Raw genomic sequence first — 81,984 nt, forward strand, 5'->3', positions numbered from 1 at the left:
TGTTCTCACCGACTCCGACGGTTCCGGCTACGACGCCAGATTCTCACTGAAGGTCCAGCTACCCGACGTCGAGGATCCCGATGCCGTACTTGCACAAGCTGTCTCGATCTGTCCGTTCTTGAAGGTCATCGAGTCCGTCGATGTGAGTCTGGGCTGATTCTCGCTCGACCATCCCGACACGTCGTCGGGTAGCCCCCTGCCTCTGCGGACTTTGTGGGAAAGTATTCCCACCGACGACCGCGAGGGGAACCCGTGACACAGACTCATCCCGGACTGCACCGTCAACGGGTGCCAGCCGAGCACCGTGTGCTCGGTCTCGACCGAAGAACGCTCGCGCCAGCGCTTTTCGTCATCGCGGTCTTTCTCGTTCTTACCGTCGCTGTACCGCGCGTCGATGCGGCCATCGGCTGGAACGATCCCGTGCGCGCCGGTCAACAACTAGCGCTCACGGACACGATTGCCTTCACGCCGAGGACAGGCTGGGAGGTCGAGACCGGGTTTCGTGTGGGCGAAAAAGACCGGAGATCCGGCGACGCCACCGTATCAGGGGACGGCGTCACGTTTCAGGTGACGGCGGACTCCTTCGACGGGACACCGGACGATTTGGTGGACCAGGTGGAAAAGGTCACCTCGCGCACCACCGACCCGTCGTTCCGCGTCGACGGAGACCGGGCCACTCTGACCACAGCAGCCGGGCAAACCGGTGTCGTGCAGGCCTACAGCAGCGTCCGCGGAGACGGACTGGTCGCAGCGTTCGTTGTCGACGGCACCGGCCTGAAGGTCACGGCGTACGGTCCGCCCACTCAGATGACCGCGGCGGCAACCGATATCAAGGACATGATCTCCAGCATCCAGACCGTCGACGGGAGCAACCGATGAGTGACGCCGTGACAGACACCGCGTCGTCCGAGGCCGAGCACCGTCGGCAGGAGGCGCTCGAGGTCTCCGGGTGGGGTGAACGATTCGAATTCGTACAACCCCACAACCTGTCGTTCTGGGTGTACATCGCGCTCACTGTAGTCGGAGCGTTTCAGGCTTGGGCGTTCTTCGCACCGGGAGCCGGGTTCTACGCCGAGGGATTCGCCGTGTCCGCGGTGCTGTGCACTCTGTGCGGACTCGCGTGGTTCGCGTGGTTCCGTCACATCGACCGGTGGGAACGGCAGCCAGGCCGACTGGTCGCGGCAGCACTGCTGTGGGGAGCAATCCCCGCCACCTTCGCGTTCGCGATGACGGTCAACACTGCGATGCTCAGCATCTACCCGAAGCTGTTCGGCCAAGCGTGGAGCGCGAATTGGGCTGCAGGCGCGACTGCACCGATCACCGAGGAAGCGGCCAAGCTCTGCGGATTCATCCTGCTGATGAGCCTTGCCCCGCGGCTGATCCGAACGGCCAACGACGGTCTCATTCTGGGCGCCTTCATCGGACTCGGATTCGCAATGTTCGAGGACTTCCTCTACGCAGCCAACGCCACTGCCCGGACGTTCGGAACCGACCCGGTCGGAAATGCCGTCCACATGTCGCTCACGCGGATTGCCGTCAGTTTCGTCTCGCACCCTCTCTTCAGTGCGCTGGTGTGCGCAGGCGCGGTGTACCTCATCGGGACGAAAGCACAACCACGCAAGATCGGGCGTGGTCTCGCCTTCGTTGCGGCGGGGGTGTTCCTGCACTTCACCTGGGACGACGCCACCGGGCTCGGCGGAGGTAATCCGCTTCTGTTGTTCGGCGTCATGTTCGCGTCCGTCGTCATCGCATTCACGGTGCTGGCGATCGCGTTCCGCCGAGCAGCACCACGCGAGTACCAATTCGTCCGCGACATTCTGGCTCCCGAGGTCGATGCAGGATTCCTCACCGACGCCGAGGTGGACGGCGTTCTGGACAGAAAGGCCAGAAAGGCATTCCGCGCGTCGTCGCCCGATCGACGGGCCCGGAAAGCGCGTAAGCATCTTCGACGCGCAATCCTGGACCTCGCACACGACATCGCGAGCGCCAAGGGCGCGGACACCGAAGCGGTGCGGCACTCGCGTGCCGAGGTCGAACGTCTTCGCGCCGAGGACGGCATCGGGCAGCCACTCGGCAGTTAGGTGATCGGCGGCGGATTACGCCTTCGCCACGAGCGGTGCGACCTCGGTCCCCAGTAGTTCGATTCCTCGGAGCAGATCTCCGTGCGCAAGGCGAGGATTCGTCATCTGCAACGACAACCGATCGACACCGCCCAGCTGCTCACCCACGCGCAGGATCTTGTCTGCGACGGTCTTCGGGTCTCCCATGAAGAAGGCTCCGTTGGGGCCAGACGTCGCGTCGAACTGTTCCCGAGTGGGGCGTGCGAAGCCCCGCTCGCGTGAGACCTTGGTGAACATCTCGTGCCAGCCGGGGTAGATGGTGTCCGCTGCCGCTTGCGTCGACTCGGCCACGAAACCGAACACATGTAGTCCGACTTGCAGCTTTTCGGGTGCGTGCCCGGCCTCCGCGCCTGCCCGTCGATAGAGATCGACGAGCGGCGCGAACTGTCGGGGTTCGCCGCCGATGATCGCGATCATCAGGGGAAGACCCAACAACCCGGCTCGAACGAAGGACTCGGGAGTTCCTCCGACGCCGACCCAGATCGGCAGCGGATCCTGTACCGGCCGGGGGAAGATGCTCTGCCTGTTCAGAGCCGGTCGGTGACGCCCGGACCACGTGACTTCCACGTTCTCGCGGATCTCGAGCAGCAGTTCGAGCTTCTCGGCGAAGAGCGAGTCGTAGTCGCGTAGATCCAGGCCGAACAGCGGGAAGGATTCGGTGAACGATCCGCGGCCGACGACCAGGTCGATCCGCCCCTTCGAAATGAGGTCGAGAGTGGCGAATTCCTGGAACACGCGTACTGGATCGTCCGCGCTGAGCACTTTCACTGCACTGCCGAGCCGGATGCGTTCCGTGCGAGCAGCCGCGGCCGCCAGGATGATCGACGGCGCCGAATCGTAGTACTCGCTCCGATGGTGCTCGCCGATGCCGAACGAATACAACCCGACCCGGTCCGCGAGGGCGATCTCCTCCAGCAGATGGCCCATTCGCTCGGACGGGCCGATCACGCGTTCATCGGTCGGGTCCGTCACGGAGGAGACGAAGCTGTCTACGCCCAGGTGCATTGTTCGACCTCTCGATTCGGGGCGGACAGGCCCACCCGTGTCGATTGTAGATTCAACCATCATCGCCGACGGTCCCTGTCGGCCCCTCACCGGTTGCCCTAGCCTTGACGTGATCGTCTCACTGTCCGCACACCCACACGTTCAAGCCGACAAGGGAGCACCCATGACAACGTGGCTCATCACCGGATGCTCGACGGGCCTCGGAAGGCATCTGGCCGAGACAGCATTGGCACGTGGTCATCAGGTGGTGGTGACCGCGCGCGACGTATCGAAGGTCGCCGACATCGCTGCCCGCTACCCCGACACCTCACTCGCGATCGCTCTGGACGTCACCGACGACACTCAGGTCTCTGCTGCCGTCGACGCCGCTACCGAGAGGTTCGGTGCAGTCGACGTACTCGTCAACAATGCGGGCTACGGATATCGCTCCGCGGTCGAAGAGGGCGAGGACGGTCCGGTCCGCCGGTTGTTCGACACCCATGTCTTCGGTACCGTGCGCACGATCAAGGCCGTTCTGCCGGGAATGCGCGCCCGTCGCTCCGGAACGATCGTCAACATCTCGTCGATCGGAGCGCGCCTTTCACCCGCCGGGTCCGGGTATTACGCCGCGGTCAAAGCCGCCATCGAGGCGCTCACACTGTCGCTTCGTCGAGAGGTCGCCCCCCTGGGCATCCGCGCCCTCACGGTCGAACCCGGCGCGTTTCGCACGGACTTCGCGGGCAGATCCCTGACCCAGTCCGCCTCCCCCATCGCCGAGTACGCAGCCACGGCCGGTGCGCGCCGGATCGAGAACGACACAGCGCACGGCAACCAGCCAGGTGACCCGGTCAAGGCAGCACAAGCTGTCGTCGACGCAGTCGAATCCGAAGATCCCCCGTTCCTGCTGCTCCTCGGCAACGACGCGGTCGACGGATTCACCGGTGCGCTCGACGCCCTGCGCGCCGACGCCGAGTCGTGGGAATCCGTTTCACGAAGCACAGATTTCGACTCCTGAACTGCACGCGATTCAGTCGTTCTGCGGGTTGTCTTCGTAGGTGACGGTGATTTCCTGGAACCCTTTGTTGCGTTGAGCTTCCGCTTGGCCGGTGTACGAGTTCTTGTCGCCCTCGGTGAGTTCGACATTGTCGGTGAACGGTGTCAGCAGCGCGCGCGGATGAAGGTGGTCTACTCGAACTGCGTTGATCTCGATACAGATCACGATCAGAACCGACGCCACGTACAGAAAACCCAACAGCCCCAGCACGATTGCGAACACACCGTTGCTTGTGCTGACGTTGCCGACGACGTAGCGGATGTAGATACCGCCGAAGGATTGCAGAGCCTGCCAGATCACCGCGGCTGCAACGGCTCCGGGCAGCACGTCGCGGACACTCAATGGCCGCGCGGTTCCGATACGGAACGCGGCAGCGAACACCGCACTGTTGAGCGCGATCGCGCCCAGGATCGCCGACACACCACCGGCGAAGCCGAACAGGCCGGACGACGCGACGACGTTCAGCACGGTCAAACCGATGATCGCGCTGCCGACGGTGCTGAGCAGCAGCAGCCCGCGCACTCGGGCGCGAATCGGGTCCGGCTGGTTGTTGCGCGGGACGGACCACGCAGTGTTCAACGCGTGTTGCACCGCCAGTGACACCCCGAGACCGCCGTACAACGAGCCGGCCACACCGATCACGATTGCCGTGACGCCGCCACTGAGCCGGTCGGGCTCGCCGAGCTGGTCTCCGATGACCGGGATCTGACTCATCGCCGAGTCGAGGATGCGTTCCTGCAGATCGGGATTGCCCGCCAGCACGATGCCGAGCAGGGTGGTGAACAGCAGCAGCAGCGGGAACAGCGACAGAAACGCGTAGTAGGCGATCAATGCCGCCAGGTATCCGCCGCGGTCGTCGAGGAATTTGTAGACGACCGCGAGCGGGAACCCTGCTGCCGGGTGCTTGCGCTGGAACCCGTCGATGCGAGAGACCATCAGCGGTCGAAGAGGGACTTCGATTCGATGCTCCGCGCCAGTGCCCGCACTGCGCGAGTCGGCGCGGCCTTCAGCTGACGCTGACGACGGTTTCTCCTGGCAATGACGAACGCGATCGTCCCGGCGCCGATCACAGCGGCGACGACGGCCACGGTTCGAGGAGATGTCGCCGTGTCCACGACGCTGTCGACGTCGACCTCGCGGACCTTGGATGCTGCATTGTCGGCCAAGTCCGTGACCGACGCCTTGGCGTCGGCTGCGGTCGATGCCGCGGTGTCGGCGAGCGAGGAGGCTGCTTTGGTTGCCGAATCGGCCGCGTCGGATACGACGTCTGCTGCCTTGTCAGCGACCTCCGACGCCTTGTCGCCCAGTTCCTCGGCGCCGTCGGACACGGTGTCGGCGAGTTGATGGGCATTGCCCTTGGCCTTCTGCGCCGCCCCGCTACCGCGGAGTTCGTCGTCGCCGGTGGCGTTGCCGATGCGCTCCTTCGCATCACCGGCGAGTTCGTCGGCCTTGTGTTGCGCTTTGTCGATGAAGTCGGACATCAGGTTCCTCCATGTCGTTCGCGACGCCGCACAGCGTGTACGGCGTTCGAGGGTCGATCGGCCGGTGGGAACCGGCAGCTTTAAGTCGGTTCGAACGAAGAAAAACAAACGCGAAGAAGTAAGTGATCTGCGCCACACTACCTGCGAGCGATCCATGAAGCTCTCGGCCGCGAATTGATTGAAGAAAAAAGGTCCGACCAGTGTGTTTTTTACGCGACGCCACACGTTTGCCTCGGCACGACCCGTGCCAGAATCAGCTCCTCGATTCGACCTCCGATGTCGAATCCGAACAAGTACGGAAGTAGGTCGTCTGTGGGCGCGAAGTCGATAGTCGAAAGCTGGTCCGACATCAGACGGCCGAACAGCGGGTCCGACACCGATCGGACCTGCCAGAACATCGTCGACCTGGCCGTGGCGACCGTGGGATGCACGGGTGCGTCGATCACTGCGATGACCGACCGTGCCCGACCCATCATCGTCGCCGCGACCGATCCAGCGGTGATGCGCACAGCTCTGGAGGTCGCGTCGATCACCGGGTACTCGGCGACCGAGGCGGTCATCGACGGCCGAAGAGCCGTCGTGGTCGACGACATGGCCACCGAACCAGACCGTCCGGAGTATTCCCAGGAGATCTTGGCTCGTACCGGGGTGCGCTCGACAGCGAGCTTCCTACTGCTTCTCGACGACGTCGAGCTGGGCGTGATGACGTTCTACTCGACGGAACCACGCACGTTCACACACGACGTCCTGGATCGGTGTGCACGTTTCGCTGACCAGTCGGCCCTTCGGTTGGCATACGCCAGTGCACGGGAGCGGGCAGACCACCTGGCCTCCGCGCTTGTTCGTAGCCGTGAGATCGGCATCGCGATCGGAGTCGTCATGGCCACGGCCAAGGTGGATCGCGACGCTGCTTTCGACATGCTTCGTCGGGAGTCGTCGCTCACCAATCGCAAGCTGCACGAGATCGCGTCCGAGAGCGCAAGAACAGGAGAAGTGCCGGGACTCCGCGTGCCGTGAACCGGTCGTACACTTCGGCCATGGACTGGGTCTTCGACGCCGAGGTGTTCCAGTGGCGCGGTCCCGCGCCGTTCTACTTCGCGGCCACTCCCGCGCACGTCGACGACTTTCTGCACGCTCACCTCGGTGAGCTGACCTACGGATGGGGCGTCATCCCCGCTCGGGTGAAGATCGGTGACACCGAAATCGAGACTTCTCTGATCCCGAAGGACGGTGCATACCTGGTGCCGTTGAAGGTCGCGCTACGCCGCCCCGAGGACATCGACGACGGTGACCACGTGGAAATTCACCTGTCCGTGGGGCGCTGTGAGCAACAGATCCCGGTGCTCAGTCGGCCTGATCCGCTCGTGCCATGACGCCCTGGTAGTCGTCCAGATCTATTTCCTCCGCGATCACGGTCTTGGTCCCGTTGTAGACGTCGCGGTCGATCTCGTCGTCGGCGTTGGCAACGAGCATCGCCACGAACGTGTCACCGTTGACATTGAGGAAGGTACGGAAGATTCCGGCGAACCAATCGACTGCGATCAGCAGCCCGACGGCTTCGAACGGCAGGCCGAGCGAGGTGGCCAGGAACATCGCGACGACGGGAAATCCGCCCGGAACGGTGATGGTGCCCATGTTGAGGAGGATCGCCAATCCCATACCGAGGGCGATCTGTCCGATGCTCAGGTCGATGTTTCCGGCTTGCGCGAGGAACATCACCACGATCATGTAGTTCAGGACCGCGCCGTAGGAACCCATCGTCAGGCCGATGGACAGCGTGAAGTTGGCGACCTTCTGACTTACTCCCACCTTTTCGACAGTGTTCTTGAGCACCGTCGGGAAGGTGACGGCCGAACTCGTCGTCGTCACTGCGACGATGGTCTGCTCGGTGAGCTTGTTCGGCAGCTTCCATGGGCTGAGACGAGTTCGTGCTGCCACGACAGCGACGAACAGCGCGAACAGGACGATGACGCCGATGAGTGTCGTGCCCAGATACTTCAGCGCCGTCGAGACCACCGAGAAGCCGACGTCTCCTGCGAGAGCTGCCAGTAGACAGAACACGCCGATGGGGGCGATCACCATGACGAGACGGATCATCGTGAGGACGATCTGTTGAATCTGATCGAACAGCCTCAGGACGCCGGTGTCGCCGGTCTTGTTCACGTGGATGCGCAGTGCGATTCCGAACAGCAGCGAGAAGACGATGATCGGCACCATCGTCGCGGTGGACATCGCGTCGAACACGTTGGTGGACACGAAGTTCAGCAGCGTGTCCTGCCATCCGAGTGCTTCCCCCGCCGATTCCTCCAGGCTCGGGTCCAACTCTTGCGTGAACACCATTCCCGACCCCGGCCGCACGAGACTGCTGAGCACCCAAGCCAAGACAGCCGCAACGAACGAGAACCCGATCATCCACTTGAACGTTCGGAACGCGATCTTTCCGGTACCGGTGCCCGACATGGATCCGGTGGCGACGATGACCGATGCCATCACCAACGGAACGATGGACATCTGGATCAGACGGATGAACAGGTCTCCGATGAACTTCAGGTTCGCTGCCCACTCACCGACGAGCAGACCGAAGACAATGCCGCCGATCGCAGCGAGACCGATCTGTGCAGCGGGATGCCTCAAAGACTTCATGCCTCAAACTAAGACGAGCCCGCTACCGGGCCGTGACCGTCGTATTGCACTCGCATTACGGACCCGACGGGCGTGCTCGTGTGTCGATGCCGTACGCCTGAGCCATCACCGACTCGATGACGCTGCGCGGCAGCAGTCTCCGCGCGAGGAACACCAGCGGCGCGTTGCTCCCGACTGCGTAGAGCGGCCGAGTCCTGGTGTCTTCGATGGCTTGGAGCACGGTCCGAGCAACCTTGCCGGCCGAGATCCCCGTGGTTTCCTTGTCGTCGAGAGCCGCTATCGCGGAGGTGAACTGCTCACGGTACGGAGAATCGTCGCCGCAGTACTTGGTTCGGCGCCCGGAGAGACCGGTGGCGATGGAACCGGGTTCGACGGTGGTGATGTCGATCCCGAACGGTTGCAATTCGTACCGTGCCGCCGTCGCGAAGCCCTTCAGTGCGGCTTTGGTCGCCACGTACGACGAGCGGTACGCCATGGGAAAGCTGGCGAGCATCGAACCGACGTTGACGATCGTTCCGCGACGTCGTCGACGCATCCCCGGCAGCAGGAGCTGAACGAGCTCGACGGGCCCGTGAACGTTGAGTTGAAACAACCTCTGCACCGCGTCGATCGGCAGTTCCTCGATGGGCCCGCATTGGCTCTCGCCTGCATTGTTCACCACTACGTCCACATCGACGTCGTGCAGCGAGTCGACGAACGCGCGGATCGAGTCTCTGTCGGTGAGGTCGAGGTCACGATAGTCGACCCCGTGAACCGGACTGCTCACCGTCGCGCTGGTGCGGCTGGTGCCTATCACCCGGTACCCCCGGACAACCAGCGCCGACGCCACCGCTCGCCCGATTCCCGACGATGCGCCGGTCACGATTGCTGTCTTCATCCTTGCCCCTGTTCCGCCCGCGCGAGTGCGCGGAGCTTTCCCACTGACATGCGAAGCCCGTACGCCACCAGAGTCTTTCGACCGTCCGGGTGCGTCCAGCGCAGCAGGGCCGACCCGTCGTCCACCGAACCGGTGACAATTTCCGGTTCACCGACGAGTGGCAGCGGACCTACCGCCTTGATGGACAGCCCGAGCACCTCGGTCCAGAAGTAGTCGTCGACCGGAGCGCACCGAGCGGCTGCTCCGAGCGCGGATGCTGCAGCAACCCTGCCCTGAGCCACAGCGTTGGACCAGAACGGTCCGCGTCGGGGATATCTCGACGGCTCCCGGAAGTACGTGACGTCGCCGGCAGCGAACACGTCGGGTACCGACGTCGAGCAGTCCTCTCCTATCCCCACACCGTCTCGATCCGCAACGCCGGTACCGTCGAGCCAGTCGGAGACCGGCACCTCCCCCACACAACTGACAACGACATCGGCATGCAGCGCAGTGCGATCCGGCAGGACGATCCCGTCCACGGGACTGCCGGACAGCGTTACCGGCCCCGCAGGGCGCAGCATACTTCCGCTGTTCTCCGCCAGGCGCTCTTCGATGGCCGCAGCAAGGAAGCTTCCGAGAACTCGCTCCAGAGGAGGATCCACGTCGACGACGGTTGTCTCGATAGTGCGTCGGACGCACGCCGAGGCGATTTCCATTCCGAGGAAGCCTGCGCCGACGATGATCGCCGACGATGCCGCGTCCAGCCGGGAACGCAGGACCCGTGCGTCGTCATGGGTTCTGACGACCAGTTCCCCCGCTTGGCCGACCCGAGCCAGGCGTCGAGCATCGGCGCCTGTCGCGACGACGAGTGTGCCGTACTCGACGTCGGTTCCGTCCGAGAGAGCAACGGTCTTTCGGCCTGGATTCAACCGTGTTGCAGCAGAGTTCAGTTCGGTGATGCGCAAGTCGGACAGGTCCCACCGGGCCGACGTGCCGTCGTCCGAGTCCAGGACGTGCTTGGAGAGCGGCGGTCGTGAGTACGACCCGTCCGGATCCGCACCGATCATGACGATGTCTTTGTCGTAACCGAGGGCTCGGAGCTCACGGGCGGCCGCGCAACCGGCCGTCGACCGACCTACGACGACGATCGGAGCTGCGTTCATTTCTGTTCGCGCAGCGCGGCCACCGGGCAGGCGCCGATCGCGGACCGCACCGCAGCGACCTGCTCCTCGGGCACGTCCTGGTGGTCGTACGCGTAGTGCAGTTCGCCGTCGTCGTCGAGGCTGAACACCTCGTGTGCGGCCTCTTCACACAGTCCGTGGCCTTCACAGCGATCCCAGTCGACGTCGATCCTCATGCTTGCTCTCCCCTGCTCGGTACCAGCTCGAGCGGTAGCCGTTCGAGCCGGTGAATGATGTTGTTGACGGCCCACTTCGGCTCTCCGGTCAGTTCGATTCGTTCGACCCGACGCGCCAGCGCCTGCAGCATCGATCGTGTTTCCAACCGTGCTAGACCCTGGCCGGCGCACCCGTGTACGCCGGACCCGAAGCCGAGCTGCCGAGCGGCATCGCGGGTGATGTCGAACGAGTCGGGTCGATCCCATTCGGCAGCATCACGGTTGGCCGACGCGTAGATCACCAACAGGCGGCTCCCACGCGGAATCGGAACTCCACCGATGTCGACGTCGCGCGTTGCTTTGCGCGAGAACGCGCGTAGCGGCGACTCGAACCGGACCACCTCGTTGACGGCGCCTGGGATGAGCGTGGGGTCGGCCCGCACCGCCTGCCACTGCTCCGGGTGCTGCGAGAACAGGTACAGCGCACTCGAGATGGCTCCGATGGTGGTGTCCAGAGATGGCGCCATGTAATCCACCATCAACGCAGGACACGCCTTCGGGTCGATCGTGCCCTCGTCGGCGGCAGTGAGCACATCGCGGCCCATGCTTCCTTCCAGCACCGATCTGTTCTTCACGACGCGACGTGCGAACGCCATCATTTCCGCCACGGCCTTAGCAGCACCGACCGACCGGCAATTCACCGGTCCCATAGCGTCGAATGTCGCTCCGGCCCAGCGCAACAGCTCCTCGCGGCCGTCCTCCGGCCATCCGACCAGATCGGGAACGACCGACAGCGGAAGGACCGTCGCCAAGTCCTCGACCCCGTCGACGTCCAGCATCGACATCGCTCGATCGACCACTCCGTCGGCGGCCTCCTCCACTGTCGTGGTCATCTTTCTCAGGGCTTTGGGGGTCATGCGGTGCGCCAGAACGGATCTCTTGGTCGCATGGTCGTCCGCGTCGCTGTTGAGCGTCGTGCCGCGCCCCAGGCGATTCGCGACGGCGTTGAGCGACACTCCGTCGCCGGAGATGAACGACTCGTCGTCCAGCAGCACCGCCTTGCAGTCCGCGTAACGCGATACGGCATAGACGCGTTGGTGCGGCAACCACACCGCAGGACCCAAGGCGCGCAGCCGCTGGTAGTGGGGATACGGGTCGACGATCGCGTCGACGTCGTAGATGTTCTGTCGGTATCGGGGGACCGACGAGTCAACGGTCACCGGAGCTCCTGACAATTCGATAGGCGCAACTAGGCAACCGAGTGTGCAGTGACGGCACCGACCGGCCTGCGGCCATCACGGTTCTGTCCGGCCGCACGATGGCAGCGTTGGCGCGGCGTCGATGCAGCCACATCCCGAGTTCCGAGGATTGCGGGACCTCCAGTGCGGTTGCGCCTCGGCGGACAACTTCCGTGTTCTGCTCGCGGGTGAGCGGTGTGGTGGAGACGAACAGGAAGCACCCTGGGGCAACGTCGTCGACCCTCCTCCCGCGATCGACGACGGCGTTGGGACACAGCGATCCGGCGAGCCCACGCGACAATACTTTTCGCGTAACGAAATTGGAGGGCGACAGGCGCGGCGAGGTACTGTCGGTCACCTGTGCTCCGATCATGGGTAGGTGTCCGAGGACGGGCGCGACGGACTTGCGCACGGCGTCGGTGATCGCTCCCCCACCGGTCATTGCCCTCCCGATTGCCACGGCCAATCGAATCGACGACGTCACGTGAGGTTTGCGCTCCGCTTCGTAGGAGTCGAGAGTGTCGTCGGCGAAGGATCCGTTCATGACGCCTACCAGTTTCCAGACCAGGTTCATCGCGTCGCGCACACCCGCGCCCATGCCCTGCCCGATGAACGGCGGCGTCAGGTGCGCTGCGTCGCCGAGCACGAAGATGCGACGATCGCGCCACCGGTCGACCACTCGGGCACGGAAGGTGTACTCGGTGGATCTGATCAGGTGCAGTGCGTCCCGATCCGCAGTACCTAGCCATGGCGTCAGCAGAGGGCGGACACTGTCGAGATCATCGAAATCGTCGGCAGTTTCGGTGTCGCGGAGCCGGAATTCCCACCGATGACGGGTGTGGCCGATACGCATGTAGGTTGCGGCCCGTTCGGTGTCGCACACCTGGTGCACACCCTCCCACAAATCGAGCTCGGCCTCGGTGGCGATGTCGATCACCAGCCATCGTTGCTCGAAGCCGAGGTCGAGCATTCTCGATCCGATCGATGACCGCACGGTGCTGTTCGCTCCGTCGCATCCGAGTACATAGTCCGCGGTGACGGCACAGCGTTCTCCAGTGCGTGTATCGAGGTATGTCACGACGCAGTGGTCCCGCCTGTTCGCGACGTCGACGACGGTGCAGCCGCCTGCCATGTGGACGCCGGCGAGCGAGGACAGCCGCGACCGCATGAGATGCTCGAGGTCGGGTTGATCGAACATGTTGGCCTGCGGAAAGCCGTGCGGCCTGCGGTCGGGGTCTCGATCGAACACTGCGAGCGTCGTGAGGCGTCGGTCGACCAACTGCAACCCGCGGGCCGGTCTGGAGATCGCCGCGAACTCTTCGGCCAACCCGAGGCCACCGAGTATTCGGTAGACCTCGTCGTCCATGTGCACCGCCCGAGGTTGCGGGTACACACCCTCCCAGCGGTCCATGATGGAACAGCTGATTCCGTACTGCGCCAACAACAGTGCGGCCGTCATCCCGGTGGGCCCCGAGCCGATGATCACGACCGGGTGGTGATCGACGGACTCAGGCATACCGAACCCTGGTCCGTTGAATGCCGAGATCGAGTGCCCCATCGGGTGTCGACACGGCCAGTTCCAGCACATCGCCGTCCTGCAGATACGACGGGTTGGACGACTGTTTCTTGAAGAAGATCTTCCATTTGAGTGCGGGAGGGAGGAGCGAGCCGATGATCTCGATCGGTTTGGCGGGCGCCGTCAGCGCTGTCCCGCCTGGAGTGCCTGTCAGCAAGAGATCACCCGGGTCCATACGCTGAAATCGTGTCAACGTTCGCAACGTGTCCAACGGGTGGTAGATCATGTCCGCGACCGTGCTGTTCTGCCGTACTTCACCGTTCACGCGCAGGGTGAGGCAGAGATCGGTGAAGCGGCTGAAGTCGCCCGCCTCGAGGAGCAGCAGCACCGGTCCGGCGGGCGTGAACGTGGGGTACGACTTTCCCTCGTAGAACTGAGTTTTTGGCAGTTGTACGTCCCGGGCGGACACATCGTTGGTGATGACGAGAGCTGCAATGTAGTCGGCCATGTTGTTCTCGTCGAGTGCCGTGCCCACGGTCATCGATGCGCCGAAGACGAGCCCGATCTCGATCTCGTAATCGAGCAGTTGCACATGCGCGGGCTTGACGATGTCGTCTGCCGGACCACTGATGGACCCCGATGCCTTGCGGAAGAACGTCAGCGGCACCGTCTCCGGGTTCATCCCCGAATCCCTCACGTGTGTCACGTAATTGGTCATCTGCGCGACGACCCTGCACGGCGCGGTCACCGGTGAGACCAGCGCCAGACCCTCCACCGACGCGGTCGCCGAACCGCGGCGTGCGGCGTCGATCGCGGCCCGGTCGGCAAGGAGCTCGGCTGTCGTCACCGCGTCGGTGTCGACTCGGACGGCGCCGCCTGGCGTGTGCACCCACCAGGCGTCGACGGTACGGAGAATCGAAACAGTCATGAGTTGGCTACTTTCAGCAGGCCCCGCAAGCGCTGGGCGTCGAATTCGTTGTCGTGTCGTAGCGACGAGATGATCGACCGCAGTTCCCTCAACGAGTGCCGTCCGGGCGCGATGCCGAGGAAATCTCGCGTTGCCGGCGGTCCCCATTGGGCGAGGCCCGACGCCGTCATCGGGGCCCAACCCGGTTCGAGCGAGCTGTCGAACAGGTCGCCGTCGCTGAAGTGCTCGACCAGGAAACCGTCGGGATCGCGCCAGTAGTCGAAAATCTGGCTTCCCTGGATGTGTCGGCCGATCCCCCACGAGTGTCGGTAGCCGCGTTCGGTCAGGAACTCGCTTCCCGCGGCGATAGCGTCGAAATCACACACCTGGTAGGCCGAGTGCACGTATCGATCCGAGGGTCCCAGTGTCATCGCCACGGTGTGGTGGTCGGTCGGGGTGTCGCCGCGGTCGCAGCGGATGAAGCTCATCACCGGTCCACGTTCGCGCTGATTCTCGTAGAAGAGAAAGTCACTCACGATGAGCCCGAGGTGTTCCAGGTACCAGTTCAGGTTTTCGAGATATCGAGTGCGCGAGAGGACGACGTGACCGATGCGCTCGACGAGCGCTGGTTCATGGGGAGTTCGGCACGTCGCGTTGACGCGAGTACGACTCCCGCCGTCGTTGTGGGGGTGGATGCGCTGGCCGGTCAGCGCAGGAAGAGCCCGGGTGCCGGCGACCACGCGTACCGGTTGTCCGCTCGGATCGTGGAGAGTGACCCCGATACCGCCGATGCTCTCGTGCAGTCGATCGACCCGACGTCCGGTTGCCTTGCCCAGCCGAAGTACGTCGGACTCGTCGACGGCCTGGAACGCCGCGCCGACGAAGCGGGTTCGCGTGCCTCTGCGAATGACGACGCACGGCGAACCGCCTTGCGTGCCCCGAAGGTGGAGCTCCTGGGACGAACGATGGGTCACGGTGAACCCGAATGCCGACGCGAATGCCTCGGCACGGAGAAGGTCCGGTTTGCAGAATTCCAGCCAGGCGATGTCGTGAATTTTGACGATCGGATTTTTTGCCCGCCCCGGGTGCTCGCCTGGCAGCGCGCCCTGGTCGACGTGCATGTCCTTGTGCGCGTCCGTCATCGTTGCTCCCTCCCTCGTCCACTTTCTGACGATATCGTCACCTATGAGTGAGCCGTCAGTCAAGGGTTCTGACTAAATCGTCAGCTATGAGGGTGGTCTAATGTGGCGACGGACATTCACGCGAAGAGGGGTGTGACCAGCAGAATGACCACTGCAGGAAACCGGCTCGAACGCCGCAAGGCTCGTACCCGCTCCGCGCTGATCACAGCTGCGCAGCGGTTCATCGCCGACGGTAAACCCAACGCGCCGATCCTGGAGATAACGCAAGCCGCCGACGTGGGAATGGGCTCGTTCTACAACCACTTCGACAGCAGAGACGAATTGTTCGCTGCCGCAGTCGAGAGCGCACTGGAGTCCCTCGGGGACTACCTGGATTCACTCACCGTCGAACTCAGCGACCCAGCGGAGATATTCGCACAGTCCTTCCGCATCACAGGACGGCTCTTTCGCCTGCAACCCGAGCTGAGCCGGGTTCTCGTCAACTCAGGACCATCCCTCATCGCCTCGACGAAGGGCCTGGCTCCGAGGGCCGCACGCGACATCGCCGCAGCTACCGAAGCCGGCAGATTCGTCGCCCCTGATACAGACCTCGCCATGGCATTGGTCGCGGGATCCCTCCTCGGCCTCGGGCAACTACTCCTGCAGCAACCCGACCGCGACGACGCAGCCGCCGCCGACGCCATGACGGCTGGAATCCTTGTCTCACTGGGACTTCCACGCGCCGAGGCCGACGAACTGTGCAGCCGGCCCATACCGTTGGGCGCTGCCGATCTCGACCAGCCCTGACCGTCGCGGTCTCAGGGGTGCGGAAATGCGACTCAGCCTCCCTGAACGTAGGTTTCCACGTGAGCGCCGGTGACCACTCCGACATTCGGCACAAGCGCACCCCACCCTGAGCTGCATGTACCCGACGCCTGACCTGTCGGCCCGAACGAGCTGGTCGACGCGGTGTACGGCCCGACCGCGTAGAACGGGAAGGCATTGGGGATGCCATGAAGACCCCAGCATTCCATGCTGAGGAAATACTCTCTCCGGGGCGGAGCTCCGGTGTCGTGGCAGGTTACCGATGCGCTGAAAGAATCGTGCACGACGGCACAGTCCTGCGGGCCGGCAGACGCCACCCCGGAAATCGAGATCGAAGCGGTGGCCAGACCGCACATGACGACGCTAACTCGTGCGGCTGCAATAAGTTTGCTTCTCATAGGTAGTAATTCGCCGGCGCGTGACACGCCGTTACGTCCGGAAGCAAGTAGTCAGCCCGCTGCACTTCTCGTCGTTCTCGACAAATGCAGGCAGTTTTCGCCCACATTGTGAACATATGGCAGTGATGCAGCCTACATCGCCGGCCATAGGCTTTCGTCACGCCGAAAAGCGGGGGCGAGTGTTCGGACCCCGACGTTCTCTGATCGGCGTTCTCGAAAGAATTCGGCGTCCACGCCGCCGTCGATGAAACGTCTACAGTCCCGCTTCGAGAGGAACCCCATGACCGGTGCAGCCGACGCTCGTATCGAGAGCCTGGAAAGAACTTCACCCGAGCGGGCGCGCACACGTCGAAAGGCGCTGATCGCCGGCGCAACGGGGAACATCGTCGAGTGGTTCGATTTCACAATTTACGGCTTCAGCGCCGCAGTTCTCGCCACAGTGTTCTTCCCTGCCGAGTTCGGCAGCGGCGCTCTGCTCGCCACCTTTGCACTCTACGGTGTCGCGTTCCTCGCCAGGCCCGCAGGCGGCGTGGTTTTCGGCAGGCTGGGCGACCGGTTCGGCCGCCGAGGATCCCTGTCCTTGGCAATTACGCTCATGGGTTGCTCGACAGCGGCTATCGGGCTTCTGCCGACCTACGCCTCCATCGGCGCTGCTGCCCCACTACTCCTGCTGGTCTGCAGATTGGTTCAGGGTTTCTCGGCCGGCGGCGAATACACCGGAGCAGCCACCTTCGTCGTCGAACACGCGCCATACCACCGTCGGGGACTTTACGCCGGAATCATTGCCGGTTCGTCCTTCGTCGGCAGCATTCTCGCGACAATCACGGTACTGACGTTCAATTCGGTTGGCACAGAGTACATCCTGGACGGTGGGTGGCGTTGGCCGTTCATCATCGGAGGGGTTGTCGCAATTGCCGGCCTGTTCATGAGGCTTGCGGTCGACGAAACACCGGCTTTCACCGAGATGAAAGAAAAAGAAGCTCTTCTCACTCGCCCCCTGGCCGATCTGTTACGCAATCACTGGCGGTCTCTGGTCACTGCGTTCGTCTACTTCGCGTCGCTCGGTGTCGCTACTCATATGCTCATCGGTTACATGCCGACATTCCTGACACACGCTGCAGGAGTGTCGAGCACAGCTGCATTGATGCTGACGTCCGGTGCCCTGGTGCTCGCGGTTCCTCTGTACATCGCCTTCGGCGCAACTGTCGACCGGATAGGCAGGCGTCCCCTGGTCAGAATCGGAATGGTTGCATCGGTTCTTGTCGCGGTTCCCAGCTATGTTCTGATCGGCACGGGAAACATCGTCGCAATCGCAGGTGCGTTGATCGTCTTGGTTATCGTGCAATCCTTGCTTGCCTCAGCTCTTCTCGCGGTCCTCGAGATGATGCCGACGAATGCTCGATTCACGGGTACCGCACTGCCGTACAACTTTGCGTACGCGCTCTTTGCCGGTACCGCGCCTTTGGTATGCGAGACGCTGGTCAACACCACGGGCAGCAACCTGTCGCCTGCGTTCTATGCAACCGCGGTCGCTTCGATTGCGCTTCCGGTCCTCTGGCGCGGCATACCGGAATCGAGAATCGCAGGGACGGACCGCCCTTTGCACAGCTGAGAAACCCAACGATGCAGTGGCACCTCCCGAAGCAATCGATCGAACCGGGACTCGACATATGTCGATGGTCCCGTGCCCAAGTCGCAACGCGCGGCCACTGTCCGTTCCGGTGGTCACGCACCATGATGGGACCTGGGCGAAAGCACATGAAAGACATGCGTCATCGTTGCCATTACGGAGGAGACATCCGAAGAGGCGAAGACCGGGAGGTTGTGTGACGGAAACGTGGTACGCAGGAGGAAGAGTCGCGGACGGATCCGGTGTCGAACCATCCGCGGTGGATGTCTGCGTGAGTAACGGGATCATCACCGCCCTCGGCGATGCACCAGCAGGCGCGACAACGGTGGATCTGGATGGCAGGTTGGTCACCCCCGGACTGATCGACGCGCACGTTCACCTCGGTCTGTCCAGTCCCATCAGAGCACAGTTCGGATTCGAACTGTCTGCCGCCGAGATCGCGGCCGACATATTCGCCTCGGCAGGCTTCGCCCTCGATGCCGGCTTCACGACCGTTCGCGACACCGGTGGCATAGACCGCGGTGTCGTCGACGTCATCGCCAAGGGCAAGGTGCGGGGTCCGCACGTCCTGTCCTGTGGCCCTGTCCAATGCCAGGTCGGCGGGCACGGATACTACGGCGCCGATTGGGAACCCACAGAATTGTGGACACAGCATCACATTCCCGGGCTGTGTGCGCTGTCGCTGATGTCCGGCAACGCCGACGAACTCAGGAAGAACGTGCGTGAGACGTTTCGCCGGGGTGCCACGTTTCTGAAGTTGTGCGTTACCGGTGGAGTCGTGGGCGGGCACGACCGTCTCGCGGACACCCAGTTCACCGTCGAGGAAATCGCGGTCGCTGTGCAGGAAGCCGCAGCACGAGGCACGTACGTCACAGTGCATGCGCACGGTAAGGAAGGGATTCGCAACGCAGTACAGGCGGGGGTGCGCTGCGTAGAACACGGCACCGATATCGACGAGCAGACAGCGGCTCTGATGCTCGAGCACGACGTCGCTATGGTGCCCACCTTCTCCGTGATCGACCAACTGTTGAACGACGGGGTAACGGATGTCGATCCCGCGACTGTCGAACGAGTAGCAGGAGTTCGAGAGCGGATGGCGGCCGCTCTCGAGGTTGCCCGCGCGTCCGGCCTGCGCATCGGCCTCGGTTCCGACCTCATCGGTCCGAATCAGCAACGGCGCGGCGACGAGTTGCGCGTGCGTTCGGAGTTGGAATCGCCGATGCAGGCCTTGGTGTCCGCAACGAGCGTCAATGCAAACATCCTCGGCGTGGGCGACACCGTGGGCATGGTGCGGGTTGGAATGCGAGCAGACCTGACCGTCTGGCAGGAAGACCCTCTCGAAGACCCCGATGTCTTCGCCGATCCCGAGATGGCCGTCGTCGTAGTCAAGAGCGGCACGACAGCAAAGGACATTCGTTGAGCGCGATATTGCATGGTTGCCTTCCGGACACCGAATACCTCGAAGTGGAGTCACGCTCAGGCAACCGGTACGGAATCTGGATAACCACACCTCCCGGATACGAAGAATCCAGCGAATCAGTGCCACTGGTCTACGTGTTGGACGGCAACTGGACCGTGGGTTTCACCGCTCCGCTCATCGTCACGCAACGCGATCCGTATCTGAGCATTGCGCCCTACATTCAAGTCACCGTCGGCTACGCCGGTGACGAGGCATCGGACTGGGCGCGGCTTCGCAACCGTGACCTCGTGCCGCCCGGGGAACCTATCGGCGATGACGTAGTGGCTGCATTGGAGTCTGCACGCGAAACCGGGGCGATGAGTCAACGGGACATCGACGCCTACATCGAGCAACACTCGGACTGCAATGCGGATACGTTTCTGGACTTTCTGACCGACGAACTGCACCCTCGTCTGCACTCTCACCTTCGCGTCAGCGACACCGGTCACGGGCTGTTCGGGTTCTCGTACGGTGGGCTCTTCGCGTTGTACGCGTGGCTTCGCGGCGGAACTCCCTTCTCGACGGTTGGCGCGGGAACACCGGGGATCAGCAGCGCAGACAGCCAACTGTTCGACATGATCGGAAACCTTCCGGAAGCGAGCGACGACGGCCCAGGCGCCGGACGTCTCCACGTCACTCTGAACAAGGTAGAACTCTGGGGCGATGTCCCCGTGTATCGCGGCTTGGCCCGAAATGTCCTCAGAGCGCTCGAGGGACTGCGCGCACAAGGTCGTTCGGAGCTCCTGTCGACTTCGATGCTCGACGAGACGCACGTCACCGGAGTACAGGCATCCTTCTTGAGCTATCTGAAGGAATGTCATGTCCGGTGATCGAGCGAGGTGGTCTCGGACCGCGCTGCACTAGCATCAAGGTGCCTGTCGAGAGTTGCGAGGAGAGTCCACATGTCCATCGACGAACTGCAGCTCCTCGTCGACGACCTGGCCGGGCGACTCCGCCGTTCTGTGGCCATCGACGACCCGTCCATCCGACTCCTTGCGTCCAGTCGACACTTCGGCGACGAAGACTCCCTGCGCGTCGCATCGATTCTGAATCGAGCGGTACCCGAGGAGGTTTCGCGGCCACTTCTCGCTCTCGGCATCGGCACCTGGATCAAACCGGGTAGCGCGCGGCCCGATGTGCCGGGGAGCGAGAAGCGACTCTGTGTACCTGTGCGGTGCAAGAGTCTGCTTCTCGGTTTCCTCTGGCTGATCGACAGTGAAGAGAACCCTCTGACCGAGTCCGACGTCGAAATGGCTGAGGACACTGCCTCGCGCGCGGGCATTGTGCTGTACGAACGACTTCTGCGTCATGAGCGTTCGAATGCTCGTCGCGAATCGATTCTCCGCAACCTCGTCAGCTCAACTCCAGAGGTCAGGACGCAGGCCGTCGAGGATGTAGTCACCGACCAGCTGTTCGCCCCGCGACCGATGCTTTATCAGGTCATCGCAGCGCAACGCGACACTGCACACTCGGTAGAAGCATCGGACGACATAGCGGTACAGGTCGCGATGCAGGAAGCGCTGGACACTCTTCCGACCGGCGCCGGTCTAATGGTGGCAGACAAGTCCCGCGCGTGGATCCTTCTTGCATTCGAGAATATTCCGACGCCACAACAATTGAAGCGCGTCACCGAACGCGCGGATTATCGCTTTCGCCAACTGAGTGGTCGGGACAGTCGATTCGTCCTCGGCGTCGGCGACACCGTGAACGAGCTCGGCGCGGTATACCGCGCCTATCGCAGCGCGACGGCCGCAGTTCGCGCTGCACTGCTCGTCCCCTCGCTCGGCGACGTGGCGAGATGGGGCCACCTGGGTCCCTACGACGTCCTACTGCGACTGTCCCGTGACGAAATCATCGGAGCTACACAGGTTTCACCTGTGAAGGCACTCGAAGCCGCGGACAAGCAACAGGTACTGACGACTACCCTCAGCGCATTCTTCGACAATGCGTGCGATATTCGACGCACCGCGGAACTGCTGCGAATTCACCGTGCGACGCTCTACCAGCGACTCAAACGCATCGAGCAGATCACCGGTTGCAGTTTCGACAACGGCGACGACCGACTCTCTCTGCACCTCGGCTTGAAGATGAAGTCCATAGCCGAAGCACACGACTCGTCGATCGGCTGACTGTTCCGTACGGGCGCCGTACGCGACAAATTCTGTTCGTAGTCAACCGAAGTATCCACAAATGGAGATAGCGTCGCCCTCCGGTCTAGGCAAAACTTGTGGTTGTAGCGGTTCGCTTCGTGTACACCGTCGCCACAACAAATCTGGAGGAACGATGCCCCGATCGACCGATGCGATAGTTGTGGGAGCCGGGGTGATCGGCAACTCCATCGCTTACGAACTTGCTGCTCGTGGTTACGAAGTCCTGGTCCTCGACAAGGAGGGAGGTTCCGGGTTCGGTTCCACCAGCGCCTCCAGCGCGGTCATACGCTACAACTATTCGACGTACGACGGGATGGCTGCAGCATGGGAGGCCGCGCACTGTTGGAAGAGCTGGCGCGAACATCTGGACGACTCCGCCCGCGGACCAATTGCCCAGTTCCACGAATGTGGAATGGTATTCCTCGATGTGGACCTCGCCCCACGTGAACGTACGGTTCGACTCTTCGACAAGATCGGGGTGAAGTACGAGCTGTGGGACTCGAAAACGTTGGGCGATCGGATCCCAGGAATCGATGTCGGGTCTTACTACCCTCCCAAACCTGTTGACAGCGAGGAATTCTATGCCGACACCCACACCTCGCTCGGAGCGGTGTTCACACCTGAAGCCGGCTTCGTCGACGACCCCCAGCTTGCGGCGGCCAACTTGGGCGCTGCCGCGGCAGCGAAAGGCGCGATCCATTCGTTCCGCACCACAGTGATCGGCATCGAACAACAGGCCTCGCGGCAGTGGGCCCTTCGACTGGACAACGGCGACACCGTCGAAACCTCGGTCGTGGTCAACGCTGCTGGGCCGTGGTCGAATGCGCTGAACGCAATGGCAGGAGTGGGATCAGATTTCACCGTCACCGTTCGCCCCCTCAGGCAGGAGGTTCATCATGTCTCGGCGCCGAAAGGCTACAACCACCATGCGCGACTCGGGCCGATGATCGCCGATCTCGATCTGGGAACCTATATGCGACCAGAACACGGCGGTGGCTTTCTGATAGGTGGTACCGAGCCCGAGTGCGATCCACTGGAATGGATCGACGACCCCGACACCGCAAACCCGAACCGCACTGCCGCTCGTTTTCAGGCGCAGGTCCTCAGAGCAGCTCGGCGTCTTCCACATTTGCCGGTACCGTCCCAGCCCAAAGGAATTGCCGGCGTGTACGACGCTGCCTCGGACTGGACCCCGATCTATGACAAGACCGATCGACCGGGCTACTACGTAGCGATGGGCACCAGCGGTAATCAATTCAAGAACGCACCTGTCGTCGGCCGAATGCTGGCTACTCTGATCGAGAAAGTCGAGGCGGGGCACGACCACGATCTCGATCCAGTTGTCTACACGGGTCCGCACACCGGTGTGCAGATACATCTCGGATCCTTCTCCAGGCGCAGGGAATTCAATACCGAGTCCACCGGAACTGTCCTGGGTTAGGCAATGCATCTGGACCACATCGGTCGACCACCGCACCAACACCTGAACTCATGCACGATGATTCTTCGGAAGGGCTTTCGAACATGACACTCAGCACGCAATCCGTCGCGGGCGCCGCAGACACAACAGTCTTCGACCGGACCGATGCACTCGAGGGATTGCCACACGAGCAGGTCGTCTTCTGCGAGGATCACGCCACGGGCCTGCAGTCGATCATCGCGATCCATTCGACCACCCTGGGTCCCGCCCTGGGTGGCACCCGGTTCTACCCCTACTCGGACCAGGGGGCCGCTTTGACGGACGTACTCCGCTTGTCACGTGGGATGACCTACAAAGCGGCAATCGCAGGCGTTCCACTCGGTGGCGGCAAAGCCGTGATCATCGGCGATCCGCGGGACATCAAGACCCGGGCTTTGCTCCGGTCGTACGGACGCTTCATCGACACTCTCGGCGGCCGATACATCTCTGCGGGCGACGTCGGCACCGGCGCAGACGACCTCGACGTCATCGGAGAACGGACTGCCCACGTGGTCGGACGGTCGGCGGCCGCGGGCGGTTCCGGCAACAGCGGTCCGATGACTGCTCTCGGCGTCTACCAATCCTTGCGTGCCGCGGCCACCTCGACCTGGGGCACGCCCGATCTCACGAATCGTGTGATCGGGGTCGAAGGCGTGGGAAAGGTCGGCTCCGAGCTGATCGCCTTGCTGGTGCGAGCAGGGGCGAACGTCATCGCGACGGACGTCGACGTCGAGGCAGTGCGCGCTGTTGCAGCCCGCTTCCCTTCGATCGTCGTCTGCGACGATGTTCTCGACGCCGAGTTGGACGTGTATGCCCCCTGCGCGCTGGGTGCGACCGTCACCGTCGCTTCCACCGACAGGATGACCGCATCTATCGTGTGCGGCGCAGCAAACAACCAACTCCGGACTGCGGACGTCGGCCAGTATCTGCACAGCAAGGGTGTGCTGTGGGTGCCCGACTACGTTGCCAACGCCGGCGGACTCATCCAGGTTGCGGGGGAAAAGGACGGTGTCGACGCGCAGTGGGTCCGCCACCGCGTAGAGAGGATCTACGACACGGTGTTGTCGATTCTCGACCGCTCCCGCTCCGACAGTGTTCCCCCAGGCGAGGCTGCCGACCGAATCGCTGGCGCACGCCTCCGGCTCGAACGGAACGGGGTGTGACCGGTCTCCGCGCTAAAGCACGCCAGTCGAGACCCGGGTTGCCTCAGGTTGCTACAGACCGGTGGGCCGCTTCGATCCAGTTGCTGAACTCGCAGGCGAGATGCCACTGATGTTCTGCGATCAGTCTTGCCGGTGTCGTGCCAGGAAACTGCACCGTCAGCACAGCGTCGAGGTTTCCGTTGACATTGCGAAATTGATGTCGCACACCGCCGATGACCAGACCGTCATCGAGAACAGCTGATCCCGCGACCTGGATGGGATAGTCGTGATCGATCTCGATCGTCAACGACGCCGTTCGGGTGTAGTCGACCAAGAAGCGGCTTGCCGCAGGCGATCCGCCCGTCGTCTCGATGACCTCCTGGCGCCCGTCGGGCAGCCCCCGCAGAAGGTAGTGATCGGGACACGCGTCGAGCATGTCGGTTTCTGCATTGGTGATGGTCAAGTTGTCGAACCACTCCACGGAGCGTTCAGCGTCCACCCCTGGGACCTGCAGCCGTGTCACGGCATGTCGGGTGCGGCCGCGACTGGCGGCAACACCGATACGCGTGAGGCGCTCCGATACTGCCATCTCGCGTCGGAGCGCAGCGTAGATCCCGGCATGTCCGAGTTCGTATTTCAATCGCGTCAATGCAGACCGTTGCTCGGCGAGGTTGGTCGACAGGAGCTGTTGGACCGACTGATTCGGCGACAGCTCGCGCATCGCCCGCTCCCCCAGCTTGGCCGCGAATGTGGTGAGCACTTTCGTTGCGCGGGCGGACTCCCACTCGAGCACACGCTGTCGAGACACCGTTCTCGCCCCGATGGTGGCCCGAATGTCCAGCGACTCTTTCATCTTCATTCCCCATCTCAGACGCGTGATCGAGCTACTCCGGTGGTAGGCGACCGAAGATGAGCGACTTAACGCCAGCAATTATTGCGTTAAGGATCCTTTACCGCAAGAGGGCAGGTGCTCGGGTTCGTCGAACGGTTCCCCTCAACCGCCCCGAACAGGGTGTAAGTGGATCCTGGCAGGCATCTAGCGTAGAAACAGAGCCCATGGACCGGGCCACACACGACATCCCTGAATCCGCGGCGGGTGACGGCGAGGTGCGTAGGAGAACCGGCGGCAGATCGGCACGTGTGCGCGAGGCGGTGCTCACCGCAACTCTGGACCAAGCCCGCGAACACGGTATCGAAGGATTGACCATCGGCGACATCGCCGCACGCGCCGGCGTCGCCGAGACGACCGTCTATCGCCGGTGGGGTACTCGAACCGCGTTGATCGCCGACGCTGTCACGGATCTTGCAGCTACCCATAATCCTGTCCCGGACACGGGAACCCTGCGCGGAGACCTGATGGTGGTCGCCGCCCAGATAGCGCAGCTGATCTCACGGCCAGGCATCACGCGTTTGATCGGCACGACCATCGCCCTGTCTACCGATCCGGACGTCAGCGCCGCACGAAACCGGTTCTGGACCGAGCGATTCGAACAGAGTTCCCACGTGATCACCCGAGCCCTCGAACGGGGAGAGTTGCCCTCGAACACCGATCCCCGTTCGCTACTCGAAACACTCTGCGCACCGATGTATTTCAGACTGCTCGTCATCGACGAGACCCTGGACCGCGCTTTCATCGAGCAGTGCATCGACCACACCTTGGTCCTGTACGGTGCAACTTCCTGAGCGGTGCCCCCGCTGCGACAACGACAGTCACCGCACCGCCGAGTGGTGTCGACGATGTGAGGGGACGTCGTGATGAGCCGGTAGCCGCACGTCTTTTTCGCCGTCATCCGGTGCCCTGTCTGTGTGCTCGATCGGGGTGTGCAGCGCTTGGGTTCTGCCGGCCGGGGCACCTAGGCGGGCGCCGATCAGCTGCGGCGCGCTCCCATTCCCCGCGCCAGCAGGTCGTCGACGAATCGGCGGGTCAGTGCGTCCGTGCGCGTTCCGACCATCGCGACGACCGCGCGTTGTAGCGGTGGCCGCATCGGGGTGACGATGCCGGCGAACCGCGCGGGGAGTGCGGTGGTCGGAACGAGCGCGATTCCGAGGCCCGCGTGGGCGAGTTGTGCTGCTGTGGTGGCGTTCCGGGAATGGGTGACAGCATCGAGCTCGACGCCGTGGGTTGTCGCGACGGAGTCGAACCACCCGCGTAGACCGTTCGACGGGTGGTAGTGCACGATCGGTCTTCCGGCGAGATCGGTCCACGAGATGGCGGGCTCGTCGGCGAGATCGAGCCCCTCCGGAATCACCGCTACGATGTCTTCCGTCCCGATCACGTGGGTGACGCCGGTGAACTGCGTCGAAGCCGGACCGACTGCGAGGTCGATGTCGCCGTACGAGAGTGCGTCCGCCATCGCATCCGCGCTGGCGAACTCGGTCAGGTCCAGTCCGATGTGCGGATACTTTCTCGTCCATTTTCGTAGCGTGGGCGCGAGGACTGGGACAGTCATGCTTTCGGCGCACCCTAGCCGTAACCGGCCTTCGCGTCCCTCAGCCGACGCTCGTCCGATCCGGACGATTCGGTCGGCAGCTGAGAGTGCGGCCCGCGCATCGTCGAGCAATGCGCGGCCGGTCGGGGTCGTCCGAACCCCGCGCGGGAGCCGTTCCAGCAGCGGGGTGCCGATTTCCGTTTCCAACGACGCCAACTGATGAGACAGCGCAGGCTGTGAGAGATTCAACTTCGCTGCCCCGGCGGTCACAGAACCGGCGTCCACCACGGCGACAAAGCATTCGAGGGCTCGCAGAGTCGGCATCGGTCGAGCGTATTCTACGGCGACAGTCCGACGCCTCTAGCTTGAATCCCTTTTCAGGTAGCGGCTTGTCGTCTGAACGAGCATCGTGCTGAAGAAGATGCCGATCAGCGTGAGGATTACGCCGGACCGAATGTCTCCGTCGATGAAGTTCGTGACGGCGACGACGTAGGAGATCACGGCCATGACGATGCCTGCGGCCATTCTGATCCTCGGGTCGACGTTCATGTGTGTCAGCTCCTGTCGTAAGTAATGGTGTGCGATGGTGGCGGCTCGGCTCGGTTCGGTCAGCCGACCGCGACGAGTCCGGCTTGTCGGAGGAAGGTGAGGTTGTCTTCGAGGTGCCAGTCCGAGTCGATGCGAGCATCACCGACGTGCTGGATGTCGATCGCACCGAATTCGATCGGTTGTCCGGTGCCGGTGCGACCGTCGTACGTGCCGGTGAAATGACCCCGGAAGATCAACCGTGCGGTGAAGGTGTCACCAGTGACGTACAGATCGACGAGCTCGCACGTCAAGTCGGGCACCGCAGCGCGGAACGTGTCCGACGCCGCGACGGGTCCCGCTGGGCCTTGCGGGCGTCCTGGCGGCAGCGTGTTGTCGACGAAGCCGGGGTCCACCGCTCGGTCGAGATACCCCTTATCACCGGTATTCCAGAACGTGTACAGCGTCTGCGCGATACGGACGACCTCACGGGTCCGGTCCGTAACCGGTGCATCGCCGACGTTCATCGTCCCCGGTGCGACCAGGTCGACCGCAGAATCCACCAGAGGCCGGTCGGTGGTTGTCGCACGGGCGGAACACGCCATCAGTGGCAGCGTCACGGCCACCAGGGCAGCCATTGCCGTGAGGAGTTTCATGCCAACCGCCCTCCCCCGTCGACGTGCAGGGTGACGCCGGTGACGAAGGTGTTCGTCAGCAAAGACAGTGCAGCGGCCGCGATGTCGGACGGTCGACCGACTCTGCGGACGGGGTTGGTGCGCGCCGTATCCGCGAACAGTTCGTCCTTCCCCGGTCCCATAGAGTCCCAGGCCCCCGAATCCACGATCCCAGGTGACAGGGCATTGACGCGGACGGGTGCAAGTTCGACTGCGAGCGCCTCGGTCAGGAACGCCACCGCCCCGTTCGTCGTCGCCATTACCGACAGGCCGGGCGCAGGTCTCCACGCAGCGACACCGGAGAAGAACAGGAACGAACCCCCCTCTCGCAACTGCGGCGAAAAGTGCTTCGCCAGCAGAATCGGTCCGATCACTTTGGCGTCGAATGCGTTTCGGACTGCGGTGCCGTCAAGATCGGCGATGGGTCCGTTCGCATGATCGGCGGCGAGGCTTATGACGTGGTCGACCGAGCCCACCGACGAGACTGCTTGCGCGATGGAAGACTCGTCCGCGAGATTCATCACCACCGCACTCGCTCCCGGACCCAACAGAGCGACTGCTGCGTCGAGAGACTCACGGCGTCGGCCGGCGAGGACCACCTCACCGCCGCCGTCGAGAACAGACGACGCAATGGACCGGGCGATCCCCGACGCTCCGCCGATCAGAAGTACTCGCATTCGAATGACCCTTTCGTTGTGTATGTGTGCCATTCGAGTGAAGCAAGAGAGCGACCGTCGAACAATCGATACTTTCGCTCATTGCCATCGATACCTTCGATACCGGCCATCCTCGCCTGATCTACGAATTGATCGAACTCATCGCCGTCGAGTGAAGCGGTAGCCGACGCAGCGTCGCTCAGTGGTCTGCCGCCGGCCTGAGCTCGGGTGCGCGGTAGCCGCGGCCTCCTCGTACCCGATCACGGGGAACAGTGCGGTGGTGTCGCAGTTCAAGTCGTCTCCGTTGAAACAGGATTCGATGAACTTGGTGTACATGTCGCCGAGAATCGTTGCCGAGCAACACTGTCCATCGAATCGCTCTCACCCGACACCGTGGGAACCAAATGTCGACCGTAGTCGCTCACCGGCCGGAATCCCGGACGCCACCAGCGCGGCACCGTCGGACCGCATGATGGCATCACGCGGTGTGAACTCGATGCGACTCGTCGGGTTCGTGGTAGGTCATGCACAAGCACGTGCGGAAACGCTTCGAGAAACTGTTCAGAGAGATGAAGGAGCCCGACACGAGGCTGGGCGACGGAGGTCCCAATGGGGTACGGACCTGTTCGAACTTGGGCGCGTGGGTACGAATCTCGACGACGACATCCGTCGGCGTAACCGTCGTCAGATATCGCCAACGACGGGGTCGGTGGCACGTAAAGCGGCGCGCATGCGGAAGCCCGCCCCGCAGCCCCCACTCTCGAGGCGGTCCGGAGGTCGATTTCCGACTGCTTCCCATCTTCCGCAAAATGACAAAAACTCCGCCCAGAGCGGTTCTTGAAATCTCGGCCCTGACTCAACTGAGCGTGAGGCTCGAACGGACCGCGGCGAGCTCTCACTATTAGCCCGGCCTGGACCAGATGTGACCAGCAGCAGCTGCTGCAGGTGATGAGCTGGGCTGCAATCTCCAGAAACCAAAACATCCCGCCCCCAGCTTCAGGCTGGTGGCGGGGTGTTTCTGGGTGCGCCATCAGGGACTCGAACCCCGGACCACCCAACGAATCTGTCGGAACTACCCGCCGGCCTCCTCCGACCTCCAGGTGGATTGGACCAGGTTTTCAGACGATCCGATACGTCCAGAGCATGCCATCCCGGGCCCTATGGGTAGTTATTGCCACCACCCTCCTCAAACGGTGACCAGGGCACCACCTGTCGGCAGTCCACCTTGCCAGACGGGGAAAGCCGGCGGCACAGCTGCTTGCACGGTCAGGAGGTAGCGTCCGGTTCCGATGCGCCGTCCGCAGTTGGTTCCGGATCTCCTGCTTCGCTGGCACGGCCTGCGGTTACGTCCGAAGCCCGCTGTCGAGCGTCGGCGACCATTTCGATGACCGGGTACATCACCAGTCGTAGACAAAACCACCATATGTACATCGCAGAATAGCTCCACGCGGAGGCGTCGGTCAGAAGACCATGTGCAACGTCGTTGCGTAAATTCGGCCCACCTTGAGTGACAAGCAACGCCTGCATCTCCATGACCATCCCAGCACCGAAGATCTCCGCAGCCTCTGTCATATCGAGGAGCGCGTTGAGACTCTTCTCGCTTTCTACCCCTCGCTCGTCTACAAATAACGTGTACACGCCATTGGACTGAAGCGCTACTCGGACAGCGTGTTCCAACTGCGGAACTAAGACTGATATCGCGATACCGTAATTCCCGGCTAGACCGAGTGTCAGACCATCGGCCCAGAGCGTTTCATGGCCTGCGGGAACAAGCGGCGACTCGGAACACAATGACACCATGTACTGTCGGCCGAATCGATGGTCCGTTGTGAGAATCTCTTGGGCAGGCTGAATGACTCCCGTCGCGACCAGCTGGGAATGGAAGCCCACCGTTCGGACCATCTCCCCCCAGACTGCAGCCGCGTCGGCACCTTGAGTAGAACCGGGTGTCGAGGCCACTTTCCGGAAGTCGGATGAGATGGTCTCCGACCGGAAGAGGTGGCTGATACTGCCTTCGAGCATCTCCGCAGCTGTCTCGCGAGTCCGTGCCTCGTCCATCGGCGGCGCGAGCTTCGCAAATGATGCCAGCGCGTCGAACTTGTCGGCATGCCCTGATACCTGCGATCGCGCGTACGCGACGTAGTCGGTCAAATCCACTGGATCTGATTGGATGCGCATCATCAGTTCGACCGAGGCTTCGCGGCTCTCGCGCAGTCGGCGACGAAGCTGTTCGATGAGTTCGTCGAGCTCGTTGGCAGCGCGATATGAGCGCGGGATCGTTCGTAAGATCGCGATTGCTTTCTCAAGGAACGAGCCCTCAACGAAGGCACCTGATACTAGATCCGTTTTCACCCGGGCGTCGGCCTCGGCAATGTATGTATGTGCGATACGCTCAAACGCTGCATTCTTTGCTGCACCGTCGGATTTGGGCAGCCACGTTACCGCTTCGCGTTCCAGGTGTCGGGACAGCCGAGGGTTTGGATCGACCGCCTGCGTTGCAAGTTGAACCAACGATCTATAGATGTCTGCGCGTCCGCTCTCATCAACCATTCCGTGCAGACGCAAGGTCTCAGCAATCTGCACAGTTCTGAAGTTTTCGGCGAGCTGGCCCTTAATTACCTCTCCGATCAACACATCCGTCATCTCACGCGCCCTGACCGCCCCTTCTGGGCCGCGCCGAATCGCCAGCTCTAGGGCCCGTATCCACGCATCTCTTCCATATCTGAACCACACTTCTTGAGACAACGGTGTTGACCGATAGGCATCGATTGCCAGATCCAGTGTCGCGACATCGGATCGGTTCCCATAAAACCAGGCGACGTCAGCGGCCCGAGCTCGAAGACTGTCGTGCTTGACGAGTGGGACGATCCGCGCCAGCAAAGCCACGTGACTAGCTTCGAGATCTGACGGCAGCGGCGTCCGTCGGCCGCCGAGCTGCATTGCCGGCGTGTACGGCTCCGACCAGTCGTTGGAATTGAGCATCGCAGACGACGCTGTTGCGAGCACCTGAAGCACAAGCTCTTTGAAGCCAGTCACTGCCGGATCCTTGGCCGCATTCGCGAGGTCTGGCGACAGTAGTTCTGGAAGTTCGTAGGAGTCTGCCGATACTGATTCCAGCACATCCTCCCACCATGAGGGATCAATCAGGTCGTCGCTGGCGACGCGGCCGGTGTCGCTCAGGTTCATTCGTAGGATCCTTCCGCCCATCCAGCGCTTTGCCACAGTGCCGCGAAGACACCGGACCGTCACCACAATTCTCGATGTGGCCCCATCTCGAACGACGGATAGCAACAGTTGTTTTCAATCACTGTATTTCAGCACCTGTATTTCTGTACTGGACATGCACACCGCCGATTCCACTCCGCCTCTTTACTTCCGAAGCCTTCCTAACGCGAGAAAGAGGTTCGATCACGGTGACTTTGACCATCGCGTTGATCACTAAAGCAAAGACTGCTGCATTAACGTCGTCCACGAATCATCCTCAGTTTGTGCTGCCGACGAGCGGACTCCAGTTGCGGTGCAAATAGTTCGATGCCTGCTCGTCCGACTGAGGAGACCGACGGATTGGGCGATTGTGCGTACTCTTTCATCTGCTCGAGATGACCGGCGATACGTTCGTGGCGTTCACCCCAGTGAGTGCCAAGTTCTATCAGGTTGGCGATCTGGCCGGGAGGAACTCCCCTCGGGACGAGAATGCGAGCCAGGTCATGGATTGGTATGGCCGGCCCAATGCTGTTGGCAGAGTGTAGAACGAACTCGGTGTCTACGACGTGCGTGTCAAGGAGGTGAGCTACCCATTTGCTGTCTCCACCGTTCAGTGCCCAGAACACCCTGCGCCGAGCTGCGTCGACAGGACACGCTTCTAGGATTCGAGTCTTGGCGTCGATGTCCAGCTTGTAACCGGAATGATCGAAAGCATCTAGGACGGTGAAAACATCGGCAGTGGACGACCTTCTCATCGCACCGATGAACACCTCCTCATAGACATGAGGAGCCCTGACGAGCAGCTTGTCGAAGAACTCGTGGTCTCCATGCAGATGGAATTGCATTGGCACTTCGAGTTGCGCGATCGCCGAAGCCCACAGCGGCTCCAGCTCTGGAGTTAGGAACTCGCCGTCATCGTCGCTGGTAGCCAGCAGGGCTGCTGCAGTGGCTGCCTGAACGTCCGGCCGGTCAGACATCAGCAATTTCTTGACCGCGCTTTCCGCGTGCTCGTTCCGGCGTACTACCAGTTCAAGCTCAGCGATGTCCTGCGGGGTAGCTCTTGGTTCGATGAGGTCGAAATAGCGATTGGCGTGTCGCTCTGACACCGCAGTGTTCATTAGAGTGCCGCGGACGGACGGTTCGTCAAGTAGCACGATGAAGAGGTCGTCTTCGAGTGCGTAATCATCGAGTGCACGACTGAGCACAGAGTGCGCTTCGCGTAGAAGGCCGTAGGTTCGTGCGGCCTCTAGCCACGACACTAACCGGACGTCAGAGCGAGCGATCGCCGCGAATACCGTGTACAAGCGGTTCGCGACACCCCAGTCGCTTCGGTCGAACTCGGGCTTGAGTAGTGCCAATCGCTCGCACAAGACTTCTGGGTCTTGGAGAAGGTATGGGGCGACGTGTATACGGGCTTGTTGGTCCGTGTGGCTGCGCCACTGCTCCCACTTAAAGCCGGATGGCCGTGCTTCGAATAGGAACGCGAGCAGTGGGTCCGTCTCGGGATAGTCCTTACCCAACGGCTCAGCAAGGGCGCGTACCTGAGCGCGAAGTCCGGGGTAGTCAGCGCTTGCGTCGACGACGTAATCCGCGATGGAGATCGCCACCACAGTTGCAATAGATGCCTCGTCCTCGGAGATTGGCTGGTTGGAGCGCGATTCGAGCCCGCGCGCGACACGTGACCACTCGCTGGCAAGGTCGACGAGTGTCTTGAGGTCAGAGCGCGTGAGGTTGCTCGGTTGGGCTGCGAACGGCTCCCACACTCGGTCCCGAAGCGTCGACATCGCGTCACTGGGCAATGTCGCACTGACCATTCGAGCTACATTGAGGTCTTCGGCGCTCATCCAACTCGCATCGAACGTCGGACGGAGCAACTGGCGTAGAGCGGATACCGCGACCGAGGTGCGCTCAGACAGCACTCCGCCGTCGTCTTCAATCCACCTCTGGATTCGCACCCACATCTCTGTCAGCAGACCCACCTGGATGGTGCCCTCCGGGCCGAATCCGCGCACCTTGTCGACGACACGAGTCCAGAAAGACTTGGGATCCTCACCCGCCTGGCGAATCTGCCTCGCGACGTCGGCGGCGACCTCCACGACCTCGAACACATACAGATGCGCTATCGCCGCGCCTACCGACCCGGCAACCCCGTCGAAGGCGGCCCTTTTGGTGCCAGCCGAATCCACGACACTCGCACGCCACTCTGCGACCCTCCGATCCACGACGTGTTTTGCTTCCGCCGGACCAAGGTGCAAGAACTGTTTTAGCAATGGGTCGCGCGCGCCAGCAACATCGACATCGTCAATTACGAGGTCAAAGAGTTTGCGCGCGGTCGGGTCTGCATCCGTTGCCCCCGCCACTGCGCACCGCACGACCGAATGGGCGATCTCGAGTCGTTTCTGGGACCATGTCTCGAAGAGTTCCTGGACTGAAATCACGGGCGTGGTGCCACCGAAGAAGTATTCCACCGCGATCGGGACGGCAAGTATCTCGGGGGCAACCCTGTAGGTGTTCTCGTACTCACCCCCTGAACCGAGTTGGTGGTCCACGTCCAGCAACCCTCCGACGGCGACTTCGTTGATTGCCTGTGTCAGCACCGCCCTTCCTTGTCCCAGTTGTCCGGCGAGTCCCGATATCTCCGAATCACGCAGTGTGCCAAGTAGAGCGATCAGCGCAAGTACGTCCCGGGCCGCGGTCCGTAGACCCGCCCGCCCCAAGTAGGTGAGGACACGGGTGTGAAGCGCGGTCCCTCTGTAGACACCCGGCAATCCACCGTCTGCGCGTGTCAGATCAGCGAGGTAGACAGCCCATCCCGGCCGACCCTGCGCCTGGTCCAAAATCTGCGCCAGTTCGATCTCGCCATCGACTCCACGGTCGCGAACGATCTTTGCGATATCAGATCGAATCAACGGTTCAACTTCGAACTCCACGCTATCGGGAAGCGACGCTCCCACCTCATCTCGTTCGTGAGGCCAGCAGACGCCGACAACCGTGAAGACAAGCTGCTCTTGTCTGCGAATGACGGTGAGTTGATCGAGGACAGCCAACCTCCGCCTGGCATCATCGACCACTATGCAGGACGGCTGCGTCTCTAGTATGTCTGCCATCAATTGCTCGTCGTCGGGTATGCCTTCGACGAAGTACAGACCGTCAATCTTGCTCAGCAGAGCGGACTTCCCCACTCCCGGCAGACCCCAGACGACAATGTCACTCGTCAACGATTGAAGCTGAGCCAGAACACCATCCCGTCCGACGAGGCTCGGCGCAGACGCGCCGAACGTGATCGACGCGGGTACTCGGGAAAGCGAGAATGGACCACCACGCAGGCCGAGTAGTTTCTTCCGCCACTCACCGTTTACGAGAAGTCGGTCAGCGAAGAAGCTCCGATCCACGATCGCCTGCACGCGGTATCCGGCGCCTTCCGCAAGTTCTTGAAGTTTGCGACGCTTCGACTCGTTGAGCTCCGCCAAACTGACGGATACCAGCGACTTCCCGGGAAGACCGTGCTCAGTGAGTGAATTCATCGCGGTCCGAAGGTTCGACCTAGCCCCATTCTCTGTTCGTGATGACGTGATTGCTATACGCACCGGATCATCACCAGGCGACTGGATTAGATCAGCGTCACGGCCAGAATCGGATCCCCCACGCACCGGTACCAGGTTCGAGTACATTGCACTCAACAGGCTTGTCGCACACTCTTCGAAGACCGTGGCGTTGATTCGCACAGACGTGTCTGCCAAAGACGCGGCGATACGCTCATATAAGTTCACAGACTCATCCTCATTCTCCGTCTCCACCGCCGTTCACCGCCCGCACTCCGCGCAGTCGACGGCGCACGCCAAATTTCTTAGCTTCGAACTATCTGCACGATGCAGTAGCTCAGGCCATCAACAGAACAAGCCAGGGACCCGCACTCCGCACAGTCGCATCACACAATAGCCGACGAATCCGATCGACCGCAACGAGGAAGCATCCGAAATACGTTGCACTGGTGCGCAACTGGCTGCGAAACAAGTGCGGAACGCAGACATGCGATGCAGGTGAACCTGCGCAGCGAAGTGCGTAACGGACATCTTCGCATTCGATCTGGTGAAGGTTCGCTCTTCGCGATGATCTGATTCGCGATGCGACGACTGCTGTCCATCATCGCCAGGTTCACCAGTAAGCCGCGATAATTCTCGCTCGCGACGGTCCAAGACTCGCCCTCCGGTGGTCGAGTCTCCTGAAACGGATCAGGTGCGACGCCTTCAGATGAAGCGTGTCGTATGCTCGGTTCGACCGCGCCAGCGTCTTCGGCACTCTGTCACCCGTAACTTCACCGAGTCATCATCGGCGGCATCACGCTCTTGCCCATCGCCCTTGCTTACGCAACATGGACGAGCCCGACTGAAATACCGCCCCCGCACCGAGAGTTTGGACAACAAGCCTGCGATTCTCGCGCAACGTGCCATGGCGCCGGAGTGCTCAGCGACCGTTCGGATCCACGGAGACGACTTAGCTTCCGAGCATCGACTGCGACAACAAGGTTCGGCACCATCAGCACATCATTACGCCTCAGGACTACTACGTTCATTCATTCATTCAAATGGTTACCTACCGGTAGTTTCCTGGGGCCGAAGCCGACGGCCTAGCGTCACAGAACCATAAACCTGCTGAATGGAGTGCCGCGGTAATGACCGTCGATCTGAGCAAGAGCCAAGGCAAGACAGTCGACCCGATCAACCCCTACGCCGTGATCGCTCTCGTTGCAGCGCTTCTGGGACTGTTCCCCGTCGCGATCGTGTTCGGGATTCTGGCGTTCTGGCGTCCCGCCGGGCGCGGACTGGCGATCGCCGCTGTCGTGCTCGGCGCGATCGAGGCCCTCGTGGTCGCGACCGTCGTTTACGGCTTCGGCACAGGTCTGACCGCCGACGACTCGACCAACGCGGCGGTTTATCAGGACTATTCTCTTCCCGCGACACCGGCTGAAGCGCCGCCCGCCTCGGTAGTCGTTCCTTCCCTGACAACTCCCCCGGCTGCAGAGACGACGATCGAGATGACCGAGGAACCTCCCCTCGCCCTCCCCGCCGTCGACGAATCCTGTGATCCCGCGGTCGACAACCACGCCACATCTTCGGACGGCACCTTCCTCAAGTGCGCCTACGCAGGACGAAGCACGGCACGGTGGGTGCGCTCGGCACCGATCATTGCCTACGCCGAGCAGGGTGAGTCGTGTGATCCATCGGCACCCGGAATTGCAGTCTCACCGGACGGCGTCGACATGGTGTGCGTATCCAACGGCGTCGTCGACGACGGGTATTGGGTCCCTGGACCGTAATCCCGCCCGACTCGGGACTTGGCACACTCGACCCGAGCAAAGTGCCCACGAATCTATCCCCGACCCTGCGTTCGGACTTTTCTTACTCTTTCGCTAGACGAACAACCATTCGGACCAATAGGTTTGAAAATCGTTGACTAGCCGTTGAACTGCGAAGGAACCGCCCCTGTGAACAAGCCCGCCCGCCTGCCAGCCTCAGCTCGTCCACAGCGTCGTATCTCTCGCCTAGCGGTCCTGGCAGCCGCCGTACTCGCCACTGTTCAGGTAGCAACTGCGAGCGCTGCGCCGGCATCGGCGTGGCACGTCTCCTCCACCATCGCTGTCGGCGACGTCCCGAACCAATTTGCCCTCAGCCCCGACGCCGCGCACTTGTACGTCACCGCAGGCGACGGGATCGACATCATCGACACCGCAACCAACACCGTCATTGCCGGCGCAGCAACCCCGACATCCGTTACGGGGATATCGGTCGCCCCCACAGGCGATATTTACGCCGTGAGCAACGTTGGCACCGTCTACGTCATCGACCCGCAGACAAACATGGTCATCGACGACATTGCCGTCGAGCCCAACTCGATCGGCATGACCGCCTCCGGCGACGGCGTCTACGTTGCCAGTCCCACATCCGGAACGATCTCGGTCATCGACACCGCAACCAACACCGTCGAATCGACAGTGCCCGTCGGAAAGAACCCAGTCCTGGCAACAGCACTCGATGACACCGTCTACGTCACGAACGCAGGATCCGGCACCGTCACTGCGATCGATTCCGCCACCGACACCGTTGTCGCGACGATCCCGACTGGAGGGATCCCAGTAGGAATCACTTCGGCTGCCGGGCGGGTGTTCGCGGTCGAAGGAACCAGCCAGTCCGTCGTCGTCATCGACACCTCGACCAACACCGTCATCGACACCATCGCGGTCGGCGGCGGCACCCTGACCGGAATCGCCGTTACCCCCGACGGATCGACGATTTTTGTGAACCAATCCGACACCGACACCACCGCGATCATCGACACCACCGATCCGGGCTCGCGTAAGACGGTCCCGGTCGGTGCACGACCCGGTGGCGCCATCGCCCTCCCCGACAACACCACCGCCTACGTCACGAACGGTGAAGCCGCCTCGGTCAGCGTGCTGACCACCGCCGCCCAGCCATGCACCGGAATAGCCTGCATCCCAACCGGATCCTTCGGCGGATAGCGGCACACAACAGAATCGTCGGGCATCGGCGGCGCACCTGCTCGTTGGCGTCGCAGTTGATCGGAGCGCCCCTCTCCTGTCTAGTCTGGCGGCGTCAGGCACACGCCGCACCGTAAACAAGGAATCGTCCTTGCCGCTCGCGTTTTGGCTCGGGGCCGCGAATGTCGACGCGAGGGGTCCGGCGAGAAACCTTCAATTTCACACCGTCAGTGCAGACACAGCGCTGGCTCAGCGAGACGGTCCATCAACGCTGCTGCCAACAGGGTGCACGTGCCTCAGCCACGAGTTTGTGATCGCGAGACGCCTAGGCAGTCCTCGGCACGCACCGCTGCCAGGTTGCGATCGCCTCCCCAACGCTCCGGGTTCTCCTATCGCATGGGCCGGCCGGCACATGCATCTTTCCAATCCGCGAGCCTCGGATTGAATGGCTCTTTGGCGTGCCCGGCGGAAGACACCGACGGCCAGCTTGTCCGGCAGATTCGTGAGAAGCCACTAGCGTTCAGGTGAGGCCACGTTTCCAAAATGATGAGTAAGTGATGGGTTGTGGGTCCATCACCGTCCTTTGGCTGCGCTGCGGACTATCACAATCTATGTCTACGCAGGTCAGAGCGGTAGGAGCCGAAGACTTGACTCCCAGTATTTGCGATTGGGAGTCAAGTCTCCGGAACGCCCTACGCCACTTACGGATCCGCAGGTCATAGAGTCGTCCGTTCCTGCGAAGCTTGCGGACGCCCAGACATACCGAGACTACAAAAAAGTGCCCCTGACCAGCGTAAACGCTGCTCAGGGGCACTTGACGTGCGCCATCAGGGACTCGAACCCCGGACCCGCTGATTAAGAGTCAGCTGCTCTAACCAACTGAGCTAATGGCGCCGATCCGCACCGCGTGTTCTCTGCGGTGCGGGAGAAACATTAACAGGAGAAACTGCCAGTTGTGAAATCGCCTGGTCAGAGGGCCTGTGTCAGCTGAAGATCTTGCGCACGACGAGTACGGCGACTACTGCACCGACACCGATGAGCGTGAACTTCACCGGCGGCTCGTTCAGCTTGGCAACGATGCTCTGCTTGGTGTTCTCCGCGATTCGCTTGGGGCTGGCCCGCACGCTGAGCTCGTCCAGGGTGCTGGCGAGCTGGTTCCGAGCTGCCTCGATCTCGCGCTCGATTCTGTCGGTGTCCCTGGCCACGTGTCCTCCAACTTGTTGCAAATCCTGGCTGTCACTGTCGAGCCTAAAGCACTGCGTGTCTCGGACCGGCTCGGTGGTTAGTCTCGTCTGGTGACCGACACCAAGAAGCTCGAGGCCGGCGACCCGGCGCCCGCGTTCACTCTGCCCGATGCAGACGGTAACGACGTCTCCCTCGCGGACTACGCGGGCAAGAAAGTCATCGTCTACTTCTACCCCGCTGCCAGTACGCCGGGCTGCACCAAGCAGGCCTGCGACTTCCGTGACAGCCTCACCGAACTCAACGGCGAAGGCCTCGAAGTCGTCGGCATCTCCCCGGACAAGCCCGCGAAGCTCGCCAAGTTCCGCGACAAGGAAGGCCTGAACTTCCCGCTGCTGTCCGACGAGGAGAAGACGACGCTGAAGGCATGGGGCGCCTTCGGCGAGAAGAAGAACTACGGCAAGGTCTACGAAGGCGTCATCCGCTCGACGTTCCTGGTCGACGAGGACGGCAAGATCGAAGTTGCTCAGTACAACGTTCGAGCCACCGGCCACGTCGCCAAGCTCCGCCGCGACCTATCGGTCTGACGCACCCAACTTCTGCAGGAACAGAGCCTCGGCCCCCGCGAGATTTTCGATCTCTCGGGGGTCGACGCTTTCGTTCGGCGCGTGGATTCTCGCCAGCGGCTCCTCCACGCCCATCAGAATGATCTCGGCCTTCGGAAACGTTTCTGCCAGAACGTTGCACAGCGGAATGGATCCGCCCTGCCCTGCTGCAGCCACCGGCATACCGAACGCCTCGGCCAACGCATCGCCCAGCGCTGCATACCCCGGACCGTCGGTCCTCGCCTCGAACGGCGATCCCACTGCCTCGGGTTCGACGGTGATCCGCGCGTTCCAAGGCACGTGAGCCTTCAGATGAGCCGTCAAGGCATCCTGCGCCTGCTGCGCATCGATTCCGGGCGGCACACGCAGATTCAGGCGGGCTGACGCCGTCGGCGAGATTGCCGCCGCCGACCCGACAACCGGCGGGCAATCGATTCCCAACACCGTGAGCGCCGGCCGAGCCCACACCGCGTCCGCGACTGTCGACGAGCCGGCCAGCTCGACACCGTCGAGCACCCCGGCGTCGGCGCGGAACCGATCTGCTTCGTAGGCGATGCCGTCCCACGTCTGGTCCGTCGTCAACCCGTCGACGACGGTGTTGCCGTGCGCGTCACGCAACGTGGACAGCAGTTGAACGAGGGCGGCCAAGGCGTCGGGCGCCGGTCCCCCGTACATCCCGGAATGGACTTCGCCCTCGAGCGTGTCGATACGCACGACGACGTTCGCGATCCCGCGGAGTGTCGTCGTCACCGTCGGTTGTCCGACGGCGGCGTTGCCGGTGTCCGCCACGACGATGATGTCCGACGCGAACAGCTCGGGCCGTTCGAGGACCAGATGCTCCAATCCCCCGGTCCCCATCTCCTCGGAACCCTCGGAGACGACGGTGATCCCGACGCCCAGTTCGTCGCCCAACGCCCGTAGCGCAAGCAGATGCATCACGACGTTGCCCTTGCAGTCCGCCGCACCGCGGCCGTACCAGCGGCCGTCACGCTCGGTCAGCTCGAAAGGCGCACTGGACCAGAGCTTGTCGTCACCGGGAGGCTGAACGTCGTAGTGCGAGTACAGCAGAACGGTCGGCGCACCTTCGGGAGCAGCGCGGTGCCCGACGACCGCGAGCGAGCCGTCGACGGTCTCGATCAGCTCCGCGGTCTCGAGCCCGGCGTCGACGAACGCGTCGCGCACCCACTCCGCCGCTCCGACGCATTCTTCGCGAGGAAACTGGCGCTCGTCGGCGACCGACCGAAACTTGACCAGCTCCGCGAGTTCGCGCCACGCGCGCGGCATGTCCGCAGCGATCCGTGCTCGTACATCCGACATCAGGACTCCTGACAGCTCGACCGATTCTCTCCGGTCATTCTGTCACCGCGGCCCGACACGTCAGTTGCCGGTGATCTCCTGCTGCAGCCACTCGGCGGTGTGCGCCCAGTGGCGATCCCATGCTTCCTGCTCGAGCTGCTCCTGAGACTTGCCGGGCTCGGGAACGATCGTCGGAACAGCGAACTCCGGCGGCGCGACCGTCGCCTTCGGCACCACGGCAGCTGCGGGCGGAATCGCTGCTGCGGGAATCGGAGTGAGCGCTTCGGCGGGCACTGCTGCGCCCGTCGTCGGATCGATCGTCCACTGCTGAGTCGTCGGATCCACCACGATCGGTTGCTGCGTGACCGGATCGATGACAACCGGCGACGGAGCGGGCACTGCGGGCGGCGCAGGCGGCGTCACCTCGACGGACTGCGTTGCGCCGACCAAGCTGGTGTCGAGGCCGTCGACCTCGGGAACCGTCGTTGTACTCGCCTCGTTGGCGACAGGCGCGTTCGCAGGCAGCGTCGACGCCAGCGCGACACCACCGGACAGCACACCGGCCAGAAGAGCGGCCGTCAGCACGAACTTCTTTCGCGGAATGGACCCCGTCGACGAGGACGCGGGTTCGATCCGCCGCACCGCGACGTTCGGAGCAACAGCCGACAGCAGCGGAGCCGGGGCAACGGTGGATCGAACGGCGACCCGCTCGGCCCGACCGGCGATATCGGCGGGTGCCTCGGCGACGTGCTCAGGCGTCTCCGACGCCTCGGAGTCGAGTGCGAGCGAGGCTTCGGGCTCCACGACCACCGGGAGCACCTCGTCGGCGTCCCCCGCGACAGCGAGGCTCGCGCCACACGCGGCGATCTGATCCGAGTCGCCGACGTGCACCACCGGGACTCCGAGGCCCAGGCTCAGAATGTCGACGAGATCCTTGTTCTCGGACCGATCACCGAACAGCGCGACGGCGTCGGGCTTACGGCCCGCCTCGTCGAGCACCTCCCATGCCAGCGGGACGGTGCTGCCGATGCGCTCGGGCGTCAGAGAATCGAGGGTTGCAGTCTTCGGCGTGGACAGGCTGGCGTCGGAGGCATCGGCCAGAGAGATCGACACACCCTTCGCACCGAGGTAGTAGAGGAGCACGCACTGGGCGGCGTCGAACTCCGACGACCGTGCAAGCCAACCGAGAAATGCGGTCGACGCCGACACGAGCTGGATTCCGTCGAGGTCGTTCTCATCGATCGCACGGGCGAACGCGTCACGTTCGTCGGCGGATCCGTAGACCAACCCCACTGCATCGACGTCGATCTGCCGTCGTGCGGCGACAGCCTTCATCGCCTCCACTGCGGTGGGCAGCGAGGTCGATGCACCGCCCTTCAGCGAGGTCACCTGGCTCGCTACAACCGCGTCCGCTTCGATATCGAAGAGGACAGCATTCATCGCACCTGACTCGACTGAAAGACCAATGGTCGCCACGTATGTTCTCCTGTGCCTTTGGGTGAGGCTCCCGACATGAGCGCCCCCGATACGCGATCGGCGACGCACACCCTGCACGAAAACGTAACTATGGATGTGAACCATACCCAACGATTGTTTTCTTGACCAGAAAACAACCTATTACCTAACACAAGCCGATTACAAGGGGGCATGTTGCGGTTGACAACCAGATCGCCGTCCAACGGTGTCCTTCGATACCTGCTACCGCGCGTTGTGGAGTTCAGGCACGTCAGGCCGCTAGCCTGGGTGGGTGGAGTCCTCTGCTAGCGCCCAAACCGCGAGACGTCTCGACGCTGCGCTCGAATCGAACGCACAGACGCAGGAGCTGATGCCACGTCGTCGCCCCACGCAGGAACGCAGTCAACGTAAGTTCGACGCCCTGCTGGCCGCATCCAGGGATCTCCTCAGCGACGTCGGATTCGAGTCCTTCACCTGCGAGGAAGTAGCGGCCCGGGCCGAACTGCCCATCGGCACGCTCTACCAGTTCTTCGCCAACAAGTACGTCATCGTCTGCGAGCTGAACCGGCAGGACCTCGTCGGCGTACAGCAGGAGCTCGCGGAATTCAACGGCGAAGTTCCCTCCCTCGACTGGCTCCGATTCCTCAACAAGTTCGTCGACCACATGGCCGGCATGTGGATGTCGGACCCGTCGCGACGCGAAGTCTGGCTGGCCATGCAATCGACACCGTCGACCCGCGCCACCGGCGTCATCCACGAACGCGAATTCGCCGACCAGGTCGCCAAGATGCTCGGACCACTGACCCCGCGCACTCCCCGAGCCAAACGCAACCTCATGGCCCAGGTTCTGGTGCACGTCGTCTACTCGATGCTCAACTTCTCCGTCCAGGACGGCCAGAGCCACGAGGACGCCGTCGCCGAACTCAAACAAATCATGACGGCCTACCTCCTCGTCGCCGAGAAACAATCCCGGCGCTCCGGCGCAGCCGCCGTCGACTGACCCCCTGTTTTCGGGACCGAACGTGACGTTCGGTCACTTGGAGTGACCGAACGGTTCATTCGGTCACCGTGAAGGGGGCCCAGACGCCGAAACGCCGGTCCATCGGAGATGGACCGGCGTCGGGCTGAGCTACTGACTCATTCCTCCAGGATTGCCACGGCGGCGGCGATGTCGCCGTCGTGGGTCAGGGAGAGGTGGATCTTCACCGTCGGCAGGAATTCGAGAGCCATGCCGTGCAGTTTGATCGAAGGTCGACCCCAGGCGTCGTTGACGACTTCGATCAAGGGGTAAGGATTGTCTCCGATCTGCGGAGGCCGAGCGAAGCGCGAGGTTGCCCAGGCCTTCAGTACGGCTTCCTTGGCGGCCCACCGTGCTGCGTAGTGGCGGGCCGGGTCGGAACTCTTCGTCGCCGCGTGCCGACGCTCACCCGCGGTGAAGCTGTCGCGGATCATCGTCGTGCCTGCCTTCTCCATCTGCTCGGCGAAGTCGGAGACGGTCACCAGGTCGAAACCTACTCCCAGGATTGCCATGTCTACTTGCACCCCGGCAGACCCGAGCGGTAGACGTCGTCGTCGCCGAGACGTGCGTCGTCGGTGAGCAGGACGTCGGCTTCGAGCTCGCGGGACTGGGCCGACGGTGTTCCATCGTGCCCGAGCCTGCGGTCATCGGGACGCTCGTACAGTGCGTCGCCTCCGACCATCGCGGAGATGAGCCTGCGCTGACCGGCGATACGACGCTCGTTGGATCGAGCGACGTACTCGTCGCGGCGCTCGGCCGGAACAGCCTCGATGAACGCCTGCGGGTGAACCACTGCGATCAGCCCGGACACGTGTCCGAAGCCGAGCGAGGTCAGCAGTCCGGCCTTCAGCGGCACCGAGTCACCGAAGCGAAGCGGTTCACGTGCCCAGACGAGGTGTTCGAACTTCGTCATCTTGTCGTCGACGCAGTCGAGGCTGCGGTTCGGCGGGATGACACCGTTCGCCAGGACCTGGCACAGACCGATCAGCTGGAACGCTGCAGCTCCACCCTTCGAGTGTCCGGTGAGGCTCTTCTGCGAGACGACGAACAGCGGCGCTCCGTCGCTGCGGCCGATGGCCTTGGCGAGGCGGGTGTGCAACTCCGCCTCGTTCGGGTCGTTGGCCGCTGTCGAGGTGTCGTGCTTGGAGATCACGGCGACCTCGTCGGCAGTGACGCCGAGTGCGTTCAGAGACAACGCGAACGTCGAATCCTTGCCGCCGCGACCGGCACTGAGCGCACCGAGTCCCGGAGCCGGGATGGAGGTGTGCACACCGTCGCCGAACGACTGTGCGTACGCGACCACACCGAGGACGGGCAAGCCCATCTCGAGCGCCAGGTCACCGCGGGCCAGCAGGATGGTTCCGCCGCCCTGCGACTCGACGAATCCGCCGCGCCTGCGGTCGTTGGCCCGCGAGAACCGTCGATCGCTGATTCCCTTGGCCGACATCGCTGCCGAGTCCGCGGTGGCCGACATGTCGCCGAAGCCGATGATGCCTTCGGTGCTCAGGTCGTCGAAGCCGCCGGCCACGACGAGCTGCGCCTTGCCCAGCTTGATCTTGTCGACGCCTTCCTCGACGGAGACCGCCGCGGTGGCGCAGGCTGCGACGGGGTGAACCATCGCACCGTAGCTACCGACGTACGACTGAACCACGTGCGCCGCAACGACGTTCGGCAGTGCTTCCTGCAGGATGTCGTTCGCACGAGCGTCGCCGAGCAGCGTGTCGATGTACAGCGAGCGCATCGACTCCATGCCGCCCATACCGGTGCCCTGGGTGTTGGCGACCAGCGTCGGGTGGGTCCACCGCATCAGTTCCGACGGGTTGAAGCCCGAGGAGATGAACGCGTCGACCGTGCAAACGATGTTCCACAGGGCGACTCGATCGATCGAGCTGGCCATGTCGGCGGAGATTCCCCACTTGGTGGGATCGAATCCGGTCGGAATCTGTCCACCCACGGTGCGGGTGAGCTTCATCTTCCGCGGAACACGAATCTCGGTGCCGGCCTTGCGCGTCACCTGCCAATCGCTCGAGTCGGCGACGGGCGTGATCAGCGTGTGCTCCGGATCGGCAGCGGCGAACGACCGCGCGTCGAGCTCGGTTCCGACGACGAACGTGAGGTCGTTGTCGAGGAAGATCGACGTCATCAGCGGTGCGGTGTTACCGACCATCGCGCCGTCGTCACCGTAGGTACGGATACCGCACTTCTCGACGACGGTGTCGTGGTACTTGTCGGCGATGTCCTCCTCGGGGACGAAATCTCCGGACTCGATGTCGTACCAGCCGGGTTTGGGGTCGTTCTCCCAGGCGATGAGGCCGGTGTTCCACGCGAGTTCGAGAACGCCTGCCGCGGAGAGCTGCTCGTCGACCTCCATCTCGAAGCGGGTGCGGGCCGAGCCGTACGGTCCGAGCTCACCGGCGCCGACGATGACGACCAGGTCCTTCGGGTCGACGTCGAGCGCGGGCCATGCCGGAGCAGTCGTCGCGGCGAGACGCGGCGGTGCGGGCAGTGCGGCGATGACCGAGCTGTCGGCTTCCTCCGTGACCTTGTCCGACGCAGCGGCTGCCGCCTCACGAGCGAGCTCGACGAGGTTGAGCTTGGTGTTGGCCAACCCACCGGTGAGGTCCGCGAGCAGCGGAGCCTCCGCGGCCCGACGACGTGCCGACGGCTCGCTGAGCTTCAGCAGCTCGGTGGCCATCTCGTCGGTCGACCAGGTACGGACGCCTTCGGCCTCGACGGCTTCGACGATCGGGTCGTTTCCGCCCATGAGGCCGGTTCCACGAACCCACCCGATATGAGCGTGGGCGATGGACACGCGCTCGGCCCAGTTCTTCTCCGAACCCCACTTCGCCGCGATGGCGTCGAGTGCGGCCTTCGACTCGCCGTACGCGCCGTCGCCACCGAACATTCCGCGGTTCGGGGAACCGGGCAGCACGACGTGCAGGTGAGTGTCGATGTCGCTGTCGTAGCCGATCTTCGACAGTCCACCGATGAGACGCTCGACCGACCACAGGAGCACACGCATCTCCATCTCGGCGCGGCCACCGGCGTCAGTGAGTTCCCCGACGACGCGTGGTGCGGCGAACGGGAACAGCAGCGTCGGCGTGATGCCTGCCTTGACCAGTGTCTTCGCTCCACCGGCGTTGTCGACCTGATCGCTGCCGATCCACTCGATGAGCGCGTCGACGTCGGTGTACGACGCGATGTTCGCGGGCACGACCCACAGCGTCGCTCCGGCGCGAGCATTGTCGCGGTAGAGGGCGCGGTAGAAGCCGAGGCGCTCGTCGTCCAGACGTGAGGTGGTGACGAAGACCGTCGCTCCCCCGCCGAGCAGCTTGGCTGCAACGGACGCCGCGATGGATCCCTTGCTGCCTCCGGTGATCACGGCGACCTCGTCGGACCAGACGCCCTTCTCCTCGGAGTCGAGCGCGATCGTCGCGATACGGCCGTAGGTCTCGGCGAGAACAGCCTTCGCTTCGTTCTCCGCCTTGGCCTTCCACCACTGTGCCTGTGCAGCAACAGCTTTTCCTGCACCGGCGAAGGACTCCACGGCAAGCTCGCCTGCAGTACCGAGCCACAGACGGGCCAGGTCCTCACGGGCGGTTGCCCAACGGTCGTCGATCAGCACCGCTCGGCGAGCGTCGAATGCCGGTGCGACGAGTCGCGGCCATTCCGAACCGAGCTCTGCGGCAACCAGATCCACCAGAGCGGCGTCCGGGTTCTCCTCCGCGAGCGCGTTCGGTGCATCGGCGAGACCGAGCTGTTCGAGTACGAGGCGGGCTGCCGAGGCAAGCACACCGTCGCGTCCGGTGATGTGCTCGGTGAACTCGCCCAGTGCTGCTGCGTCGACGGTTCCGCCGCCTCCGCCGCCTGCGGCAGGCAGTGACACCGCGACACCGCGACGTGCCGCCACCGAAGCGACTGCGGCGTCGATGACCGCGTCGACGGCACCGCCGTCGGCGAGAGGTCCGTCGGCGAGTCCGCCCAGCGCACCGCCGCGAACCGAAGCGCCGTCACGGGTGCCGAGGGCGACCTCGGCGGTGACGTGGTTGGCCCAACCGTCGCCCAGTTCCCAGGTCTTCTTGACGCGGTCCGCGATGGACGCAGGGCGTCGTCCCGAGGGACCGAAGACCTTGCGCAGGTGGTCGTTGATCGAGTCGCTCAGCACGGGGCCGAACGGCTTGTAGGTGCGGGCCAGCTTGTTGACGGTGCCGGAGAGCGCACCCATGTCGGCATCGGCGGCACCGTCGATGGCACCGAGCGACAGCTCCGAACCGAGGTCGACCAGCAGCTGGTTACGACGCGAGGAGACGCCGTCGCACAGTGCCTCGATGGTGTCGGCGGGGCCGATCTGATCGAGCTGCAGCTTGGTCCACAGACCGATGAGGATCTTGGTGGCATCCGCTGCACTGAAACCGATGTCGTCGGGACGCGGGCCACCGGACGGCGCCGCAGCGGGTGCGGCGGCCGGAGCTGCGGCTGCCGCAGTCGGAGCAGCAGGCGCAGCCGTCTCGGCAGGTGCCTCCTCTTCCTCCACCGGAGCGGGGTCGGTGTCCGTGCCGTAGACGATTGCAGCTTCGCGCTCGACATTGAGGACCTCGACGGGGAATCCGAAGCGGCCCGGCAACTTCAGCGTCTGCGACGCGAGGTTGGCGACGGTCGGTGTTGCGCTGAGCCCGATCTCGACGAAACGCTCGACGCCCAGTCCGCCGTCGGCCTCGTCGGCGAACAGCAGATCCTGCGTCTCGATCCAGCGAACGGGGCTGGCGAACTGCCACGCGAGCAGCTCGGTGAGCACGACGCGGCACAGATCGTGCGAACGCTCGGCCCAGGAATCGAAGTCCGCGAGGACGTCGTTCAACGGCTCGGACGGTACGAGGTCCGCGATCTCCTGGATGAACGAGCGTTCGAGGCTGAACGGCCTCGGCACCAGGTTCGGCACGTAGCGGCCGATCAGGATCTCCGGGTCGAGATCCTCGGGCAGCAACGCCTGCAGGCGGTTACGGAAGTCGTCGACTCCCCCGCGCAGAACCGTCGAGTGGAACGGCACGTCGATGCCGGGAACCATGATGTAGGCGGCCTTGCCACCGAATTCCTCACGGCGCACGGCGATCTTCTTCTCCAGCGCGTTCAATCCGTCGACCGTGCCGGCGATCGCGTACTGCGAGCCGCGCAGGTTGAGGTTGACGATCTGGAGGAATTCGCCTGTCTCCTCGGCCACACCGGCCACGAACGCCTGAACGTCGTCGTCGGCCAGACCGATCTGCGACGGACGGATGGCGGCCATGCGGTAGTTGCTTCGTCCCGCCGCATCGCGGGGAACGAGTGCATGCATGGCGGAGCCGCGCTGGAAGACGACCTCGAGGACGGCTTCGAGCGGGAGAACGCCGGCGACGGCGGCGAGTGCGTTGTACTCACCGACCGAGTGCCCGGCGAGGATCGAGTTCTCCACGAACACACCGGCTTCACGAAGTTCGGCAACCTGTGCGACACCGAGGACCGCCATGGCGACCTGGGTGAACTGCGTCAGGTGCAGGACACCGTCGGGGTGCTTGTGCGTGACGCCGCGGGCCTTGAGAGACGTCGGGTTGTCCCGCACCACAGCGAGAATCGAGAATCCGAGTGCCTGACGGGTGTGCTTGTCGGCACGCTCCCAGACCTCACGTGCGGCCTTGGACCGAGCGCGAGCGTCGAGACCCATGCCCTGACGCTGGATGCCCTGGCCGGGGAACGCGTAGACCGTCTTCGGTGCTGCCGTACGAGCGGTCGCGACCATGACGAGTTCACCGTCGACGCGGCAACCCACCTCGATGAGCTCGGCGCCCTGGTCGAATCCGGTGCGGTCGACGCGCACGTCGATCTCGGCGCCGGGGCGCACCATTCCGAGGAACCGTGCAGTCCATGCAGTCAAGCGACGCGGCGGGGTCTTGGTGTCCGCGTAGTCGATCGCGGTGACAGCTTGCTGGGCGGCAGCGGAGAGCCACATGCCGTGCACGATCGGGCTGCCGAGGCCGGCGAGAAGTGCCGCCGGGTCGGAGGTGTGAATCGGATTGTGATCGCCCGAAACCTGAGCGAACGCAGCCATGTTGCGCGGTGCGACGATCGTGGCCTGACGACGACGGCGACGCGGAGTGTCCTTGGCGTCGGCCGAGACCGAACCGCCGGCACGGGCCGGGTCGGACAGCTCGCCCTTGCCGGTGCGCCCGCGAATCGCGAAGCGCTCCACCAGAGTCGCGACGGCCGGTGCTTCGGTGCCTTCACCGAGTGCAGCGCCGATCTCGACGGTGACCTCGACGACGCGGCCGAGGTCGGTGTCGAGCACCTCTCCGGCTTCGGCCTTGACGACGAGGATCGACGGGTCGGTGGGGAGCGTTCCGACGAGATCGACCGAGTGGTCGAGGTGGACCAGGTCGAGCATTCCCTCGATCACGTCTATTCCAGACGCGGTGCGCGTGGCACCGAGAACGGCGAAGACAGCAGGCCAGCATGCGCCGACGAGCACGTCGGGAACAGCCTTGCCGCTGACGGTCAGCGACTCGGGCAGGCCCGAACCGGTGACGCCTGCGTGGTCGGCGACCATGTCGGGGATCCAGGCGAGGCTGATACGCGCGGCACCGCCCTTGACCTTCGGGAGTTCCTGTCCTGCTGCAACTCCGAGAAGCGCGGACATCGCCTTCTGTGCATCCTCGGCGGTGACGACGGGTGCGCCTCCGTCGATGGTCGATGCGGGAACCGTCAGGCGGATCCGAACCTCTTTGCCGGGAGCGAGCGGAACCGTCAGCTCGACGTGCTCCGAATCCACGACGGTGAGGCTCGCGCCGGTCTGAGGATGCGTGGCGACGGACTCGGAATCGACGACCCACTCGGCGACGTCACCGAGACGTGCGACGGGGTTCTGCGTGGTCCGCGACGCCCAGTTGACGTCCGGTGCTGCGAGAACGATGCCGAGAAGGCCGGGGGCGACGTCGGAGTTGCGACGGCTCGACACGGACTCGGCCTCGACACCGTCGGCGAGGAGTTCGTCGGCGGTCGCCTTCTCGAAGCGATCGAGAAGTTCTCCGACAGGCTCGTCGACGCGAGTGATGCCTGCGACGGCGACCGTGCCGGGAATGATGCAGACCTGGTCGGCGGAGTAGCGAGCATCGTGTGCCTGCCACAGCGAGTCACTGCGCCACCAGCGTCGAACGTCACCGTCGACGACGGGAACGAAGTTGACCGGCTTGCCGGGCATCCGGCACAGCGCGGTGAAGAACGTGATGTCGGCGGGGTGCAGTACCACCTCGGACGCGTCGGGGAACTGCGCGACGAGCGAGCGAATCGCGGCCCGCGGGCGTTCGAGGGTGTCGACGTCGGCGAACAGCGTCGGGATGGGGCCGCGATCGACCGGGTGCAGACGAGCTTCGGCGCGCTGCAACATCTCGAGGAAGCGAGTACGCCAGGTGACGTCGAGCCACACGGATTCGCGTGCCTCGGAGACTGCGTCGGTGAACTCACCGCCGCAGTCGAACTCCTTGTGGACGTCCGCACCGACAGCCAAGTCCAGGTAACGGGTCAGCCACTGCAGGTACGTCATGTCCGCGACGTCACCGAAGTACGGCTTCGCGGTGCCGTCGAGTGCGGCGATGATCTCGTCGCGACGCTTCGCAACGGCGTCGGCGTCTCCGGCGACGTCGTCGAGCAGACGGCCGCAGCGCGAGGCCGCGTTGTCGATCTCGTGGATGTCCGCACCGAGCTGGCTTCGACCCGAGGCCATTCCGCCGCCGGCGGTACCTGCACCGACCCAGTCGGGAGTGCCGGGGGTGTCGGCGAGAAGCTGCTTGACGTCGGCCGACGTCGTGGCTTCGAGTGTTGCCATCGCGGCGGTTCCGACGAGGATGCCGTCGAGCGGCATCTTGGGGTATCCGGCTGCGAGCGACCAACGGCCGGTGAGGTATTCGGCTGCCTTCTCGGGGGTGCCGATGCCGCCGCCGACGCAGATGACGAGGTTCGGCCGTGCGCGGAGCTCGGCGTAGGTGGAGAGGAGAAGATCGTCGAGGTCTTCCCACGAGTGGTGGCCACCTGCGCGGCCGCCCTCGATGTGGGCGATGACCGGGAACGTCGGAACTTCACTGGCGATGCGGATGACCGCGCGGATCTGCGCGACGGTTCCCGGCTTGAACGCGACGTAACTGAAGCCGGCCTCGACCAGATCCTCGATGATCGTGACGGCTTCGTCGAGCTCCGGAATACCTGCGGTGACGACGACACCGTCGAACGCGGCGCCTGCTGCACGTGCACGCGGGACGAGACGCTTGCCGCCCACGTGGAGCTTCCACAGGTACGGATCGAGGAACATCGAGTTGAACTGCACGGCGCGGCCCGGTTCGAGCAGCCCACCGAGCCTGTCGACGTGATCGGCGAAGATCTGTTCGGTGACCTGACCGCCGCCGGCGAGCTCGGCCCAGTGACCTGCGTTGGCGGCAGCGGCGACGATCGCGGGATCCACCGTCGTCGGCGTCATGCCGGCGAGCAGCATCGGCGAGCGACCGGTGAGCTTGGTGAACGAGGTCTCGACGACGACGCGACCGTTCGGCAGCGTGATCGGCTTCGGCGCGAACTCGGACCAGGACGGCTGCACCTCGGGTGCTGCGCCCGGAGTCAACAGGTTGCGATGCCCACCGCGAGTGGAGGCGGCGATGATCCCGACGCCCTGGCCACGCAGAGCGGGCACGGTCATACGGGTGAGGATGTCGCTCGGTCCGAGGTCCAGGATCCAGTCGGCACCGGCGGCGATGACGCTGTCGATTTCCGCGACCCAGTCGACGGGATCGACGAGGATCCGCTGGGCCAGGCTGCGTGCCACGTCGACGTCCAGGCCGGCGCGAGCCGCCCACGACGCGACGAGATCGACTGCATCGGCCAGTGCGGGGTGATGGAACCCGACCTCGACCGACAGGAGTTCGAAGACCGGCGAGAACACAGCGCCGCCGCGCTTCTTCGCGTCGCGCTCACGCTCTTCCTGCGCGGCGATCTGCTCGGCGCGTTCCTGAACGCGCGCGAGCTGCGCGGGAGGACCTGCCAGCACGACGCGCCGGCGGCCGTTGCGGATGGCCAGCACTGCCGAACGCTCGGGTGCACCGTCGACGGCGAGTTCGTCGACGATCGCGTGAAGACGCTCGGGTTCGACATTGGACACGGACACCATCGGTGCACGGTCGGCAGCGCCGAGGATGCCGCGACGACGTCCGACGAGGCCTGCTGCGGCGCCGATGAGCTGCGCGACGGCCAGAAGCCGTGCATCCTCGCGGCCGGCGGACTTGACCGACTCCGCGGCGATGAGGCCCTGCGAGTGACCGACGACGGCCACCGGTGCAGCGTCCTCCGGGTCCAGTCCCTGCAGCTTCAGTGCACGGAGCGCAGCGACCTGCGTGAGAAAGACACCGGGCAGGGACACCGCGGCGGACGTGAGCGCGGCCTCGGACGGACCGAAGGAGCCTGCGCTCGAGGGGTCGTCGGCGAGGTCCTGCTCCAACATCCAGCCGATCGGGTCGAAACCGACCGAACGCACGACGAGGAGGTCGTCGGCGACCGGCGCCAGGATGGCCGCTGCTTCGTTGACCAGATCGGTCAGCTCGGGCTCGAGCGCCGAGTCACGAGCGAGTTCCTCGAGGGAACTGAGCCACGGCGATCCCTGACCGCCGAACGCGAGAGCGTAAGGCTCACCGGCCGCAAAACGGTCTGCGAGGGTACGAGAACCGCCACCGCTCTGGGGAGATCTGCCCTTGCCCTGTCCGTGTGATGGTGTGCTCTCGTTGATCGTCAAGTGCTCTGATTCCTCTCGTGAGCAACTCCGGGGGGCCAGGGCTGCTTCGTCGTTGGCATTCGTCGTCGGTGCCGTAGGAGCGGAATCGAGGAGCGCATCCGTCGTTGGCTTTCGACGTGGCTCTATCCGCGTGAGAACAAGGTTGACACAAAATCATGAGGAAATCCTCACGTTTCGTATGACGTCCTACTGCTACCCGCCAGTAAGCAGCTGAACTGCAGTTTTCGTACCGATCGTCCAACTCGCCAGTAACAAACATCGGTGCAGGCAGCGCGCCGATGAGCACCGAGAAAACATGAGGAAATCCTCATGTCAATCGTTATCATTCCGTTATGTGAGCCTGACCACACCACGCGCTGCACCCGAAATTGTCGGAGCAGCCCTGTACCTTCCCCGCCACGAAACCAACAGGGGGGTTCATGTATTCACCAGTTACACATATCCATTCACGCGGCGCCGTCGACAACCGTGTCGCGCGGGAAGCACTCGGCGAACAGCAGGACGAGGTCGCTGCCCTCGTCGCCGCCATCGACACGACGTTGCCTCGGGACGCGTCGCCCTATTGGTTCCCGGGCTGGGAGGGTGAAATCGAGGCCGCCTTGCTCGACGCCGTGTTCGCAGCCCGGGCGAGCTACGGCGGAGAGACCAGCGGCGTACGTCGCGTCATCGCTCGGTGGCGTGCGCACCGAGGCGACGGCCCGCTCGACGATCTCTCGTTCCTTGCATCGTTCGTCGACGACACCGGCGATCTGGACGACGTGCTGGGCAACCGCCAGCGTGTTGCCGGAAACTCCACCACCAAAGCGGAGGCTGCCGCGAAGGCCGCCGCAACTCTGATCGGGATCGGTGTCACCGGTTCGAAGGACCTCGCCAATGCGGACGCCGACCGCCACCGATATTCGGCCCAGGCCGAGGCGTTCACGTCCGTCACCGGCATCGGTTTCAAGACCTGGCGGAGCCTGGTGTACCTCGTCGGCATTCGAGACTCCGAGGACTCGCTGCTCGTGCAGTTCGTGTCGAATGCCATCGGCGAACAGGTCGACGAATGCGGAATGCTCGAGTTGACGAGGCACGCCGCCGAGGAACTCGGCACGGATTCACAGACACTCCGACACGCCCTGTGGCGTGAGCTCCGCCGCGCTTCGTCGACGAAAAAGGCTGCCGTCTAACCCTTTTCGATCAACACGGCCACACCGTCGAGAATTCGCTCGACACCGAACCGGTACTCGTGGACGGGATCGCTCGCAGCCTCGTGATGCACCGCTGCGGCGGTCCCGACCCGCGACGACACCGTGTACCGGGATGGATCCATCACCGATTCCAGAACCGGAGCAGTCGCAGACCACCACTGCTCGTCCGTCATGCCGGAGTCCTCGCGCACTCGATCGACCTGAGCGAGCGCCCGTGCGCTACCCGCAACATGATTGAGCACCAACGTCAGCACCGAGTCCATCTGTACGTCCGTGAGACCGATCCCATCGAGGACCCGAAGTTCGGCCTCGTACTTGTCACTGACGTTGGGACCCAACACAGCCCGGCCACCCTGAGCATCAAGAACCCACCGATGCCGGCGGATCAGGTGCCAGTTCTGCTCGGCGACGAACCGCAACCCGGCGCGCCAGTCACCCGACGACGCCGGCGCGTCGAGAGCCGAGTACAGGCCCTTCTGTACGTGGTCGATCATCAAGTCCACCAAATCTTCTCGACCGGGAACATGGGTGTACAGCGACATCGTCCCGACACCGAGCCGATCCGCGATCCGCCGCATAGACACCGCGTCGAGGCTCTCGGAATCGGCTATCGAGACCGCTGCGTCGACGATCGAGTCGATCGTCAGACCTGTCCTGCTCTTCTTCGCGCCCACTCGCCACAACAATCCGAGCGTGCGCGCAGGATCGAAACCCGTCTCGTTCTTTCCGGCCACCCGTCGAACAGTACGCTGTACGCTCTGGTTTCCCGGACCTCGATCGCATGAGTGCGCCATCGGAGCGCCCAGACGGCATGAATGGAGCTTTCATGCGCTTGCGGATACTCCAACCACCGCGTTGTAGACTTGCCGAGCACTCGCGCGAGTGGCGGAATTGGCAGACGCGCTGGATTTAGGTTCCAGTGTCTCAGGACGTGGGGGTTCAAGTCCCCCCTCGCGCACCACCATCTCCGGTCGATCGGCAGATCCCTAACTACCTCGAGTAGTAGAGCCTCGGGTAACGTCGTGGTGTGGCAAAATCTCGCTCTCACCATCGACCGGCGCTCATTGCGCTGGTTCTCGTGTCAGCGGTCGCATGCCTGGCCCTCGGATGGTGGCAGTGGGAACGGTTCGAATCCGTCGGTGGCGACGGCCAGAATCTCGGCTACGCGTTCCAATGGCCCCTGTTCGCAGCGTTCGTGATCTACGCCTATCGCAGGTTCGTCCAGCTCGAAGGCGATGCCGAGGCCGCGGAGGACGAAGACCAGGTAGCTCCCACCGAGGACGTCGTTCGCGAGATACCCGCGGACCTGCTCCCTCAACGCCCCACCTACACCGAGGACGACATCGACGACGTCGAGGCTCGGCAACTTCTCGAATACAACACCTATCTCGCCGAGCTCGACCGCTCCCGCGAGTGAAGACAGGAGCACGACGACCGTGAGCCAAGCAGCACCGAAGCCCGTTACCGCCGACAAGAAGAAGATCGCGTCGGCTCTGCTGCGCTACCGCGTCCTGGCGTACATCACCGGTATCTGGCTGCTCGTGCTCACCGGCGAGATGGTCGCCAAGTACATCTTCAAGGTCGAGAACGTTCCCAGTTGGATTGCCGTGGTGCACGGCTGGGTGTACCTGATCTACCTGATCCTCACCGTCGATCTGGCCATCAGGGTCCGCTGGCCTGCCGGCCGTACCATCGGCACCCTGCTTGCCGGCACCATTCCGTTCCTGTCGTTCTACGTCGAGCACATCAGGACAAAGCAGGTCAAGACCGATTTCGCCCTCTGACGTTCAACACGTCACGCTCTGCGGATCGACGCCGGCAAGCGCATCGAGCACCACCTGCTGCGCCACCGGATCGTAGGAAATCCCTGTGTGGTCGACCGTGTCGGCTGGGCACAGATCCTGCAGAATCACGTTGCGAGCGCCTTCGCCCTGCAGCAACGACGCCGTATAGGGAACAACCTGGTCGTACCGAGTGACGACAACGGTGTACTCCACCCCGGGCACGGTGTCGCTGGGAACGTTGATCCGCGCGAGGGCGTCGTCGACCGGTGGGCCGAACGCCGGAATTCCCACCTGCCCCGAACCACCCGAGATGTCGTCGTTCCGCGGAGTCGACTCCCGATTCGGCGGGGACAGCGCGACAATCTTCGACGTGCGATCAGCCCCACCGAGGAAACGCACGTAATACCGCGGGACCGTTCCGCCTTTGGAGTGTCCGACGATCGCGACTTTCTGCGCACCGGTGGCGGCCAGGACCTCGTCCACGAACGCGGAGAGCTCCACGGCACTGTGCTCGATCGAGTCGAACCCGCCGACGGGAATGCCCTCTCGCGCACCGTAGTTCAGCGCGAACACGCAGTATCCGTCTGCCACGAGGCGCGGAGCGAGCGACGCCCAGTTCGCGAACGAGTTCTCGAGAAAACCGTGCACCAGAACCACCGGTTCCGGATGCGACGACGACGGGACGCACGAGAAGTCGTTGACCTCGGGCAGCGACGCCTCCGGATGAATCGCCGAGAACAGCAACGCCTCGGAGAACGAGTCGGACGGCGCCGCGGATGCAGCGCCACCCGACGAGGCCGCCCATAGCGCAGCAACCGACGTCAAGACAGTCACGACCGTGCGCTTCACGGCCATCAGTGTCCTACGAGCCGAGCTGCTGCAGTGCCGGAATCAACAAAGCCAGAGCCCGCCCGCGATGCGATGCCGCATCCTTCTCCTCCGGACTCAGTTCGGCTGCCGAGCGGCCGTCGCCCTCCGGCACGAACACGGGATCGTAACCGAAACCGTTCTCACCCAGCGGACTTCGTGCGATCACACCACGCCACTCACCCCGGACGACGGACTCGGAACCGCCAGGAACGACGAGAGCGCACGCCGACACGAAGCCCGCTCCCCTGCGTTCGTCGGGAACGTCGGCAAGCTGCGCGAGCAACAACTCGGTGTTGGCGTCGTCCTGACCGTGCACACCCGACCATCGCGCCGACAGAACACCCGGCATCCCGTTCAACGCATCGACTTCGATACCCGAATCGTCCGCGACACAAGGCAATCCCGTTGCCGCAGCACCGTCACGCGCTTTGGCGAGCGCATTCTCCTCGAAGGTTGCGCCCGTCTCGGGTGCCTCCGGAAACTCCGGTACCTCGTCCAGACCGACCAACTCGACTCCCGAGACGCCTGCCGCATCGAGTACCCGACGCAGCTCGCGCAGCTTCTTCGCGTTGCGGCTGGCGACCAGCAGTGTCGACTCAGCCACCGAACTTCTTCTTCGGCGCGTCGGTGACGGCGGGCTCCGGCAGCTCACCCGGGTACGGTTCGGCGAGCGCAGCCTTCTGTACCTCGAACAACTTCTCGATGCCGTCCAACGCCGAATCCAGCAGCTTGTCCAGCGTCGAACGAGGGAACGTTGCACCCTCGCCCGTCCCCTGAATCTCCACCAACGTGCCCGTATCGGTGGCGACGACGTTCATGTCGACCTCGGCGCGCGAATCCTCCTCGTACGGCAGATCGAGCCGAACCCGGCCGTCGACGACGCCGACGCTGACCGCTGCGATCGCACACGAAATGGGCTGCGGATCAGCCAGACGCCCCGCAGCACGCAAGTACGTGACCGCATCCGACAACGCGACGAACGCGCCCGTGATCGCCGCGGTTCTCGTGCCACCGTCCGCCTGAAGCACATCGCAATCCAGAGCGATGGTGTTCTCGCCGATCGCGGCAAGATCGATGCACGCGCGCAACGACCGACCGACCAGCCGAGAAATTTCCTGGGTCCGACCGCCGACCTTGCCCTTCACGGACTCACGGCCACTGCGAGTGTGCGTCGCAGCCGGAAGCATCGCGTACTCCGCCGTCAACCACCCGAGCCCGGAGCCCTTGCGCCAGCGCGGAACACCTTCCTCGACACTGGCCGTGCACATCACCCGCGTGTTACCGAACTCCACCAGCACCGAACCCGCGGGATTGCTCGTGAACCCCCGCGTGATCTTGATGGTCCGAAGCTCGTCGTCAGCTCTTCCGTCTTCTCGTCTCGACACACAGCCAGACTAGTTGGGTCATTCCGCAGGCTCCACTCCCGGCATAACTCATCAGCCTGGAAAGCGCGTCAGACGGTGAACACATCTCCCGGTGAGACGGCATGCACGGGCCCACTGAATTCGGCTTTCGCCTCGGCGATCACGTCTTCGCGGGATGTCCAGGGTGGGATGTGGGTCAACAGCAGTTCGCCGACGCCTGCGTCGCGAGCGAGTTGACCTGCCTCGGTTCCCGAAAGGTGAACTCCGACCGGGCGGTCCGGGCTGTGCGTCCACGACGCTTCCGACAGCAGCACATCCGCGCCCTGAGCGATGTCGCGCACTGCCTGACACATTCCGGTGTCTCCGGTGTAGGCGAAGATCTTGCCCGCGCCGGTGGTGATGCGCATTCCGTAGGACTCCGGAGGGTGGTAGACCAGCCGGGTCGTCACCGACAGTTGTCCGTGACGAATGGTGCGCCCGTCGGCCCAGCGGCGGAGGTCGAGAGTGTCGGACATGTCGTCGATCTGTCCCCCACATTCGGCGGAGGCGACACCCAGGCGGAACGCTGTGTCCTTGGGCCCGTAGACGACGGCGCGCCCCTCGGGCGGGTTGGGGTGGTAGCGCCTCCACACCAACAAACCAGGTACGTCGAGGCAATGGTCCGCGTGCAGGTGGGACAGAAACACGCTGACGTCGCCCGGGTCTGCGTACCGCTGCAGTGCGCCGAGTACGCCGGGGCCGAAGTCCAGGACGACGGGCGACGTGTCCGGTTCATCGAGGAGGTAACCCGACGCGGGGGAATCGGGTCCGGACACACTGCCCGAACATCCCAGCACGGTAATACGCATGATTGTCATGCTGCCACGTCGGCGCCCGTGGCAGAAACGCATCGGCGGTTTTCACTGACGAGACCGGAAAGGTCATCGGTCACAGTTACCGAACTTCACTGTCGGGAAGAGCCGACCGACCTCTGTTTGCGGGCGTTGCGGGCGTCCGCGGACAGAAGCCACGCGGCGACGACTCCGCCGACAGCCCCGAACAGATGACCCTGCCAGGACACACCGGGAGTGCTGGGCAGAACGCCCCACAGAGCGCTGCCGTACAGGACGAACACGACGACGCCGATGGCGAGCTGACCCAGGTTCCGGGTGAAGAACCCACGAACGAGCAGGTAGGCCAAGAAGCCGAATACCAGGCTGGACGCACCGATGTGATTGGAGTTGCTGCCCCCGATCAACCATGTCCCGACGCCGGCGATCACCCAGATCACGCCCGTCGCCGCCAGTCCCCTGCCGATTCCGGACAGCAGGACGAGGAAGCCGAGCACCGCGACCGGAACCGTGTTGGCGATCAGATGTGCCCAGTCGTCGTGCAGCACAGGCGCGAACAGAATCCCCCACAGACCGTCGCCGGTGCGCGGGTTGATCCCGGCGGTCTCCACACGACTGCCCGACAGAACGTCGACTACTTCCACCACCCACAGCAACAGTACGAATCCACCGGTGTACATGGCCGCCGACTGCCACAACGGGCGCTTCGGGGTCGGAGCCGGCAGGTACGGGTTCGTGCTCATCGCTGGCGCCTTTCGCGGGAGGTATGTCGCTTTTTCGAGCGTACCGCCGGTCAGGACTCGAATGCCGACGGAAAGATCTGACGGTAGGTCGGAATGCCCGCCACCGACGTGGCGTCGAGCAGCGCACGCACGATCGCCCGCTCGACGACCTCGGCCGCCACCGAGGACACCGCGTCGAGCACCGGCAGATCCCGGTTGAACGCCGTGGGCAGCGACGATTCGGTGACGACGGATCGTGTGCCCGTGGACAGCGCGAAGATCGTGTCGCCGTCGAGAGGCGAGTGGGCAGGGCGAATCGCCCTCGCCAAACCGTCGTGACCTGCGACGGCAATTCGCTTGCACGAGCCGGCGGACAGTTCGACGTCGGTCGCTACGACACCGATGGTGGTGTTCAACGCCGTCCCCTTCGGCGCAAGCGCATTCGCGTTCCACAGCTCGTGCACGTCGGGTTTGCGCATACGGAAGGCCTGCGGCCCCAGCGAGCCGACGCCCCACGGCAGACCGGTGCGCGGGTCGAACACGGATCCGACCGGGTTGGTGACGATCAACGCGGCGACCGTGACTCCGTCGGCAGGCCCTCCTTCGATGACGGTGCTGGCCGTCCCGACGCCGCCCTTGAGCACTCCGGCCCGCGCTCCGACGCCTGCGCCGACAGACCCCGTCTCGAAGTCGGTCGCCGCAGCTGCAGCCGCTCGGTACCCGAAATCGGCGGTGGGCCTGGTCGACCACTCACCGACCGGCAGATCGAAGATGACGGCGGCAGGAACGATGGGCACCACCTGATCGGGGGTGCCCATCGAGATACCGTGGCCGTGTTCTTCCAGCCATCGCATGACTCCGTCCGCTGCGGCGAGGCCGTAGGCACTGCCACCGGTCAGGAGCACCGAATTGACTTGTTGGACGGAGTGACTCGGGTCCAGGAGGTCCGTCTCCCTGGTCCCTGGCCCGCCGCCGCGGACGTCGACCGCCGCGACGGCACCACCGAGGGTTCGGACGACGGTGCAGCCGGTGGCCGCGCCCGTTCCGAGGGTGGCGTCGGGATCGAGTTCGTGATGATGACCGACGAGCAGTCCCGAAACATCGGTCAGAGAGTCACGAGGACCGGGGGAACCAGGCACGCCGAGCGCTCCTACGGGGTGAGGACCTGCACCAGGGAATCCTGCATCCAGGTCAACCAGTGGTAGACGTCGAGGTGTGGAGCTCGTGGATCGCCCTCGTCGAGAACCTCCGGGGTGTCCGCGTCGATACCCAGGGTGGTTCCGAGCGCCAACCTTACGTCGTTGAGGCCCATCAACCACGCATCCGCTTGCTCCGGCGTCAGAAGGATCTTTCCGCCCGACGCGGGGAGAGTGTCGAGAATGACGTTGCTCGAGCGCAGTTTCTCGTCGATGATCTCCGGCTCGTGCAGTCCACGCAGAGCACTGTTGAGATTGGTCGAACCGGACGGGTCGGCGTCGTCCCGATGAAAGTCCGGGAGCAGCCGAGCCAGCGCCGCATCCTCCGGCGGGGTGCTGTGTCCGGTCCGCAATCCGGTCAGGGCAGCAAGTTCGTCGGTCGGCGCAGCGGCCGCACGATCACCCAGCAGCCCGACGACCGATCCCACGAGCGACCGCAGAACCGTCGCCTCCCGCGGGTCCATCTCGGAGCGAATCTTGACACCGGAGAGTGTGTTCTTCCTGCTCCACGTACGCACTTGGTCAGAGGTCCTTGTCGTTGAAGCCGGTCACTTGTCCTGCTGCATGGTGGCCCACAACCCGGCTGCGTGCAGCCTGCGGACGTCGGCCTCCATCTTGTCGCGCTCGCCGCTGGACACCACTGCCTTGCCCTCGGAGTGCACCTGCATCATCAGCTCGGTTGCCTTGGCTTTGCTGTAACCGAAGAGCTTCTGGAAGATGAACGTCACGTAGTGCATCAGGTTCACCGGGTCATCCCACACGATGGTCACCCACGGAACGTCCTGAGCCTCGTCCGTCGACCGGGCTTCGGTTTCGGCGGGCACGGCCTGAGGTGAGGCTGCCAGCGTCGGCGCCTCGTCGACAATGCCCACGAATTCTTCAGCCGTCGATGAAGCCATGCCAACAGACTACGACGACGGGGGCAACCTGCACACCGTCGCCCCCGCGCCTCGTAATGTTGAGCGGGTGCCTACCGCATCGAATCACGGCCCGGACATAACGGACAGCATCCGCAGTGCCGCACTCTTCACCGACCAGTACGAGTTCACCATGCTGTCGGCTGCGCTGGCCGACGGCACCGCCGACATCCCGTGCAGCTTCGAGGTGTTCGCCCGGCGCCTTCCGGGCGGAAGGCGTTACGGCGTCGTCGCTGGTACGGCGCGTTTCCTCGGTGCACTCACCCGGTTCCGGTTCGGCGAGGAGGAGCTGGAGGTGCTCGGCACGTTCCTCGACGCTTCCACGCTGGAATGGCTGCGCAACTACCGATTCACCGGCGACGTCGACGGCTACCGCGAAGGCGACCTCTACTTTCCGGGTTCACCGATCCTGTCGGTGCGCGGCACCTTCGCCGAATGCGTGATCCTGGAAACCCTCGCACTGTCGATCCTGAACCACGACAGTGCCATCGCCTCCGCCGCCGCGCGCATGGTCGGTTCCGCGGGATCGCGACACATGATCGAAATGGGATCACGGCGCACCCACGAGGAAGCAGCGGTGGCGTCGTCGCGCGCCGCGTACATCGCAGGTTTCGCAGCGACGTCCAATCTCGAAGCGGTCCGACGTCACGGCATTCCCGGTGCGGGCACGTCCGCGCACGCGTTCACGTTGCTCTACAACAACGAGAACGGACCGGACGAGAAAGCAGCGTTCGCCGCACAGGTGCGGGCGCTGGGAGTCTCCACCACCCTGCTCGTCGACACCTACGACATCACCCAGGGCGTAGCCAACGCCATCGAGGTGGCCGGACCCGAGCTGGGCGGAGTGCGCATCGACTCCGGTGACCTCGGCGTGCTCGCCAGGCAGGTGCGCCAGCAACTCGACGACCTGGGCGCGAAGAACACCAAGATCGTCGTCTCCGGCGACCTCGACGAATACGCCATCGCCGCCCTGCGTGCGGAACCGGTGGACTCCTACGGCGTCGGCACCTCGCTGGTCACCGGATCCGGCGCGCCGACAGCAGGCATGGTCTACAAACTCGTGACCGTCGACGGACGGCCGGTCGCGAAACGCAGCAGCCACAAGGAGTCGCGTGGCGGCGCCAAGTCCGCTGTCCGGACCTCGCGAACCACGGGCACGGCCGTCGAGGAGATCGTGTTCCTGCAGGGCACCACCCCACCGATCGAGGACGGACTGGTCGCGACCGAGCTCAGCATTCCGCTGGTGCGCGCCGGCGAGCAGGTGGACGGGTTGGGCAGCCTGCACGACGCTCGGGCACTGCTCGCGCAACGACTCGTCAGCCTGCCGTGGGAAGGACTCAAGCTGTCGCAGGGCGAGCCCGCGCTGCCGACGCGTTTCCTCTGACTCGGATGGGCGCGGCACGCGGGGGCCGTCGGAGGCAGGCAGTAGTCTTCTTCGGTGCCGAAGACCGAACTCCCCACCGTGCCCGTCCTGCTGAAGGTCGCGGTACACGCTCTCGGGGGCAAGGAAAGAAGCAACCAGCTCACCATGGCGTCGGCTGTCGCGCATTCCATCGACACCGGTCAGCACCTTGCTGTTCAGGCCGGTACCGGCACCGGTAAGTCGCTCGCGTACCTGGTTCCGAGCATCAGGCACGCCGTCGAGTCGGGCCGCACGGTCGTGGTGTCCACCGCAACGATCGCACTGCAACGTCAGCTCGTGGATCGCGACCTACCGCGCCTCGCCGACGCACTGACCGGCGCTATCGGCCGGCGGCCGAAGTTCGCGATCCTCAAGGGCCGCAACAACTACCTGTGCATGAACAAGATCCACTCCGGTGCGTCCGAGGAGGCGCCGGAAGCCGAATTGTTCGACGCTTTCGCCGTGTCCCGGCTCGGCCGCGAGGTCGTGCGTCTGACCAAGTGGTCGTCGGACACCGAGACCGGCGACCGCGACGACGTCGTGCCCGGAGTCAGCGATCAGGCGTGGCGGCAGGTCAGCGTCACCGCCCGCGAATGCCTCGGCAAGTCGCGCTGTCCCGTCGGTGAGGACTGCTTTGCCGAGCGGGCTCGCGCCGAGGCTGCACAGGTGGACGTCGTGGTCACCAATCACGCACTCCTCGCAATCGACGCCATCACCGGTATTCAGATCCTCCCCGAGCACGATGTGGTGGTCATCGACGAGGCGCACGAGCTCGTGGACCGCGTCACCGGCGTTGCCACGTCGGAGTTGTCGGCGGCAACCGTCACCGCAGCTGCTCGGCGCTGCAGCAAGTTGATCGAAGAGGAGATCGTCGACGCACTCGACGGCGCGGCCGAGAACTGGGGTGCGGTGCTGGACGATCTACCTCCCGGCCGGTGGGCAGCGCTTCCCGACGACGTGGCCCCGGCGCTGGCGTCGATCAGGGATTCCGCGTGGGCGGTGCGCACCGCGATCGGTCCGCAGAAGCCCGGGATGGCGGCAACGGACCCGGAGGCAGCTGCCGCACGCAATGCGGCGCTCGTCGCGGTCGACGAGGTTCACGACAGTGCCGTGCGGGTTCTCGAGGCATTCGACGAGCCCGACCCCGCCAAGCGTAAGGATGTCGTCTGGCACGCCGTCGACGACTTCCGGGGGAACGTCAAACGCACGGTCCGGATGGCTCCGCTGTCGGTCGGCGGCCTGTTGCGTTCACGGTTGTTCGCGGAGTCGACGGTCGTCCTCACCTCGGCGACTCTGACGGTCGGCGGATCGTTCGACGGCCTGGCCGTGAACTGGGGTCTGCCTGCGGAGAACACGGGTCGAAGCGACACCGCCACCGCGTCCGGCATCGAGCCGCCGTCGGACACAGCGTCGTTCCACTGGAATTCGCTCGATGTCGGATCACCGTTCGACCACGCCAAATCAGGCATTCTCTACGTGGCCGAGCATCTCCCGGCGCCCGGCCGCGACGGGCTGTCTCCGCTGTACCTCGACGAGATCGAGAAGTTGGTCAGTGCGGCGGGAGGCCGGACACTCGGCCTGTTCTCCTCGATGCGTGCGGCGAAAGCCGCAGCCGAGGCGATGCGTGAACGGCTGGACACTCCGATTCTGTGTCAAGGCGACGACGCGACCGGAGCTCTGGTGGACAAGTTCGCGGCCGACGAGGCCACGTCACTGTTCGGCACTCTGTCTCTGTGGCAGGGCGTCGACGTGCCGGGCCCGTCGCTGAGCTTGGTGATTCTGGATCGCATCCCGTTTCCGCGGCCCGACGACCCACTTCTCGTCGCGAGGCAACAGGCCGTCCAATCGCGTGGGGGAAACGGATTCCTCGCGGTTGCGGCGAATCATGCGGCCCTTCTGCTGGCGCAGGGCGTCGGTCGGTTGCTCCGCAGCGTCGACGACCGCGGGGTCGTCGCCATGCTCGATTCTCGGCTGGCGACGGCCCGCTACGGCGGCTACCTGCGTGCCTCACTGCCTCCGTTCTGGGAGACGTCGGACCCGGAGGTCGTGCGCAAAGCTCTCACCCGTCTCGCAGGCAAGAGCTAGGACACCGGCATCTTGACCAGGCCGAGCTCGGCGTCACCCGCGAACAGATCGTGGTGCGGTAGCACTCGTACCGTGTAGCCGACGGCCCCGCTGACCGGTAGCGCGGTGTCGGTCACGAAAACCTCACCGAGCGAGTCGGTTCCGGCATGACTCATCGCGACGGTCCGGGTGTCGGTCAGGTTCTCGTTCTCGTCGACCCGACCGAGCACCGCCTGAACCGACACGTCACCGGCGGACAGGCCACCCAGCCGAACGTAGGCACGCAACGTGAGCTTGGCGCCGATGACGGGGGTATCCGGCAAGCCTTCACTGTCGACCTGCACGACTTCCACCGACTGCCACGACGATTCGACGCGGTTCCGGTAGGCCGCGACGTCTTTCGCCCCGGCGTACTCCTCGGCATCGACTGCACGCGCCGCCTCGGCCGCGGGTGCGTACAGACCGAGGGTGTAATCGCGGACCATGCGCGATGCCAGCACCTTCGGACCCAGATGTTCGAGCGTGTGCCGGACCATTTCGATCCACCGCGTCGGGACCCCGTCGGTGCGATCGTAGAACTTCGGCAGCACAGCTTGTTCCAGCAGTTCGTACAGTGCAGCAGCTTCCAGGTCGTCACGACGGCTCTCGTCGGCCATCCCGTCCGCCGTCGGGATCGCCCACCCGTTCTCGCCGTCGTACATCTCGTCCCACCATCCGTCTCGGATGGACAGATTCAGTCCACCGTTGAGAGCGGACTTCATGCCGGACGTCCCGCATGCTTCGAGGGGACGCAGTGGATTGTTCAGCCACACATCGCATCCCCAGTACAGGTAGCGTGCCATCGACATGTCGTAATCGGGCAGGAACACGATGCGATGCCGCACGTCGGCTTCGTCGGCGAACCGGACGATCTGCTGAATCAACGCCTTGCCACCGTCGTCGGCGGGATGGGACTTGCCGGCTACCACCAACTGAACGGGACGCTCGGGATCGAGAAGCAGACGCTTCAGACGCTCCGGTTCCCGAAGCATCAACGTCAAACGCTTGTAGGTCGGTACCCGTCGCGCGAAGCCGACAGTGAGCACGTCGGGATCGAACACCGTTGCAGTCCAACCCAGTTCGGCCTCCGTCGATCCACGCTCGAGAGCCGAGCGGCGCACCCGCCGTCGGACCTCGTCGACCAACCTGCCGCGCAGTTCGTTTCTCGTCGACCACAGCCTCGCCGACGGGACCGTGTGCAGTTGTTCCCAGCCGCGCGCCTCCTCCAACGCTTCTGCTCCGACGACCTCGTGTGCCAGATCGAGCCACTCGCGCGCCGCCCAGGTCGGGGCGTGCACACCGTTGGTGACCGAACCGATCGGCACTTCGGCGCTGTCGAATCCGCGCCACAGGTCGCTGAACATCTCGCGACTGACGATGCCGTGCAGTTTCGAGACGCCGTTGGCGCGTTGCCCGAGACGCAGCCCCATGTGGGCCATGTTGAACACGGACCTGTCGTTCTCCGCGCCCAACGCCAGAATGCGCTCCAGCGGAAGACCAGGGAGCAGCGAGGAGTCGGACGAGCCGTCCTGGGCACCGAAGTAGTGGCGGACCAGGTCGGCTGGAAAACGGTCGATGCCTGCAGGGACCGGGGTGTGGGTGGTGAACACCGTTCCCGAACGCACCGATGCCAACGCGGAATCGAAGTCCAGTCCCTTCGAGGTGACGAGTTCTCGAATGCGCTCGGCGCCGAGGAAGCCGGCGTGCCCCTCGTTCATGTGAAACACTTCCGGGTCCGGCAGGCCGTATTCGTGCGTGTACGCGCGGACGGCTCGAACCCCGCCGATTCCAGCAAGGATCTCCTGTTTGATGCGGTGGTCCTGGTCGCCGCCGTAGAGCCTGTCGGTCACGCCGCGAAGCTCAGGATCGTTGTCCGGGATGTCGGAGTCGAGCAGCAACAGCGGCACCCGTCCGACCTGCGCGATCCACACCCGTGCCCGCAACACCCGCGATCCGGGCATCGCGACGTGGATGAGGACGGGAACGCCCGACGCGTCGGCGAGAATGCGAAGCGGAAGCCCCTGCGGATCGAGCGAGGGATACCTCTCTGCCTGCCAACCGTCTGCGGTCAGAGACTGACGAAAGTAGCCGGAGCGGTAGAGCAGACCGACGCCGATCAACGGCAGACCCAGATCCGACGCCGCCTTGAGGTGGTCGCCGGCGAGGATGCCGAGACCGCCGGAGTAGTTGGGAAGGACCTCGCTGACGCCGAACTCCATCGAGAAATACGCAATTCCCAACGGCAGTGACCGTCCAGCCTCCGCGTTCTTCTGATACCAGAGCGGGCGGGCCAGGTATCCACGAAGATCGGCTGCCAGGTTGTCCAGCTTTCGAGTGAACTCGTCGCTCCCGGCCAGTTCCTCCAGCCGCGACGGCGCGACGGCACCGAGCAACGCGATCGGGTCTCGCTCCGTGCTCGCCCACAGTTGCGGATCGATTTCCTCGAACAGCTCCTGGGTGGGCGCGTGCCACGACCAGCGGAGGTTTGTCGAGAGTTCCTCGAGGGCATGCAAGCGCTCGGGCAGGTGGGCTCGGACAGTGAACCGACGCAAAGCTTTCACGAGCGAAACCCTACCCACCGTCGACCGCGTGGTGCACCGACTTGCCGATCTGTCTCCGACACCGGCGCAGCCAGCGCGACTGCACTACGGTTGACACCGAGCACGCCGACAGCGAACTGACCCGGGCTCTCGCCTCACCGCGAGGAGTCCTCGAAGCGAAGAACGGAGCGTGAAGTGACAGGTCGACTCGGTATCGACAATGTCCTTCCAGACACATCTACCGGGAAGTATCCCGCGAAAGCGGTGGTGGGCGAGGCTTTTCCGGTGTCGGCCGACGTGTGGCGCGAAGGCCATGACGCCGTTGCCGCGACGCTGGCCGTCCGTGGCCCTGGGCTGCGTACGCCGCTGCGGATCACCATGACGCCCGGGCGTGAACCCGATACGTTCGACGCGATCTTCACTCCTACTGCTCCCGGGTACTGGATCTGCAGGATCGAGGCGTGGAGCGACCCGGTCGCAACCTGGCGCCACGCGGTCGAGGCCAAACTCGGGGTCGGGCAGAGCGCCGCGGAACTCGCGAACGATCTCGAGATCGGCGCCCGGCTGTTCGAACGTGCTGCCGACGGTGTCCCCGCCGAGGATCGCGCTCTGTTGAAGGACGTCGTCGTCGCCCTGCGGGACACCGATCGCCAGTTGCCTGCTCGCGTGTCCCCGGCGTTCGCGTCCGCTGTCTCGGCGTTGCTGCACGAACATCCGCTGCGTGAACTGGTGACTCGGTCCAACGGCATCAACATCTGGGTCGATCGAGCGCGCGCGCTGAACGGCGCCTGGTACGAGTTCTTCCCGCGCTCGACGGGTGGATGGAACGACGACGGCAGCCCGCGTCACGGCACGTTCGCTACATCGACCGAGCAGCTCCCCCGCGTCGCCCGGATGGGCTTCGACGTGGTGTACCTGCCCCCGATCCATCCGATCGGAACGATCAACCGCAAGGGCCCGAACAACACTCTGACCCCGGGGCCGGACGACGTGGGCTCGCCGTGGGCGATCGGCTCGAAGGACGGCGGACACGACGCCATCCACCCGGAGCTGGGCACGGAAGCCGATTTTCGAGCCTTCGTCGACGCCGCCCATGCGCTCGATCTGGAGGTCGCGCTGGATCTGGCTCTCCAGGCCGCTCCCGATCATCCGTGGGCGCAGAACCACCCGGAGTGGTTCACCGTTCTTCCCGACGGCACCATTGCGTACGCGGAGAATCCCCCGAAGAAGTACCAGGACATCTATCCGGTCAACTTCGACAACGACCGACGAGGAATCTACGACGAGGTCCTTCGGGTCGTTCGATACTGGGTGTCGTTGGGCGTCAAGATCTTCCGGGTCGACAACCCGCACACCAAGCCACCGGACTTCTGGGAATGGCTGATCGCGGAGGTCAAGAAGACGCACCCCGAGGTCCTCTTTCTGGCCGAGGCCTTCACCCGTCCCGCACGTATGTACGGGTTGGCGATGCGCGGGTTCACGCAGTCCTACACGTATTTCACGTGGCGAACAGCCAAGTGGGAGCTCACCGAATTCGCCGAGGAGCATGCTCGTCGGGCCGACGATGCGCGTCCCAACCTGTTCGTCAACACCCCGGACATCCTGCACGAGAGTCTGCAGCACGGCGGTCCCGGAGTGTTCGCGCTGCGCGCTGCTCTGGCCGCGACGATGTCTCCGACGTGGGGCGTGTACTCGGGATACGAACTGTACGAACATCAGGCGGTACGGCCGGGAAGCGAGGAATACCTCGACTCCGAGAAGTATCAGCTTCGTCCACGCGACTTCGAAGGCGCGTTGGCGCGCGGAGAGTCCCTGGAACCGTGGCTCGCCACGCTCAACTCCATCCGACGCGCACATCCCGCTCTACAGCAGCTGCGCAACATCCACTTCCACAACGTGGACAACGACGCACTCATCGCGTACTCGAAGTTCGATCCGGGCACCGGGGATTCGGTGCTCGTGGTGATCAATCTCGACCCGTTCGGATCGGAGGAGGGCACGATCTGGCTGGACATGCCGCAGATCGGGCTCGACTGGCACGACACGCTGACGGTCACCGACGAGGTGACCGGTCAGCAGTTCCATTGGGGTCAGGCCAATTTCGTGAAGTTGGAGCCGTGGAAGGCAGTCGCGCACATCCTTGCGCTTCCGCCCATTCCGTATCCGGCGCGTCTCGACTTGGCCTACCGCGGCAACCGGAAGTGAGTCGAACACCTTGAGCGAGAACCAGAGCACCACCGACACGGCAGCACCCAGCGCCAACGACCTGGAGTTGTTGGCGCAGGGCACGCACTACAACCCACACTCGGTGCTCGGAGCGCACCCCGCACCGGGCGGGACCGCGATCCGCGCTCTGAAGCCGAACGCGGATTCCGTCGTCGCGCGAATCGGTGGTACCGACTACCCGCTGACACACGTCGCGCACGGCGTGTTCTCGGGCCTGGTCCCGTTCGAGGATCTGATGGACTACCGGCTGGTCACGACGTGGCCGGGCGGGCATGTCTCGGTGGCCGCCGACGGCTATCGGTTCCTGCCGACCCTGGGCGAACTGGATCTGCATCTGTTCGGCGAGGGACGGCACGAAAGGCTCTGGGACATCCTGGGAGCCCATCGACAGAACTACACCACTCCCGACGGCGACGTCAGTGGTGTGTCGTTCGCGGTCTGGGCGCCTGCTGCGTCCGGAGTCACCGTCATCGGCGACTTCGACGGCTGGAGCGGTCGCAGCTTCCCGATGCGCGCTCTCGGGTCCACCGGCGTCTGGGAACTGTTCGTCCCGGACCTGCAGCCGGGTGCGATCTACAAGTACCGCATCCACGGCTCGGACGGAGTCACCCGGGACAAGGCCGACCCGATGGCGTTCGCCACCGAGATTCCGCCTGCCACCGCGTCGGTCGTCTCCAGTTCCGAGTTCGAGTGGACCGACGACGCCTGGCTCGACACCCGTGCAGGCATCGAGCCCACCGCGGCACCGATGAGTGTCTACGAGGTGCACCTGGCGTCGTGGCGTCAGGGCCTCGGTTATCGCGAAGTCGCGCATCAGCTCGCGGACTACGTCATCGAGACCGGCTTCACGCACGTCGAACTGCTTCCCGTGGCGGAACATCCGTTCGGTGGGTCGTGGGGTTACCAGGTCACGTCCTACTACGCTCCGACATCCCGTTTCGGCAGCCCCGACGATTTTCGCTACTTCGTCGATCACCTGCACGAGCGAGGCATCGGCGTCATCGTCGACTGGGTGCCCGCGCATTTCCCCAAGGACGAATGGGCGCTGGCCCGGTTCGACGGTGGCCCGTTGTACGAGCACGGCGATCCCAAGCGCGGCGAGCAGCTCGACTGGGGCACATTGGTTTTCGATTTCGGCCGACGCGAGGTCCGCAACTTCCTCGTCGCGAACGCCTTGTTCTGGCTCGACGAGTTCCACATCGACGGACTCCGCGTGGACGCCGTCGCGTCGATGCTCTACCTGGACTACTCACGCCCCGAGGGCGGGTGGACCCCCAACATTCACGGTGGCCGCGAGAACCTCGAAGCGGTCTCGTTCCTGCAGGAGATGAACGCGACCGTACACAAGAAGTTCCAGGGAGTCGTGACCGTCGCCGAGGAGTCGACGGCCTGGCCGGGCGTCACTCGTCCGACGAATGTCGGCGGCTTGGGCTTCAACATGAAGTGGAACATGGGGTGGATGCACGACACGCTCGGTTTCCTGGGGCGTGATCCGATCCACCGGACGTACCACCACCACGAGATCACGTTCTCGCTCGTGTATGCGTGGAGCGAGAACTACCTGCTGCCGATCAGTCACGACGAAGTGGTGCACGGCAAGGGTACGTTGTGGACGCGTATGCCCGGCGACGATCACGCGAAGGCGGCCGGTCTGCGCGGAATGCTGGCCTACATGTGGGCGCACCCGGGCAAGCAACTGCTGTTCATGGGTCAGGAATTCGGCCAGATTCGCGAATGGTCGGAAGAACGTGGACTCGACTGGTTCCACCTCGACGACGACGGTCTCCACCGCGGAGTCCTCAACCTGGTCACCGACCTGAACGCGACGTATCGGCAGCACTCGGCGCTGTGGACCTTGGACACCTCCCCCAGCGGCTACTCCTGGATCGACGCCAACGACACCGAGAACAATGTCCTGAGTTTTCTGCGTTACGGATCCGACGGGTCTGTGGTGGCGTGCATCTTCAACTTCTCAGGAGTCGTACGCGGCGACTATCGTGTCGGACTACCGGAACTGGGACGTTGGAGCGAGATCCTCAACACGGATGCCACCTCGTACGGCGGAAGCGGTGTCGGCAATCTCGGAGAAGTGACGGCAACTTCGCACTCATGGCATGGCCGACCCGCGTCCGCGCAGGTCGCGCTCCCCGCCAACGGAGCGATCTGGATCAAACTGGAGCGATAGATGAGTCGCGGTCGTACCCGACGCACACTGTGGATGACCGCACTGATCGCAGCGTCGGCTCTGCTCGCGTCGTGCGCGCAGAGCGTCGACGGCCGCGCCGTGTCGATCTACGACAACCCGTTCACCGTGGCGGGTCTGCCTGTCACCGACGGTCCCAGTGGTCCGCGCCCCGGCATGACTAACTCCACTCTGCAGGTGACGGGCTCGGAGGGTACCGACTCGGATGTCATCGCGACCAACGCGATCGAGGACATCCAGCGGTACTGGACGCAGACGTATCCCGACTTGTTCAAGACGCAGTTCACTCCGGTGTCGGAGCTGATCTCGTGGGATGCGAGCGAGGAGGAAGGTCAGGGAGCACGTTTCTGTGGTTTCCGGACCGGCGGTATCCCCAACGCTGCGTATTGCATGAAGGACGACACGATCGGCTGGGACCGAACAATTCTGTTGCCTGCACTGATCGACGCCTTCGGCCCCATGGCAGTGGTCATGGTCATCGCTCACGAGTACGGCCATTCGATTCAGCATCAGTCCGGTCTGGTCGGAGAGGACACTCCGACCATCGTGGCCGAGCAGCAGGCCGACTGTTTCGCAGGCGCATTCATCCGGCATGTCGCCGAGGACGAGTCGCCGCACTTCACCATCAACACGTCCGACGGGCTGAACGGCGTGCTCGCCGCGACGGTCGCGGTGCGTGACGTCGACCCCAACGACCCGGATTCGGTGCACGGTTCGGCGTTCGAGCGAGTCACCGCTGTACAGCTCGGTTTCACCGATGGCGCGTCTGCATGCGTAGCCATCGACGAGGCGGAGATCGATTCGCGCCGAGCGGATCTCCCACAGAAATTCTCCGACGCCGACGACGACGGTGAACTGCCGGTGACCGAGGAAACGCTGCAAGCCTTCGTGCGGTCCTTCGAAAGCCTTCTTGCACTTCCGAATCCCCCGACGGTGTCCTACGACGGCACCGACACCGGCTGCCCGGAAGGAACGTCGACCGAGCCGGTGTCGTACTGCGCATCGAGCAACACCATCGGTGTGGACGTTCCAGCGCTCGCCGAGCTCGGAACCGCCGAGCGGCCACGGCGCGGTGACGTCATCCCTCTGAACGTCTCCGGCGATTACAGCGCCTATGTGCTGTTCGCATCCCGCTACACGCTCGCGGTCCAGAACGCGGCAGGACAGCCGCTCGACAACCCCCAGACCGCGCTGCGCTCGGCATGCCTGTCCGGAGTGATCACCGCCGGGTTGAGTTCGGAGAACCCGGAGGCCACCGACCTCGAAGTGTGGCTGTCCCCCGGCGACCTCGACGAGGCCGTGTCCGGTCTCCTCAGTGACGGATTGACGGCAAGCGACATCAACGGCGTCACCCTCCCGAGCGGCTTCTCGCGTGTCGACGCGTTCCGCTCGGGAGTTCTGGGCGGCCAGGACACCTGCAACGCCCGCTACCGCTGAGGCCGAACAACCCGGTCAGTACAGCCCGGTCAGTACAGCGCGGACGCGAGCTTCCTGCGCGCCGCGACAACAACAGGGTCGGCGGCGTCGAACAGTTCGAACAGCTCGAGCAACCGGGTCCGCAACTGCGTTCTCTCGTCACCCGCAGTGCGCTTGACGCCGTCGATGAGACGGCCGAACGCTGCCTCTGGATTCTGCTGCGACAGTTCGACGTCGGCAGCTTCGATCCGTGCCGCGACATCGGCAGGGTCGGCGTCGGCCTTCGCCACAGCATCGGCGTCGACGTTCTGCACCCGCGCCAGGAACTTGACCTGCCGCAGCGCAGCTTTGGCGTCGGCGTTCGCAGGCTCGGCAGCGATGATGTCCTCGTACGCCGCGATGGCCTTGTCGAAGTCGCCCTCGTCGAGGGCCTCTTCGGCCGCCACGAGCCTCGGGTCTTCCGGCTCCGGCTCGTCTTCGATCGGCTCTGCTCCAGGAGGCCCCGTGAGCTTTCCGGCCGTGGCCTGTTCGATCGCCTCGATCCACTTCCGAAGCTGATCCTCCGGCTGCGATCCCTGGAAGTCAGCGAGGGGCTGTCCACCCGCGACAGCAACGACGGTGGGGATCGCCTGCACACCGAACGCCTGCGCGATCTGCGGGTTGGTATCCACGTCGACGCGTGCATGGATCCACCGGCCGCCGGCCTCCAGAGCCAGCTGTCCGAGCAGACGAGTGAGCGAAACAGACTGCGGCGACCGGGCAGAACCCAGATCGACGACGACCGGCACCTGAGACGATCGGCGTAGAACCTCGTCTTCGAAAGTGGCGGTCGTCACGTCGACGATCGGAGGCAAACCGCCTTCGGCGACCTCACCAGCCGCCGCAGGTGGCGGCGCCGGACGGTCTTTCAGGGCGGACAGATCCACTGCACCGGCGATGGATGCCGGAACAGCTGCTGGCGGACGGGCTGACGAGCGAGAACCGGGACGAGTCACGCTCTACAGTTTGTCATCTCATCCGCCCGCCCACTACCGGGAAGGTCGTCGCTCCCGCCCGGGTCATTCCGCAGGCTCCACTCCACTCCTGCCCAATCCGGGTCATTCCGCAGGCTCCACTCCACTCCTGCCCAATCCGGGTCATTCCGCAGGCTCCACTCCCGCCCAACCCGGGTCATTCCGCAGGCTCCACTCCCGCCCAACCCGGGTCATTCCGCAGGCTCCACTCCTACGCGACGGTCGAGCCCTTACCGAGACCGACGCCCGGTCCACTGAGCTCAGCGAGCTTTCCTGTCCGCGCTGCCCAGATTTCGAAGACGACCGTGCCGAACGGCGGCACGCTGGCGACTGCGGCGAGAAGTGTCGTGACGACGTTCCAGCGCAGCTTCACCGCCGTGACGACCGTGACGACCAGGTAGAGGACGAAAACAGCGCCATGAATCGGTCCGAAGATCTTGACGCCGATCTCGTTGCCGTCGGCCGGGATGTACTTGAACGCCATTCCGATGAGCAGACCGAGCCACGTGAGGGCCTCCAGGACTGCGACGAAACGGAAGCGCTTGGCGGTCGTGCTCAGGTCGAAGAAGTTCACCATGGAAGACCATTGTGCCCGAACTACTACGACACAGCGTAGTGGCTCTGATCTCACCCGTAGGTCTTGACCAGAGCCACCATGCTGTGGGCTTACTTTCTCTTTACTTCTTCGGCACCCGAATGATCAGCGCGTCGCCTTGTCCGCCTCCGCCGCACAGTGCAGCTGCGCCGACACCACCGCCGCGGCGCTGCAGTTCCAGCGCGAGGTGCAGAGCGATACGCGCACCGGACATCCCAAGAGGATGCCCGATGGAGATAGCACCACCGTTGACGTTGACCTTGCTCTCGTCCACACCCAGTTCACGCGTCGAGGCGATACCGACCGCAGCGAACGCCTCGTTGATCTCGATCAGATCCAAAGCCTTCGGATCGATCCCTTCCTTCGCGCACGCTTTCACGATCGCCCGCGCCGGCTGCGACTGCAACGACGAATCCGGCCCGGCAACGACACCGTGTGCACCGATCTCCGCGATCCACTCCAGCCCCAAGCTTTCGGCCTTGGCCTTGCTCATCACGATCACCGCGGCGGCACCGTCGTTGATCGTCGAGGCATTACCCGCGGTGATGGTGCCGCTCTTGGAGAACGCCGGCCGCAGCTTGGCCAGGGTGTCGGTGGTGGTGTCGGCACGGATGCCCTCGTCCTGGGAGAACACGATCGGATCGCCCTTGCGCTGCGGGATCTGCACCGGCACGACCTCGTCGTCGAACACACCGTTCTTCCACGCCGTCGCCGCACGCTGATGCGACGCCGCCGCGAACGCGTCCTGCTCCTCACGGGTGGACGCGACCGCACCCTCGTTACGCGATTCGGTGAGCCCGCCCATCGCCTGATCGGTGAAGATGTCGTACAAGCCGTCGTAGGCGAGGTGATCCTTCATCGTCACATCGCCGTACTTGAACCCCGCACGCGACTTCTCGAGCATGTGCGGTGCTTGGGTCATCGATTCCTGACCACCGGCGACGACGACCTCGAATTCCCCCGCCCGGATCAGCTGATCGGCCAACGCGATCGCATCGACACCCGACAGACACACCTTGTTGATCGTCAACGCCGGAACATCCATCGGAATCCCCGCCGCGACCGCAGCCTGCCGTGCCGGGATCTGACCCGCACCCGCGGTCAGAACCTGCCCCATGATGACGTACTCGACAAGCTCGGGAGCCACCCCCGACTTGTCCAACGCGCCCTTGATCGCGATCCCGCCGAGATCCGAACCCGAGAAATCCTTCAGTGCTCCGGACAACCGACCAACCGGGGTCCTGGCCCCGGCGACGATGACGGACGTGGTCACGATGTTCCTCCAACCGTATGCGACGAAGTTAGTCGCCATTTACTTTGACAGCCCCGGTGAGCGTTGCCAAGCAACCACCGCTAACGTCGACTCTATGACTACCGACACTCGACCGTCCAAGGGACTCCCTCTTCCATCAGACCTCGTCACGGCGATCGACCACGTCGGTATTGCCGTCCCCGATCTCGATGTAGCCATCGCCTGGTACGCCGAGCATCTCGGCATGGTCTCGACCCACGAAGAGGTCAACGAAAGCCAGGGAGTTCGCGAGGCGATGTTGTCCTTCCCCGGCGCCTCGGACGGGTCGACGGCGTTGCAGCTCCTCGCGCCGCTCGACGAGAACTCGACGATCGCCAAGTTCATCGATCGCAACGGGCCGGGCTTGCAGCAGCTCGCATATCGCGTCACGGACATCGGCCGGATCTCGACGGAGTTGCGGGCGCGCGGCGTTCGACTGCTCTACGACGAGCCCCGCCGAGGCACTGCGGACTCGAAAATCAACTTCGTTCATCCCAAAGATGCGGGCGGAGTCCTCATCGAACTCGTAGAACCGACCAAAAGTCCGATCCATTGACCCATCGTCTGGCTCTCTACCCTACGCACCGGTAAATTGACCGCCATGGCCACAGAGCAAGAGCGCACCGGTGTGCAACTTCCCTTCTCCCTCGTCCGAAAGGGATTCGACCGCGACGAAGTCACGAACTATTTCGAAAGGTTCGACGCCGAACTGCGGCTGACGACCGCTGATCGTGATGCCGCGGCTGCACAGGCCCGCGACCTGGCCAAGCAACTCGACGACGCCCGAGACGAGATCGACGAACTCCGCAAGGACATCGATCGCCTGTCGGTACCGCCGACCACCGCAGAAGGCATGAGCGACCGTATCTCTCGCATGCTCCGCCTCGCTTCGGACGAGGCATCGGAGGTCAGGGCAAAGGCACACGCCGAGGCCGAGGAAATGGTCTCGGTCGCCGAGCAGGAGAGCGCTCGTCTCCGCGGCCGTCACGAGTCGCTCGTAGCCGAGCTGGAAGAACGTCGGTCCGCGCTCGAGACCGAGCACGAGCAGACGATGGCTCAGGCCCGGACGGAGGCGGCGCGAGTCGTCGAAGCCGCACAGGCCGAGCGTGACCAGCTCGCTGCGGAGTCCGAGGCCAAGCGCGCCAAGGTGCAGGAGGACTTCGAGATCACGATGGCGGACCGCCGCACGAAGATCCTCGCTGCACTGGAGGATCTCGAAAGCTCGAGCAAGGCCGATGCGGCGCACCGCATCGAGGAGGCAACGACGGAAGCCACCCGTCGACTCCAGGCCGCTACCGAGCAGAGCGAACGTCGCATTGCACATTCGAAGGAACTCGCCGAGGAACTTCGGGTCCTCCGAAGCCGAGTTCTGGCTCAGCTCTTGGGCATTCGCGGACAACTCGATTCGGTTCCCGCGATGCTGGCGTCCGTCAACCGCGAGAGCGAACTACTGGACTCCCCCGAGGCGATCGCACTCGGCAAGGACGACGAGTCGTCCGACAAGGCCGACGACAAGGACAAGGCCGAAGCGTCTTCCTGACGGATGAATGCGGCGCTGGTTACGACCAGCGCCGCGTCAGGCCGCGGGTCGCCCTCCCCGACCAGCAGCCGGAATGCCAGTGCCGACGATTGTCCGGGCCCCCGAGCTCGGCCGCCGGCCACGCCACGATATGCGACACCCCAGGTCTGATCTCGTGATCGCAGCCCGGGCATCGGTAGGTCTTCGTCGCCCGGTTTCCGGGGACGGTGCGAGTCGTGAACTCCTCGTCGGACCACCCCGACGGACCACTCTCGATCCGGGCGCCACCCATCAGCGAATCGGGACGCGAATCACGCGAACCGTTGGTTCTACGGCTCGCTTTCCTGTCGTGATTACGCCGAGGCACGGTCTCGATTGTAGAAGAAGCCGTCAGAACAGCCGAAACTCCGTGCTCTCGGTTCCACGAAGAACGTCGTAGTCGAGGGTCAGGCAACGGATTCCGCGGTCCGTCGCCAACGTCCGTGCCTGCGGTTTGATGACTTGAGCGGCGAAAACTCCACTGACCGGCGCCAGCACCGGATCCCGGTTCAACAGCTCGAGATAGCGGGTGAGCTGTTCGACGCCGTCGATCTCACCCCGGCGCTTGATCTCCACCGCGACCGTCCCGCCGTCGGCGTTGCGGCACAGCAGATCCACTGGCCCGATGGCCGTCATGTACTCGCGGCGAACCAACGTGTAACCCTCACCGAGAGTCTCCACGTGTTCCGCCAACAGCTCCTGCAGATGCGACTCGACGCCATCCTTGACGAGACCGGGGTCCACGCCGAGCTCATGGCTCGAATCGAGTTCGACGTCCTCGATCGTGATGCGCAGTTCCTCGCCGGCCTTGTTGGTCACGACCCATTTGATGGTGTCGTCCTCGGTGGATTCGACAGTCCAGCACGGTGGACTCATCCAGTTCAACGGCTTGTACGCTCGATCGTCGGCGTGAATACTGACCGACCCGTCGGACTTGACGAGAAGTAGCCTCCTAGCAGGAGGAAGATGAGCGGTAAGACGGCCGACGTAGTCCACTTGGCACCGAGCAATTACGAGACGCACTTGCCCACCCTAAGCCAAACCGACCGCTAGTCTGTGACCACCATGCCGCAATTCAGACGATCCGCCGCACCGCTCGGATCACGCCTACTCGGCGACACGTCCGAGTCCCCCAGACGTCGACGTGTCCGCGTCCAGATACTGCTCACGATCTTCCTGCTGGGGTCCAATCTCATCGGTGCCGTCATCGTGGGTGCACTGGTGAGTGTTGTGGTGCCGGGGCCCGATGTGCTGGTTCCCAAGTACTGGTGGGTCAATTACATCGTCATTCCGGTCTACGTCGGCTTGGCGTTCATCGTCGGTGTTCTCTGGGGTACTACACGTGCCGTCCGGGCGTTGAGGTGGGCGATCGAGGACCGTAAGCCGACGCGCAAGGAGCAGGTCAACACGCTGTCCATGCCGTGGCAGCTCACCCGCGTTCAGATCCTGTTGTGGACAGTTGGGCTCGTCCTGATCACGACGATCGACGGCATCATCGATCCCCAGTCGATCCCCAAGGTGGCGTTCACGATCGGTGCCGGTGGAACCGTCGTCTGCGCGTTCAGCTATCTGCTGAGCGAGTTCGCGCTGCGCCCGGCAGCAGCACGCGCGCTCGAGGCCGGCGATCCACGACGCATTCGAATCGCGGGTGTGATGGGGCGGTCGATTCTGTCCTGGATCCTCGGGACCGGAGTACCCGTCGCCGGGCTCATGATCATTGCAATCTTCAGCTTCATCAGGCCGTACCAGACGAACGCGGACAAGATGGCCGTCGCGATTCTGGCGCTCGGAGGTATCACACTCGTCTTCGGTTTCTTCCTGACTCTCCTGGGTGGTTTCGCCACTACCGCACCCATCAGCAATGTGAGATCGGGAATGGCGGAGCTCGAGCGAGGCAACTCGGACGTGCACCTTGCCGTGTACGACGGCACCGAGCTCGGCGAACTCCAGAGCGGCTTCAATCGCATGGCCGACGGCATCCGCGAACGAGAGAAGATCCGTGATCTCTTCGGTCGCCACGTCGGACACGAGGTGGCCGAAGCGGCACTGAGCAAGAACCCCGAACTCGGTGGCGAAGAACGAGACATTGCGGTCTTCTTCATCGACCTGGTCGGTTCGACGGAAATCGCATCGACGCGTCCGCCCGCCGAAGTCGTCGCACTTCTCAACCGATTCTTCGCCGTGGTGGTCGACGAGGTCGACGAGCACGGCGGCTTCATCAACAAATTCGAAGGTGACGCCGCCCTCGCCATCTTCGGAGCTCCGGGCGATATGGAAGACCACTGCGGCGCTGCCCTTGCGGCCGCACGGAAGATCAGTACACGGCTTCGCGACGAGGTACCCGAGTGCAGTGCAGCCGTCGGCGTCGCCTCCGGACGCGCAGTCGCCGGCAACGTCGGTGCGAAGTCACGCTTCGAATACACCGTCATCGGCGATCCGGTCAACGAAGCCGCCCGCCTGTCGGACCTGGCCAAGAACGCCCCCGGCGCCATCCTTGCCTCGAAGATCACGGTGGAGGGCGCATCCAATCCCGAAAGCTCATGCTGGGAATTCGGAGACAGCGTCACCCTCCGCGGCCGATCCGCAGAAACCGTCCTCGCCTCCCCCACCGCCTGACGTCCCGCCCCGGGTACATGGGGCAGGGGCAAACCCATGCCAATCAACGGGTGCGCGGGTCAGTCCTCGCGCAAACGCTCGCCGTTGTGTCAGGTGCACGCCGTAGTGCTGGCACCTGGCCGTGCGTCTGTGTTTCTGGCCTGGCGGACGGGGTGGTGGATTCACCCTCGTGTTGTGCGTGTGGGGGTGGTGTCAGCGCACATTCGGGGGGTGTTTTCGTGGGTGTGCTCGACCGGTTATCGGTGCGGATGCTCGCCGTTGTGTCAGGTGCACGGCGTAGTGCCAGCACGGGGGTGAGCGTCCGGCACGTGGGCGACCGGTGTCTGAGGGGGTGTGCGGTGGGGTGTGTTTTTGGTTCGGGTATGCAGAACACCCCCGGGGACCGTGTGGTTCCCGGGGGTGTGCTGTGAAAGTGTGTTCGGCGGTGTCCTACTCTCCCACACCCTGTCGGGTGCAGTACCATCGGCGCTGGAGGGCTTAGCTTCCG

At 63.9% G+C, this 81,984-nt stretch carries 68 protein-coding genes, 2 tRNA genes and 1 pseudogene (1 of these 71 running past the window's edge); 30 read left to right on the forward strand and 41 right to left on the reverse strand.

Features of this window, described 5'->3' with window-relative positions:
* From CH290_RS15425 to CH290_RS15435, 3 genes are all read left to right on the forward strand, one after another.
* On the forward strand, positions 1-157 hold the end of the coding sequence (locus tag CH290_RS15425; protein ID WP_020111750.1) for an OsmC family protein. The gene continues 236 nt to the left of window position 1, outside the view; only the last 157 of its 393 coding nucleotides appear in the window; its start codon lies off the left edge, out of view; it ends in the stop codon at positions 155-157.
* 95 nt (positions 158-252) lie between these two features.
* Positions 253-879, forward strand: a complete 627-nt coding sequence (locus CH290_RS15430) for a hypothetical protein (RefSeq protein ID WP_052083256.1) — start codon at positions 253-255, stop codon at positions 877-879.
* Positions 876-2,081, forward strand: a complete 1,206-nt coding sequence (locus CH290_RS15435) for a PrsW family intramembrane metalloprotease (RefSeq protein ID WP_033190399.1) — start codon at positions 876-878, stop codon at positions 2,079-2,081. Before CH290_RS15430 ends, CH290_RS15435 begins: the two co-directional genes overlap by 4 nt.
* Before the next feature lie 15 nt (positions 2,082-2,096).
* Here the strand turns inward: CH290_RS15435 and CH290_RS15440 are convergent, their stop codons facing one another.
* Positions 2,097-3,125 (reverse strand): LLM class flavin-dependent oxidoreductase, encoded by a 1,029-nt coding sequence (locus tag CH290_RS15440; protein WP_019664862.1) that lies wholly within the window; start codon positions 3,123-3,125, stop codon positions 2,097-2,099.
* Positions 3,126-3,288: 163 nt separating this feature from the next.
* Here CH290_RS15440 and CH290_RS15445 point away from each other — a divergent pair, with 163 nt between their 5' ends.
* Positions 3,289-4,119, forward strand: a complete 831-nt coding sequence (locus tag CH290_RS15445) for an oxidoreductase (protein WP_033190608.1) — start codon at positions 3,289-3,291, stop codon at positions 4,117-4,119.
* A 12-nt stretch (positions 4,120-4,131) separates the two neighbouring features.
* On the opposite strand, the gene CH290_RS15450 is transcribed toward CH290_RS15445, so the two are convergent.
* Positions 4,132-5,094 carry a YihY/virulence factor BrkB family protein gene (locus CH290_RS15450; protein WP_019664864.1) on the reverse strand — a complete coding sequence of 321 codons (963 nt, stop codon included), beginning with the start codon at positions 5,092-5,094 and terminating at the stop codon, positions 4,132-4,134.
* Positions 5,094-5,639 (reverse strand): CsbD family protein, encoded by a 546-nt coding sequence (locus CH290_RS15455; RefSeq protein WP_019664865.1) that lies wholly within the window; start codon positions 5,637-5,639, stop codon positions 5,094-5,096. The genes CH290_RS15450 and CH290_RS15455 overlap by 1 nt, the downstream gene beginning before the upstream one ends.
* 312 nt (positions 5,640-5,951) lie before the next feature.
* Between CH290_RS15455 and CH290_RS15460 the strand changes: the two genes are divergently transcribed.
* Positions 5,952-6,656 (forward strand): GAF and ANTAR domain-containing protein, encoded by a 705-nt coding sequence (locus tag CH290_RS15460; RefSeq protein WP_230621097.1) that lies wholly within the window; start codon positions 5,952-5,954, stop codon positions 6,654-6,656.
* A gap of 20 nt (positions 6,657-6,676) precedes the next feature.
* Positions 6,677-7,012, forward strand: coding sequence for a DUF1905 domain-containing protein (locus CH290_RS15465; RefSeq protein ID WP_020111755.1), 336 nt, complete (start codon positions 6,677-6,679; stop codon positions 7,010-7,012).
* On the opposite strand, the gene CH290_RS15470 is transcribed toward CH290_RS15465, so the two are convergent.
* Genes CH290_RS15470 through CH290_RS15505 form a run of 8 tightly spaced genes read right to left on the reverse strand, consistent with a single transcriptional unit; the run spans position 6,984 to position 15,277 of the window.
* Positions 6,984-8,282, reverse strand: coding sequence for a dicarboxylate/amino acid:cation symporter (locus CH290_RS15470; RefSeq protein ID WP_020111756.1), 1,299 nt, complete (start codon positions 8,280-8,282; stop codon positions 6,984-6,986). The two genes, CH290_RS15465 and CH290_RS15470, sit on opposite strands and share 29 nt — an antisense overlap.
* Positions 8,283-8,337: 55 nt before the next feature.
* Positions 8,338-9,159: an SDR family NAD(P)-dependent oxidoreductase gene (locus CH290_RS15475; protein WP_019664870.1), complete on the reverse strand. Its 822-nt coding sequence runs from the start codon at positions 9,157-9,159 to the stop codon at positions 8,338-8,340.
* Entirely contained in the window at positions 9,156-10,301 is a 1,146-nt protein-coding gene (locus CH290_RS15480) for an NAD(P)/FAD-dependent oxidoreductase (protein ID WP_033190396.1), read from the reverse strand. Before CH290_RS15480 ends, CH290_RS15475 begins: the two co-directional genes overlap by 4 nt.
* Positions 10,298-10,495, reverse strand: a complete 198-nt coding sequence (locus tag CH290_RS15485) for a ferredoxin (protein WP_019664872.1) — start codon at positions 10,493-10,495, stop codon at positions 10,298-10,300. The genes CH290_RS15480 and CH290_RS15485 overlap by 4 nt, the downstream gene beginning before the upstream one ends.
* The gene (locus tag CH290_RS15490; RefSeq protein WP_019664873.1) at positions 10,492-11,694 is read right to left on the reverse strand and encodes a cytochrome P450; all 1,203 of its coding nucleotides are present in this window, start codon (positions 11,692-11,694) and stop codon (positions 10,492-10,494) included. The genes CH290_RS15485 and CH290_RS15490 overlap by 4 nt, the downstream gene beginning before the upstream one ends.
* On the reverse strand, positions 11,684-13,228 hold the full coding sequence (gene mhpA / locus CH290_RS15495; protein WP_019664874.1) for a bifunctional 3-(3-hydroxy-phenyl)propionate/3-hydroxycinnamic acid hydroxylase MhpA: 1,545 nt from the start codon (positions 13,226-13,228) through the stop codon (positions 11,684-11,686). Before mhpA ends, CH290_RS15490 begins: the two co-directional genes overlap by 11 nt.
* On the reverse strand, positions 13,221-14,156 hold the full coding sequence (locus CH290_RS15500) for a fumarylacetoacetate hydrolase family protein (protein WP_026347751.1): 936 nt from the start codon (positions 14,154-14,156) through the stop codon (positions 13,221-13,223). The genes mhpA and CH290_RS15500 overlap by 8 nt, the downstream gene beginning before the upstream one ends.
* Positions 14,153-15,277, reverse strand: a complete 1,125-nt coding sequence (locus tag CH290_RS15505; RefSeq protein ID WP_033190395.1) for a VOC family protein — start codon at positions 15,275-15,277, stop codon at positions 14,153-14,155. Before CH290_RS15505 ends, CH290_RS15500 begins: the two co-directional genes overlap by 4 nt.
* Before the next feature lie 144 nt (positions 15,278-15,421).
* Between CH290_RS15505 and CH290_RS15510 the strand changes: the two genes are divergently transcribed.
* The 7 genes from CH290_RS15510 to CH290_RS15545 all read left to right on the forward strand — a co-directional run bounded on the left by CH290_RS15510 (position 15,422) and on the right by CH290_RS15545 (position 24,340).
* Positions 15,422-16,063: a TetR/AcrR family transcriptional regulator gene (locus CH290_RS15510; protein ID WP_037158288.1), complete on the forward strand. Its 642-nt coding sequence runs from the start codon at positions 15,422-15,424 to the stop codon at positions 16,061-16,063.
* A gap of 696 nt (positions 16,064-16,759) precedes the next feature.
* Entirely contained in the window at positions 16,760-18,091 is a 1,332-nt protein-coding gene (locus tag CH290_RS15520) for an MFS transporter (protein ID WP_033190394.1), read from the forward strand.
* 289 nt (positions 18,092-18,380) lie between these two features.
* Positions 18,381-19,529 (forward strand): metal-dependent hydrolase family protein, encoded by a 1,149-nt coding sequence (locus CH290_RS15525; RefSeq protein ID WP_230621096.1) that lies wholly within the window; start codon positions 18,381-18,383, stop codon positions 19,527-19,529.
* Positions 19,526-20,398, forward strand: a complete 873-nt coding sequence (locus CH290_RS15530; protein WP_033190392.1) for an alpha/beta hydrolase — start codon at positions 19,526-19,528, stop codon at positions 20,396-20,398. The genes CH290_RS15525 and CH290_RS15530 overlap by 4 nt, the downstream gene beginning before the upstream one ends.
* Before the next feature lie 72 nt (positions 20,399-20,470).
* A complete protein-coding gene (locus CH290_RS15535) occupies positions 20,471-21,697 on the forward strand; it encodes a PucR family transcriptional regulator (protein WP_033190391.1) in 1,227 nt (408 codons plus the stop codon).
* A gap of 154 nt (positions 21,698-21,851) precedes the next feature.
* Positions 21,852-23,159 carry an NAD(P)/FAD-dependent oxidoreductase gene (locus tag CH290_RS15540; protein ID WP_033190390.1) on the forward strand — a complete coding sequence of 436 codons (1,308 nt, stop codon included), beginning with the start codon at positions 21,852-21,854 and terminating at the stop codon, positions 23,157-23,159.
* Positions 23,160-23,242: 83 nt separating this feature from the next.
* The gene (locus CH290_RS15545) at positions 23,243-24,340 is read left to right on the forward strand and encodes a Glu/Leu/Phe/Val family dehydrogenase (RefSeq protein WP_033190389.1); all 1,098 of its coding nucleotides are present in this window, start codon (positions 23,243-23,245) and stop codon (positions 24,338-24,340) included.
* A gap of 43 nt (positions 24,341-24,383) precedes the next feature.
* Here CH290_RS15545 and CH290_RS15550 read toward each other — a convergent pair whose 3' ends face one another.
* Complete coding sequence (locus CH290_RS15550; RefSeq protein ID WP_230621095.1) at positions 24,384-25,172, reverse strand: hypothetical protein; 789 nt, start codon at positions 25,170-25,172, stop codon at positions 24,384-24,386.
* A 203-nt stretch (positions 25,173-25,375) separates the two neighbouring features.
* Between CH290_RS15550 and CH290_RS15555 the strand changes: the two genes are divergently transcribed.
* Entirely contained in the window at positions 25,376-26,002 is a 627-nt protein-coding gene (locus tag CH290_RS15555) for a TetR/AcrR family transcriptional regulator (RefSeq protein ID WP_052083252.1), read from the forward strand.
* Positions 26,003-26,187: 185 nt separating this feature from the next.
* Here CH290_RS15555 and CH290_RS15560 read toward each other — a convergent pair whose 3' ends face one another.
* The 8 genes and pseudogenes from CH290_RS15560 to CH290_RS15585 all read right to left on the reverse strand — a co-directional run bounded on the left by CH290_RS15560 (position 26,188) and on the right by CH290_RS15585 (position 35,604).
* Entirely contained in the window at positions 26,188-27,072 is an 885-nt protein-coding gene (locus tag CH290_RS15560) for a LysR family transcriptional regulator (RefSeq protein ID WP_033190388.1), read from the reverse strand.
* Between the two features lie 36 nt (positions 27,073-27,108).
* Positions 27,109-27,297 carry a hypothetical protein gene (locus CH290_RS15565; RefSeq protein ID WP_019664883.1) on the reverse strand — a complete coding sequence of 63 codons (189 nt, stop codon included), beginning with the start codon at positions 27,295-27,297 and terminating at the stop codon, positions 27,109-27,111.
* Between the two features lie 59 nt (positions 27,298-27,356).
* A complete protein-coding gene (locus CH290_RS15570) occupies positions 27,357-27,929 on the reverse strand; it encodes an ester cyclase (RefSeq protein ID WP_033190387.1) in 573 nt (190 codons plus the stop codon).
* The gene (locus CH290_RS15575; protein ID WP_033190604.1) at positions 27,926-28,624 is read right to left on the reverse strand and encodes an SDR family oxidoreductase; all 699 of its coding nucleotides are present in this window, start codon (positions 28,622-28,624) and stop codon (positions 27,926-27,928) included. The genes CH290_RS15570 and CH290_RS15575 overlap by 4 nt, the downstream gene beginning before the upstream one ends.
* Before the next feature lie 360 nt (positions 28,625-28,984).
* A pseudogene (locus CH290_RS31055) lies at positions 28,985-29,110 on the reverse strand (hypothetical protein); the annotation flags it as partial.
* Between the two features lie 759 nt (positions 29,111-29,869).
* On the reverse strand, positions 29,870-31,789 hold the full coding sequence (locus CH290_RS15580) for a DUF7380 domain-containing protein (protein WP_170947460.1): 1,920 nt from the start codon (positions 31,787-31,789) through the stop codon (positions 29,870-29,872).
* Between the two features lie 118 nt (positions 31,790-31,907).
* On the reverse strand, positions 31,908-32,075 hold the full coding sequence (locus tag CH290_RS30290; RefSeq protein WP_155295547.1) for a hypothetical protein: 168 nt from the start codon (positions 32,073-32,075) through the stop codon (positions 31,908-31,910).
* Positions 32,062-35,604, reverse strand: coding sequence for a hypothetical protein (locus tag CH290_RS15585; protein WP_141216205.1), 3,543 nt, complete (start codon positions 35,602-35,604; stop codon positions 32,062-32,064). Before CH290_RS15585 ends, CH290_RS30290 begins: the two co-directional genes overlap by 14 nt.
* A gap of 875 nt (positions 35,605-36,479) precedes the next feature.
* Between CH290_RS15585 and CH290_RS30540 the strand changes: the two genes are divergently transcribed.
* Together CH290_RS30540 and CH290_RS15595 are read left to right on the forward strand one after the other, a co-directional pair.
* On the forward strand, positions 36,480-37,124 hold the full coding sequence (locus tag CH290_RS30540; protein WP_052083250.1) for a DUF4190 domain-containing protein: 645 nt from the start codon (positions 36,480-36,482) through the stop codon (positions 37,122-37,124).
* Between the two features lie 168 nt (positions 37,125-37,292).
* A complete protein-coding gene (locus CH290_RS15595) occupies positions 37,293-38,327 on the forward strand; it encodes a DUF5074 domain-containing protein (protein ID WP_052083248.1) in 1,035 nt (344 codons plus the stop codon).
* Positions 38,328-39,126: 799 nt separating this feature from the next.
* Here the strand turns inward: CH290_RS15595 and CH290_RS15600 are convergent.
* Both CH290_RS15600 and CH290_RS15605 read right to left on the reverse strand, forming a co-directional pair.
* Positions 39,127-39,200: transfer RNA gene (locus CH290_RS15600), tRNA-Lys, on the reverse strand.
* A gap of 89 nt (positions 39,201-39,289) precedes the next feature.
* Positions 39,290-39,511, reverse strand: a complete 222-nt coding sequence (locus tag CH290_RS15605) for a DUF3618 domain-containing protein (RefSeq protein ID WP_020113319.1) — start codon at positions 39,509-39,511, stop codon at positions 39,290-39,292.
* Between the two features lie 90 nt (positions 39,512-39,601).
* Between CH290_RS15605 and bcp the strand changes: the two genes are divergently transcribed.
* The gene (gene bcp / locus CH290_RS15610; RefSeq protein WP_033190384.1) at positions 39,602-40,075 is read left to right on the forward strand and encodes a thioredoxin-dependent thiol peroxidase; all 474 of its coding nucleotides are present in this window, start codon (positions 39,602-39,604) and stop codon (positions 40,073-40,075) included.
* Here bcp and CH290_RS15615 read toward each other — a convergent pair.
* Both CH290_RS15615 and CH290_RS15620 read right to left on the reverse strand, forming a co-directional pair.
* On the reverse strand, positions 40,064-41,410 hold the full coding sequence (locus tag CH290_RS15615) for a dipeptidase (protein WP_033190383.1): 1,347 nt from the start codon (positions 41,408-41,410) through the stop codon (positions 40,064-40,066). The two genes, bcp and CH290_RS15615, sit on opposite strands and share 12 nt — an antisense overlap.
* Before the next feature lie 60 nt (positions 41,411-41,470).
* Positions 41,471-42,829, reverse strand: a complete 1,359-nt coding sequence (locus tag CH290_RS15620; RefSeq protein ID WP_033190382.1) for a hypothetical protein — start codon at positions 42,827-42,829, stop codon at positions 41,471-41,473.
* A gap of 385 nt (positions 42,830-43,214) precedes the next feature.
* On the opposite strand from CH290_RS15620, the gene CH290_RS15625 reads away from it, so the two are divergent.
* Positions 43,215-43,844, forward strand: a complete 630-nt coding sequence (locus tag CH290_RS15625; protein ID WP_019664956.1) for a TetR/AcrR family transcriptional regulator — start codon at positions 43,215-43,217, stop codon at positions 43,842-43,844.
* A 137-nt stretch (positions 43,845-43,981) separates the two neighbouring features.
* Here CH290_RS15625 and acpS read toward each other — a convergent pair whose 3' ends face one another.
* Both acpS and CH290_RS15635 read right to left on the reverse strand, forming a co-directional pair.
* A complete protein-coding gene (gene acpS / locus CH290_RS15630) occupies positions 43,982-44,374 on the reverse strand; it encodes a holo-ACP synthase AcpS (protein ID WP_019664957.1) in 393 nt (130 codons plus the stop codon).
* A 2-nt stretch (positions 44,375-44,376) separates the two neighbouring features.
* A complete protein-coding gene (locus CH290_RS15635; RefSeq protein ID WP_094739412.1) occupies positions 44,377-53,661 on the reverse strand; it encodes a type I polyketide synthase in 9,285 nt (3,094 codons plus the stop codon).
* Between the two features lie 419 nt (positions 53,662-54,080).
* Here CH290_RS15635 and CH290_RS15640 point away from each other — a divergent pair, with 419 nt between their 5' ends.
* A complete protein-coding gene (locus CH290_RS15640; protein WP_033190381.1) occupies positions 54,081-54,830 on the forward strand; it encodes a DUF8548 family protein in 750 nt (249 codons plus the stop codon).
* On the opposite strand, the gene CH290_RS15645 is transcribed toward CH290_RS15640, so the two are convergent.
* Positions 54,827-55,585, reverse strand: a complete 759-nt coding sequence (locus CH290_RS15645) for a TetR/AcrR family transcriptional regulator (RefSeq protein ID WP_033190380.1) — start codon at positions 55,583-55,585, stop codon at positions 54,827-54,829. The genes CH290_RS15640 and CH290_RS15645 overlap by 4 nt on opposite strands.
* Positions 55,586-55,727: 142 nt before the next feature.
* Here CH290_RS15645 and CH290_RS15650 point away from each other — a divergent pair.
* From CH290_RS15650 to CH290_RS15660, 3 genes are all read left to right on the forward strand, one after another.
* A tRNA-Leu gene (locus CH290_RS15650) sits at positions 55,728-55,812 on the forward strand.
* 66 nt (positions 55,813-55,878) lie between these two features.
* The gene (locus CH290_RS15655; RefSeq protein WP_026347763.1) at positions 55,879-56,268 is read left to right on the forward strand and encodes a hypothetical protein; all 390 of its coding nucleotides are present in this window, start codon (positions 55,879-55,881) and stop codon (positions 56,266-56,268) included.
* Positions 56,269-56,287: 19 nt separating this feature from the next.
* On the forward strand, positions 56,288-56,635 hold the full coding sequence (locus CH290_RS15660; RefSeq protein ID WP_019664962.1) for a DUF3817 domain-containing protein: 348 nt from the start codon (positions 56,288-56,290) through the stop codon (positions 56,633-56,635).
* 3 nt (positions 56,636-56,638) lie between these two features.
* Here CH290_RS15660 and CH290_RS15665 read toward each other — a convergent pair whose 3' ends face one another.
* The 8 genes from CH290_RS15665 to clpS all read right to left on the reverse strand — a co-directional run bounded on the left by CH290_RS15665 (position 56,639) and on the right by clpS (position 62,516).
* Positions 56,639-57,490, reverse strand: coding sequence for an esterase/lipase family protein (locus tag CH290_RS15665; RefSeq protein ID WP_033190379.1), 852 nt, complete (start codon positions 57,488-57,490; stop codon positions 56,639-56,641).
* A 7-nt stretch (positions 57,491-57,497) separates the two neighbouring features.
* Positions 57,498-58,109, reverse strand: a complete 612-nt coding sequence (gene rdgB, locus CH290_RS15670) for an RdgB/HAM1 family non-canonical purine NTP pyrophosphatase (RefSeq protein ID WP_019664964.1) — start codon at positions 58,107-58,109, stop codon at positions 57,498-57,500.
* Positions 58,102-58,890 carry a ribonuclease PH gene (rph, locus tag CH290_RS15675; RefSeq protein WP_019664965.1) on the reverse strand — a complete coding sequence of 263 codons (789 nt, stop codon included), beginning with the start codon at positions 58,888-58,890 and terminating at the stop codon, positions 58,102-58,104. Before rph ends, rdgB begins: the two co-directional genes overlap by 8 nt.
* 68 nt (positions 58,891-58,958) lie before the next feature.
* Positions 58,959-59,717 (reverse strand): cyclic nucleotide-degrading phosphodiesterase, encoded by a 759-nt coding sequence (locus tag CH290_RS15680; protein WP_027499095.1) that lies wholly within the window; start codon positions 59,715-59,717, stop codon positions 58,959-58,961.
* 95 nt (positions 59,718-59,812) lie between these two features.
* A complete protein-coding gene (locus CH290_RS15685) occupies positions 59,813-60,442 on the reverse strand; it encodes a rhomboid family intramembrane serine protease (protein ID WP_033190378.1) in 630 nt (209 codons plus the stop codon).
* Between the two features lie 50 nt (positions 60,443-60,492).
* On the reverse strand, positions 60,493-61,560 hold the full coding sequence (locus CH290_RS15690) for a P1 family peptidase (RefSeq protein WP_019664968.1): 1,068 nt from the start codon (positions 61,558-61,560) through the stop codon (positions 60,493-60,495).
* An 11-nt stretch (positions 61,561-61,571) separates the two neighbouring features.
* The gene (gene aosR, locus CH290_RS15695; RefSeq protein WP_033190377.1) at positions 61,572-62,135 is read right to left on the reverse strand and encodes an oxidative stress transcriptional regulator AosR; all 564 of its coding nucleotides are present in this window, start codon (positions 62,133-62,135) and stop codon (positions 61,572-61,574) included.
* 30 nt (positions 62,136-62,165) lie between these two features.
* Positions 62,166-62,516 carry an ATP-dependent Clp protease adapter ClpS gene (gene clpS / locus CH290_RS15700; protein ID WP_170947459.1) on the reverse strand — a complete coding sequence of 117 codons (351 nt, stop codon included), beginning with the start codon at positions 62,514-62,516 and terminating at the stop codon, positions 62,166-62,168.
* Between clpS and CH290_RS15705 the strand changes: the two genes are divergently transcribed.
* Complete coding sequence (locus CH290_RS15705; RefSeq protein ID WP_033190376.1) at positions 62,482-63,918, forward strand: nicotinate phosphoribosyltransferase; 1,437 nt, start codon at positions 62,482-62,484, stop codon at positions 63,916-63,918. The genes clpS and CH290_RS15705 overlap by 35 nt on opposite strands.
* Before the next feature lie 54 nt (positions 63,919-63,972).
* Positions 63,973-66,021, forward strand: a complete 2,049-nt coding sequence (locus CH290_RS15710) for an ATP-dependent DNA helicase (protein ID WP_033190375.1) — start codon at positions 63,973-63,975, stop codon at positions 66,019-66,021.
* Here CH290_RS15710 and glgP read toward each other — a convergent pair.
* The gene (gene glgP, locus CH290_RS15715) at positions 66,018-68,600 is read right to left on the reverse strand and encodes an alpha-glucan family phosphorylase (protein WP_033190374.1); all 2,583 of its coding nucleotides are present in this window, start codon (positions 68,598-68,600) and stop codon (positions 66,018-66,020) included. The genes CH290_RS15710 and glgP overlap by 4 nt on opposite strands.
* A 174-nt stretch (positions 68,601-68,774) precedes the next feature.
* Between glgP and CH290_RS15720 the strand changes: the two genes are divergently transcribed.
* From CH290_RS15720 to CH290_RS15730, 3 genes are read left to right on the forward strand one after another with little or no spacing between them, the layout of a single operon-like run.
* Complete coding sequence (locus CH290_RS15720) at positions 68,775-70,784, forward strand: alpha-1,4-glucan--maltose-1-phosphate maltosyltransferase (RefSeq protein ID WP_033190373.1); 2,010 nt, start codon at positions 68,775-68,777, stop codon at positions 70,782-70,784.
* A 10-nt stretch (positions 70,785-70,794) separates the two neighbouring features.
* On the forward strand, positions 70,795-72,990 hold the full coding sequence (glgB, locus tag CH290_RS15725; protein ID WP_019664975.1) for a 1,4-alpha-glucan branching protein GlgB: 2,196 nt from the start codon (positions 70,795-70,797) through the stop codon (positions 72,988-72,990).
* The gene (locus CH290_RS15730; protein WP_020113335.1) at positions 72,991-74,445 is read left to right on the forward strand and encodes a neutral zinc metallopeptidase; all 1,455 of its coding nucleotides are present in this window, start codon (positions 72,991-72,993) and stop codon (positions 74,443-74,445) included.
* Between the two features lie 29 nt (positions 74,446-74,474).
* Here the strand turns inward: CH290_RS15730 and CH290_RS15735 are convergent, their stop codons facing one another.
* From CH290_RS15735 to CH290_RS15750, 3 genes are all read right to left on the reverse strand, one after another.
* On the reverse strand, positions 74,475-75,419 hold the full coding sequence (locus tag CH290_RS15735; RefSeq protein ID WP_230593890.1) for a tetratricopeptide repeat protein: 945 nt from the start codon (positions 75,417-75,419) through the stop codon (positions 74,475-74,477).
* Between the two features lie 229 nt (positions 75,420-75,648).
* Positions 75,649-76,014, reverse strand: coding sequence for a DUF3817 domain-containing protein (locus CH290_RS15745; RefSeq protein WP_019664978.1), 366 nt, complete (start codon positions 76,012-76,014; stop codon positions 75,649-75,651).
* 100 nt (positions 76,015-76,114) lie between these two features.
* Positions 76,115-77,305 carry an acetyl-CoA C-acetyltransferase gene (locus CH290_RS15750; protein WP_027499098.1) on the reverse strand — a complete coding sequence of 397 codons (1,191 nt, stop codon included), beginning with the start codon at positions 77,303-77,305 and terminating at the stop codon, positions 76,115-76,117.
* A 94-nt stretch (positions 77,306-77,399) separates the two neighbouring features.
* Here CH290_RS15750 and mce point away from each other — a divergent pair, with 94 nt between their 5' ends.
* Positions 77,400-77,879 (forward strand): methylmalonyl-CoA epimerase, encoded by a 480-nt coding sequence (mce, locus tag CH290_RS15755; RefSeq protein WP_019664980.1) that lies wholly within the window; start codon positions 77,400-77,402, stop codon positions 77,877-77,879.
* Positions 77,880-77,924: 45 nt separating this feature from the next.
* Complete coding sequence (locus CH290_RS15760) at positions 77,925-78,863, forward strand: coiled-coil domain-containing protein (protein ID WP_019664981.1); 939 nt, start codon at positions 77,925-77,927, stop codon at positions 78,861-78,863.
* Between the two features lie 19 nt (positions 78,864-78,882).
* Here the strand turns inward: CH290_RS15760 and CH290_RS15765 are convergent, their stop codons facing one another.
* Together CH290_RS15765 and nucS are read right to left on the reverse strand one after the other, a co-directional pair.
* Positions 78,883-79,209 (reverse strand): Rv1322 family protein, encoded by a 327-nt coding sequence (locus CH290_RS15765; protein WP_080733893.1) that lies wholly within the window; start codon positions 79,207-79,209, stop codon positions 78,883-78,885.
* A 23-nt stretch (positions 79,210-79,232) separates the two neighbouring features.
* Positions 79,233-79,904, reverse strand: a complete 672-nt coding sequence (gene nucS, locus CH290_RS15770; RefSeq protein WP_027499099.1) for an endonuclease NucS — start codon at positions 79,902-79,904, stop codon at positions 79,233-79,235.
* Positions 79,905-79,946: 42 nt separating this feature from the next.
* Between nucS and CH290_RS15775 the strand changes: the two genes are divergently transcribed.
* Positions 79,947-81,497 carry an adenylate/guanylate cyclase domain-containing protein gene (locus CH290_RS15775; RefSeq protein ID WP_027499100.1) on the forward strand — a complete coding sequence of 517 codons (1,551 nt, stop codon included), beginning with the start codon at positions 79,947-79,949 and terminating at the stop codon, positions 81,495-81,497.
* Positions 81,498-81,984: the final 487 nt, after the last annotated feature.

Source organism: Rhodococcus sp. 06-156-4 (assembly GCF_002259345.1).
In the GTDB taxonomy this organism is placed as follows: Bacteria; Actinomycetota; Actinomycetes; order Mycobacteriales; family Mycobacteriaceae; genus Rhodococcoides; species Rhodococcoides fascians_E.

What these genes read in the sequence shown, in the direction of transcription:
- CH290_RS15615 (WP_033190383.1), bottom strand. Translation starts at nt 41,410, where the DNA reads ATGTCGGATGTACGAGCACGGATCGCTGCGGACATGCCGCGCGCGTGG.
- CH290_RS15455 (WP_019664865.1), bottom strand. Translation starts at nt 5,639, where the DNA reads ATGTCCGACTTCATCGACAAAGCGCAACACAAGGCCGACGAACTCGCC.
- CH290_RS15510 (WP_037158288.1), top strand. Translation starts at nt 15,422, where the DNA reads ATGACCACTGCAGGAAACCGGCTCGAACGCCGCAAGGCTCGTACCCGC.
- CH290_RS15445 (WP_033190608.1), top strand. Translation starts at nt 3,289, where the DNA reads ATGACAACGTGGCTCATCACCGGATGCTCGACGGGCCTCGGAAGGCAT.
- CH290_RS15555 (WP_052083252.1), top strand. Translation starts at nt 25,376, where the DNA reads ATGGACCGGGCCACACACGACATCCCTGAATCCGCGGCGGGTGACGGC.
- mhpA (WP_019664874.1), bottom strand. Translation starts at nt 13,228, where the DNA reads ATGCCTGAGTCCGTCGATCACCACCCGGTCGTGATCATCGGCTCGGGG.
- CH290_RS15465 (WP_020111755.1), top strand. Translation starts at nt 6,677, where the DNA reads ATGGACTGGGTCTTCGACGCCGAGGTGTTCCAGTGGCGCGGTCCCGCG.
- CH290_RS15520 (WP_033190394.1), top strand. Translation starts at nt 16,760, where the DNA reads ATGACCGGTGCAGCCGACGCTCGTATCGAGAGCCTGGAAAGAACTTCA.
- CH290_RS30540 (WP_052083250.1), top strand. Translation starts at nt 36,480, where the DNA reads ATGACCGTCGATCTGAGCAAGAGCCAAGGCAAGACAGTCGACCCGATC.
- CH290_RS15480 (WP_033190396.1), bottom strand. Translation starts at nt 10,301, where the DNA reads ATGAACGCAGCTCCGATCGTCGTCGTAGGTCGGTCGACGGCCGGTTGC.
- CH290_RS15540 (WP_033190390.1), top strand. Translation starts at nt 21,852, where the DNA reads ATGCCCCGATCGACCGATGCGATAGTTGTGGGAGCCGGGGTGATCGGC.
- CH290_RS15545 (WP_033190389.1), top strand. Translation starts at nt 23,243, where the DNA reads ATGACACTCAGCACGCAATCCGTCGCGGGCGCCGCAGACACAACAGTC.
- CH290_RS15500 (WP_026347751.1), bottom strand. Translation starts at nt 14,156, where the DNA reads ATGACTGTTTCGATTCTCCGTACCGTCGACGCCTGGTGGGTGCACACG.
- CH290_RS15505 (WP_033190395.1), bottom strand. Translation starts at nt 15,277, where the DNA reads ATGACGGACGCGCACAAGGACATGCACGTCGACCAGGGCGCGCTGCCA.
- CH290_RS15470 (WP_020111756.1), bottom strand. Translation starts at nt 8,282, where the DNA reads ATGAAGTCTTTGAGGCATCCCGCTGCACAGATCGGTCTCGCTGCGATC.
- clpS (WP_170947459.1), bottom strand. Translation starts at nt 62,516, where the DNA reads ATGGCTTCATCGACGGCTGAAGAATTCGTGGGCATTGTCGACGAGGCG.
- CH290_RS15435 (WP_033190399.1), top strand. Translation starts at nt 876, where the DNA reads ATGAGTGACGCCGTGACAGACACCGCGTCGTCCGAGGCCGAGCACCGT.
- CH290_RS15440 (WP_019664862.1), bottom strand. Translation starts at nt 3,125, where the DNA reads ATGCACCTGGGCGTAGACAGCTTCGTCTCCTCCGTGACGGACCCGACC.
- CH290_RS15580 (WP_170947460.1), bottom strand. Translation starts at nt 31,789, where the DNA reads ATGAACCTGAGCGACACCGGCCGCGTCGCCAGCGACGACCTGATTGAT.
- CH290_RS15570 (WP_033190387.1), bottom strand. Translation starts at nt 27,929, where the DNA reads ATGAAACTCCTCACGGCAATGGCTGCCCTGGTGGCCGTGACGCTGCCA.
- CH290_RS15680 (WP_027499095.1), bottom strand. Translation starts at nt 59,717, where the DNA reads ATGCGTATTACCGTGCTGGGATGTTCGGGCAGTGTGTCCGGACCCGAT.
- CH290_RS15665 (WP_033190379.1), bottom strand. Translation starts at nt 57,490, where the DNA reads ATGGCCGTGAAGCGCACGGTCGTGACTGTCTTGACGTCGGTTGCTGCG.
- CH290_RS15475 (WP_019664870.1), bottom strand. Translation starts at nt 9,159, where the DNA reads ATGAAGACAGCAATCGTGACCGGCGCATCGTCGGGAATCGGGCGAGCG.
- CH290_RS15550 (WP_230621095.1), bottom strand. Translation starts at nt 25,172, where the DNA reads ATGAAAGAGTCGCTGGACATTCGGGCCACCATCGGGGCGAGAACGGTG.
- CH290_RS15705 (WP_033190376.1), top strand. Translation starts at nt 62,482, where the DNA reads ATGCCCACGAATTCTTCAGCCGTCGATGAAGCCATGCCAACAGACTAC.
- CH290_RS15625 (WP_019664956.1), top strand. Translation starts at nt 43,215, where the DNA reads ATGCCACGTCGTCGCCCCACGCAGGAACGCAGTCAACGTAAGTTCGAC.
- CH290_RS15575 (WP_033190604.1), bottom strand. Translation starts at nt 28,624, where the DNA reads ATGCGAGTACTTCTGATCGGCGGAGCGTCGGGGATCGCCCGGTCCATT.
- CH290_RS15640 (WP_033190381.1), top strand. Translation starts at nt 54,081, where the DNA reads ATGTATTCACCAGTTACACATATCCATTCACGCGGCGCCGTCGACAAC.
- CH290_RS15565 (WP_019664883.1), bottom strand. Translation starts at nt 27,297, where the DNA reads ATGAACGTCGACCCGAGGATCAGAATGGCCGCAGGCATCGTCATGGCC.
- acpS (WP_019664957.1), bottom strand. Translation starts at nt 44,374, where the DNA reads ATGGCAATCCTGGGAGTAGGTTTCGACCTGGTGACCGTCTCCGACTTC.
- CH290_RS15685 (WP_033190378.1), bottom strand. Translation starts at nt 60,442, where the DNA reads ATGAGCACGAACCCGTACCTGCCGGCTCCGACCCCGAAGCGCCCGTTG.
- CH290_RS15560 (WP_033190388.1), bottom strand. Translation starts at nt 27,072, where the DNA reads ATGCCGACTCTGCGAGCCCTCGAATGCTTTGTCGCCGTGGTGGACGCC.
- CH290_RS15745 (WP_019664978.1), bottom strand. Translation starts at nt 76,014, where the DNA reads ATGGTGAACTTCTTCGACCTGAGCACGACCGCCAAGCGCTTCCGTTTC.
- CH290_RS15485 (WP_019664872.1), bottom strand. Translation starts at nt 10,495, where the DNA reads ATGAGGATCGACGTCGACTGGGATCGCTGTGAAGGCCACGGACTGTGT.
- mce (WP_019664980.1), top strand. Translation starts at nt 77,400, where the DNA reads ATGACTACCGACACTCGACCGTCCAAGGGACTCCCTCTTCCATCAGAC.
- CH290_RS15450 (WP_019664864.1), bottom strand. Translation starts at nt 5,094, where the DNA reads ATGGTCTCTCGCATCGACGGGTTCCAGCGCAAGCACCCGGCAGCAGGG.
- CH290_RS15760 (WP_019664981.1), top strand. Translation starts at nt 77,925, where the DNA reads ATGGCCACAGAGCAAGAGCGCACCGGTGTGCAACTTCCCTTCTCCCTC.
- CH290_RS15535 (WP_033190391.1), top strand. Translation starts at nt 20,471, where the DNA reads ATGTCCATCGACGAACTGCAGCTCCTCGTCGACGACCTGGCCGGGCGA.
- CH290_RS15775 (WP_027499100.1), top strand. Translation starts at nt 79,947, where the DNA reads ATGCCGCAATTCAGACGATCCGCCGCACCGCTCGGATCACGCCTACTC.
- CH290_RS15620 (WP_033190382.1), bottom strand. Translation starts at nt 42,829, where the DNA reads ATGAATGCTGTCCTCTTCGATATCGAAGCGGACGCGGTTGTAGCGAGC.
- CH290_RS15730 (WP_020113335.1), top strand. Translation starts at nt 72,991, where the DNA reads ATGAGTCGCGGTCGTACCCGACGCACACTGTGGATGACCGCACTGATC.